This window comes from Paenibacillus sp. FSL R7-0216, from assembly GCF_037969915.1.
GTDB lineage: Bacteria > Bacillota > Bacilli > Paenibacillales > Paenibacillaceae > Fontibacillus > Fontibacillus rhizolycopersici.
In genome coordinates this window covers 4,270,868-4,386,210 of sequence record NZ_CP150222.1, presented here as the reverse complement: position 1 = coordinate 4,386,210, position 115,343 = coordinate 4,270,868, and the positions used below count along the sequence as shown (strand labels likewise).

Annotated in this window: 96 protein-coding genes (2 of these 96 running past the window's edge); 73 read left to right on the top strand and 23 right to left on the bottom strand. The window is 52.4% G+C overall.

Annotated elements, in window-relative coordinates; all coding sequences use genetic code 11:
- Positions 1–1,114, top strand: the 3' portion of a protein-coding gene (gene glmS, locus MKZ15_RS20175; RefSeq protein WP_193419115.1) for a glutamine--fructose-6-phosphate transaminase (isomerizing). It extends 719 nt beyond the left edge of the window; 1,114 of the gene's 1,833 nt are visible here — the last part of the coding sequence; the start codon falls outside the window, past its left edge; the stop codon is at positions 1,112–1,114.
- A 345-nt stretch (positions 1,115–1,459) separates the two neighbouring features.
- On the top strand, positions 1,460–2,512 hold the full coding sequence (locus MKZ15_RS20170) for a sugar diacid recognition domain-containing protein (RefSeq protein WP_339817660.1): 1,053 nt from the start codon (positions 1,460–1,462) through the stop codon (positions 2,510–2,512).
- 40 nt (positions 2,513–2,552) lie between these two features.
- Here MKZ15_RS20170 and MKZ15_RS20165 read toward each other — a convergent pair whose 3' ends face one another.
- Together MKZ15_RS20165 and MKZ15_RS20160 are read right to left on the bottom strand one after the other, a co-directional pair.
- On the bottom strand, positions 2,553–3,689 hold the full coding sequence (locus MKZ15_RS20165) for a glycerate kinase (protein WP_339817659.1): 1,137 nt from the start codon (positions 3,687–3,689) through the stop codon (positions 2,553–2,555).
- Positions 3,690–3,707: 18 nt separating this feature from the next.
- A complete protein-coding gene (locus MKZ15_RS20160; RefSeq protein WP_193419112.1) occupies positions 3,708–5,009 on the bottom strand; it encodes a TRAP transporter large permease subunit in 1,302 nt (433 codons plus the stop codon).
- A gap of 490 nt (positions 5,010–5,499) precedes the next feature.
- On the opposite strand from MKZ15_RS20160, the gene MKZ15_RS20155 reads away from it, so the two are divergent.
- On the top strand, positions 5,500–6,126 hold the full coding sequence (locus MKZ15_RS20155) for a type 1 glutamine amidotransferase family protein (protein ID WP_339817653.1): 627 nt from the start codon (positions 5,500–5,502) through the stop codon (positions 6,124–6,126).
- A gap of 167 nt (positions 6,127–6,293) precedes the next feature.
- Here MKZ15_RS20155 and MKZ15_RS20150 read toward each other — a convergent pair whose 3' ends face one another.
- The 4 genes from MKZ15_RS20150 to MKZ15_RS20135 all read right to left on the bottom strand — a co-directional run bounded on the left by MKZ15_RS20150 (position 6,294) and on the right by MKZ15_RS20135 (position 8,720).
- Entirely contained in the window at positions 6,294–7,205 is a 912-nt protein-coding gene (locus MKZ15_RS20150; RefSeq protein ID WP_339817651.1) for an SRPBCC family protein, read from the bottom strand.
- Between the two features lie 4 nt (positions 7,206–7,209).
- Complete coding sequence (locus MKZ15_RS20145; protein WP_155608447.1) at positions 7,210–7,719, bottom strand: MerR family transcriptional regulator; 510 nt, start codon at positions 7,717–7,719, stop codon at positions 7,210–7,212.
- A gap of 185 nt (positions 7,720–7,904) precedes the next feature.
- A complete protein-coding gene (locus MKZ15_RS20140) occupies positions 7,905–8,117 on the bottom strand; it encodes an SDR family oxidoreductase (RefSeq protein WP_339817649.1) in 213 nt (70 codons plus the stop codon).
- Between the two features lie 189 nt (positions 8,118–8,306).
- A complete protein-coding gene (locus MKZ15_RS20135; RefSeq protein WP_155608444.1) occupies positions 8,307–8,720 on the bottom strand; it encodes a MerR family transcriptional regulator in 414 nt (137 codons plus the stop codon).
- Positions 8,721–8,816: 96 nt separating this feature from the next.
- On the opposite strand from MKZ15_RS20135, the gene MKZ15_RS20130 reads away from it, so the two are divergent.
- From MKZ15_RS20130 to MKZ15_RS20105, 6 genes are all read left to right on the top strand, one after another.
- Positions 8,817–9,647, top strand: coding sequence for an SDR family oxidoreductase (locus tag MKZ15_RS20130; protein ID WP_339817645.1), 831 nt, complete (start codon positions 8,817–8,819; stop codon positions 9,645–9,647).
- Between the two features lie 194 nt (positions 9,648–9,841).
- Positions 9,842–10,303, top strand: coding sequence for a MerR family transcriptional regulator (locus MKZ15_RS20125; protein WP_193417664.1), 462 nt, complete (start codon positions 9,842–9,844; stop codon positions 10,301–10,303).
- A gap of 126 nt (positions 10,304–10,429) precedes the next feature.
- Positions 10,430–10,825, top strand: coding sequence for a VOC family protein (locus MKZ15_RS20120; protein ID WP_339817642.1), 396 nt, complete (start codon positions 10,430–10,432; stop codon positions 10,823–10,825).
- Positions 10,826–10,963: 138 nt separating this feature from the next.
- A complete protein-coding gene (locus MKZ15_RS20115) occupies positions 10,964–11,593 on the top strand; it encodes a TetR/AcrR family transcriptional regulator (protein WP_193417668.1) in 630 nt (209 codons plus the stop codon).
- 79 nt (positions 11,594–11,672) lie between these two features.
- Positions 11,673–12,602, top strand: coding sequence for an ABC transporter ATP-binding protein (locus tag MKZ15_RS20110; protein ID WP_339817639.1), 930 nt, complete (start codon positions 11,673–11,675; stop codon positions 12,600–12,602).
- Positions 12,599–13,309 carry an ABC transporter permease gene (locus MKZ15_RS20105; RefSeq protein WP_339817637.1) on the top strand — a complete coding sequence of 237 codons (711 nt, stop codon included), beginning with the start codon at positions 12,599–12,601 and terminating at the stop codon, positions 13,307–13,309. Before MKZ15_RS20110 ends, MKZ15_RS20105 begins: the two co-directional genes overlap by 4 nt.
- Before the next feature lie 93 nt (positions 13,310–13,402).
- On the opposite strand, the gene MKZ15_RS20100 is transcribed toward MKZ15_RS20105, so the two are convergent.
- Positions 13,403–15,439, bottom strand: coding sequence for a methyl-accepting chemotaxis protein (locus MKZ15_RS20100; protein WP_339817635.1), 2,037 nt, complete (start codon positions 15,437–15,439; stop codon positions 13,403–13,405).
- A gap of 247 nt (positions 15,440–15,686) precedes the next feature.
- Between MKZ15_RS20100 and MKZ15_RS20095 the strand changes: the two genes are divergently transcribed.
- The 7 genes from MKZ15_RS20095 to MKZ15_RS20065 all read left to right on the top strand — a co-directional run bounded on the left by MKZ15_RS20095 (position 15,687) and on the right by MKZ15_RS20065 (position 25,727).
- Positions 15,687–17,903 carry a helix-turn-helix domain-containing protein gene (locus MKZ15_RS20095; protein WP_339817633.1) on the top strand — a complete coding sequence of 739 codons (2,217 nt, stop codon included), beginning with the start codon at positions 15,687–15,689 and terminating at the stop codon, positions 17,901–17,903.
- Positions 17,904–17,938: 35 nt separating this feature from the next.
- A complete protein-coding gene (locus MKZ15_RS20090; RefSeq protein ID WP_339817631.1) occupies positions 17,939–19,549 on the top strand; it encodes an extracellular solute-binding protein in 1,611 nt (536 codons plus the stop codon).
- Between the two features lie 256 nt (positions 19,550–19,805).
- Entirely contained in the window at positions 19,806–20,753 is a 948-nt protein-coding gene (locus MKZ15_RS20085) for an ABC transporter permease subunit (protein ID WP_339817629.1), read from the top strand.
- A gap of 17 nt (positions 20,754–20,770) precedes the next feature.
- On the top strand, positions 20,771–21,643 hold the full coding sequence (locus tag MKZ15_RS20080; RefSeq protein WP_339817628.1) for a carbohydrate ABC transporter permease: 873 nt from the start codon (positions 20,771–20,773) through the stop codon (positions 21,641–21,643).
- Between the two features lie 111 nt (positions 21,644–21,754).
- On the top strand, positions 21,755–23,377 hold the full coding sequence (locus MKZ15_RS20075) for an extracellular solute-binding protein (RefSeq protein WP_339817627.1): 1,623 nt from the start codon (positions 21,755–21,757) through the stop codon (positions 23,375–23,377).
- Positions 23,378–23,470: 93 nt separating this feature from the next.
- Positions 23,471–24,622 (top strand): Gfo/Idh/MocA family oxidoreductase, encoded by a 1,152-nt coding sequence (locus MKZ15_RS20070; RefSeq protein WP_339817626.1) that lies wholly within the window; start codon positions 23,471–23,473, stop codon positions 24,620–24,622.
- Positions 24,623–24,644: 22 nt separating this feature from the next.
- Entirely contained in the window at positions 24,645–25,727 is a 1,083-nt protein-coding gene (locus tag MKZ15_RS20065) for a Gfo/Idh/MocA family oxidoreductase (protein ID WP_339817625.1), read from the top strand.
- A gap of 66 nt (positions 25,728–25,793) precedes the next feature.
- On the opposite strand, the gene MKZ15_RS20060 is transcribed toward MKZ15_RS20065, so the two are convergent.
- Positions 25,794–26,372 (bottom strand): TetR/AcrR family transcriptional regulator, encoded by a 579-nt coding sequence (locus MKZ15_RS20060; RefSeq protein ID WP_213623701.1) that lies wholly within the window; start codon positions 26,370–26,372, stop codon positions 25,794–25,796.
- Positions 26,373–26,556: 184 nt separating this feature from the next.
- Between MKZ15_RS20060 and MKZ15_RS20055 the strand changes: the two genes are divergently transcribed.
- Together MKZ15_RS20055 and MKZ15_RS20050 are read left to right on the top strand one after the other, a co-directional pair.
- The gene (locus tag MKZ15_RS20055; protein ID WP_213623702.1) at positions 26,557–27,048 is read left to right on the top strand and encodes a quercetin 2,3-dioxygenase; all 492 of its coding nucleotides are present in this window, start codon (positions 26,557–26,559) and stop codon (positions 27,046–27,048) included.
- Between the two features lie 24 nt (positions 27,049–27,072).
- Positions 27,073–27,942, top strand: coding sequence for an alpha/beta hydrolase (locus MKZ15_RS20050; protein WP_339817623.1), 870 nt, complete (start codon positions 27,073–27,075; stop codon positions 27,940–27,942).
- Positions 27,943–28,015: 73 nt separating this feature from the next.
- On the opposite strand, the gene MKZ15_RS20045 is transcribed toward MKZ15_RS20050, so the two are convergent.
- Entirely contained in the window at positions 28,016–29,443 is a 1,428-nt protein-coding gene (locus tag MKZ15_RS20045; protein WP_339817622.1) for a PLP-dependent aminotransferase family protein, read from the bottom strand.
- A 120-nt stretch (positions 29,444–29,563) separates the two neighbouring features.
- Between MKZ15_RS20045 and MKZ15_RS20040 the strand changes: the two genes are divergently transcribed.
- On the top strand, positions 29,564–30,550 hold the full coding sequence (locus MKZ15_RS20040; protein WP_339817620.1) for an aldo/keto reductase: 987 nt from the start codon (positions 29,564–29,566) through the stop codon (positions 30,548–30,550).
- An 81-nt stretch (positions 30,551–30,631) separates the two neighbouring features.
- Here the strand turns inward: MKZ15_RS20040 and MKZ15_RS20035 are convergent, their stop codons facing one another.
- The 3 genes from MKZ15_RS20035 to MKZ15_RS20025 form a co-directional block, all read right to left on the bottom strand.
- Complete coding sequence (locus MKZ15_RS20035) at positions 30,632–31,375, bottom strand: SDR family oxidoreductase (protein WP_155608423.1); 744 nt, start codon at positions 31,373–31,375, stop codon at positions 30,632–30,634.
- A 152-nt stretch (positions 31,376–31,527) separates the two neighbouring features.
- A complete protein-coding gene (locus MKZ15_RS20030; RefSeq protein WP_339817618.1) occupies positions 31,528–32,640 on the bottom strand; it encodes an NADH:flavin oxidoreductase in 1,113 nt (370 codons plus the stop codon).
- A 93-nt stretch (positions 32,641–32,733) separates the two neighbouring features.
- Positions 32,734–33,072: a metalloregulator ArsR/SmtB family transcription factor gene (locus tag MKZ15_RS20025; RefSeq protein WP_193417693.1), complete on the bottom strand. Its 339-nt coding sequence runs from the start codon at positions 33,070–33,072 to the stop codon at positions 32,734–32,736.
- 475 nt (positions 33,073–33,547) lie between these two features.
- On the opposite strand from MKZ15_RS20025, the gene MKZ15_RS20020 reads away from it, so the two are divergent.
- The 9 genes from MKZ15_RS20020 (at position 33,548) to MKZ15_RS19980 (ending at position 46,982) form a co-directional block, all read left to right on the top strand.
- The gene (locus MKZ15_RS20020; RefSeq protein ID WP_339817617.1) at positions 33,548–34,426 is read left to right on the top strand and encodes a putative RNA methyltransferase; all 879 of its coding nucleotides are present in this window, start codon (positions 33,548–33,550) and stop codon (positions 34,424–34,426) included.
- A 73-nt stretch (positions 34,427–34,499) separates the two neighbouring features.
- Positions 34,500–35,183 carry a DUF554 domain-containing protein gene (locus MKZ15_RS20015; RefSeq protein ID WP_339817613.1) on the top strand — a complete coding sequence of 228 codons (684 nt, stop codon included), beginning with the start codon at positions 34,500–34,502 and terminating at the stop codon, positions 35,181–35,183.
- A 77-nt stretch (positions 35,184–35,260) separates the two neighbouring features.
- Entirely contained in the window at positions 35,261–36,985 is a 1,725-nt protein-coding gene (locus MKZ15_RS20010; RefSeq protein ID WP_339817610.1) for a sensor histidine kinase, read from the top strand.
- Positions 36,978–38,597, top strand: coding sequence for a response regulator (locus MKZ15_RS20005; protein ID WP_339817607.1), 1,620 nt, complete (start codon positions 36,978–36,980; stop codon positions 38,595–38,597). Before MKZ15_RS20010 ends, MKZ15_RS20005 begins: the two co-directional genes overlap by 8 nt.
- 136 nt (positions 38,598–38,733) lie before the next feature.
- Positions 38,734–40,365, top strand: coding sequence for an extracellular solute-binding protein (locus MKZ15_RS20000; protein WP_339817605.1), 1,632 nt, complete (start codon positions 38,734–38,736; stop codon positions 40,363–40,365).
- A gap of 111 nt (positions 40,366–40,476) precedes the next feature.
- The gene (locus MKZ15_RS19995) at positions 40,477–41,379 is read left to right on the top strand and encodes an ABC transporter permease subunit (RefSeq protein WP_339817603.1); all 903 of its coding nucleotides are present in this window, start codon (positions 40,477–40,479) and stop codon (positions 41,377–41,379) included.
- Positions 41,380–41,392: 13 nt separating this feature from the next.
- A complete protein-coding gene (locus tag MKZ15_RS19990; protein WP_339817600.1) occupies positions 41,393–42,259 on the top strand; it encodes a carbohydrate ABC transporter permease in 867 nt (288 codons plus the stop codon).
- A gap of 36 nt (positions 42,260–42,295) precedes the next feature.
- The gene (locus MKZ15_RS19985; protein WP_339817597.1) at positions 42,296–44,884 is read left to right on the top strand and encodes a glycoside hydrolase family 97 catalytic domain-containing protein; all 2,589 of its coding nucleotides are present in this window, start codon (positions 42,296–42,298) and stop codon (positions 44,882–44,884) included.
- A 1-nt stretch (position 44,885) separates the two neighbouring features.
- On the top strand, positions 44,886–46,982 hold the full coding sequence (locus tag MKZ15_RS19980) for an alpha-galactosidase (RefSeq protein WP_339822533.1): 2,097 nt from the start codon (positions 44,886–44,888) through the stop codon (positions 46,980–46,982).
- Between the two features lie 222 nt (positions 46,983–47,204).
- Here MKZ15_RS19980 and MKZ15_RS19975 read toward each other — a convergent pair whose 3' ends face one another.
- Entirely contained in the window at positions 47,205–53,621 is a 6,417-nt protein-coding gene (locus MKZ15_RS19975; RefSeq protein WP_339817594.1) for a polysaccharide lyase family 8 super-sandwich domain-containing protein, read from the bottom strand.
- 328 nt (positions 53,622–53,949) lie between these two features.
- Positions 53,950–56,220, bottom strand: a complete 2,271-nt coding sequence (locus MKZ15_RS19970; protein WP_339817591.1) for a helix-turn-helix transcriptional regulator — start codon at positions 56,218–56,220, stop codon at positions 53,950–53,952.
- A gap of 324 nt (positions 56,221–56,544) precedes the next feature.
- On the opposite strand from MKZ15_RS19970, the gene MKZ15_RS19965 reads away from it, so the two are divergent.
- The 4 genes from MKZ15_RS19965 (at position 56,545) to MKZ15_RS19950 (ending at position 61,271) form a co-directional block, all read left to right on the top strand.
- Positions 56,545–57,483, top strand: coding sequence for an ABC transporter permease subunit (locus MKZ15_RS19965; protein ID WP_213623714.1), 939 nt, complete (start codon positions 56,545–56,547; stop codon positions 57,481–57,483).
- Positions 57,484–57,519: 36 nt separating this feature from the next.
- Entirely contained in the window at positions 57,520–58,398 is an 879-nt protein-coding gene (locus tag MKZ15_RS19960) for a carbohydrate ABC transporter permease (protein ID WP_213623715.1), read from the top strand.
- Between the two features lie 254 nt (positions 58,399–58,652).
- Entirely contained in the window at positions 58,653–60,182 is a 1,530-nt protein-coding gene (locus MKZ15_RS19955; RefSeq protein WP_339817586.1) for a DUF3502 domain-containing protein, read from the top strand.
- Positions 60,183–60,224: 42 nt separating this feature from the next.
- Positions 60,225–61,271: a glycoside hydrolase family 130 protein gene (locus tag MKZ15_RS19950; protein ID WP_213623717.1), complete on the top strand. Its 1,047-nt coding sequence runs from the start codon at positions 60,225–60,227 to the stop codon at positions 61,269–61,271.
- Between the two features lie 74 nt (positions 61,272–61,345).
- On the opposite strand, the gene MKZ15_RS19945 is transcribed toward MKZ15_RS19950, so the two are convergent.
- Positions 61,346–61,831, bottom strand: coding sequence for a DUF6803 family protein (locus MKZ15_RS19945; protein ID WP_339817584.1), 486 nt, complete (start codon positions 61,829–61,831; stop codon positions 61,346–61,348).
- Between the two features lie 237 nt (positions 61,832–62,068).
- On the opposite strand from MKZ15_RS19945, the gene MKZ15_RS19940 reads away from it, so the two are divergent.
- The 11 genes from MKZ15_RS19940 to MKZ15_RS19890 all read left to right on the top strand — a co-directional run bounded on the left by MKZ15_RS19940 (position 62,069) and on the right by MKZ15_RS19890 (position 76,312).
- A complete protein-coding gene (locus MKZ15_RS19940) occupies positions 62,069–63,163 on the top strand; it encodes a glycosyltransferase (RefSeq protein WP_339817582.1) in 1,095 nt (364 codons plus the stop codon).
- Entirely contained in the window at positions 63,160–63,801 is a 642-nt protein-coding gene (locus MKZ15_RS19935) for a glycerol-3-phosphate acyltransferase (protein WP_339817580.1), read from the top strand. Before MKZ15_RS19940 ends, MKZ15_RS19935 begins: the two co-directional genes overlap by 4 nt.
- 104 nt (positions 63,802–63,905) lie before the next feature.
- Positions 63,906–64,079 (top strand): hypothetical protein, encoded by a 174-nt coding sequence (locus tag MKZ15_RS19930; protein WP_167521272.1) that lies wholly within the window; start codon positions 63,906–63,908, stop codon positions 64,077–64,079.
- Positions 64,080–64,232: 153 nt separating this feature from the next.
- The gene (locus MKZ15_RS19925) at positions 64,233–65,948 is read left to right on the top strand and encodes a histidine kinase (RefSeq protein ID WP_339817577.1); all 1,716 of its coding nucleotides are present in this window, start codon (positions 64,233–64,235) and stop codon (positions 65,946–65,948) included.
- A gap of 136 nt (positions 65,949–66,084) precedes the next feature.
- The gene (locus MKZ15_RS19920) at positions 66,085–67,659 is read left to right on the top strand and encodes a response regulator (RefSeq protein WP_339817575.1); all 1,575 of its coding nucleotides are present in this window, start codon (positions 66,085–66,087) and stop codon (positions 67,657–67,659) included.
- Positions 67,660–67,846: 187 nt separating this feature from the next.
- Positions 67,847–68,767: an ABC transporter permease subunit gene (locus tag MKZ15_RS19915; protein ID WP_155607790.1), complete on the top strand. Its 921-nt coding sequence runs from the start codon at positions 67,847–67,849 to the stop codon at positions 68,765–68,767.
- Positions 68,768–68,826: 59 nt separating this feature from the next.
- On the top strand, positions 68,827–69,762 hold the full coding sequence (locus tag MKZ15_RS19910) for a carbohydrate ABC transporter permease (protein WP_339817572.1): 936 nt from the start codon (positions 68,827–68,829) through the stop codon (positions 69,760–69,762).
- 70 nt (positions 69,763–69,832) lie between these two features.
- Positions 69,833–71,419 carry an ABC transporter substrate-binding protein gene (locus MKZ15_RS19905; RefSeq protein ID WP_213623723.1) on the top strand — a complete coding sequence of 529 codons (1,587 nt, stop codon included), beginning with the start codon at positions 69,833–69,835 and terminating at the stop codon, positions 71,417–71,419.
- A gap of 90 nt (positions 71,420–71,509) precedes the next feature.
- Positions 71,510–73,582, top strand: coding sequence for a beta-galactosidase (locus MKZ15_RS19900; protein WP_339817568.1), 2,073 nt, complete (start codon positions 71,510–71,512; stop codon positions 73,580–73,582).
- Between the two features lie 4 nt (positions 73,583–73,586).
- Positions 73,587–74,627: an arabinogalactan endo-1,4-beta-galactosidase gene (locus MKZ15_RS19895; RefSeq protein ID WP_339817566.1), complete on the top strand. Its 1,041-nt coding sequence runs from the start codon at positions 73,587–73,589 to the stop codon at positions 74,625–74,627.
- 215 nt (positions 74,628–74,842) lie between these two features.
- Positions 74,843–76,312 (top strand): HAMP domain-containing sensor histidine kinase, encoded by a 1,470-nt coding sequence (locus tag MKZ15_RS19890; protein ID WP_213623726.1) that lies wholly within the window; start codon positions 74,843–74,845, stop codon positions 76,310–76,312.
- Here the strand turns inward: MKZ15_RS19890 and MKZ15_RS19885 are convergent.
- Entirely contained in the window at positions 76,299–76,886 is a 588-nt protein-coding gene (locus MKZ15_RS19885) for a response regulator transcription factor (RefSeq protein WP_213623727.1), read from the bottom strand. The genes MKZ15_RS19890 and MKZ15_RS19885 overlap by 14 nt on opposite strands.
- Before the next feature lie 255 nt (positions 76,887–77,141).
- On the opposite strand from MKZ15_RS19885, the gene MKZ15_RS19880 reads away from it, so the two are divergent.
- The 23 genes from MKZ15_RS19880 to MKZ15_RS19770 all read left to right on the top strand — a co-directional run bounded on the left by MKZ15_RS19880 (position 77,142) and on the right by MKZ15_RS19770 (position 98,308).
- Complete coding sequence (locus MKZ15_RS19880) at positions 77,142–77,597, top strand: hypothetical protein (RefSeq protein WP_339817564.1); 456 nt, start codon at positions 77,142–77,144, stop codon at positions 77,595–77,597.
- A 16-nt stretch (positions 77,598–77,613) separates the two neighbouring features.
- Positions 77,614–78,672 carry a phage tail sheath subtilisin-like domain-containing protein gene (locus tag MKZ15_RS19875; protein WP_213623729.1) on the top strand — a complete coding sequence of 353 codons (1,059 nt, stop codon included), beginning with the start codon at positions 77,614–77,616 and terminating at the stop codon, positions 78,670–78,672.
- Positions 78,673–78,709: 37 nt separating this feature from the next.
- Positions 78,710–79,144: a phage tail tube protein gene (locus MKZ15_RS19870; protein ID WP_059040798.1), complete on the top strand. Its 435-nt coding sequence runs from the start codon at positions 78,710–78,712 to the stop codon at positions 79,142–79,144.
- A gap of 107 nt (positions 79,145–79,251) precedes the next feature.
- A complete protein-coding gene (locus MKZ15_RS19865) occupies positions 79,252–79,650 on the top strand; it encodes a hypothetical protein (RefSeq protein ID WP_193417745.1) in 399 nt (132 codons plus the stop codon).
- Between the two features lie 23 nt (positions 79,651–79,673).
- Positions 79,674–79,838 (top strand): hypothetical protein, encoded by a 165-nt coding sequence (locus MKZ15_RS19860; RefSeq protein WP_204801157.1) that lies wholly within the window; start codon positions 79,674–79,676, stop codon positions 79,836–79,838.
- A 25-nt stretch (positions 79,839–79,863) separates the two neighbouring features.
- Positions 79,864–81,858, top strand: a complete 1,995-nt coding sequence (locus tag MKZ15_RS19855; RefSeq protein WP_339817560.1) for a phage tail tape measure protein — start codon at positions 79,864–79,866, stop codon at positions 81,856–81,858.
- Positions 81,858–82,517, top strand: a complete 660-nt coding sequence (locus MKZ15_RS19850; protein WP_213623731.1) for a LysM peptidoglycan-binding domain-containing protein — start codon at positions 81,858–81,860, stop codon at positions 82,515–82,517. Before MKZ15_RS19855 ends, MKZ15_RS19850 begins: the two co-directional genes overlap by 1 nt.
- Complete coding sequence (locus MKZ15_RS19845; protein ID WP_213623732.1) at positions 82,514–83,524, top strand: hypothetical protein; 1,011 nt, start codon at positions 82,514–82,516, stop codon at positions 83,522–83,524. Before MKZ15_RS19850 ends, MKZ15_RS19845 begins: the two co-directional genes overlap by 4 nt.
- Complete coding sequence (locus MKZ15_RS19840; RefSeq protein ID WP_339817556.1) at positions 83,524–83,976, top strand: DUF2577 family protein; 453 nt, start codon at positions 83,524–83,526, stop codon at positions 83,974–83,976. Before MKZ15_RS19845 ends, MKZ15_RS19840 begins: the two co-directional genes overlap by 1 nt.
- A complete protein-coding gene (locus tag MKZ15_RS19835; RefSeq protein WP_339817554.1) occupies positions 83,976–84,389 on the top strand; it encodes a DUF2634 domain-containing protein in 414 nt (137 codons plus the stop codon). The genes MKZ15_RS19840 and MKZ15_RS19835 overlap by 1 nt, the downstream gene beginning before the upstream one ends.
- Before the next feature lie 2 nt (positions 84,390–84,391).
- Positions 84,392–85,453 (top strand): baseplate J/gp47 family protein, encoded by a 1,062-nt coding sequence (locus tag MKZ15_RS19830; protein ID WP_213623735.1) that lies wholly within the window; start codon positions 84,392–84,394, stop codon positions 85,451–85,453.
- A gap of 16 nt (positions 85,454–85,469) precedes the next feature.
- Entirely contained in the window at positions 85,470–86,066 is a 597-nt protein-coding gene (locus tag MKZ15_RS19825) for a putative phage tail protein (protein ID WP_213623789.1), read from the top strand.
- A 25-nt stretch (positions 86,067–86,091) separates the two neighbouring features.
- Positions 86,092–87,138 (top strand): discoidin domain-containing protein, encoded by a 1,047-nt coding sequence (locus MKZ15_RS19820; protein ID WP_339817546.1) that lies wholly within the window; start codon positions 86,092–86,094, stop codon positions 87,136–87,138.
- The gene (locus tag MKZ15_RS19815; protein WP_339817544.1) at positions 87,131–87,571 is read left to right on the top strand and encodes a hypothetical protein; all 441 of its coding nucleotides are present in this window, start codon (positions 87,131–87,133) and stop codon (positions 87,569–87,571) included. The genes MKZ15_RS19820 and MKZ15_RS19815 overlap by 8 nt, the downstream gene beginning before the upstream one ends.
- Positions 87,561–87,776 (top strand): hypothetical protein, encoded by a 216-nt coding sequence (locus MKZ15_RS19810; RefSeq protein ID WP_155607807.1) that lies wholly within the window; start codon positions 87,561–87,563, stop codon positions 87,774–87,776. Before MKZ15_RS19815 ends, MKZ15_RS19810 begins: the two co-directional genes overlap by 11 nt.
- Positions 87,777–87,959: 183 nt before the next feature.
- A complete protein-coding gene (locus tag MKZ15_RS19805) occupies positions 87,960–88,925 on the top strand; it encodes a glycoside hydrolase family 43 protein (RefSeq protein ID WP_339817540.1) in 966 nt (321 codons plus the stop codon).
- A gap of 287 nt (positions 88,926–89,212) precedes the next feature.
- Positions 89,213–90,955 (top strand): extracellular solute-binding protein, encoded by a 1,743-nt coding sequence (locus MKZ15_RS19800; protein WP_339817538.1) that lies wholly within the window; start codon positions 89,213–89,215, stop codon positions 90,953–90,955.
- 113 nt (positions 90,956–91,068) lie between these two features.
- On the top strand, positions 91,069–92,037 hold the full coding sequence (locus tag MKZ15_RS19795) for an ABC transporter permease subunit (protein WP_155607810.1): 969 nt from the start codon (positions 91,069–91,071) through the stop codon (positions 92,035–92,037).
- A gap of 14 nt (positions 92,038–92,051) precedes the next feature.
- Entirely contained in the window at positions 92,052–92,984 is a 933-nt protein-coding gene (locus MKZ15_RS19790) for a carbohydrate ABC transporter permease (protein WP_155607874.1), read from the top strand.
- Between the two features lie 8 nt (positions 92,985–92,992).
- Positions 92,993–94,408 carry a family 43 glycosylhydrolase gene (locus MKZ15_RS19785; protein WP_339817537.1) on the top strand — a complete coding sequence of 472 codons (1,416 nt, stop codon included), beginning with the start codon at positions 92,993–92,995 and terminating at the stop codon, positions 94,406–94,408.
- Positions 94,409–94,499: 91 nt separating this feature from the next.
- Positions 94,500–95,438 (top strand): ArsR family transcriptional regulator, encoded by a 939-nt coding sequence (locus MKZ15_RS19780; RefSeq protein WP_155607812.1) that lies wholly within the window; start codon positions 94,500–94,502, stop codon positions 95,436–95,438.
- Between the two features lie 234 nt (positions 95,439–95,672).
- Entirely contained in the window at positions 95,673–97,424 is a 1,752-nt protein-coding gene (locus MKZ15_RS19775) for a sugar-binding domain-containing protein (protein WP_339817535.1), read from the top strand.
- Positions 97,425–97,447: 23 nt separating this feature from the next.
- Entirely contained in the window at positions 97,448–98,308 is an 861-nt protein-coding gene (locus MKZ15_RS19770; protein ID WP_339817533.1) for an MBL fold metallo-hydrolase, read from the top strand.
- A 165-nt stretch (positions 98,309–98,473) separates the two neighbouring features.
- On the opposite strand, the gene MKZ15_RS19765 is transcribed toward MKZ15_RS19770, so the two are convergent.
- Positions 98,474–99,445: a YafY family protein gene (locus MKZ15_RS19765; protein ID WP_339817531.1), complete on the bottom strand. Its 972-nt coding sequence runs from the start codon at positions 99,443–99,445 to the stop codon at positions 98,474–98,476.
- Positions 99,446–99,581: 136 nt separating this feature from the next.
- Here MKZ15_RS19765 and MKZ15_RS19760 point away from each other — a divergent pair, with 136 nt between their 5' ends.
- Entirely contained in the window at positions 99,582–100,466 is an 885-nt protein-coding gene (locus tag MKZ15_RS19760) for an SDR family oxidoreductase (protein WP_155607816.1), read from the top strand.
- A gap of 64 nt (positions 100,467–100,530) precedes the next feature.
- Here the strand turns inward: MKZ15_RS19760 and MKZ15_RS19755 are convergent, their stop codons facing one another.
- Entirely contained in the window at positions 100,531–102,873 is a 2,343-nt protein-coding gene (locus MKZ15_RS19755) for a beta-galactosidase (protein ID WP_339817529.1), read from the bottom strand.
- A gap of 119 nt (positions 102,874–102,992) precedes the next feature.
- Between MKZ15_RS19755 and MKZ15_RS19750 the strand changes: the two genes are divergently transcribed.
- Positions 102,993–103,853 (top strand): helix-turn-helix domain-containing protein, encoded by an 861-nt coding sequence (locus tag MKZ15_RS19750; RefSeq protein ID WP_339817528.1) that lies wholly within the window; start codon positions 102,993–102,995, stop codon positions 103,851–103,853.
- Between the two features lie 260 nt (positions 103,854–104,113).
- Here the strand turns inward: MKZ15_RS19750 and MKZ15_RS19745 are convergent, their stop codons facing one another.
- Positions 104,114–104,554, bottom strand: a complete 441-nt coding sequence (locus MKZ15_RS19745; protein WP_239483911.1) for a DUF2500 domain-containing protein — start codon at positions 104,552–104,554, stop codon at positions 104,114–104,116.
- Positions 104,555–104,967: 413 nt separating this feature from the next.
- Between MKZ15_RS19745 and hflX the strand changes: the two genes are divergently transcribed.
- Both hflX and MKZ15_RS19735 read left to right on the top strand, forming a co-directional pair.
- Positions 104,968–106,248, top strand: a complete 1,281-nt coding sequence (gene hflX, locus MKZ15_RS19740) for a GTPase HflX (protein WP_155607820.1) — start codon at positions 104,968–104,970, stop codon at positions 106,246–106,248.
- Between the two features lie 129 nt (positions 106,249–106,377).
- Positions 106,378–106,848: a GNAT family N-acetyltransferase gene (locus MKZ15_RS19735; protein ID WP_155607821.1), complete on the top strand. Its 471-nt coding sequence runs from the start codon at positions 106,378–106,380 to the stop codon at positions 106,846–106,848.
- A 251-nt stretch (positions 106,849–107,099) separates the two neighbouring features.
- Here MKZ15_RS19735 and MKZ15_RS19730 read toward each other — a convergent pair whose 3' ends face one another.
- A complete protein-coding gene (locus MKZ15_RS19730) occupies positions 107,100–108,719 on the bottom strand; it encodes an ATP-binding protein (RefSeq protein WP_339817523.1) in 1,620 nt (539 codons plus the stop codon).
- Complete coding sequence (locus MKZ15_RS19725) at positions 108,716–109,402, bottom strand: response regulator transcription factor (protein WP_155607823.1); 687 nt, start codon at positions 109,400–109,402, stop codon at positions 108,716–108,718. The genes MKZ15_RS19730 and MKZ15_RS19725 overlap by 4 nt, the downstream gene beginning before the upstream one ends.
- 273 nt (positions 109,403–109,675) lie before the next feature.
- Here MKZ15_RS19725 and MKZ15_RS19720 point away from each other — a divergent pair, with 273 nt between their 5' ends.
- On the top strand, positions 109,676–110,608 hold the full coding sequence (locus MKZ15_RS19720; RefSeq protein WP_339817521.1) for a manganese-dependent inorganic pyrophosphatase: 933 nt from the start codon (positions 109,676–109,678) through the stop codon (positions 110,606–110,608).
- Positions 110,609–110,840: 232 nt separating this feature from the next.
- The gene (locus MKZ15_RS19715; RefSeq protein WP_339817519.1) at positions 110,841–112,295 is read left to right on the top strand and encodes a SulP family inorganic anion transporter; all 1,455 of its coding nucleotides are present in this window, start codon (positions 110,841–110,843) and stop codon (positions 112,293–112,295) included.
- 62 nt (positions 112,296–112,357) lie between these two features.
- On the opposite strand, the gene MKZ15_RS19710 is transcribed toward MKZ15_RS19715, so the two are convergent.
- The gene (locus MKZ15_RS19710) at positions 112,358–112,657 is read right to left on the bottom strand and encodes a hypothetical protein (RefSeq protein ID WP_193417796.1); all 300 of its coding nucleotides are present in this window, start codon (positions 112,655–112,657) and stop codon (positions 112,358–112,360) included.
- 24 nt (positions 112,658–112,681) lie between these two features.
- Positions 112,682–113,299, bottom strand: coding sequence for a TetR/AcrR family transcriptional regulator (locus MKZ15_RS19705; RefSeq protein WP_193417798.1), 618 nt, complete (start codon positions 113,297–113,299; stop codon positions 112,682–112,684).
- Positions 113,300–113,444: 145 nt separating this feature from the next.
- Here MKZ15_RS19705 and MKZ15_RS19700 point away from each other — a divergent pair, with 145 nt between their 5' ends.
- Positions 113,445–115,343, top strand: partial view of an MMPL family transporter gene (locus tag MKZ15_RS19700; protein ID WP_339817515.1) — the 5' portion only. It continues 330 nt past the right edge of the window; 1,899 of the gene's 2,229 nt are visible here — the first part of the coding sequence; the start codon lies at positions 113,445–113,447; the stop codon falls past the right edge of the window.

The following is a 115,343-nucleotide window of genomic DNA, read 5'->3' as shown; positions in this document are numbered from 1 at the left end:
CGTGACCGCGGAAAAAGGCGGTTTCGATCATTTCATGCTGAAAGAGATCCACGAGCAACCGAAGGCTTACCGCGACACGATGTTGGGACGCATCGACGAAAGTGGACGGAAGGTTGTGCTTCCAGGCCTTAAACTGTCGGACGAAAAAATCCGCAGCTTGACCTCGGTTCATGTCATCGCCTGCGGTACGGCTTATAATGCCGGTCTGGTCGGCGGGACGGCGATCGAACAACTGGTGCGCATTCCGGTGATGAACGACGTTGCCTCGGAATATCGTTATCGCTCGCCGCTGATCACGCCAGAGACGCTCGTGATCGTGGTCAGCCAATCCGGTGAAACGGCGGATACATTGGCGGCGCTGCGTGAAGCGCAAGCGAACGGTGCGCATGTACTAGCGATCACCAACGTGGTTGGCAGCTCGATCGCCCGCGATGCGGACGATGTGATTGCGACGCTGGCGGGTCCGGAAATTGCCGTTGCTTCGACGAAAGCTTATACGTCCCAGTTGATCGCGTTCTACCTGCTTGGTCTGTACATGGCTCAAGTGCGCGGTACCCAAAGCGCGGACGATGTAGCCCATGTCATCGCCGCGATGCATTCGCTGCCGGAGCAGGTGGAAAGCATGTTGGCTCAAGCCGATACGGTGAAAGCTTACGCGGAGCAAATCGCCAGCCACGAGCATCTGTTCTTTATCGGCCGCGGCCTTGACTATTCCGTCGTGCAGGAAGGCTCGCTGAAGTTGAAAGAGATTTCCTACATTCACTCCGAAGCGTACGCCGCTGGCGAGTTGAAGCACGGCACACTGGCTTTGATTGAGGAAGGCGTTCCGGTCATCGCGCTTGCGACCCAGGAAACCGTGCTCGAGAAAACCGTCAGCAACATCAAGGAAGTGAAAGCCCGCGGGGCGGACGTCATGGCGATTACGCACGAAGAGAACGTGCCTGACCTGCTGAAGTCCGTTGACCAAGCGCTGGCCATTCCGAAGACGTTGCCGCTACTGACGCCGGCCTTGTCCGTTGTACCGCTGCAACTGCTCGCGTACTACGCAGCGCTGGCTCGCGGCAACGATGTCGACAAGCCGCGGAACTTGGCGAAGAGCGTGACGGTCGAGTAAGTGATGTCTGATGACATTTGAACAAAGCTTATAAAGTATGACTGCAAGCCGAGCTGATTTCAGGTATTTACTCCTGATTTCACTCGGCTTTTTCTTTTCTCCGCGATTAATTAGAATTAATTTCATAACTCACAAGCCTTGATGTAGCTGGATATATTAGGCACATCCCCTATGCCGCAGATTCGACACGAGCCACATTTATTCCCCTCCTGCGTCGTCGTAGGTCCAGTAGAGGTGGGGTTAGCAGTGATTTGTAACGTGTGTTATGATTACGTGGAGTATAGAAACCGCGAACTGTTTTCAAGCAGATTCATCTATCGCACGGGTTATTGTGAGGGTCGATTAATGAACGAAGAAGGAGAAGCTTCCATGTATGAGTTAACACATATTCAGGCCCAGAGCATTGTCGATCGAATGATGAAAGACATTCCCTATAATATTAACATTATGGATCGAACTGGTATGATCATCGGAAGTGGAAATAAAGATAGAATCGGCACGCTGCACCATGGTGCAGTACAAGCCATACAAAAACGAAGGATCGTGGAAATTTTTGAAGATGAGGAATTCGTAAAGAAGGGAATTAACTTACCGATTGAGCTGAATGGCAACATTATTGGAGTAGTAGGAATCAGCGGTGAAGTAGAGGTAACGAGACCCTTCGGTAACATTCTGAAGTCAGCCGTGATTTTGTTAATCGACAATAGCATCGCTTTGGAAAAGAAGAACGTTCAAAAAAATCTCAAACAAGAGTTTTTTACCCAAGTCATCAATGCGGAAACTGCTTATACGCAGGAAATGATCGATCAGGCGTTGATCTATGGTATTCAGTTGACGAGACCTTTCCAGATCATTTACGTGGAATCTCCCACAGAGATTGACGAGCATATTGCCATAAGTGTCCCCTTTTTCAAAATGACGCAGACTTCACTTTGTATCGTCGTTCAGGTAGCAGATCAGATTGAGGATCTTCAACAGACGCTAGAAAAGCACTATCCCAACACCTTGATATCGATGAGTAATTGGAATGATAAGATTGCCGATGGGCTTGCGCAGGCCAAGTCGGCGATGCGCGTGCTGAAGGGGGTCTACACGAACCAAAAGCATATATCCTACGCGAATTGTGATTTAATCGTTGACATGTTGAAATCATTTAAAAATGATGTCAGATTAGAGCGCCTAGCCCATGTGCTTGAACAAAATTATGAATTAATCAAAACGCTACAGATTTATATTAATTGCAACCTTAACCTAAATGAAACTGCCAGTAAACTGATGATCCACAGGAACACGTTAAACTATCGATTAAACAAAATCCATCAAGTTACGGGCAAAGATCCCAAAAATGTCATGGAGCTCATGGAACTCATCTTGATGCTGATTAACCGAGTAGAATAAATGAGGACGGCCGTATAATGCTGAGGCCGTCCTCCAAGTGTTATTTTAACAATCTCGCAATATTTTCCGAGGTACGAGCAACATTTTCCTTGCCTTCCGCTAATAAGGTATCAAGATCGGCTGCCTTTGGAACAATACCAAAGATGGCATCAAACCCTTCATCGTATAAGGCCTCTATATCTTGGCCGATAGATCCCGCCAAAGCGATCACCTTGATATCGCTGCTCACGCTTTTTGCTGCCTGAGCGACTCCATAAGGGGTTTTGCCGAATTTCGTCTGAAAGTCGATCCCGCCTTCACCAGTGAAGCAATAATCTACATGTTGGAGTTTTTCTTTAAGTCCGGTATACTCAATTACAATTTCAATTCCTTTTTTCATGGTTGCGTTTGTGAAGGCCAGCAATCCGCCTCCGAGGCCGCCTGCGGCGCCTGCTCCAGGTAAATCTAAAATGTCCGCTCCAATTTGCTGCTTAATGACATTGCTATAATGTCTTAAGCTCTCATCCAACAAGGCAACCATTTCCGGAGTAGCCCCCTTTTGGGGCCCGAAGACTACGGAAGCCCCTTTATCACCACAAAGTGGATTGGTCACGTCGGATGCAACCAGGATATGAATATGTTTTAATTGCGGATGCACGCCAGTGGGATCAATGGTATCCAGTGCAAGGAGGCTTCCTCCGCCAAACGGCAATTCCTTCCCTTCCTTATCCAGGAATTTATATCCCAGCGCTCTAGCCATACCTGCTCCTCCATCATTCGTAGCGCTGCCACCAATGCCTAGAATGATGTCCGTAATGCCCCTTTCAATACAATCCTTAATGAGTTCACCCGTTCCAAAGGTAGTCGTAATGAGAGGGTTTTTGGTTTCCTTCGTCACATGATGAATTCCACTAGCAGATGCCATCTCGATGACACCTGTCTTGCCGTCTCCCAAAATTCCATAATGCGCGATAACTGGTGTTCCAAGAGGCCCGGTCACTTCTTTCTGAATGATGGTGCCACTTGTTGCATCCACCAACGACTGAACCGTGCCTTCACCGCCATCCGCCATAGGAACATGAATACATTCCGCATCCGGAATAGCTCTTTTGATGCCGATTTCCATAGCTTCACACACTTCTTTTGCCGTCATGCTTTCTTTAAATGAGTCCGGAGCCAGCATAAATAGTTTACTCATTGAGGATTCCCCATTCCTTTATAAGATAAATCCGAATAGAACCACGGCTACGATCGTCATTGCTAAACCGACGATGCTTTCATATAAGGCCACCTTCAACCGATCCTTCATGCTCATGCCCATCGCATTCCGTGTCACGTGGAAGTAGGTTCCGTGCGGCAGGTGGTCGATGACCGTAGCCCCCGCATGGGTCATTACTGCGGCCGATAGAGGAGCAACGCCTGTATTGAGAATCGCATTTGAGAAGGAGCCTGTGGCCAAAATAACTCCTGTTGAAGTCGATGCGGTTGCCCCGGCCATCAACACGCCTGCGATAGGTGCCAGGAAGACTCCGGAGATGCCCGACGATTCAACCAATGCAACAACCTCTGCGGGCAGGGTAGAAGCCGTAATCAATCCACCAATGGCACCCGCCCCAATAATAATCAAGATTGTTGGAGTCATTCGATTCAAACCGGCCGTGCAATAGTTCAGTATTTCTTTCGATTTGCCTAAGGTTAAGGCACCGACTACGCCGGCAAACGGTAAAATAAACAATGAATCAATCTTAAGCTTTGCTAAAAAGTCTGCTCCGAGCATCGAGCCAATGGGACTAATCATCAACAGCACAATCGCGATGACTGGAGCTACCAAAGCTTTGGATAAAGGAGGCAGGTTCTTTGAACTGGTTTTTTCCAATTCAGCTGCTTCCAGATCTGTCACTTTCGTGCCTTTAAATTTAATGAATGATGCGATAATGACAGTAACGGCCAATCCAACAAGCGCAGGAACGACTCCACCAAGCATGACCTGGTTTACATCGAGCTGAAATCCGCCGGCCGCTGCAATAGTGTTTGGGTTCGGTGAGATAATGTTGCCCGCCTTACCTCCACCAGAGAGGGCAACGAGCAAAGCGATTTTGGAGTACCCCATTTTATTACCTACCGATAACGCGATCGGGGCAACAATCAAGACGGCCACAGGAATGAATACCCCTACTGCCGTGATCACCATGGTAGCGAGCGCAAGGGATAACATCGCTTTCGTTCCACCTAGTTTATCAACGATGAATTCTGCAATGGTTCCGGCTGATCCCGATTCCATCATTACGCCGGCAAAAACACCTGCAGCGATAATTCGTATAACGGTACCTTGTACACTTTGAGTTCCAGAAATCAGGATGTTGATGACTTCCGAAAAATTCGCCCCGCCGATAAACGCACCAACTATTGCTCCTAGAATTAGTGCATAAGTGGGTGCCAGTCTAAACAAAATTAAAATAATTGCTAGCGCTAAACCCGCTAAAGCACCAATCCAGGATATATCTAATGCTGCTGTCATCTGAAAAATCCTCCTCATGTTGATTGTTCTAATTTGGTGCCCCTATTTAAAATTCACCGTACTAATAAACCTCATTCACATAGCCTCAGTCTCTATCTAGTTGTGTAATTGCGATGTGGTGAAGTTATCCCTCCTTAAAAGTTCCTAAATTCACTAACTTGAATACGGTTTCATTATATTAAGATTTAGGCCATCAAACAATTGATATTCCAATGAATATAATTGTGCATATGCACTAAATTTGTTCGACTCTAAGATTTTCCGATTCACTCGGAGAATTGATATTAACCTTTATAAGGAGACTTGAAATCTATTACCTGGTTTAGTCGGTGAGGACGGGGTTCATTGCTTGAGCTAATGGTATATTATCAACTTTAATAGCTTCACTGACAGCGAATGTCAGTGAAGTCATTTTATTATGATGATAATCATGGATTACCGATGGACGGTTGGTATCACTTGATGAATTGAAAATAAGGAGAACTTGCAAATGGATAATACGGTATATCTTTATGTTTTTGACACCATGGCAGACTGGGAAATAGGCTACTTAACTGCCGAATTGAACTCGGGAAGATTTTATAAAAAGGGGCTGGCCCCATCCAAAATTGTCACCATGGGAATTGATAAGACTCCAGTAACTACAATGGGTGGATTGAAAATACTGCCTGACATCCAATTGGATGAGTGCAGCATTGAAAGATCTGATCTATTGATTTTGCCCGGTGGAGATACATGGACAGAAGCCATTCATCACCCTATCTTAAAAATTGCTGAGAGGTGTTTAAGGGAAGGAATATGGGTTGCAGCGATTTGTGGTGCTACAATGGGACTTGCCCAGACAGGATTGCTGAATTCACGTGGGCATACAAGCAATGATCTGGAATACCTGAAAATGGTCTGTCCCACCTATACAGGAGAAAATGATTACAAGATGGAGCCAGCTGTAACTGATGGAAAACTGATCACGGCATCTGGAATAGCTCCGTTGGAATTTTCCGCGCACATCTTGAAAGCTTTGGATGTGTTTTCTCCAAAAACGTTAGACGCCTGGTATAGCCTTAATAAGACTAATGAATCTAAATATTACTATGAGTTGATGAATTCAATACAATGAGGGTCCCAGCGACTTTGCATTGCGAGTCAATCGATTGACCAATACTGCACGTTAGTTCAATAAAAAGAATGCTCGATATGAAATATCGAGCATGACCCAAAATCGGCCTAAGAACGCTCCAACGTTCTTAGGCCGAAGCTGTTGAAGCAGGTGCTTCTCAATAGCTACTATACGTGCTGTCCCCCTAGAACAGCCTGAAGACGGTCCAGGTTCTGCTCGTTGCTGTCCGGGCAATATGATTTTACTTGCTCAAATAGGTTCTCGTCTTTAAACTGTTGACGGAATGTCACACGCGTTCGCGCCCCCTCATCGGTAAATGTCGCCGTCAATCGGAACTCAGGAGCGCCTTGATGCTCCAGAACGATACGCTTTCCCGCCTCGATCTCGATGAACTTATTCTCGTTCGGATATTCCTTGCCGTCTGGTCCGTGAAAGGTAAAACGCCAGAAGCCACCTTCGCGAAAGTCGAATTCGTGGAACGTGCTCGTGAAGCCGTTAGGACCCCACCACCGCGTCAGAAGCTCCGGTTGCGCCCACGCCCGGTAGACCTCTTCCCTTGGGGAGTCGTATAAACGCGTGTGGGCAAACTCCAAGTCATTGGCAACCAGATCAAAGTTGTCCTTCGCGGCTAAGGACCCTTCGGTTTGAACAAGCGATTTGCCAAGGAGCTCAAGTAGCTCCCTCGAGCCGTGTTCCCGATTCTCCATCGCATCAAGCCCATCGAAGAAGGTTCCTTGCTCCGTAAAGGTCAGCTTCGTGCCGCCATCCGTGTCTGTAAGCTCAATCGTCGTGATGGACACCGAGAACCGCACGCCGTTAAAGTCCATTACGTACGTATAAACAATCCGTTCGAGCGGAACGATGTCCTGATAGATTGCGTCGAATGTGAACAACCCGCCTCCTGGCGCCTCGCCGCTGCTGAGTTCCCGTCCGCCTACCCGGAACTCGAACACTTCGGGCTTCGTGAACCAACGCGCTTTGGCTTCAGCGTCAGCCATTGCGTTGTACACTAGCTCCCTGGATGTCGGATACGTCTTTTCAATTACGAATGTGCCATGGTTTACGAATTTTTCTTTCATGATTTTATTCCTCCTCGTCATCTGTTTGTACTGTTTCCTCATCCCCGCTCGCCAAAAACATCCCCAGTAGGCCAAAACGTTTCTCCCAACTTTGTTGACGATTAAGGATCGGCTTCTCGTAGTCGTTCTTCATTGCTTGCAGCAGTGTGGTGAAATCTTCTACCGTTACTTGAGCTTTTCCTTTCATCCGCTTTGACACATGCCTCAGTTGATCCAGTAGCTTTTGCTGACGCCGTATTTGCTCCTGTACCCGCTCGATTTGCAAGTTGACGACTTCAAGCGGGTCAATTTCGCGGCCCGTTAGCGCCGCCTTCACCTCGTCGAGCGATAGGCCTAACTCCTTCAGCGAAACAATTCGGAAGAGCCGCGATAAGTCTTCGTCGTCATAGAGCCGATGTCCTGATTCCGTGGCTGCCGACGGCGAGAGTAGCCCAATCTGGTCGTAGAAGCGCAATGTACGCACCGTTAGCCCCGTCAATTTGGCCAGATCCCCGACCTTCCAATATCGTTTCATTGATCATCTCCGTTCTTTGTCGCTAGCTCGATTTCCGGTAGCCTTATTATAAAACCTGACGTTACGTAAGGTGCAAGTGATTTATTAAAATTTTAATTTTCTTTGGAAAAAAAGAAGAGCCTAAGAAAAACTTAGGCTCCTTTTTTGCTGCTAATGGATAAACGACTGCCATCGTTTTGCTCCCCTTAAAGTCGGGTTCCCCCAGTGGCGTCAATAAACTGCCCCGTAACCCATCGTGCTTCCTCAGAAGCTAAAAACGCAACGATATCCGCAACATCCTTGGTAGTTCCCACTCTTCCGAAAGCAGACATTGAAGCAGCTTCAGCATGAGATTCCGGGATGGCTAGCCAATCCTTGTTCATATCCGTAGCCGTTACTCCCGGCCTTACTGCATTCACCGTAATACCTTCAAAGCCGGCTTCAGCCGCGACATGCTGGAAGCTGTTGCGGAGCAGGCGCTCTCCACCTGGCCTACCGGCGGCACCACACTTACGAACAAGTCATCTTAAATCGGTCTCGGTACTTTAGCTCAACACAAAAGCCACTCCTTCATCAGGAGTGGCTTTTGTTTACCGCAATTCCATAGATTAGATGTTTATTTTCTGACGCAGTTCGTCCATCATCGCTTCAGCTTGTGATGGATCCTCATCCAACAGCTTCCTGTAGGTCAACATCCAATTTAGGGTTACAAGCATATGATCGTATTCGTCTTTCTTGCGCTCGATCTCTTGGATCTTCTGAAGAATCCATGAGATCACTTCTTGGTTCGTACGTGCGCTAGTATCTTGTTCCTGCAAGATCGTCTTCAGCTCAGCTAACGTGCAGCCGATGCCTTGGAATTTCTTAATTAGCTTCAGCCGCCCAATAGCTTCGTCTGAGTAGTTGCGGTAATTATTCTGCTCTCGCTGAATATGCCTGCCATCAAGCAAGCCTTCCTTCTCATAAAAACGAATGGTATGCGGTGTTAGTCCCATCAAGTCTGCTAATTCTTGAATTTTCATAGGATCGCCTACCTCCAAACGCTTGCCTTAGAGTGTACTTTATAGTTTAGACTGATGTCAGATCTTCGTCAAATTCAAAGGAGGCGTTAAACGATTATGCATATCTTCGTTACAGGTGCATCAGGTTATATTGGAACAGCCGTCGTTCGTGAACTCATCGATGCGGGCCATCAGGTGGTTGGGTTGACCCGTTCAGAGAGCGGTGCACACCTATTAGAGAGCTTAGGAGCTGAGGTGGCTCGCGGTGTTGTTGAGGACTTGGAGTTTTTGCGCCAGAAGGCAGCCGCTTCAGACGGTGTGATTCATCTTGCGTTTAACCACGATTTCTCTAATTTCGCAGCATCGCTATCAGCGGATCTTCGCGCTATCGAAGCATTGGGAGGGGGACTTGCGGGCTCCGGTAAACCACTGGTGATCACAGCGCACGCGAATGGCAAAGCATCGGAGGATGCAGCACTTTCGTTTATTGAACAAGGCGTGAGAGCCTTGATTGTCTCGCTTGCTCCTTCCGTTCATGGAGAAGGGGATAAAGGCTTCGTGCCTCAACTCATTCGAATTGCCCGGGAAAGAGGGGCTTCAGCATACGTTGGAGACGGTACCAACCGTTGGCCGGCGATTCATCGCTTGGATGCGGCGGTTTTGTTCCGACTCGCCGTCGAATCAGCGCCTGCAGGCTCACGATTGGATGGCGTCGGCGATGAAGGCATTCCGTTCAAAGACATTGCCGGCGTCATCGGTCGTCACTTAGATGTGCCGGTAGTCTGCATTCCGCATGAAGAAGCCCAAGCCGTTTTCGGTTTTTTAGGCATGGTCGCATCGCTTGACTTAGCAAGATCAAGTGAGGGGACGAAGGAGCTGCTCGGTTGGAAGCCTCTCCAACAGGGTCTTCTTGCAGATCTGGAGCAAGGGCATTACTTCCTAAAATAGCTCAGGGCTTGCAAGGTATCCTCACCTATGCTTTATCCTAATACAAAAGCCACTCCTTCCCAGGAGTGGCTTTTGTACGCTCGCGCAGAAATGGGGTTTTCGCGGACGGCCGCAATGCCTTACAATATGCTTATGGACTTCGTGTTACACGAAGCTATGCGAGCTTCATCCACTTTTCCCAAGGAGGATCACATATGTATACGGTCAAAGAAGCCGCCCAGATCACGGGGCTCACCGAGCACGCCATACGCTTTTACACGGATAAAGGGTTGGTCCCTAGCTTGCAGCGGAATCAGAACAACATTCGGATGTTCGACGAAGAATCGATCAATTGGCTGCACGGCATCAAATGTCTCAAGCAATCCGGGATGCCGATTGAAGGGATCAAAACGTACGTCGATCTCTGTCTCGAAGGAGATTCGACGATCCCTCAACGTTTTGCTCTTATGATGGAGCATAAAGAAGCGGCGATTGCCAAGCTCGAAGAAGCCAAACGGCATATCGCTCATCTAGAAGAGAAAACCGTTCTTTATCAGGCCATTCTGGAGCATCGCTCTCCGGATACGATGAATCCAGGCAATTGGGACAAAATTCGGCATATGCATCGTGACGTATTTTATTCGCCTTCTGCTGTGCTTACAAATCGACCTCTTTGATAATCCCAAAGTGCTAGTAAATTATATTCGAAAAGATAATAAACCCACCGATGAATTCAACTCCATTCCCACGTCTACATTTATAGAAGGACCAAATCAATTACTGAGAAAGGTTGTTGGTGTAGAATGGGAGCACAAATTTACGCTTATCTGATGTCGGAGGATGCAAGAAGCCAGGCCAACTTCTACATAGCGGCTTTAGGCGGAGAAATTCAATTTCTGGCTACCTACGGGGAAGCGCCGGGAACACCTGAGGCGATGAAGGAGAAGGTCATGCATCTGGCTTTGACCGTAGCCGGGACGAACACCTTAATGTTTGCGGACTCTCTTGAGCCGGTATCGTACAATCGCAGCACCAGCATCTCGGTCGTTTATGATGATTTGGCGGAAGCCACGGCGGCCTATGCCAACTTAAGTCAGGGCGGGGAGAGTAAGTATCCGTTCGCCCTTCAACCATGGGGGGCTCATTACGGAGAAGTGATCGATAAATTTGGCGTCACGTGGATGATTACCAAACAGTAAGTTTAAGCTGTCGAGGTCCAGACCTCGACAGCTTTTTTCTTTGCGGCGTTGCTTGAGATTAGCACAACTTGACTCCAATACCTCCAGCGGTTATGATTTACTCAACGATCGTTTAGTGAAAAGAAAGAAGGTCTACGAATGCCAACCGAGCGGAGAACCAACCGAATAACCAGTCGGGATTTGCAAGCGGCTGAACGCAGGCAGCAAATCCTTGATATCGCGAAACGGCTGTTTGCGGAGAAGGGGTATCATGCGACCTCCATGCGCGAATTAAATAAAGAGATCGGCATGGCGGAGGCGTTAACCTATCATTATTTTCCCGGAGGTAAGCTGGAGATTCTGAAATCGGTGCTGCAAACTGCTCAGGAGGAGCGAATCTCCAATTTTGTGGCCTTTTTCAAGGAGCTGTTCCAAGGCGGGGCGGAGTTAGAAAAGGTTCTGCTTCAGCTCACCAACGGAATTGCCCGGCGCATCCAGGAGGATCAACAATACTTTCAGATTTTAATGCGGGAACGTAAATTGCTTGGACAAGAGCAGCAAGATGCTTTGGATGAGCTGACCAAACAACCGTTTGCGGCCCTTGCCGATTTCTTATCGAAGCAATCCGCTCAGGGAAGTGTCCGGGAGATGGATTATGAGATGGCTGCCTCGCAATTTCTATCCCATGTAGTCGTCTTTGTTGTCCGGGAAATCCTGAATGGCCGGGAGCTGTCCCAGAAAGAGATGCAGCGGATCGCCAGTTTTTACGTACAAATGTGGGCGAAGTAAATTTTTTTACCTATTTTACTCAACGAACGTTCAATCAAATAAAGACTTGTTTCAAATCATAATGAGGAGGGCATCTACGATGGAAGAAATCATCCGCACCGAGCGTCTAACAAAACGTTATAGCAGCCGAACCGTCGTTAATGAGGTTACGATGACGGTCAAGAGAGGGGAAATCTACGGCTTCCTCGGTCTGAACGGAGCCGGCAAGACGACGACGATCCGCTGCTTACTTGGGATGAACAAGCCAACCTCGGGAGAGGTCTATTTGTTCGGAAGAAAGCTTGCCCAGGGGGGAGAAGCGCTTTGGAAACGAGTTGGTTATCTGGTGGAGACACCGGCAGCCTATCCCGGATTTACGGTAAGGGAGAACTTAAAGTTGTTCGCGAGGCTGCACGGAGTCCGGGAGCGGAGTGCCGTGGAGGCGGTGATGGAGAAGCTGAGCATGAGCGAATATGCCGAGACGCAAGCCAAGCATTTATCGCTGGGCAATGCGCAAAAGCTGGGATTAGCCAAAGCGCTGCTGCATCATCCGGAGATTCTGATTCTTGATGAACCTACCAACGCGCTCGATCCGGCCGGAATCGTTGAAGTCCGTGAATTACTCCGAAATTTAGCTGAACGGCATGGGGTGACCGTGTTTATTTCCAGCCATATTTTAGAGGAGATTTCGAAGATTGCCACCCGAATCGGAATCATTCATCGCGGGGTACTTCTGCAGGAGCTATCGGCGAGCGAATTCGAACAACTCCGGCAAAAGCGGCTCTATATCGGGGTCAACGATCAGGCGGAGGCTGCGCGAACCGTTCTGATCAATGGCGGTTATCATGTCCGGGTTACCGATAACGGGGGGTTAGAGGTATCCGATGAACACGCCATCCGGCAACCGGAGACCGTGGCGAAGCTGCTAACGGACGCGCGTCTCCCGCTTGCTTTATTGAAGGTGGAGGAAGAGGATTTGGAGGCTTATTTTCTGAAAACGATTGGAGCCAAAGGGGGGACGGAAGAATGAGATCTTTGCTTGCAGCCATTCGGACCGAAAATACGAAGCTATACCGTTCCTATGTCTTGTGGGGAACCATGGTATTCTTCCTGTTTGTTACGGCCATTCGCGTTGGCGAGGGGGATTGGAACACATACCTTACTAATGTCGTGTTTATGTTCGCTAGCGTATTTGGTATTGTCGGTTTTGGCGTGGTAGCGGGTTGGACGTTTGGACGAGAATATGCGGACCGTACCATGAAGGATTTGCTGGCACTTCCCGTATCACGGGGGAGAATCGTTGCCGCGAAATCGATGTCGGCCATTGTCGGGTGCCTGGTGGTCGTGCTAATCACGCTCGGCTTTGCGATATTGCTAGGTTTTGTCGTAGGTGTGCCTGGTTTTTCGATGGATAAGATGCTGCATCTCGTGCTCCAATTGTTGATTATTTCCGGCATTCATCTATTCATGTGCGGTCCGGTCATTTGGATTGCTTGCGTATCACGGGGTTATTTGGCTCCGATGGCGTTCGCCTTTTGTACGCTGATGGTGGCCTTGATTGGGGGACCGACGCGTCTAGGTGCATATCTTCCTTGGTCGATCCCGGCTCTCCAGTTGGCGCAGAGCGGCGGGGCCGTGTTTCCGCTGGGGCCGGCAAGCTATATTATCCCTATCGTTGTTGGCTTTGCGGGTTATCTCGGGACTTGGGCCTGGTGGCGTTGGGCGGATCAGAAGTAAGGCTAAAAGAAGCTGGCGAGAAGGAGTTAACCCGAACCACCCTGCAGCATTGCAGGATGATTCGGGTTCGTTGGGTTTCGAGGCCTTGGTGGACTAAGCTTTCGGTTTCAGTTGGAACTGATTGATCTGGCTGTTCAAAGATACCGAAATGTCGTTGAGTTGACCCGCGTGGCTGGAGACTTCCTGGGCGCTTGCCAGCATTTCTTCGGACGAGGCGGAGATTTCTTCCGAAGAGGCGGACATTTCTTGGGCAAAGGCCGAAACGGCCGATACTTTATCGACGACGATGTCTTTGGTTTGAAGCGTGTTTTGGATGTTAAGGTAAGTTTCTTCGATCAATGGAGCAATCGCCGATACCGCTTCAAGAATATCCCGGAAGGAATCGGTCGTGAGCTCAACCGATTGCACCTGGTTACCCATGAGGTCTTCCACCTCGTGAGACGTTTGAAGGACTTCCTTCGTTTCAACGGCAATGGATTCGATCAACGCTTGGATCTGTTCCGTAGCGATTTTGGATTGCTCCGCCAATTTTCGAACCTCTCCGGCGACGACAGCGAAACCTGCCCCTGCCTCCCCGGCTCTGGACGCCTCAATCGCGGCATTTAAGGCTAGCAGATTCGTTTGATTGGAGATTCCGTTAATAGTCTGGGTAATCATGCCGATTTGCGAGACGCTGTCTTCGAGCGCCGTCAGTTTGACGTGGACCTCTTGGACGGCTGTCGTCAAGCTTCCGCTGGAGGACGAGACGAGTTCGATGTTTTCTTTGCCTACGCCGGCTTTGTCCTCTGCTCCGTCTACATGATGTTTCACCATAGCCATCTTATCTTGAATTCCATCGAGATGTTCCGCCAATTCCGACATCAACTCGACGATTTGCGTCAGCTCGTCCGCTTGCGAAGCCGTTCCTTCCGCCACGTGCTGAATTGCGGTCGCGACCTCGCTGGAAGCAGAGCTTAGCTGGGTGGAGGCCGTAGCCAACTGTGCGGACATATCGTCCGTTTGATCGGCTTTGCCCTGAATGCCGGATACGACGTCTCGCAAATGGATGACCATGTCTCTGAAGCTAAAGGCTAAGGCACCCACTTCGTCTTTGCCTTTCGCCGTAATCTCGTGATATAGTTCACCGTCAGCTACTTGCTTGGAGGCTTTGGCCAACTGTTGAATCGGCTTGATCACCCGATTGGTAACAAAGAACAAAATGAGCGAGATCAGAACATAAGCAGCCGCACTGACCACCGTGGTGAGCAGGATAATCTGGTTTATAGTTCGTTCTGTATTTTTCATCGAAAGTCCGATGTCGATTGCGCCAAGAACTTTGCCGTCCATTTTGATAGGGAGAATGATATCGTAGACCTTCGTTTTCTCTTTCTCGTAATAATACGTTGAAGTATACGTCTTGCCTTGTTGTATCGCCGTCTTACTTCCCTCATCATCCAGAGAAATGCCGATTCTTTCCGGATCCGAATGGGCGGCCGCCTTCAGGTTCGGATCGATGAAGAGGGCATATACGATTTCTTCGTTTTTGCTTAGATTATTGATTAAATACTGGTACCCTACACTGTCCGTAAACGTCTGGATTTTATTGGCCAAAATGCCGATCTGGATAACTCCGCCATCGCTTCGTTTCACGTATCCGTATTTATAATAGTCCCCCGTCTCCTTGCTTTTTCTGATGTCTTCCACATAGAAAGCGGCTCCGCCGCCAAGAACCTGCTGGGCCTTATGTTCTTTGCCGAAGACGGTGCCTATGCTGGTGGGCAGATTGGAGTACTCGATCGTACCGGACGCGTCTGCCAAATTGATTTCGTCGACTTCAAATTGCTTGGCGATCGCAGTCAAATATTCATTATTGGTGGCCGACTGAATGTTTGCATTCAGGTAACCGCCTAACGTTCGGATATCGGCTTCTGTAGAGGAATTGATGATTTCGAGTGCTGAGGAGCTCATTTCAAGTTGCGAGACCGCTTGATTTGCGATCAGGAGCCCGTCACTTTTCATTTGGTTTAGTAGACTTCGTTCTGTTATGTTGGTCACGCTAAAAGCAATAACCAGAATCGCAATCAATACGCTTGCGAGGGGAATACCTAACAGTTTCAGCCGAATGGAATGCAGGTTAAGCAATTTCTTCATGTTTTGCGCCGTCCTTTTTGTAGTCATTTTTTGGGTAATAGGGCCCAACCATTATACCTACCTTTGGCATATCAATCTGTGTCATTTGTACTATTTTTTTGGTTTTTGCACCGGCGGCCCTGCAACTGCGCAGTGCAATAAATATCTAAAAACTTAAATAAAAAAGGAGAGTCTCGAATAAATTGTTAATTAACAACACGAATGGGATCATTTATAATGAACGAAACGGTTTGGGAGAGTTGGCTTTATGCGAATGAACTGGTATTACCGTACGATTCTTTCCTATGCTCCGATTCTCTTCGTCATCATTTCCTCGATGATCTTCATGATTTTCCTGGCTCTTAACAATGCTTCCGAGCGTAAATACCTGGAAACCAATAAAGCGATCCTGGATCGAATCGTATTTAATGCAGATGCGAATCTGATGCTGATCGAGCGAAACGTCGTCAGCAAATTGTTGATGGATGGCGAGATCCAGGACTACTTCACGAACGGCCCTAAGGATGCTCTGGATGATTTCCTGCTTCAGAAGAAGATGATCGAATTAAGCTTGACTTTGCCGTTTGCCAACACCATCTACATTTATAATGAAACCGAACAGCGGGTTATCTCGGATTTGGGATCGTATTCGCTAGATGCGTTTGGTGACGCAGACTTCTTGACGGCCAACTACGGGAATAAGGAATCCGCAGGTTGGTTTAATCCGCGATCCTTTGCCTATCTGCCCCGTGAGGAAGAGGAGCAGTCCGTCGTCTCCCTGATGAAATTTGCCTTTATTGGGGACGACATGCGTGGAGCCCTCGTCGTAAACGTGTATCAGCGCTCTTTTCTGGAATACCTCAACTCATTAAGTGAAAGCGGTTACAATCAGGTTCGTCTGATCGATGCGGCGACCAATGTATCCCCGGATTCGGAGCCAGCTGTGAGTCCAATTCAAGTTCAATCCGATTATACCGGCTTTACTTATGTCTCGGAGGGGGTGCATGACCAAGGTTATAATTGGCTCTCCCTCTTCTCGAACGCATGGATGGTCATTTGGGTTGTCCTGATAATGCTAGCCTTGCTGGGGTTCACGATCGTGACGCACATCCATTACAAGCCCATTCAATCGATCATGGAAAAGGTTAGCCAGTTTTCGAATCGAAAAAGCGAGGAGCTTGGCATCAAAGGGGCAAACAATGAGTTCACCTTTATCGAGACGGCGCTGGACCATCTGCTAAAGCGTTCGTTGGATTATGACAACCTGCATAAGGAAGACAGTTTGCTGCGGCAACAGCGGCTTTTTCACGATTTGTTGGCGGGGCATCTCGTGTTGACGGATGCAGAATTCCAGCGACGGCTGGCCGAGTTTAATCTGTCCGCCCCCTATGACCGCTTAGGCGTGATTGTGGCAGAGCTGGACCGGTATGCTTGGTTTACGGACAAATACAGGATCAAAGACCAGTACCTGCTTAAGTTTATTATCGAAAGCGCCTTCCGCGACCTGGGACAGAGCCATCATTCCTTTGTATGGCATGCGTGGATGGAGCCGCATCGCATCGCTTTCGTCGTGCATCATACGGCGTCTGAACCGCGCAGCAATCAAGCAGCGGCGGAATATGCTGAGGAATTTAAGAAGTGGATCCATCAGCATTTGGAGCTGACGATTTCGATCGGAATCGGGGCGGACTCCAAGTCGATCGAAACCATCGCGGATTCCTATCGAAACGCGCATGAGAACGTGGAGCTCAAAACCATCTTCGGCATCCATTCGATCATCGATAATCGGAAAAGCGCCGCCATTCTAAATCTGGACCGGTACGCTTACCTGCAAGCTTTGGATTATGCCGCACAGTCTTTCCGCATGAACGAAAGCGAATGGCGAGAGAAATTAACGCAGATTTTCGGCGAACTTGGAAAAATGCGGTTTCGCAAGCGGGACATGGCGGAGTTTGCCCAGGCGTTCCTCAAACGAATGGATCAGGCCGTTCTGGCTTTATCCTCCTCGATCCAGGCCCGTTGGAAGGAAGATTTTCAGGATCGATTCGCGGGGATGACGGAGACGACGGAAACGCTAGGTGAATTTCAGGAACAGTTCATGAGCCTCATGAATCAGTTCGAGGCGAGCGTGGAAGAGGATCGCCAAGCTCGCAGGCATCATAGTTTAGCGTTGCAGGCTAAACATTTCATCGATGCGCATTTCACCGATCCGGGCCTCTCTCTGGTCCAAGTCAGCGACTATCTGAACCTCCAGCCCAGCGCGCTAAGTCTGATTTTCAAAGAAGAAATAGGCGAGAAATTCGTGGATTACGTCTTAAAGGTTCGGATGCAGCACGCCAAACAGCTCCTGGTGGAAACCGAGGATTCGATTCAGTCGGTTGCGGAGAACATCGGTTACCAGAATGTGAACTCGTTTTACCGCGCCTTCAAGAAATTTCAGGACATCCCGCCGGGAGAATACCGCAATATGTACCGTATGATTTAGAGCTTAGTCAATCCAACGTGGGAGGAGGAGTCGCGATGTTGCTTGCGAGGTCGTGGTTATCGAAGCTGGCGGTCATCGTCATCTTGAGCTTATTGGCGGCAGGTTGCGGCGGATTTGAGGATACGGATCGGCTAGGCCTGGCGGCGGACTCGATCCGGTCCTTCGAAGCGGATGGATTCGCGGCGGCCGATGACGGCTGGGCCACACTTCGAATCGAACTGTTTGAACGAAGCAACAAGCCGATTGGCGCGCCGACCATTACCGATAATGCGATGACGCAGTACATTCAGGAGCATTTCGGAGATCCGGAACGGATCAAGATCGAATTTGTTACGGTTCCCCGCGCGGAGGAAGTCAGGCGTTTGCAGGTATTGATGGCGGCGAATCAAGCGCCGGATATCGTGTTCACTTACGACCTGCCTACCGTCTACAATTTCTTCACGCAGGGGAAATTAACCGATCTGTCGCCATTGTTGGATCAATACGGCTCACGGTTGAAGCAGCTTCTGGGGGAGGAAATCTTGAGTTACGGGCGGCTTGAGGGAACTCAGTTTGCGATCCCGGCGAAACGGGTACTGACGGCTCGAAGCACCACTTTGATCCGGGAGGATTGGCTTCGGGAAGCCGGCTTGCCTTTGCCGGAGACAACGGAGGACTTCTACAGGGCGCTTCAGGCATTTAAAGAAAATCGGCTGCGGAAGGACGGAGAAACCATCTATCCCTTCGGTCAAATCGATTATTATCATACGGCTCCGCTGCAGTACTCGTTTTGGGATTGGGACCGGATCACCATGGAGGACTTGTACGCCGAGCCGGGCTGGACGATGCCCGGAAACAAAGAAGCGTTCCGGTTTCTGAATCGTCTGTACCATGAGGGTCTGATCGATCCGGATTTTCACTTGGACCGATTCGCCCAGCAATCTCAGAAAGACCTGGTAAAAGGCCGAGTCGGAGCTGCAACACCAAATACGAATGAGCCGGTATATATGGGATATCTCGCTGAATTGTTAAGGAACGACCCGAACGCCATCTTGACGCCAATCGATCCATTTACGAGCGTAAAAGGCAAAAAGCCCAAGCCGATCCTGGAGGATACGGGCATGTACATCATGGTTCCGAAAACGAGTAAAAACGCGGAGGCTGCCATTAAATACTTGAACTGGATGGCGCAGCCGGAGAACATCATCACGCTGCAGAACGGCGTGGAGGGGGTGACGTACCGGATGGAGGATGGCGTGCCGGTTACCCTGGAGAGCGAGGATGTGGACCGTTTACTATTTAATTATTTTGACTATTGCATCATCCTGAATGGGAAATATGTCAGTAGCAAGGACGAACGGTTGAATCTGAAAGCCAATGCGTCCAACGCGCGATTCGAGGAGTTTACGCGTAAGAGCGTAGAATACGGCATGAACGACGGCATCGAGCCCCCGCGCCTACATGCGATCTTATCCTCCGAAATTCGGTATGCCGCCATTTTGAACGAGAAGAATGACGAGATCTTCGTGAAGGTTATTACGGCGTCGCCGGAGGAATTCGATGCCGTTTACGATCAGGAAGTAGCGGAGTATTTATCCATGGGCGGACAGCAGGTCCGTGAGGAAAAGCACCAGGCCTACCAAGCGCAGAGCAGCGGAACACCATAAACTGAATCAGCCAGATGAACGAGTTGAAATCAGGTCGTCCCAAGGAGGGAGTTATTCCTTCTTGGGGCGATTTTTCTTTTGACCGAAACGTCCTTCCAGCCCGCTATCTCAACAAAGGGTAGGCATATAAAAAAGGTGAAACACCCGTTTTAAAAAGAGAAGAGGTCCTCAAAAAAGGAGAATTTCCCATCGATCGCTCATGCGTTATAGTAAGCAGCAACCAAGCCATGGACATACACCCGAAAGGAGGATGCTGATGCAAACTGAAGTCAGGCGGGGGCGTTCGCCGCTTCCCATCAAACGGAATAACGGTATGGCTGCTTTTAAGCGGCAATGGCCTTTGTATCTCCTGATGTTCGCACCGATGACGTTCTTTATCGTATTTAAGTACATTCCCATGGCGGGCGTCGTGGTTGCGTTTAAGGACTACAACATTTTTAAGGGGGTCTGGGCCAGCGAGTGGGTTGGATGGGATGTATTTCGGGAGATCTTTGGGATGCCGCAGTTTTATAAGGCGCTACGCAACACCTTAATGCTGAATGTCATCTCCTTACTTACGTTCCCGATTCCGATCATCCTGGCGATTATGCTGAATGAGCTGCGCGTCAAATGGTACAAACGCGTAAGCCAAACGCTGCTGTATTTGCCCCACTTTATCTCCTGGGTCATTGTCGGCGGGATGGTCATTCAATTGCTGGCAACCCACACCGGCAGCGTAAATGAGTTCATCAAAAGTGTCGGCGGTCAACCGGTTCCGTTCCTGGAAGATACGGTGCTGTGGATTCTTACTTACACGGGGGCCGGGGTATGGCACTATGCCGGTTGGGGAACGATCCTATACTTGGCAGCGCTTACAGGAATCAACAAGGAGCTGTATGAAGCCGCCGAAGTCGATGGGGCGAGCCGGATGCGAAGAATTTGGCATATCACGCTACCTGGAATCAAGCCGACCATCGTCGTGTTGTTTATTATTCAGATCGGCCACATGGCGGATATCAGCTTCGAACAGCCGTATGCCTTGCAGAACGGTTACGTCATGGATGTCGCTCAGGTCATCAGCACCTATGTGTACACGGTTGGGATTCAGTCTGCGCAATTCGCGCTGGCGACGGCCGTTGGATTGTTCCAGTCCGTTATCGGACTGATCTTGCTGCTCACCGCCGAACTCATTTCCAGAAAAGTAAACCAGCAAGGCATCTTCTAGCAAAGGAGGGAGCTCTCGTGATTCGGAATCCGGTTGATAAAGTGATCGATAGCCTCGTCATCGTGTTCATCGGTTTGTTTGCTTTATTTTGCGTCGTGCCGATGATCCATATCTTTGCCTTATCCTTCAGCGGCAACCGGGCCATTATGTCGGGAGAAGTGTTCCTGTGGCCGGTTGAGTGGAACTTCCATGCGTATTCCGCGGTATTTGGGGACATCTCCATGATGCGTTCCCTGGCGCTGACGGTGATTCTGGTGGTCGTCTATACCGCAGTCGCCTTGGTCATGACCATCATGGCCGCGTATGCGTTAAGCCGCAGAAACTTCAAAGGCCGTAACGTGATGTTCGGCCTGATCGTGGTTACGATGTTTTTTAATCCCGGGATCATCCCCAATTACATGCTCGTTAAAGAGCTGGGTTTGCTAAATACGCCGCTATCGCTCATTTTGCCTCTAATGATTAATGCCTTTCTGCTGATCATTATGAGAACGTCTTTCTCTGGCGTGCCTCATGAACTGGAGGACTCAGCCTGGATGGACGGTTGCGGGCATTTCCGGTTTCTGCTCCAAGTCGTCCTCCCGCTTCAATTGCCGATCCTCGCAACCATTGGGTTGTATTCGGCCGTGGACCGCTGGAATATGTTTCAGGACGCTTTGTTTTACATCAATGATAAAAATTTGTACCCGCTCCAGCTCAAGCTTTATCAGATGGTCATCAACAGCCAGGTGAATGATGCCACGGCGCAAGAGGGCTTTAACGCCGCGACTCCGATTCCTCAGAGCATTCAATCGGCCAGCATCATGTTTGCCACCGTACCGATATTGCTGGTTTATCCTTGGCTGCAGAAATATTTCATTTCCGGCATGCTGCAGGGAGCCGTCAAAGGGTAGGACGACGGGTATCACTTCGATAGCTGTCTTTCGGCGGGGCCGCAACCTTCCATATCGACGGCAACGCCGAAGGTCACTATATACAAACAAATTGAAAAGGGAGGCAACACCATGCGCAAACCCATTCGTTCCTCGATGTTCGCTCTAGTTGCTTTGGTCCTGGCTGCCAGCTTGACCTTGGCGGGCTGCGGCGGCGGAGGGAACAACGGCAAATCTAGCGGAGAGGGGAACAGCGGCGGGAATACCGCGGCTACGAACAATGCCAAGGAATCCGAACCGAAGGGGGAACGGATTACGTTAAAAGTGGAGCTGTTCGACCGAAACAATACGCCGGCGGGGGAACCGCCAATTACAGACAACTTCATGACCCAGTATGTTCAGAAAAATTTCGGCGACCCGAATAATATCGACGTCGAATTCGTCACGGTGCCGCGCGCCGAAGAGGTAGATAAGCTGAACGTCCTGATGGCCTCCGGTTCCGCTCCGGACATTGTCTTTACGTACAACAAGCCGACCGTACAAAACTACGTAAAAAGCGGAGGTTTGACCGACCTCGGACCGCTCATTGACCAGCATGGGCCGAACTTGAAGAAGGTGCTGGAGCCTTCTCTGCCTTACGGCGTGTTTGATGGGAAACAATACACCCTTCCAGCGCTCCGCGTGATTCAAGCTCAAACCACTACCTTTATCCGCAAGGACTGGCTGGATCAATTAAATCTTCCGCTTCCTGAAACGACAGAGCAATTCGTGGATGCCATGCGCGCCTTTAAAGAGAAGGATCCCGGCAAGACGGGAGGCAAGGTCATCCCTTACAGCTACATCGACGTGTTTCATATGATGCCTTTGGTCAACTCTTTCTGGAAATGGGACGAAATTACGGATAAGGATCTGTATTCGGTTCCCCGCTGGCTGCAGCCGGGAAGCAAAGAAGGCTACCGATTGCTGAATCAGATGTACAATGAAGGACTGATCGATCCGGATTTTGCGTTGAGCGATGACTTTAGCCAAGCGTTCGCCCAGCAGGTCGTGAACAGTGTTGCTGGGGCAGGCACGCCGAACACGAATGAACCGGTGTATAACGGTTACTATGGCAATCTGAAGACGAACAATCCGGACGCGGTCCTGGAGGCCATTGATCCGTTCTCCACTCCGGACGGGAAACATCCGAAGCCGGTCTATGATCCGACCGGCGCGTACATCATGATCCCGGCCACGAGCAAGAACGCGGAGGCCGCGGTGAAATATTTGAACTGGATGGCCGATCCGAACAACATTCTGGTGCTACAGAATGGCGAGGAAGGCGTATCGTACGAGATGAGCGCAGACGGCCTACCATTGCTGCTGAATACGCCGGAAGCCCAGAATTTGCTCTACAACTACTATGATTACTGCATTATTCTGAACGGCAAATACATTTCCACGGAGGATCCGAACAAGAACATTGCGGCCAACGCCTTTGACCCTGACTTCAAGGATTTCACCGTCAAGAGCATTCAGGTGGGGACCAACGATGGGTATACCTTGCCACGGGTGGATATCGCGGTGGACGCCGAGATCAAATACGCGAAGATCCTGGAGGATTTCGAGAAAGAAATGCTGGCCAAGATCGTGACGGCCAAATCGGATCAGTTCGATAAGGTCTATGACCAGAAGGTCGAGGAATATATGGCCATGGGCGGTACCGCGGTTATGGAAGGAAAGCAGGCGGCCTACGACGAGTTTTACAAGAAGTAACGGGTAGCGGATAGGAGATCGGGCCTTTCGGGAAAGTATCGCCGGAGAGGCCCGATTCACATCCAAGCCCAACGAGCCAAGGAGGGAACCCGAATGATTCATGTAGCGATCATTGGCGCCGGAGCTATATCCCCGGCCCATATTCAAGCGTATCTGCAGTTTCCCGAGCAGTGCCGTATCGTAGCGCTCTGTGATATTTACCCGGAGAAGGCGCGGCAAAAAGCGGATCAATTCCAGTTGGATGCGGAGGTATTCGCCGACTACACGGAACTGCTCCAACGGAGCGACATTGACCTGGTATCCGTGTGTACTCCTCCGTATACCCACGCAGACACGGCGATCGCCTTTTTGGATGCGGGCAAACACGTGATTGTCGAGAAGCCGATGGCTTCCTCGCTGGAGGAATGCGACCGGATGAACGAAGCGGCGGAGCGTAACGGCAAAATATTGTCTGTCGTAGCCCAAAACCGGTTTACAAGCCCCATGATGAAACTGAAGCATGTCTTGGATACGAAGCTGATGGGGCCAATCGTGCACGCGCAAATTGACTCTTACTGGTGGAGGGGCCATAGCTACTATGATCTATGGTGGAGAGGAACCTGGGAGAAGGAAGGCGGCGGCTGCACACTTAACCATGCGGTGCATCATATCGATCTCTTTCAGTGGATGAACGGCATGCCTGCCGAAATCACCGCGGTGATGAGCAACACTTCCCATGACAATGCCGAGGTGGAGGATATCTCTATAGCCATCGCCCGCTACGAGAACGGGGCGCTAGCCCAACTCACCAGCTCCGTCGTGCATCACGGTCAGGAGCAGCAGTTAATCTTCCAGGGGAAGCACGCGCGCGTGTCCGCGCCATGGAAAGTGGCGGCCTCTACGTCGAAAGCTAACGGATTCCCGGAGCAGGACGAGGAGCTGGAAGCCAAGATCCAGAAGGTCTACGACGAGCAGCCTGAGCTTTCCTATGAAGGCCATCGCGGTCAAATTCAGGACGTCCTGAACGCGATCGAACAAGGCTCGTCCGTACTGGTAGACGGCATTCAAGGACGAAGAACGCTGGAACTTATTACGGCGATTTATCAATCCGCCAGCACCGGGCAATCGGTGAAGCTGCCTCTGGGTCCGGAGAGTCCGTTCTATACGCGGCAGGGGATTTTGCAGAACGCGACTTCTTTTTACGAGAAGAAGACCAACGTGGAGAACTTCAGTGACACCGCGATTACCTCGGGAGGCAACAACTGAGAATGGGAAAGGAGCTGACATTATGACGAAGAAACAGGACGGTATGAATTACGCGCCAAAAGGGAAACCCCACCCGGTGGTTGGCGAAGGCGAATTTCACTTCGCAGCTATCGGATTGGACCATGGGCATATCTACGGGATGTGTAACGGGTTAATCGAGGCCGGAGCCGAGTTGAAGGCGGTGTATGATCCGGATCCGGAGAAGGTGAAGCGATTCGTCGAAACCTTTCCGCAAGCGAAAGTGGCAACGTCCGAGGAGGAGATTCTGGGGGATCCGCAGATTAAGCTGATCGCCGCGGCCTGCATTCCTTCCGAGCGCTGCGAGCTGGGGCTTCGGACGATGGAACACGGCAAGCATTATTTTGCGGATAAACCGGCATTTACCACGTTGGAACAGGTCGATCGGGCGCGCCAGAAAACGGAAGAGACCCGGCTGAAATGGGGAATTTACTACGGCGAACGCCTGCACGTGGAGAGTGCCGTGTTTGCCGGCCAATTGATCGAGGAGGGGGCCATCGGCCGTGTTGTACAGGTAATCGGTACGGGACCCCATCGCGCCAATCCCAAGTCTCGGCCGGATTGGTTCTTCAACCCCGACTGTTACGGCGGGATCTTATGCGATATCGGGTCTCACCAGATCGAGCAATTCCTGCATTACGCAGGCGCTAAAGACGCGAAGGTGCTGCATAGCAAGGTGGCTAATTACAAGTTCAAAGACTACCCTCGATTTGAGGATTTCGGCGATGCGACCTTGGTAGCGGACAATGGGTCAACCTTCTACTTCCGGGTGGATTGGCTGACTCCAGACGGCTTGGGCACGTGGGGCGACGGCCGAACCCTTATCCTGGGGACGGAAGGTTATATCGAAATTCGTAAATATATCGACATCGCCCGGGAGCCATCCGGCAATCATCTCTATTTGGTCAATCAGGATGGCGAATTCCATGATGACTGCTCCGGGAAAGTGGGGTACCCCTATTTCGGTGCATTGATATTGGATATCTTAAACGGTACGGAAACTGCGATGACGCAGGAGCATGCTTTTAAAGCGGCGGCTTTGTGTATCGAAGCCCAGATGCAAGCGATTCGAATCGAAACGGCCTGATTCGGCCTGCTAATAGCCGAGCCCGCAAGCGATTCGTTTGCGGGCTTAACACTTTGCTTATACGTCTTACTTATCGAGCATGGCCATCGAGACTTCTGCGATTTGATGCAGTTTCTTTTTATCGGCGGATGTACGTTTTAGGACTCGGAGACCAATCATTGTCGTATACAAGCTTGATGCAAGCTGGTACGGATCCAGATCAGCCGAAATTTCCCCTTTTTGCCGCCCCTGTTGAAGAAGCTCTACGAGCAATTGCTCTCCCTTGTTAAATCCCTCGCTCGTCAATTCGTTTACAGCCGGATCTCTGTAAGCCAGCTCGGTTGCAGAGTTCACGAAGAAACAACCAAGAGGCTGCTCACCGTTGGTTTCAATTAGATAGTCAAAGATGAGACGGATGGATTCTTTCGCCGTGCGACCGCGTTGGGCTTCGGCCTTTATCGTAGCGTTCGCAAACTTTGCATATTGTTCCATCGTTTTGATAAAGAGCGTGTGTTTGTCGCCGAAGGTGTCGTACAAGCTTCTGCGATGTATCCCCATATGCTCAACCAGATCCTGAAGCGAAGTCTTCTCATATCCCTGTTCCCAGAATAGATACATGGCCTTCAGGAGGACTTCACTTTCCTCAAATTCCTTACTACGCGCCATAACATGTCACCCTTTCAAACTCATTTTATCATATGAGAACGAACGGTAAAAGAATCTTTCGGAATTGTAAATTTTACGTTAAAAGTGTTGACAAATGGGAGATTGGTTTTTAATATGAGAACGAACGATCTAAAATACCTGCGCAGGTACTTAGCATTCAATCCAACTAAGAGGTGACTAGCACATGAGGAGTAACCGTAGCAAGGCAGGTATGATGCAGCGGAATATCAACAAGGAGAATACGTTCTTGTTCTTTACCGACATCAATTCCATATTGGTTAGCGGGGAAGACACCAACGGAGAATTTTGCGTGGTGCATTGTGCAGCGAAGGAAAATGAGGGTCCGCCCCTTCATATCCATGGGGATGAGGATGAATCATTCTACGTGTTGGAGGGAGAGCTGGAGATGATCCTTGGCGATCAAACGCTTCGGGTTCAAAGCGGGGATTATGTTTTTGCTCCTCGCGGGGTTCCTCATACTTTTAAGGCGAAGTCTCCCCAAACTCGTTTTCTAGTCACCGCTTATCCTGCGGGATTTGATTCCTTTGTGAAGGAATTGGGCGTTCCTTACGAGGAGGGAATGGAGGTTCGCATAGAACCGCCTACTCCCGAGAGTATTCAACAGCTGATCCAGGTTTCGAAGAAATACAATATATCCTTTCCTGGTTTAGGATAAACCCAGAAAAGAGGGATTCTCGCGATGACAATACCTTTAAGCAAGCATAGAATCTTGATCAACGGGGTGGAGCAAAGCTTCCACGTTGCCGGCCGTGGGCCGTTCTGTTTGGTTCATTCCGGAGGACCGGGTTTTCATTGGAGTTATATGCGCATGCCGCAGCTTGAACAAATGATGACCATGGTTTATATCGAGCCGGTTGGCACGGGGAACTCCGGCGCATTGCCGGACGGTGATTACAGCATGCCGCGGTATGCTTATTATGCTCATCAAGTGGCGCAGCACCTTGGAGCCCAGAACCCTTATTTCTTGGGACATTCGCATGGAGGGTTTGTGGGACTTCAATATGCGCTCGATTATCCGAAGGAGCTGGGAGGGTTAATCCTTTATAGCAGTGCTCCGTGTATGGGACCCGAGCTCGGGATGGAGCAGGTTCGGCAAATCGAGCTTTATGCCGAGCGCTGGACGGATCGATCCGAAGCGCAGGAAGCAAAGCGAGCTTGGATGGACCTGATCACTGGAGCTGCCCAAGACAGAGAATCGACGCTGACCGTGCTGCAACGGTTGTTACCGGCATTCTTCGGCGATTACTGGAACCTTCCGCAAGAAGCAGAGGAGTGGAAGGCGGCTATTGATTTTAGCGTTGATCCAAATCGGCAGCCGTATACGTGGGACGTTAGGAACCTTCTAGATACGGTGCGTATCCCAACGCTGATCCTGGTTGGCGAATACGACTTTAACTGCGGCCCACGCTGGGCAGCGGAACTGGCGGAGAAGATTCCTGGATCACAGCTCTATACGTTTAAGCAGGGTGGGCATATGAACCATGTGGAGACGCCACGGGAGTTTAGCCAGGTAGTGAGCGATTTTGTACAGCTACATCCATGCGACTAAACAATAAACAGGATGGGTCGGGCGGCGGATTAAAACCTGCTGTCCGGCCTCTTTGCATGATTATCCCGTATGATCAGGGCGCTCCGGCTGCCGTTTCTTCTATAAACCTTCTTAACCGCGCTATCCCCGGTTCGATGTTCTCTTCAGGGAGGTTGCCATAGCCGAGCAGGATATGCCGCGTGTAATTTCCTTTGACCAGGCAGTAGTCCTCGACACAGTAAACGCGTACGCCGTGAGCTTGGGCTTTGGACCAATCGATTCCGGCGGGAAGCCCGGCGATCTGGACTTGCAGATGCATTCCGGCTTCGTCACCTTGGACAAGCACATGATCGCCGAAATGTTGTTTCAAGGTCTCGATCAACAGTTGCCGCCGCTGGCGGTAGAGTTTCTTCATTTTGTGGATATGTCGGTCCAACCGGCCATCCTGCATGAACCTCGCCAAGGCAACTTGGGGAATCGAGGGAGTGCGAAGATTCAGGCTTTCCCGCAAATCGGCCACAGGATTCACGAGATGACGTGGGAGGACCAGAAAGCCAAGACGCAACCCTGGAGCCAGCGTTTTGCTGAATGTTCCCACGTAGATCACGCGATCTGGGCTTAAGGCTTGCAGCGGCGGGATGGGGACACCTTTCAGACGGAAATCCCCGTCATAGTCATCCTCGATGAGATAAGCTCCGGCTTCCTCTGCGAGCCGGATCGCTTGTTGTCGTCGTTGAATCGACAAGATGCCGCCGCCCGGGAACTGGTGGGAGGGCGTCAGCAGCATGAGATGTCCCGGTTCCCATGCGGGAAGCTCATGCAGCTTCATCCCGGTGCCGTCAACGGCGACCGGCGAGATCCGATAGCCGGCCCTCCGAAAAATATGCTGTGTGAACTCAATTGTCGGATCTTCCAGATACACGCCGTCAAATGAATCCCGCAGCGCTTGGGCGATTAGGGTAAATCCTTCGGAGGAGCCCGATACGATCATGATTTGGGCCGGATGGCAGCGCATGCCTCTCGTTCGGTGAAGGTACGCGGAAATCTCTAGGCGTAGGGTTTTCTCTCCGCGGATATCACCGTAATCGAAAGAAGCGGACGGCATTATTTCCGCCGCTTCCTTCAGATATTTCGCCCAAAGCTGCCGGGGAAACTGGCGTAAATCCGGCGTTCCGATCTCGAAATCGATGAGACCTTCAGGAAGCGGGGGAGTGGAATCCTCCGTCAGCCCTTCCACATCCAACTGTTTTTCATTGGCAGCGCCAGCAGGGCTTTGCTGAATTCCCCCGGCCACATAGGTTCCGGAGCCCGCTTGGCCGATAAGGTATCCCTCTGCGATTAATTGTTCATAAGCGTCGATGACCACGTTCCTGGCAATACCGAATTCCGCGGCCAGCTTTCGGGTGGGCGGAAGCCGCAGCCCTTCGCCGAATTCGCCATTTTCGATGTTTTGCCGGACCTGCTGGCAGAGTTGAGCCGTAATCGACATGTACGAGGCGGGGTCTAACCGAATTCCAAACATGACGGTATTCTCCCTTTTCTGAATTGGTTCCTCAAATTAGACAAGAAATGGCTCTAAAAAGAACCGATTTCCTTCATTATACTGAGAATGTAAATAACAAGGAATATGGAGGAATGGAATATGGAGAAGAAAACTTTAGGTTCCACGCTGCTACAAGTCAGTCCGCTAGGTTTTGGGGGTTGGGCGATCGGGGGGCCGTTTTGGCTGGACGGCTTGCCGGATGGTTGGGGTGAGGTTGATGATACGGAGTCGATCCGGGCAATTGAAACGGCATTAGAACTAGGGATTAATTTCCTCGATACGGCGGATGTATACGGAACCGGCCATAGCGAGGAGATCATCGGACAAGTGCTGCGCGGACGGCGCCAGGATGCGGTAATCGCCACGAAATTCGGCTTTACGTATGATTCTGCAAGCCGCAATGTGTATACGAAAATCGACGTATCCCCGGAGTATATCCGTACTGCTTGCCAAGCCTCCTTACAGCGCCTTGCCACCGACTATATCGATCTGTACCAGATTCACCCCGGCGAGTTCTCCACCGAGCAGCTTGATTCGGCTATCGATGCACTGGAGCGGTTAAAGCAGGAGGGTCTTATTCGCGAATACGGATGGAGTACCGGAAACACGGCATGCGCGGAGCAGTTTGCCTTGCGATCCTCCGGCGCCGCCATTCAGCACCCTTTCAATGTGCTATCCGATGACAGTGCCATGGTAGATTTGTGCGAGCGGCATGGTCTGAGCAGCATCAATAATTCTCCGCTGGCGATGGGGCTGCTAAGCGGCAAGTTTACGGCTTCGTCAAGCTTGCCGGCCGAGGATGTGCGCGGCAGCAGCCATGAGTGGGTCCTGTACTTTAAGGACGGCAAACCCAGAGCCGAATACTTGGCGAAGCTGGACGCGGTTCGCGAGATCCTAACGTCCGGCGGCCGAAGTCTTGTGCAGGGGGCACTGGCCTGGATTTGGGGAAAAAGTGCGCGCACGCTCCCGATCCCGGGGCTGAAGAACGTCAAACAGGTGGAGGAAGCGGCGAAGGCAATCTCATTTGGTCCGCTGACCTCGGCGCAAATGAACGAGATCGAGGGGATTTTGCGGGGATCGAAATGAGAATAAGCCGCGCAAGCCAAAAGGCCTTTTCGGAGAAAACCGAAAAGGCCTTGATGCGGAACCCGGAATGGACAATTTCGATTATGACGGTTGCACGGTCGGGCGGATAAGGATCTCGTTGACGCCCGTGTCCTCGGGCTCGTTGACCGCATAAGCGATTGCTCGTGCGATGCTATCCGGCGAGATGGCTACCTGGTTCATCTGTCCGACCATCGCTTTGATTTCGGGGGTCGTGATGCCTTCCGTCAGCTCCGTATCCGTAAGGCCCGGAGAAATGAGGGTCGAACGGATACGGGAAGCCGGAGATTCTTCCTGGCGTAGACCTTCGGCGATGGCCCTTACCGCCATCTTCGTCGCGCTGTAAACGGAAGAAGTCGGCGAAACCTGATATCCGGCGACGGAAGACACATGTACGATATGGCCGGACTGCTGCTGCCGCATCACGGGAAGCACCGCGGCGATGCCATATAGTCCCCCTTTGATGTTGACATCGATCATTTGGTCCCATTCGTCGACCTTCAGCTCATTCAACATCGAGAGTGGCATGATCCCGGCGTTATTGACCAGCACGTCAATTCGTCCGTATCGATTCATCGTGAATCGAGCCAGCTCCTGCATCGAGGCATAAGAGGCGACATCGGTTTTCAAAAAAACGACTTCTCCTCCGGTTTCGGCAATTTCGGCCGCCAAAGCCTGCAGACGCTCCTCCCGACGGGCGGCTAGTACGATCTTGTTTCCTTGATCAGCCAGTAATCGAGCGGTGGCTTTGCCGATGCCGCTGGAAGCTCCGGTTATGATGACGACTTTTGAATTCAAACTTTGCATAAGTATCTCTCCTCCATAGTTGATCTTGATTGGGTTTGCAGGATCAACTATACGGGAGGGAATATGACAACTAAGTGTCATATTTAATAATTAAGCCCTCTTCGAACGTTTCGAAGAGGGCTTCCTATTGTTAAGAAGATATTATCAGTCCCTCAGCTCAATGTGGCGAGGGATTCCTTCGTGAACGGCTGCAGTTCTTCCATACGACCATCGCGGATCTTAGCTGCCCAAGCCGGGTCGGTTAACAGCGCACGACCGACGGCAACGAGGTCGAACTCGCCGCGTTCAAGGCGTTCGATCAGCTGCTCAATCCCGGTTGTTTCTCCGCCTTTGCCTGACTCGAACAAGCTGGTGAATTCGGAGTTCAAGCCGACGGAACCGACGGTGATGGTAGGTTTACCAGTTAGTTTGCGCGTCCAGCCGGCCAAGTTCAGCTCCGAACCCGAGAACTCCGGTTCCCAGAAACGACGTGTGGAGGCGTGGAAAATATCGACGCCAGCGGCGCTAAGTGGAGCCAAGAAGCGCTCCAGCTCCTCGGAGCTAGCGGCCAGCTTGGCGTTGTAGTCAGCAGGCTTCCATTGCGAGAAACGGAAAATAATAGGGAATTCCGGCCCAACTGCAGCCCGGACCGCTTCGATAACCTCAACACCAAAGCGGGTGCGTCCTACAAGGTCGCCGCCGTACTCATCGGTCCGTTTATTGGTGACCTCCCAGAAGAATTGGTCAATCAAATAGCCATGCGCACCATGGATTTCGACAGCATCAAATCCGAGGCGTTTCGCGTCTGCAGCGGATTGAGCATAGGCCTGAACCAGCTCGCGGATCTCCTGCTTCGTCAACGGTTCGGAGACCGGCTCGCCAGTCAAGCTTAGACCGGATGGGCCGATGGGATCGACATTCGATTCAGGGAACGTCTCCCGTTGGCGAGCCGTACCGGTATGCCAGATTTGCGGAGCGATTTTGCCACCAGCTTCATGCACTTCGCGGACAACTCGTTCCCATCCGGCTAACGCTTCTTCTCCATAGAAGTGCGGCACGTTCCGATCGGCAGGAGCCGCCGGGTGGTTAATCACTGTGCCTTCTGTAATGATCAGTCCGACGCCGTTCTCCGCTCTGCGGCGGTAATAGCCGGCCACGTCGGGTCCGGGTACACCGTCAGGCGAGAAGGTTCGGGTCATGGGAGCCATGACAACCCGATTGGCAAGCTTTAGTCCGCCGCCTTCAAAGGGATTAAATAGGGAAGCAGCCGTTTTGGAAATGGACATGGTATTCTCTCCTCTTCACGATTATTTATTTTATACATATATCTAAATATATAGATTAACTTATGAATAAGCAAGGGAGATTGAAAAATTTTCCTAATTCCTTTTTGATTTCAGCTTGCCGGCGAACTGCTCCAAAAAGGCGTCTATTCTCGCATCATTAAGACGATAATACGTATATTGCCCATATCGGCGGGATTCTAACAACCCGCTTTTTTGCATGCTGGCTAGGTACGAAGAAATTACAGATTGCGCTAACCCTGACTTTGCTTGAATGGAGCCTACGCATGCGCTGCCTGGGAACTCCTCTTTGAGGACATCCGGCAGTTCGTATTCCCATTTCTCCGACTCTCGAAGCCAGCATAGGATGTTGAGCCTAGTCTCGTTCGAGAGGGCCTTCAGCACGGCCAGCATATCTTGATCTTGATCGTTCATGGCTAGACCCCCGTTCATCGTTGATTTGTTATCAGTATAACAAAACAATCGCCGATCGATAAAGAGAGGATCTGCCAAGGATGCTTGATCTTTTATTTGAACGGGAGTTCGATTATAATTAGAGTGCATTCACGGACAAGCTTTGGGAGGGTTAGGGAAAATGGTGCATTATATCAGACTGCGTTATTCCGCTTTGAACAAGTAACTTCATATGTTCAAAGACTCTGTTCGCCGGAACGGGGTAAACGGGATCAGTCTGCCCATTTTTCATGACTCTTCATGGGATATATCGCGAAAAGTTGCATGAAGGAAGGTGGCCCTGCCGCCTTTCTTTTTTTTTACGCTCATTTGGGCTTATTTAGGCATGCTCATCAGACTCTCCATGGTTATGTATGGTGCAACCTTCCCTTTTACTCTGATCCGCGAGGCAGCTGTCTGGCTGTTTCGGTTTTGGTAGAGGAAAGGAAGCGATGAGATGAATCAACCATTTAACAGCGCGAGTTCCGTGCGAAAATATATCTCCATCTTAAAATGCCCGGTATGCGGGGGGCAAATGGATGCGGTTGACCCGCAAAGTCTGGCCTGTTCTCTAGGACACACCTTTGATATGGCGAAACAAGGCTATTTGAATTTGAATCGGACGACGCGTCCAACCCCAGGCCATTACGACAAGGAGCTCTTCGCCGCTAGGCGGAGCATCATTACGGGGAGCCGCTTATACGCGCCTTTGCATGAGGCGATCGTCCGAATCTTGGCTGGCCGCGTGGGTGACCATGCATCTGCCGACCTGATGGTCGACATGGGGTGTGGAGAAGGCTCGCATTTACAGGAAATTTTACGTCGGTTCGAACCATCGAATTGGGTTGGCGTCGGGATCGATTTGTCCAAAGAAGGTATCCGGATGGCTGCCCGGCATTATGCGGATGGACTCTGGCTTGTCTCGGATTTGGCCCAAGCGCCTCTGCGGGATCAATCGGCCCAAGTGGTATTAAACCTGCTATCTCCAGCCAATTATCAGGAATTCAGACGAATTCTTGTACCCGAAGGCGTTGTCATGAAAGTCGTTCCGGGCACCGGATACTTGCGTGAACTGCGGGAGGCACTGTACAGCGGCAGCAAAATAACGAACTATTCCAACGCCAAAATCGTGACGTTGTTCCGCCGGCATCTCCCTGAGATGGAGGTGGTGCATCTGCAGTATCGGCAGCGGCTTGAGACCGAGCAACTCCGCGACTTGGTGCGCATGAGTCCACTCGCCTGGTCCGCGGAGCAAGCGCATATCGCGGCGTTCACGAACCGGGACGCACTGGAAATCACCGTGGACGTGGATCTGCTGCTGGGCGTGAACCACTGACTTTGCTAGACGGGTAATCAGCATTGCGCTATCATTACCTTGACTAAGAACATGTACGGATGGGAGCAGAAAAATGATCGGGACATTGGTGAACACCGCGGCGATTTTGGCGGGCAGCGTGCTGGGAAGCATTTTTAAGAAAGGCCTGAAGGAAAAGTACCAGACCGTGCTATTTACTGCGATCGGCTTGGCCGCAACATTGCTGGGGATTAACGCCGCGGTAACCCATATGAAGGACAGCTCATTTCCCGTGTTGTTTATTATCAGCCTGGCGGTGGGGAGCTTGATCGGAACGGCGCTGGATATCGACGGCCGTTTCCAAAGGTTGGTCGGGCGCTTCTCTACGTCAAATCTCGGACAAGGGTTGTCCACGGGCATTCTACTGTTCTGCATCGGCACCTTGTCAATCCTAGGTCCGATCGAAAGTGCGATTCACGGGAATCACACCTACCTGTACATGAACGCTACCTTGGATCTTGTGACCTCTATGGTACTGGCATCCACTTACGGCATCGGGATCGCGCTGACTTCCGTGGTCCTGTTCGTTTGGCAGGGAGCGATTTACCTGAGTGCGGATTACCTGGCCCCCTTCCTGACAGCCCCTCTGCTAACCGAAATTTCGATTGTCGGCGGCGTGTTGATTGCAAGCTCGGGATTATCGATTTTGAAGATCATCGAAGCGAAGACCTTAAACATGCTGCCGGCGTTATTGGTGCCGGTGGTGTGGTTTTTGCTGAAGGGGTTATTCGGTTATTGAAATAGCGCTCCTTTCGGGTACATCCGCCTGGATGGAGCGTTTTCATATTGAATAGCAAACCGGGAAAGGGATGGGTTATGAGACGCTTAATAAGACTTCAAGGCTCGGTGTTTACACGGTTCGTGGCTGCTTTTTTGCTAGCGATCATGCCGATTTGCGCGATCGGGGTGACGCTCTACAATTGGCAAATTCGTTTGCTGGACAACACGACGGTAGAAGCCTTCGGAACGGCCGCCAAACACGGCTTCGATAAAGTGGAAAACGAATTGGATAAAGTGAAGACGCTTTCATATGCAGTCTTAGCGGACGAGGATTTGCTGGCACTGGCGAATTCCGGGATGATTATGGACAACTATCAGAAGACTGTATCGATGAACCGTTATATCCGCCGAATGGAAAATTTGCAGGATAGCAGCGGTTATATCCAAAGGGTCGTGACCTATATTCCGGGCTTGAACCGCGTTTTGGATGCGTCCGGCGATCTGTCCTCGGACGCGGGGAATCCGTTGCAAATTTACGCGGCGTCGCAGCGGCAAAACGGGTGGCATTTCACCGTATGGGAGGACCGCTTGTTCTATGTCCTGCCGAGTCCCGGCGCCGCGGCGGGGAAATCCAATTTCACCTATCTGCTGATCGTTGAACTATCCGCAAGCCGGATCCGAAACGAACTGGCCGGGATTGCGGGTGCCGAGCAGGCGATTGTATACGACGCCTATCATACTTATGCGACTTACGCAAGGGAGTCTGATCCAGACCATCACATCGATTTGAAAAGCCTGGTGCGGCAAAAGGCGAACGCCGATCCGCTCAAAGTAAACGCCGGCGGACGGACCGCCTGGATCGTGAACCAGGATTCGGAATACCAGGGCTTAAGCCTGGCGGCTTATCTGCCCGAGGGAGAAATCAACCCTCAACTGAGAGAACTGCGACGGTATTTTATTATCTTTAGCTTGGCGGTGATTTTGACCGTGTTTATTCTGACCTACCTGACCGCCAATCTGATCAAGCGGCCGTTGGGCAAGCTGGTGTCGGCCTTCAACGAGGTGGAGCGGGGCAATTTGAACCTGCAGCTGGAGCATCGGAATAACGATGAGTTCCGATACATCTACCGTTCCTTCAACGCGATGGTCGCCAAAATCAAAGGGCTGCTGGAGCAAGTTTACGAGCAGAAAATATTGGCGCAAAGCGCGGAACTGAAGCAGCTGCAGTCGCAGATCAATCCGCATTTCCTGTACAACAGCTTTTTCGTCATCCGCAATATGGCGAGATTAAACGATACCGAAAGCGTCAAACGCTTTACGGAGTATTTGGCCAAGTATTATCAATTCATGACCCAGCGGGAGTCCGGCGATGTCCGCTTGGCCGAGGAAGTGGAGCATTCCCGCGTGTACGCCGACATCCAAAAAATGCGGTTCGGCGAGAGGATCCGAGTCTGCTTTGGCGAAGTTCCGCCGTCCGCCGCGAATAGGCCCGTGCCGCGCCTGATTTTACAGCCGTTGGTCGAGAACGTGTTTGAGCATGGAATCGGCAGCCTGGCGGAGGAAGGGATTATCCAGGTGGGCTTTGCCGACGAGGACGGAAAGTTGACCGTATCCGTAGAGGACAACGGGGATATTTCCGAAGCGGAGATCAAAGCGATCCGGCACAGCTTGAAGCAGCCTTTCGGCGAGGTGAGCGGCATCGTCAACATCCACAAACGGCTGCGGCTGCTCTTCGGCGAAACCAGCGGCATCGGCGTGGAGCGGAGCGGGCTGGGAGGCTTGAAAATCACGTTAACGATAGGTGGGACCGAACATGTATAAATTGCTAGTCGTCGACGACGAACCGTTTATTTTGGACGGCTTAGTCGATCTCTTTCAGGAAAACGAAGAGCTTGATGTCTACAGCGCCGCTTCGGGAGACAAGGCCCTTGAACTGTTAAGCCGGACCCGCATGGACATCGTGCTTAGCGATATACGAATGCCGGGCACAAGCGGCCTGGAGCTGCAAAAGGAAATTCAGCGGCAGTGGCCGTACTGCAAGCTGGTTTTTCTTACGGCGCACAGCGAATTTACGTATGCTTACCAGGCAATCCAAAACAACGCGGTAGGTTATGTGCTCAAAAGCGAAGGTGAGGAGGCGATCGTCGAGGCCGTGAACCGTTGCCTTCGGGAGATCCGCCGAGAGCGGCAGGCCCAGGAATTTATCAAGGAGAACGAGGACTACATCGCTTCGGCGCTTCCCATGCTGCAAAGCGCGTGCCTGCTGAAGCTGCTGGAAGGCGAGCCGGCCGAAGAGTATCTGCGCGACTTCGACAAATACCGGATCCGCCTGAACCCGGACGAGCCGGCCATACTGGTCGCGCTGCGCCTCGACAGAAAGTCGCTGCGCGGCACGTCACACGGCCAGCTTCATCTTTTTCTGCAGATTAAGGCAGTGTTTCAAAAGTATCTTGCGGACGTATTTACCGGCTACGAGGCGACCTTTGAAGGCAAGCATATGATCTGGGTGCTTCAACCGAACGGGGAAGGACAAAGCCTGTTGTATCTGAAGGAAACCTTGGAGATCGTGCAGGCGCACTGTCTCGAGGCATTGGGCGCTCCCGTCTCCGTCATCTACGACGATTATGCCGAATGGCGGGACCTTCCCGGGCGATTCGGCGCCATCAAACTGATCCTGAACCAAATCACCGTCAACGAAGACGAACTCGTTCTGGCAAATTCCCGCTTCTATTTGGAACGGAAAGGCGAAGAGCCCGAGCGGCCGGAGCGGGAGGCGGGGCGGAAGAAACGGTTGTCCTTGCTGCGGAGCTGCCTTGAAGAAGAGGAGGACACGCTGTTTTACCGAACCTTGAGCGAGCTGCTGAACGAGGACGAAGGCCCGAGGGATGCGCTGCTGAACAACCTGGAACTGTACCACGCTCTCACCGGCATGCTGATGTCCTATATCAGCGCCTACAAGCTGTCCAAAGAGCTGCTGGCCGACCAGGACCTGTTCGAGCTGTTTACCCGTTTCCGCGACAAAAGCTCCATGGAGAACAGCATCGTCAAGCTGGCGGGGCGGATCTTCGAACTCCGCCAAAAGAAGCAGGCGACGCACAGCAAAAACTTCGTCGCCAAGGTCAAGCATTATATCTCCGGGCATTTGGCTGAGGACCTTTCGTTGGCAGCGCTCGCCGAACGGTTTTACATCAACCCCGTGTACATGTCGCGGTTATACAAACAGACGACCGGCAGCAATTTAGCCGACGATATCACCCGCCAAAGGATAGAATATGCCGAACGCCTGCTGCGGGATACCGAATTCAAGATCCATCAGATCGCCAAAGAATCGGGATACGATTCGGCGGCTTATTTTACCCGGGTATTCAAAAAGCAAAAAGGGGTAACGCCCAATGAATACCGCGCTCGATTTGCTCCGAATCTTACGGACTAATTCCATGAATGCAAGCGGATTCATTTTGGTTGAGAGAAGACAAGAAAGGTAGAGATCTTATTATATTCAGCGTGCCGCAGGCTGAACTACACTTAAAGCGAAGGATAGGCATAACAAAAAAGGGTGGTGTAGGGCAATGAAAAAGATGAAATCTCTTCTTTCGCTGTTCGCGGCGGCGGCGGTGCTTCTCTCTTTGCTTGCCGGTTGCGCAAAAAGCGAGACGAACAACTCGCCGCAAGCGACGGAAGAAGCGGGACAAAATTCCGATGAAATGATTACGGTTACAGCGGTGAGGCCGGTCCCGGACGATTTGAAGTTCGAGGGCTCCGATACTCTGGACAATAACGTGTGGACCCGGTTATACGAGTCGGATCTCGGCATCAAGCTGAATTACGAGTGGATGGTTCCGATCGCCCAATACGAGCAAAAGCTGAACATTTCGATCGCCTCCAACGATTTGCCGGACATTTTCCAGGTGAACGCCTCGCAGCTTAAGCAGCTTGCGACCGACGGCCAATTGGCCGATCTCACGGCCATTTTCGACGAGCAGGCGAGCGACTACACGAAAGACGTCCTGAGCCAGGATGGCGGGAACGCGCTGGCGTCGGCGAAGTTTGACGGAAAGCTGCTGGCGATTCCGAAGATGGCTTCCGGACTTGGGCAGGCCAACGTGCTGTGGATCCGCACCGATTGGCTTAAGAAGCTGAACCTGGAGGCGCCCAAAACGATCGAGGACGTCAATAAAATCGCCGAAGCATTTACCAAGAACGATCCTGACGGCAACCAAGCCAACGATACGTTCGGGCTTGGCCTGAACAAGGATTTATGGGGGATGTTCGCTTCCCTGGAGGGGTATTTCAACGGATATGGCGCATACCCGAACATTTGGGTCAAAAATGAAGCCGGCCAGTTGGAATCGGGCAATATTCAACCCGAAGTCAAAGAGGGGCTGTTAAATTTACAGAAATTGTTTGCCAGCGGCTACATCGATCCTGAATTCGGCGTGAAGGATTCCTTCAAGGTGAGCGCGGATGCCAGCGCCAATAAAATCGGCATGTTTTATGGCCTGTTCTGGAACATGGGCTGGTTGTCCGAAGCTAAAACGGCCCATCCGGAGATGGAATGGACGCCGTACGCTTTGGTCGGCAAAGAGGACGGCGGCACCTTGGTTCAGGTACCGTTCCCGATTAACACGTATTACGTGGTAAGCAAAAACGCCAAAAACCCCGAAGCGATCATTCAAATGCTTAACCTGCAATTGGAAAAATGCTTCGGCGCGACGGCAGAACCGGAGGTTTACAACGTGGACGCCGCCGGAAATCCGATTTTTGAATACCCGTTGGTTTATTCCGAGCCGCCGATGAAAAATCCGGACGCCCAAGTGAAGGTGACCGCCGCGCTGGAACAGGACGACACGAGCGCATTGAACGCGGAAGAACTCAGTTATTACAACAGCATCAAGGCGTTCCGCGGAGGCGACCTGGCCGGTTGGGGAACGGAGATGATGTACGGTCCCGAGGGATCGCTGGCCGTCATTAACCAATATGCCGAAAACGGCAGAGTGATGGACGACGCTTACTACGGGCCGCCGACGGAGGCGATGACGCAGAAGGGAGCCATCTTGTCCCAAACCCAATTGCAGACGTTCACCGAAATCATCATGGGCGGGGACATCGGCAAATTCGACAAATACGTTGACGATTGGAAGACGCTGGGCGGCGACCAGATTACGCAAGAGGTTAACGCCTGGTACGTCGATCGCCAATAGGCACGCTAACGGTCCAGGCATTCGAACGGAGGGGCTTCGCCGGATGCGGCTCGAAAGTGCCGTATCCGGTAAGAGCCCTTCCCGGATCGCCTGAGGAGAGGAGGATTCATCATGGCGCGTTTCAAAAGGAACATCCCCCTGCATCTCATGATGCTGCCGGGCGTCATTCTCGTGCTGGTGTATGCTTACGGTCCCATGTTCGGGCTCGTGATGGCGTTTCAAAATTTTTCTCCGAGCAAAGGTTTTCTCCATTCCGATTGGGTAGGGCTCGACAATTTCCGTTACATCTTGAGCATCCCGACCATTTCCGAAGTCATCCGCAATACGCTGGTGATCTCGATTCTGAAAATCGTGCTCGGGATCGTGATGCCGGTCGTCGTCACGCTGATGTTGAACGAACTGCGGTTGCGCCGGCTGAAAAGGGGGATTCAAACGATCATTTACTTCCCCCATTTTCTTTCGTGGATCATTCTCGCGGGCATCTTCATCGACATCCTTTCCCCTTCGGAAGGAGTCGTCAACAAACTCATTGAGGCTTTCGGATTTAAACCCGTGTATTTCCTCGGGGACCAAACCTGGTTTCCGGTCAGCATGATCCTGACCGATACGTGGAAGGAATTCGGCTACGGCACCATCGTTTATCTGGCCGCTTTGTCAGGCATCAATCCGACGCTTTACGAGGCTGCCCAAATGGACGGCGCGGGACGCTGGAAGCAAATGTGGAACATTACGCTTCCCGGACTGATGCCGATGATCATGTTGATGTCCGTGCTCGCTCTCGGAAACATCCTCAATGCCGGCACGAACGGATTTGAACAAATTTTCAACCTGTACAGCTCCCAGGTATACAAGACGGGCGATATCCTCGATACGCTGGTGTTCCGGGTCGGTATGCAAAACGCCCAGTTCAGCGTGGCGACCGCAATCGGCCTCTTTAAGGCCGTAATTTCCTTTATCTTTATTACCACGGGATACTTTGTCGCGAACAAGGCGCTGGGCTATAAAATACTGTAGAAGAAGGGATAACGTGGGGAGAAAAATTTTCAATGCGGTCAACGTGCTGATCTTGGCCCTGTTGGCGCTGTCCTGCCTGTTTCCGTTCATTAACGTGCTGGCCGTGTCGCTAAGCTCCAGCGCGGCGGTGTCCACGGGCAAGGTATTTCTGATTCCGGTCGATTTTACGCTTGAGTCCTACAAATTCGTGATCGAGAAGCCGGAGTTTTTCCGCGCGTTTACGGTCTCGGTCCTTAAAGTTCTCATCGGGGTACCGGTCAACATGATCCTGACGATTATGCTGGCTTACCCGCTTTCTAAGACGAAAAACGAATTCAAGTCCCGCAACCTGTATATGTGGTTCTTCGTGGTAACGATGGTATTCAGCGGCGGGCTCGTCCCTTGGTACATGATTATCAACGCCACCGGTTTGATCAACAGCTTTTGGGCGCTGATTATTCCTTCCGCGGTTCAGGTGTTCAACCTGGTCATTCTGACCAACTTCTTTCAAGCGCTGCCCAAAGGGATCGAAGAGGCGGCCTACATCGACGGAGCGTCCCACTGGAAAATCCTGTGGAAGGTATTCGTCCCGCTCTCGTTGCCGGCGATGGCTACGCTCATCTTGTTTTGCGTGGTGACGCACTGGAATTCCTGGTTCGAAGGGTTGATTCTGATGAATACCCCTAATAAATATCCGCTGCAAAGCTATTTGCAGACGGTTATCGTCAACCGCGACGTGAAGCTGATGACGATGCAGGACGTGCGCCTGCTGAGCATGGTGTCCGAGCGGACCTCGCGCGCCGCCCAGGTGTTCGTGGCCACGCTGCCGGTGTTGTGCGTCTATCCGTTTTTGCAGAAGTATTTTACGTCCGGCATCGTGCTTGGCGGAGTCAAAGAGTAGACAGACTATCATCTCAATTGGAATGGAGCATGCCATATGTGGAAACTTACCTCACCTAATAACGCACTTAAACTATCTGTTTACCAGGATAATAAGCGAGGCCTTTTTTATGCTTTGGCGGCGGGCGAGCAGCCGATTGTTGCCGAATCCAGGTTAGGGATCGCCACCGGTTTGGGGGATTGGCTCGAGGGTTTTCAATTCGTAAAAGCGGAAGAAAACGCGATTTCCGAGAGCTACTCCTTACCCGTCGGCAAAAAGGCCGTTTATGATAACCGGGCCCACGAGCTCACGCTGCATTTTAGCATTGACGACTTGGCTTTGTCCGTCATTTTCCGTCTGTTTGACGATGGACTGGCATTCCGGTACGGGCTTGATTTTGAACGGGAGCAGCCGCTTCGCGTTTATCGGGAATATACCGATTTTGTGATGGCCGAAGGCTTTGACGATCTGTGGCTGCAGGATTGGGTGAATACGTATGAAGGCCCCTATAACCGCTGCGATTGGCAGGCGGCCGGGGAGCGGGATTACGGCATGCCCGCGCTGCTTCGCGGCGCAAGCGGGCATTGGGTCATGCTGACCGAAGCGGGCATTTTGAACACGGGCGGCGCCTATTGCTCAAGCCACTTGCAAAGCGCCGCCGGCCGGCGGATGAAGCTGGCGTTTGCTCCCGAGCAAATGGGGCCGCTGGAGCTTGTGCTTCCCGCCGCTACCCCGTGGCGGGTCGTCATGGTTTGCGATACGCTGGACGCTTTGGTGCGCAGCAACCTGAATTATAATCTCAACCCCGCCTGCGATTGGGAGGATCTTTCCTGGATCAAGCCAGGCCGCAGCGTCTGGTCGTGGTGGTCGTTCGAAAACGGCGCCCAATTGTACAGCGAGCAGAAAAAGTACGTGGATTTTGCCGCAGCGATGGGGTTCGAAGCCGTTACGGTGGATGCCGGCTGGGATGACAGCTGGGTGAAGGACTTATGCGACTATGCCCGCGAAAGAGGCGTGGACGTCTGGCTGTGGTCGGACATGCAGGCCGTGGATACGCTCGAGAAAGCGATGGAGAAGATCCCCCGTTGGGCCGAGTGGGGCGTCGTGGGCCTCAAGGTCGATTTCTTCATGAACGATTCCCAGCACACGATGTGGCAATACCAAATGATCGCCGACATCATGACCGAACACAAGCTGATGATCAATTTCCACGGCAGCACCAAGCCGGCCGGCGAAGCCCGGACGTATCCGAACCTTATGACGGCGGAGGGCATCATGGGCCTGGAGCATTACAAATGGAGCGGCCTGCCGCATGCCGTCCATAATTGCACCGTTCCGTTTACCCGCAACGTGGTCGGGCCGATGGATTATACCGTCACCGGCTTCTCCAACCCGAACCGGAACACGACGCAAGCCCACCAACTGGCCCTAGCGGTGGTGTTCGAATCCGGCGTCCAGCATATCGCCGAGTCGATTTACAACCTGGAGCCGTGGATCGGCCTGGAGTTTCTACGGAGGCTGCCGGCCCGATTCGACGGACTGAAGCTGCTCTCCGGATTTCCTGGCGACCACGCGGTGATGATGCGCCATGCGGAAGGGCAATGGTTCGTCGGCGGGATCGCGACGTCGTCCCGGGCAATGACGATACCGCTCGACTTCCTTCCGGAAGGGCGCTATGTCGTAGATCTTTACAAGGACGGCGCCAACGGCGATATCGTGCATAAAGAAACGCGGATCTTGACCAACAAGGACAACGTGCTTGTCCACCTGCTTGAAAACGGCGGTTTCGCGATGTACATCAGCGACGGCAAAGCCCCGCTTAAAACGGGCGTATGCGGCAGCTATATGGACGACCGATGCCGGGTCTACTCCTCCCGCGAGGGAACGCTGCGCGGCAGCGCGGACCCGATCGCCTGCGAGAATGCGGCGGACGGCAGCATTGTAAGTCTGGGCGGTTCGGGGGAACTGAGTTTTGAGCGGGTCGCCGCCGAACGGGATGGGCGGCACACGTTGCGCTTATTCTACTTGTCGGAGCTGCCAAGCCGATTGCAGGTTGCCGTTAACGGCGAAGAGCCGCAGCGCCTTGCGCTCGAATCTTCCGGCGGCCATCGGGTGGTACGGACGGCGGATCTCGTAATAACGCTGAAGCAGGGCGAAAACACGATCGTATTGCGCAAAGCCGGCTCGCAAGAGGTTGCGCCTGCGATCGATGGTATGAAGGTGATCGATTACGCGCCCAATGAAGATGTATACTATCCGGCCGAGACGGGCGTATTGTCCGGCGGGGCGGTATTGTGCCGCGCGGATTTGCCGGACGGCCCTCTGAAAGCGGCAGGCATCGGCCATGGCGGCGCGATCACGTTTGAGCGCGTGCTGGCGGAGACGGACGGCGAATATATTCTGAGCATCGATTACTATTCGGGCGAGAACCGCGCCCTGCTCATTGCGGTGAACGGAGCGGCACCGCTGCGGTCGGTGTTGTTCAACAGCGGCGGCTGGGGGCCTTCCCGTTGGGACATCGTCGGCACCAAAGAAGTGAAGATCCGGCTCCGCCAAGGAGAAAATACGATCAAGCTGTATCATGACGAAGAGGCGGCTCCCGAGATCGGCCGAATCGGCATCCGTCTGGAAAAGGCCGGTGCGTAACATGATCTCCTACGATCCGGCGGCGCGGCTGTTTCACATCCGTACCGCAAGCATGTCTTACGTCTTCCGTGCAGGGGATTACCTGCAAAACCTGTATTGGGGCAAAGTCCTCGCCGCCGAGGATTTGGCCGACCTTCCGGCGGCTTCGTTCCACAGCTCCTTCGATTACGATACGCTGCTGGAACGCGAAGAGTACGGCTGTTGGACCGGTCGAAGCTACAGCGAGCCTTGTCTGGCCATCGCCTCGGAGCGCGGCCGCCATCTGGCGATGAGATTCGTCGGTCACGACCTATCCCCGGAACGGGAGGGCGTTCAGACGCTCCGCGTCTTTCTGTCCGGAAATGACGGAGCAATGTCGGTCGCATTGGATTATGAGGTTCATGCGTCATATGACATGGTGTCGCGCTCGGCGACCGTCACGAATCACGGCGAGCCGGTGACGCTGGAAAACGCGAAGTCCGCGGCGCTCCATCTGCCCGAACTGCCGCGTTGCACGCTGCGCTATCTTACCGGCAAATGGGCGGGAGAGTTTCAGATGACGGATATGCCCGTCGAAACCGGCGCGTTCACGATGCAATCCAAGCGAGGGATTACGGGGCCGCATTTCAATCCCTGCTTTGCGCTGTCGGAAGGGGCGAACGAGCGGGAAGGCGAAGTTTGGTTCGGCCTGCTCGCGTACAGCGGCAATTGGAAAATCACCGTGGAGAAGACGATTTTCAACAACGTGAAAGTCGTCGGCGGCGTGAACGACTTCGACTTTGCTTACCCGCTGGGGCAAGGCGAGAGCTTTACGACGCCCGCCTTCCTGTTCGGGTATGCGGAAGCGGGATTCGGCGGCATGAGTCGCAAGCTTCATCGCTTTGAACGCGATCGCGTCTTGGCCGCCTCCGCGAAGCCGCGGCGGATACTGTACAATTCATGGGAAGCGACCGCTTTTTCCGTGGACGTACGGGAGCAAAAGAAGCTGGCCGACAAGGCGGCGCAAATGGGCGTCGAGCTGTTCGTGGTCGATGACGGCTGGTTTGGCGAACGGCATAGCGACAAGGCGGGGCTTGGCGATTGGCATGCGAACCGGGAGAAGTTTCCGAACGGGCTCGGGGAGCTCATCGCACACGTCAACGGGCTGGGGATGGACTTCGGCATCTGGGTCGAGCCCGAAGCGGTGAACCCGGATAGCGAGCTGTACCGCAAGCACCCGGATTGGATATACCGTTTCGACGGCAGCGAACCGCTGCAATTGAGGAACCAGTATGTGCTGAATATCACGAAACCGCCCGTGCGCCGCTACATCCTTGAGATGCTGCACGACCTGCTTCGCTCCGGCAACATCCGCTTCCTGAAGTGGGACATGAACCGCTCGATCAGCGATTTGGGAGAAGGCGGCGGTACGAAGGACCGCCGGCTGTGGGTAGAGCACGTCCATGCCTTGTACGAAATTTGGAGCGAACTGCGGCGGGATCACCCGGACGTCGAGCTGGAAACGTGCGCCGGAGGAGGCGGGCGCATCGATTTGGGCATTCTCCGCTATGCGGCGCAATGCTGGCCCAGCGATAATACGGACCCGTTTGACCGTTTGTTCATCCAGCACGGTTTCACGCAGTTTTACGCTCCTCAGATCATGATGTGCTGGGTAACGGACACGCCGTCCGGCGCGGGCAAGGCGAATCGAAGCATCGCCTACAAGTTTCACAGCGCCATGTGCGGAGGACTCGGCATCGGCGCCGACATCAACCGCCTATCTCCGGAGGAAGCGGCAGAATATAAGCGGCATATCCTTCAGTACAAGGAAATCCGCGAAACGATTTTAGGCGGGGATCTCTTCCGCCTTCGTCCACCGGGCGAGTCCGGTTTGACGGCGGTAGAGTACGTCGGCCCGTTCGGGGACGAGATCGTCGTGTTGGCCTTTTTGCACGCGCAGCAGTACGGGGATTCCTGTCCAAGGCTCAAGCTGCAAGGCCTATCGGAGAACGCCCGGTATGAACTGGCGGGGGACGGCAAGCGGTATCACGGCAGTACGCTGATGCATTACGGATTGCCGATCGAATTGAAGGGCGATTTCGACAGCGCCTTGTTTGTATTGCGGCGTACTGAACGATAGCTTACCCGCGTAATAGCGGAAAGCCCCCTTTCCGTCAGGGAAGGGAGCCGTACGTCGCAGCTGTTAATGCCTGGCGCTTTTTTAGCTCCGATCGGGAAGGCATATCGCCCGAATTGGAGTTCAGCGGCAGGGGATAACGGGTTGGAGATGGCTACAAAAAGCGCAGGCACAGCATGAGGAACAGATCTGTTCCTGTGCTGTGCCTGCTGTTATTTATGTTTATTATTGTTCCAAAATCCGAACCAATAGGCTTACCGCTTCCGCCCGGGTCGCAGTACCGTTCGGAACGAACTCATTATCGCCGCGGCCGCTCACGATGTCCAGTTTGCGAACCGCCTCAATTGCGCCTTTCGCCCAATTCGGGATGTCCTTATCGTCCGCGAAGCCGGTCGTTGCGCCTGCTTCAGCAGACAATTGAAGCGCCCTAGCGATCATTGCTGCCATTTCCGCCCGGGTAATCCGCCCATTCGGTCGGAAGCTACCGTCCGCGTACCCGCTCACAATGCCTGCTTCAACAGCATTCGCGATCTCTTGCTTCGCCCATCCACCGATTTTGGCCTCGTCCGTAAACGCAGTCGCTGAACCTGCTCCTTCCAGCTTAAGTGCCTTGGCCAGCATAACCGTAAACTCGGCGCGTGTAATAGCGGCATTCGGCTTGAACGTTCCGTCCGGATAGCCGCTGACAAGCTTCATCCCCGCCGCGCTCAGGATGGCGTTCTGTGCCCAATGTCCCACGATGTCTGTGAATGATGGTACCGGCGCGTTCGTTTCGCCGTTTTCATCCTTCTTCTCATCTACAGCCATGACCGCAAACTTGGTGAAGTGATCCACCTCGGCCGTAATTCGATCGCCGTTCACGATGCCGCCTATTTCATTCCATGCTTTCTTTGCTTCGTCATAGTAGAAGACAGCGACCCTCTGATTGTCTCCTACGAGAGACGGATCGAACTTCATCGAGATAGTGATCGGCTTCTTGAAGTTGCCGGTTGTATTTTTGGTCAATTCAAAGATGTTGCTGACAAGTGTCTCCTTATCAAAAACGAGATTTGCCGTACTGATCAGCTTCTCGATCTTGATGCGGATTTCTTGCTCTGCCGCGCCTACGCCTACCGTAAGGATCACTTCTTTATCGAGGCTGACCTCTCCGGCCCGACCGCTCGGAATAAGAATGATGCCGTTCGTCGATTCGATGACGGAGGTAGTATGGCTTCCATTACCTGTGCCGCTGACTGGCGTTTCCGGTTGGGGATCCCTCGGCGTCTCCGGACCCGGAACCTTCGGTGTCGCCGTCACGACATTGGAGAAGTCACTCTCGCCTCGCGCATCTACTGCTTTCACCGCGAACGCATAGCTCTTTCCGTTCGTCAATCCAGTTACCCCATACGTGGCTGCCGTTACGCTGGCTTGAACTAACTGCCAGTTGCCCGGATCGGCCGGCGCCGCCGTGCCTTCATATTGGTACACGGAATAAGTAACGCTTTCCGCTGAAGCATCCCATCTCAAGGTCGCGGATCGATCGCCGGGCGATGCCGTCAAATTCCTAGGCGAAGCTGGGACAGATACTTCATCCGGCGACGGGATCACTTCATTCGACGGCGCAGACGAGGCCGATTCCAATTTGGCGTTCCTTGCTATCACCGTAAAGGTATACGCCGTACCGTTCGTCAAACCGGTGACGGTGATGGGGCTATCCGAACCTTCTGCCGTCGCAACAGCTTCTCCGTTTGCCCACACGGTGACCTGAAAGCCTGTAATATCGCTTCCGCCGTTACGGATCGGCTCGGTAAAGCTCACCTCGGCGGACCCGTTATGGCCAACGGCATGCACATCCGCTGGGGCGTCCGGAGCAGTGACAAGGGAAGGATACACCTTGAATTCCCAGAGTGAGTAGCCGTATGTGCTCCCTCTTTTCGTGCCGTACATCTGAACGTATCGTGCATTCACCGGATCAAAAGAAATTTTATCGATTCCGCCGGTGCCGGTTGTGGTGCTGTAAACGGTAGTCCAATTCGTTGTGTCGTCGGAAACCCGAATTTGGTACTCCTTGCCGTACGCGCTTTCCCAATGCAGATCGACCTTCTCGATGGTTTGGCTAGAGCCAAGATCGACGCAGATCCATTCCGAGTCGGAATAGTTAGATCCCCAACGGGTATTCAATACGCCATCGACTGCCTTGCCAGGTGCCACGTCAGCGGCTCTGTAAGAACTTGCCACTACCGATTTGCCTTCTGCAAGATTGAGGGGCAAATCTTCGTATACTTTAAATTCATAAAGCGAGTAGCCGTTTCCGGTACCCTGTTGAACGCCCTGCAACCGAACGTACCTGGCACTGACCGGATTAAAAGAAATATCTTCGATTCCTCCGTTACCCATGGTTGTTGAGTAAATATCCATCCAGGTTTGGGCATCGTTCGATACTTGAATTTTATAGCTTTTTCCGTACGCTTCTTCCCAATTTAGCCTAACTTTGCTGATCAAATATTGATTTTGCAAATCTACATAAATCCATTCATTATCCGAATTGTCTGAGTTCCAATACGATGTTCTGTATATGTCCGTAGCATTTGAGGCAGCTCGATTATTTTTACTGGATGAAGCAAATGCGCCTTTATCGTAAGCGAGATCGAATCCTCTGTCGTCAATGGAGGCTTTCTCATCCAAAGTTATGCTTCGGCCTGTGAACGTATCCTTGCCGAGCTTGTAGTTTGTCGTGGTTTTTTCTCCGTTTCGATCCAGCGTCACGTTCACAGTAATTCCTGGTGTTTCGGGATTGGAGACGGAAATACGGACAGGAGCTGCGGATTCGTCAACGATAACCAATGCGGGTTGATCTACGGTGACGGTCAAGCCGTCTCTCAAATTCACCGTTCCGGGTTTATAAAACAGCAATTCCGCAATTTGCAGAGTGTTATGCCGGACAGCCTGAATAGAAGATGTATTCGAGAGAATCGTTACCGGGATGTTGCTCGCGTAGTTGCTGACCTCGTCCGAATTTTTGTTTGGCAATACAATATACTGGTAGGAGGCGTTTGTGGGTTTTACGCCATGATCTAGCCAAATCGAATAAATCGATTTAGTGATCTGATCCGTCGAACTTCCCGTAACCACGTCACTCCAGCTGCCGGTTTTCGTTTCCCGTTTTATTTGAAAATCCGTCGGATTCGGGAATACATAGCCGATGTTATCGTTATAGGCCCAGCGTCCGGTAGTTTGCATCGTTCCGTCGGCTATCGGATTGCCATCTACGAGAACTTCGCCGATCGCTTGGCTTTGGTTCAACGTCGTGTGGATCGGCGCGGCATTCGTCGAGGCGATTCCTGCACCAAGTGCAACCATTTCACCATCGAAGAAAAAGTAACCTTTCTTTCCGCTTGTACTCAACTTGTTGAAATCAAACGCGGTGGCTCCATAACGCTCATTTGTTACGCCGCCTACAAAGGTTTTCGGATTGTTGAAATTGCCGTCTTTCGTGAGTGCGTACGGAGCCGTCGTGCCGGGAACGTGGGCCCAATCCATCAACGGGTAAACGGGTCTGTATTCGTCGCCGGTTCTTTGAATGGCTGTGGCTCCTTGCGGCGTCCAGTACAACAGGTTATATCCGCTGGGATTAATCGTTCTCCATTCACCGCCCTTGACCGTGCTTGAAGACATTTTGACCGTAATCCCGTAGTCTGATCGCATATGAGAGGAGACAAGAGTCTGCCATTGTGTCATATTGTTGGCGTTCAGTCCATTGCTCGTGCTCGTACCGACCTTGCGAATATTATCAAGGAAACTCGCAAACTCCGCAGCCCTCTCCGGATTGGCCGGTTGCATCCACTGTAACGGATCTTCATAGAAGGTCAAAGCCGCGCTCGAATAATCCGGCCAATCGGGTCCATTCATCCCCATGCCCAAATCCGCAACATCGCCTCTCACGAGATACCTTGTGCCGTCCAACAAATAGGACGATAACGAATCAATCGCCGCTTTGCTGTACGGGAATACGGTACCGGAGGTGATGTACGCCCAGAATGACATGTCTCTGGCAAAGCTTCTTCCGTAGCCTGTCGTATAATTCGTTTTGCCATGCATGAAAAAAGACATGTCCGACTGGATTCCCGTCACCGTCGTCGTCACGTTCGACAGTACGTTAAACGCATTCACGGCGTTCCGAACGATTTGGGCATCCTCCAGCAATAAGCCACGGTACATATAATTTTGATTGTACCAGGAGGAATTGGCTCCATCGACCGTGTGAGGGCTGCTGTCTAACGTGCCGATAATATTGGAGACTTGCGTTGCCGTTAAATAGCCTTCACATAGAAGCGCAATTTTTTCCAGCCTTAATTGTTTACCGATTCCCGTCTCCCACCAGTTGGTTGAAGTCGGCTTTACCGTGAACCAATAGTCTAGCGCCTTTTGGATACCGTCTAGCAGCGCTGCACTATGATAGTTTGGATCATTCGGGTCAGCGAAAGCCTGAGCCATCGATTGCATCCGATCTAAGGCAAGGTAGGGCGACCAACCTCTCCCGTTGGCGGCGGAAGTTGTACTTGCGTAATCGACATCCCCCCAGCTTCCATTCGGATTTTGACTGGATAAGTAAGTGCTAGCCTTTGATTTGAAGGTCCATTCGACCCGACCGTTCGTTCCGTCGTTTATGATGTCTCTAGAGATGTAATAATCAACCATACGCTTTTTCATCAATTTCATATCCGCGATCTCTTGAGGAGTACTGGCCTTGTCAACAATTTGGAAATAGAAGCGGTTAGCATTTTCCGTGTAGCCGTCATTTAGCAAATATGCGATGTAATACTCGCCTGGCGCCAAGTCTTTGAGACTTGGATACTCCTTTCGGCCCTCACTTTTGTCTGTAAGTGTGATCGTGCCATCGGGAAGGCCGTTCACATAACCCCATTTCCAGGCATTCGTCCCTTTTTGGGGCGTTTCGCTTTTGAGGTAAATACCGATCCAATCTTTATTGCCTTGAGCCCCTGTGTAATGGATGGTTAACGGCTGCCCGCGCTCTACAACCGTTTGATCCATACTCAACGTGCTGCTGAATTCGGGCTCGGGTGCCGACGGCAGGCTCAAGTCCGCGTAACTACGCGGCTTCACATTGAACTTGGATACGACAGCGCGGTGGTCGGACAAATAAGTATCCAACTGGATGTCCGCATAAGATGTCGGTCCGCCTTTGACCTCCTTCTCGCCGATTAGTTTGCTTTCTAGCGTTGTCGCAGGACCCCCGACATAGACATAGTCAAGTCGATCATATACTTCCGGATTTCTCCACTCGGTGCCCTCGACCGCCCAAGTGATCCCTGGCGCTGCGGCCGGGTCCGGATGCATGGCCCGATAGGAATCGACCATACCCAATTGGTCCAGCTTCTTCGATACCGGCCATTCTACCGCTTTACCGAAATAGCGGTCTTTTGTCGCCTCCGTCCAATCCAGGTGCGAGGGCACATTGAAATCTCCGGTCAGAAAGACGGGCATTCCTTGCACGGCGAGCGCAGGAAGCTTGCTGAACGGGTTGCGCATCTCGGCCATATGCTTGAGGCTTTCATCGGCAAGGACACTCTCTACTGTCTTGCCATCTGCTATGCTGTAAGGACCGTAAGGGGTGGATGACAAATGCACATTGCTGATCGCCACAGCTCTGCCAGAGTCTACTTCAATCAGGTAGTAATCTTTTTCCTTATCGACATCGAGTATCGGATATTTGCTCAGGAGACTAACATTTGGGCTTGCCTTCATGCTGACATAGTATCCTAACGATGCAGCCACCTGAGTTACGATGGTATTATTGGATTCTTGGATGCCTATCACATCTGCGTCTGCCGTCCGGATCAAGTTCTCGAGGAAATTGATGACACTATCGATGCCGTTCTTTTTGATTGCATCCCCCGACCAAAGGTTCAAGCTCATCACTGTGAGCACGATTTCCGGTTTCGGGTCGGGGCCCGGCGTTGTCGAAGTTATCGTGACTTCAACCGTTGTCGATTTCCCTTCTAACGTAATGTTTATCTCAGCGGTCCCCTCTGATACGGCCTTGACCAGTCCGGTTGAGGTCACCGTTGCCACTTGTGGCATGCTGCTGACATACTGGATGCCATTGGCCGTTGTTACATCTTGGGTTTCATTCGTACTATACGTGGCTTCAACTTGCAGTTGCACATTGTCCTCTTGTTGATTCAACTTTAGCCCCAAGGATTCGGGAGTCGCCTTCAATTGTGTGATTTCCTTGCTAACAATCTGGAAGTAAAAGCGGTCAGCGTTCTCTGTATAACCGTCATTAAGTAAATACGCGAGATAATATTCGCCGGGTGCCAAATCCTTTAAGCTTGGATATTCTTTTCGACCCTCACTGTTGTCTGTAAGTGTTATCGTACCGTCAGGTAGGTCATTCACATAATCCCATCTCCAAGCGTTAGTTCCTTGTTCGGGCGTTTCGTTTTTGAGGTAAATCCCGATCCAATCTTTATTGCTTTGCGCCCCTGTGTAATGGATAGTTAATGGCTGTCCGAGTTCCACTACCGTTTGATCCATACTCAGCGTGCTGCGTTCCGAAGCACGCACAACATCCGTAGATATACTGCCCCATGTTCCTACCAAGAGGATGAATGCCATCAACGATTTCAACAGTTTACTCATGAGCCGCTACCCCCTTGAGTAGCAAGACAGATTAATCCCTTTAAGCATCTTTGCATTTGGTTAGCCATCCACATGACCTCCTTGGTTTAACTAATCATCCAAAGTTGATGACAGCGCTTTCCGGATTGTTTTGTTCTCCTTTCCTCGAGACCGCCATCGTCAGCGGCGGTGTCTCGTTATTTGTGTCGTAACCTTACCAAGCCCCTGCGGCAACGACAATTCCAGTAAGCTCCAATTTTTCCTGCAAGCGCAGATTTGCGAACTTCCCGAAAACAACACAATTTCAAAAACGAACGATTAATGTGGATGGACAACCTGTATTTCACGTTTATTTCATGTCCTTCTTATGCGATCTCCGATACTGAGCCGGAGTCATTCCGTACACCTTTTTAAAGACGGAGTAGAAGGTATTTAAGGAGGAAAACCCATAGTTTTGGATGATCGGTTCGATCGGCGAATCGGAAGCCAGTAACTCGCGGCAAATCAAATCCAGCCGTCTTTCCGAAATCGTGTCCGTGATCGATCGGTTCGTCTCCGCTTTGTATAAGCTACGCAGATAGTTCACGGACAACCCCAGCTCATCGGCCAGCATTTTAGAGGAGAGGTTAGGATCGTTAAGCCGTTCTCCAATCAGACGGTCCACTTGCTCGATCAGCACCGCGTTCCTGGACAGGCTGCGAACAGCCGTGATGTCCTCCAGCGTTTTGTCCAGCAGCTTTTCCATCCAGAGGGCTACGCTTTCAAGCGTCTCTAGCCGAATGATCTGATTTTCGAGCGAGGTCAATCCCCATGAGCTAGGCAACGGCTGATGCAACTGATCCTGCATCAATCGGCGCATATCGTTAAACAAAGCGATCAGCGACATTTTACACTCAAAATAGGGCAACTCCCTCAGCGTTTCTACGGCAAAAGCCATGATCTGCAGTACCGAATCCCGGTTCCCTTTCTGGATTGCTTGCGCCATTTGGCGCTCCTTCTCCAGCGGAAGATGGAATAGCAGGCTGGGGGCGCCGGACAATTGGCTCATAAGAATCATCGCGCCGTGACCAAACCGGAATCGCTCCTGCGTTAATTCGTAGGTTTCCAAATACACCTCGCGCATGTCGGTCAGGCTATGGAGCGTTCTGCCCCAGGCAACGGTCGTTCCGATCGACAAGTATTGTTGCAGCAATTCCTGTGATCCGCGCAGCTTGTCCGGGAAATCAGGGGACAGTGCTGCCGCAGACAGGACGACGGCGATATGATCGTTCCCCATATCTACCGTTTGCAGCCGGTGATCCGAGGCTTGCAGCGACTCCTGGATAATATTCGCCATCGCGAAGCGGAGCAGCCTACGGTCTTTCTCTGAATAGATCCCCGTAAATTCAACAAAGCGGTCTATCCGAAAAATCGCAATAGACAAATTGGTTTCTGGCAGATCGATCTCCCACTCCTTGAAATGCCTGCGGATTTCAGCAGGGGAGCCGGCCTCGTCGCCTAAAAATTCGCGCAGAAACCGTTCCTTGCCAAGAATTTTGTTGTGTCGCCAATGCTCGGTCAATTCATCGATCTGTTCTTTTTGGGCTGTAAAGACACTGGATAAATAATCAAGCTCAGTTCCCGACTTACGATCCTCTAGCCGCTCGGCCCGATACTGGCGCATGACACTGCTGACCAATTCCTGAATGGGAGAGTATACCCGCTTGGAGATCAGGACGATGACGGTCAGCGAAGCAACGAACAGGCCTAGAAACAAGAGCAGACTGATGTTGCGGAGCACGGCAATCCGGCCCAGAATGACCGCCTTCGGAATGCTCTCAATGAAGGTCCAGTCTTGAATGCCTTTAATCGAAGTTGTCGAGTAAACCATAAGCTGTTCTTCCTGATCATGGAGCTTAAACAACTCCCAGCCGGATTTTCTTAATCCCCCCTGATGGCTAAGCTCCACAATTTGCTCGCCGCTAAGGCGGGCCGTGCTGAACACCTCTTCATTCCGGTCATTCAACACGGTAACTTGCCGGTTGGGATAGTTCGAATTGTTCTGAAGCAAGTTCATTAATTTATCGGTATCTATGTTCATGACGAAGGCGGAAATGGAACTGCCCTTTTCGTACAGTCTGACGATGGTGATCACCTTTTTGGTGGCCTTACCGCTAAGGGGAAGCGTCAGTGTTCTGGGTAAGGGGACGGCCCCGTCCGCCAGTCTCGAATCGCGTAACCGCTGCAAAATATCCTGGTCGTAAAAAGTGACTGCGTCATTGATACCCAAACGGGAATCGACCACCGTGTCAGTGTAGTCGTTGATCAAGTAGACCGAATCGATCGCGGGGTTGGCGTTTTTGATCTCCCCCAGCCGGCTCCATACGTTATAAGTCTCAAAATCCGTGTAATGATCGGAGAGCGCGTACACTTTCAAGTCGCTGTCATTGCTCGAGGCGTAGCTGTAATCCAAGGACCATTCCATGAGTCCGGCTGTACTTCGGGCGCTATTTAGCAGAAGCGATTCGGAATGATCGCCGATTTCCTTCAGCAGCGTTCTTGACGACTGCCAGTACAGCAGCAGGAAGGAGAGGGCCAAGACGAGTACGTTTGCGCCGACAAAATAGAAAATGATTTTCATGTAGGTCGGATGCTTCCTGAATGAAGCGAGGAGTGGAAAACTTAATTTCGACATGCTGGAACCCCCGTCATATCTCTCTCTTAGTTAAAAAGGTAGTACTAAAGCGCAGACTTATTGTAGCATATTGCGACTTTCGGTCAGCAAAATCGTTCCTTTTTGGAAAAGTGATGCTTTTGGGAAAAGGCGAAATCCGCGCTTGCGGGAAGAATCCGAGTTTGCCGGAATTGTCTTCTTGATCGCGGACTTGTTATGGTGACGACATCGGACCGCAGACAACAAAACGCCGGTATCCGATCTTAGACACACAAGGGAGGACATGAAACCATGCAGTACGATCGGAACAAAGGGAGAGGATCCAAACTAAAACATATCGCTCGAAATCCTTTCCTATACGTGATGGCTGTGCCCGGCCTGTTGTTTTTCCTCGTATTCAGTTATCTTCCCATCTACGGGATCACGATTGCATTTAAGGATTATGACTTCTCCAAAGGGATAACGGGAAGCGAATGGGTCGGCTTCAAAAATTTCGATTATTTCTTTACCTCGGACGATTTCTGGACTGTCCTGCGCAACACCTTAGTGCTGAACGCGCTGTTTATCTTCTTTACGACAGTGGCCGCCGTACTTATCGCGCTGATGTTCAATGAAATTCGTAACAAGTATTTTAAGAGGATCTCGCAATCTCTCATCTTCCTGCCATATTTCATGTCTTGGATCGTGGTTGGGATGATTGTCCAGTCCATGTTCGGCGGTGAAGAGCCAATGCTTAACACTTGGCTGCAAAATCTCGGCATGGAACCCGTCAACTGGATGTTTGAGTCGAAGTTGTGGCCCGCTATTCTTACCGTGATTCGGGTCTGGCAAGGGGCGGGGTATTTATCGATTATTTTCCTGGCGGCGATTACCGGTATTCCGGAGGATTTATATGAGGCGGCCCGCATCGACGGAGCCTCCAAGCTGCAGATTATGCTCCGCATCACGCTGCCGTTGCTGGTGCCAACCATTATGATCATGACGCTGCTCGCCGTAGGCAAGATCTTCAATGGGGATTTTGCGATGATCTACGCCATTATCGGGGACAACTCCCTGTTGTATCCGACAACCGACGTCATCGATACCTTCGTGTTCCGCTCGATGAGACAACTGCACGATTTCGGAATGTCTTCGGCGGTCGGGCTGTTCCAATCGGTGATGGGCCTGATTTTCGTGCTCGTTGCCAACGGGGTGACTCGCAAGGTATCTAAAGAATCCGCATTATTTTAGAGGTTGTTGAACGCACACTTTTTAGGAGGCAAAATGATGAGACAGAGTGTACCGGACCGAATTTTTTCGGTGACTGCCTATACGATCATTCTATTGTTCACCCTATTCTGTCTGTTTCCCTTTCTGCTGATGGTCATCGGTTCTTTCACCGATGAGGGCGAACTGATCGCGCATGGGTATACCTTATTTCCGCAAAAGTTTTCTTTGGCCGCGTACGAAGCGGTGCTTCAGTCAGATGTCTTGTTCAGCGGCTACCAAGTGACGGTTCTGGTCACCGCCGTCGGGGCGCTAAGCGCGCTTTGCATTTCGGCCATGCTGGCCTACTCTTTGGCGAATAAACGGAATGTCCTACGGACGCCTTTCCTGCTCTTCTGCTATCTGCCGATGTTGTTTTCGGGAGGCATCATTCCATTCTATATCGTAGTCAGTCAATGGCTGCATTTGCAAAATACCGTCTGGGTGCTTATTCTTACACTGTTATGCCAGCCTTTTCTCGTATTTCTGCTGGTCAGCTTCTTCCGCACCGTTCCCGAGGAACTGGAGGAAGCTGCCCGGATCGACGGGGCCAACGAAATGAGGATTTTCTTTCAGATCATCCTGCCGATCTCGAAGCCGATTCTGGCTTCCGTCGGCCTGTTCTATGCCTTGAATTATTGGAATGACTGGTTTATGGGACTCATGTTCGTGGATAATGAAAAGTTGTTTCCGCTGCAGTTAATTCTGCGTCGAATGGTATCCAATATGGAGGCCGCGAAAAACCTGATTCCTTCGGGCGCAGCCATCGCGATCACGCCTCCAACTTACGGTGTGCGCATGGCAACGACTGTTCTGACGATCGGCCCCATTATCCTGCTGTACCCGATGCTGCAGAAATACTTTGTGAAAGGCCTCACTGTCGGGGCTGTGAAAGGGTAACCGAAGATTCCGGCATTAACCGGAATCTTCCGGTTAAGCATAGATGATCTATTAATAATGTTGTTCAAAAGTCATCTTTTGATCACGAAGCGGGTCAGGAAGTGGCGTCGACTTCGAATCTTGAATTCAGCCGGGACCTCCGTTGCTCACGTACCCAAAACGTACGCTCCACTACTCAGTCCCTAGCTTTATCCAACCTTCTCGGTGCTAAAAACCTGACTTTTGAACACGCAATTAACAAGGAGGTCAACAAAATGAAATTCAGAAAAATGTTTGGCACAGCCATGGCTACCGTACTGGCTTCAGCGCTTCTGCTGGCCGGTTGCGGAGGCAACGGCGGGAATACGGAGCCGGGCAATGCAAATGCGGGTGCAGGTGCTGCTACCAATGCTCCGAAAGAAATCGTGGAATTGAAGGCCTATCTTCCGGGGGATAAACCGGTTGGTTTCGATGAGGTGTTGCAGGCTGTCAATGACAAATTAAAAACGGACAACGTCGGCGCCTCGCTGAATATCAACTTTCTCCCGTGGTCGGATTACGGCAATACAGTAGCGGTCAAAATGTCCGCCGGCGAGGATTTCGACATGTACCTGGATGCGCCATGGCTGTCCATGAACCAGATGATCGCCAGCAATTCGCTCCAAACGTTGGACGCTATGGTAGAGGAACGGCCTGAGCTGAAGGCATCCATTCCCGACGAGATGTGGGAATACAACAAGTTCGGCGGCAAAATTATGGGTATCCCGCTCGGAACGACACAAGGATCGGTATACGGTCTGCTGATCCGCAAGGACTTGCGCGAAAAATACGGGTTGCCCGAGCTGAAAACGCTCGCCGATCTGGAGAAGTTTTTGTATGCGGTTAAGGAAAACGAAAAGGATATCAAACCGTTTGTCATCAACGGAATTAAAGCGGACAAATTGCCGTTTATCCTAAGCGATTCCGCCAATATGGCGCAGGATGAAGTGCTTGAAATCGGCGTCAACATGTTCGCTTATTCCACCAAAGACAAGAAAGTCGTCGGACAATGGGAGAGCCCGATGATCGCGGACGCTTTTGAACGCGTTACCAAGTTCTATAAAGACGGCATCTTGTCCAAAAACATCGCCCAGGAGCAAAATGCCGAAACCTTGTTCAAACAAGGCAAATACGCGGCTACTTATTATGCGGCTGACGGTGTGGAAGGGCTCAAATATGCGGAAATGCTGAAGGACGGAAGCGATAAGCTGGAGGTTTTCGTGCCGAACGGCGATAAGGCTAAACCGTATACCGCCTTCCAACAATGGAATTTCCTTTGCATACCAGCATCTTCCAAGCATGCCGATCTGGCTATGGATGTTGCCAACTGGCTGTCGATCAAGGAAAACCACGATTTAATGGAATACGGTATCCCAGGGAAGGATTGGGAACCCGTCGGAGATACGAGTTATAAGGTGCTTTCGGGTTATGTTTTCCCAGGCTATACGCTGACCTGGCGTCCGACGCTCAACCGCACACCGGATACTATGATGGCGGATGACAAGAAGTGGTTTGATTTCTCCGCCGACCCGGCTAACTTTACCCTCAGCCCTACGGCGGGATTCACCTTTGATGCTGAAAAAGTGAAAACCGAATACGCCAAAATCACGCCGTTCCACGACTCTTTATTCCTGCCTCTCGCCCAAGGCGTATTGCCTGCGGATAAAGGCAAAGCGATGTTAGAGGAGAAAATCATGGGCGTAGGCGGACAGAAAGTCATCGATGAGATTCAAGCGCAAATCGATGCTGTGGTATCCGGCAAATAACACGCTATTATACAGAATGAAATGAAAAGAGGTACTTCATCTATGAATGTTAAACGCTGCGCGCATAATCCCGTGATCCGAACGGAGGAGGTCAAGCCCTCGCGTCCAGATTTTAAAGTCTTGGGAGCATTCAACGCCGGTGTCGCCCAATACGAAGACGAAACGATTCTACTCCTTCGCGTCGCGGAAGCGCCGGTTTCGGTCCGGGTCGGTGAAGTGCTTGTTCCGCGGTTAAACGAAGCGGGTACCGAGGTGATCGTGGAGCGTTATGAGGATACCGATCCGCGTTACGATTTCTCCGATTCACGCTTTGTGGCGATGGACGGACAAGTGGTCATGCTTACGTCTCTTTCCCACCTCCGCGTCGCAAGAAGCAAGGATGGCGTTCACTTCGACATTGATCCACAGCCTGCCCTGTTCCCGGAGAATGCCTTGGAGGCTTGGGGGATTGAAGATCCTCGAGTAACCCAAATCGGGGATACGTATTACATCACCTACAGTTCCGCGTCCGTTCGCGGCGTTGGCGCAGGTCTGGCGGAAACGAAAGACTTCCGCACGTTCAAACGTCACGGGCTGATGTTGGCTCCCGAGAATAAAGACGTCATGCTGTTTCCAGAAAAAATCGGTGGCAAATACTATGCGCTGCACCGTCCGGTTCCGAAATCGTTCGGGGCCCCCGAGATGTGGATTGCCGAATCGCCGAACCTCTTGCATTGGGGCAACCACCGATTTCTAATGGGCCTAAGCGAGAAGGGCTGGGATTCGGCGAGAATGGGCGGCGGCGCGGTTCCGATCCGTACGGAGCGCGGCTGGCTCGCTCTGTACCACGGGGCGGATGCCAACCATCGTTATTGTATGGGGGCAGTGTTGCTTGATCTGGAAGATCCGGGGAAAGTCATCGGGCGATCGATTCGTCCGATTATCGAGCCGGAAGCGGATTATGAGGTGAACGGATTTTTCGGCGGGGTCGTGTTCTCCTGCGGTGCGTTGCTGGTCGGGGATATCGTCCGCATGTATTATGGTGCGGCCGATGAAGTGATGGCGGTCGCGGATATTCCGCTGGACGACATCTTTAGCACGTTATCATAAAATCATAGGGTTAGAAGAAATTCAGCATCAGATGCAACAAAAAGCCCCTTCCATCCGGAAGGGGCTTCGCTCGCTTAATGGGACATCCCGGCCATCCCGCCGACGATTTCCGGATTGACCATCCCGAAGATCATGGCGATATGGGCCACGATCAGGAATCCGCTGACGAGGATAAAGTGCAACTTTAGCTTCTCGTCCTCGGATCTCTTGCGGCCAATGACGCCAAGTTCTAGCAGCGCCAACGGCAACAGGAAGAACGCCCCGCTCAAGTAGAACCCGACAGCCACGACGTCTACCCAGGTGTGCCACTCGCCGCTAACGGTCAAAGGAATGAACGCCGTAGGGAACAGGTAGAGGAAAATGCCGGTAAAATAAAGCCCCGCCAGGATGCTGCAAATTTTATTGAAGGTGTTGAGGCCGCCCTGCCGCCCCCGATTAAACAAAATGATAAATTCGGTGACGGTGATCGTCTCTGCAAAAATGACGGGGATGGCCATGAATAAAATCAGGTTCCAAGGCTGATTATCCGCTAGCAAAGACATGTAGTGCGTCATGCTCATGTGTCGTTTCCTCCAAGTAGGTTATTTGGTTCACGACCCATTCTACAGAGCAATTGTGTGGAAAGTATGGAGAACCTGTGTGGATTTTATTGCCCGGATTCGTTGAAAAATTTGGGAAGGTCGACTACACTAGCGGTAGTCTCACATACTTTTTCGGACATCTATGCTATTACGGACATAGAATACTCATATACGTGATTTCACTTTATTTCCGGTAAACGGAGAGGTGGGGCAGCGATGGGAGTTTGGATCGTATTGGCAATCGGGTGGATTGCGGGATGGATACTGTTTCGGAGAGTCGTGCTTCCCAGACAGGAAGCGCCGTATTGCGGCGGTGAAAAGGTGTCGGTCATCATCCCGGCGCGGAACGAAGCCGGGAATTTGCCGCAGTTGCTAGGTTCGTTACAGCAGCAAACCTGCCCACCCTATGAGATTATCGTGGTGGACGATTTTTCTGAGGATGAAACCTATGACATTGCCACGGACTACGGGGTACACGTGATCCGGAACGAGGCTCTTCCTCCCGGCTGGACGGGGAAGACCTGGGCGGTTTGGAACGGGTATCGGCAATCGACCGGCGATGTGATCGCCTTCTTGGACGCTGATACCCGCCTGGCCCCCCGAGCACTAGAGTCATTGCTGAGAGCACGGGCCGAGGCGGGCGGTGTCATTTCTGCGGTGCCTTTTCATGTGACGGAGAAGTTTTACGAACGCCTGGCGTTAATTACGAACGTCCTGGGCGTATTTGCATTTACTTCGCCGTTTGAACGAAACAGCCCGAACAAGGGGCTGTATGGCTCCTGTATCGTAACGACGCGCCGCGATTACGAGGCGATCCAGGGCCATGACAGCATCCGTTCGGAGCTGTTGGACGATTTGAACCTCGGCGCCAAATTCCGGGCGGCGGGGATCCCCGTGTCCAATTATCTCGGCGGCGGCCTCGTCTCCTTCCGCATGTACCCGAACGGGATTCGCAGCGAGTTGGAGGGATTTGGCAAAGGCGCGGTGCTGAGCACTGCCAAGCTGCGGCCCGCCACCACGCTGCTGGTTGCCGCGTGGCTGATCGGGCTGATCGCATCCGAAGGCGCGTTGTTCCTTTGGAATACGTCATGGCTTTATCCAGTGCTGACCGGATATTTGTTGTATGCAGCGCAGCTTTATTTCCTGGTGCGTGATGTCGGGAAATTCGGCAAATTCATGCCCCTGATTCATGTGTTGTCCACGGTATTCTTCCTGGTGGTGCTCATCTATTCAGCTTATCAGGTGACGTTTCGCGGATCGGTCACCTGGAAAGGCCGAGACGTGCAGGTCGGAAGCAGGGGAGACCGATGATCCTCTGGCTGGCTGTCGCCGAGTTCTTGTGCGGGGCGTTGATGTTCTCTTATTGGCTAGGCAAGTTGGTCCGGAAGGATTTGAAGCATGTGGGGGACGGCAACCCAGGGGCGTTTAATTTATGGCGGGCCGCCGGTTACCGCTGGGGTTTGGCGGGGATTCTGCTGGACTTCTTGAAGGGGTATGTACCTCTGGCGTTTCTGGTGGAATCGGGAACGCTGGGGTTGGATTATGGGATGACCTTCGTCGCCGCCGCGCCGATTCTGGGCCACGCCTTTTCCCCGTTCCTCAAATTCAAGGGAGGTAAGGCGATCGCGGTGACATTCGGCGTTTGGAGCGCGCTAACCCGATTCGAGGCGGCGCTGGTCTACGCGGTCATTCTAGCGGTGTTGCTCGCGGCTTTTTCCTTCTATAAAAAGGGTAAATATGCGTCACGGGAAGCCGACGGGCTCCAGGTTGTGGCGGGGATGGCGTTATTATCAATCTATCTCTTGGCTGCGGGCTACTCTCTAGCCATTTGGGGCGTCTGGCTGGTGAACCTGTTGGTGATGGCTTACGCCAATCGGCAGTCGATTCGGTCCTTCCTAACCGGAAAAGGCGGAAATCTCCCTCGTTCCGGTGATGGGGTAACGTTGTGATTGGTGGATGCGGCCAACTATGGAAATAAAATAGAAAACAAGGTATATATTGGGTGTTAACTAGAAAACCTATAAACAACTTGATACGGAAGGAGCAAAGCTGTATGGATGCTACTCTAGGAGCGGATGAAGTTGTCCGCCGAATCAAAAGGTTGCAGAGTGATGGGGTTTCGCTAAGCAAAAAGCAGGTCAAGCAAAACGATCCGGAGTTAATGCGCAACGCTTTGTTTTATTTTCCCAGCTGGGAACATGCCGTAAAGAACGCCGAAGTTTTATAAGGAATACCCTATAAACCAATTTGGGTTGGCCAAGAGAAGGCCATCGACCCAGATTGGTTATTTTTTTGCTGTTTATTTTCCGGACAAGGGCCGATATGATGGATATGTGGTTTAGTGTAAGCGATTAAATAGATGAGGAAGCCTGGCGATCCGATGAAAAAATACATTCCCTTCACTTACAAAATGTTGATTCCCTACTTGCTGCTTGTGCTGTTGACGGACGCCATCATCGGCTACGTATCGTACACGATGCTGATCCAGTCCCGGACGGAGATGGCCGAGACGAACATCCGTACCGGCATGGAGCAGGCTCGGAACAACATCCGTTACCAGATGGACGAAATCCAGCGGATGTCGGACACATTATTCAGCGATTTGGCCTTTCAGCGAGCGCTGCAGGCGAAAGGCGAACCCTATGACATTTATCTGGTGATGCTCGACGAGATTGTTCCGGAAATCACCGCTCCACTTAAGTTGTTTGGGAACGATATCCGGCTGATGCTCTATACGCTGAACAGCGAGCTCAACATTGTGTCGGGCGATAACTTGGAAGAGCCGATCAAGGACAGCGATTATTACATCCTGCCGTTTGAGGATATCAAAGACAGCGCTTGGTATAAAGAGTTCAAGGATTCCGAACGAGACAACATTTGGTTACAGATCGACACCGATCAGCGGCTCGGGAACATCTCCCACATCCGCCGGCTGGTTTCGTACAGCGGGAACATGACCGTGATCGGTTACGTTCGCATCACCGCTTCCCTAGATGACTTATTTGGCGACTTCTCTACCTTCCCCGTCGAGCAGGGGATCACCGTGCGATTGATTGACGTTGCGTCGGACAGCGCCCTGCTCTACCAACGGGGCAACGCCGAAGTTGGGGCCCCGCATGACGACTATTTAAGCCTGCACGAACCGATTCCAGGATCAGATTTTGTCATTGAAGCGCTGGTTCCAAAAGCGTACCTGACCAAAGATGCCGGCAGGCTGCAGCGCGTTATTTTTACCGTATGCGGGATCAGCTTCATCGGCATGGCGTTTATCGGGTATATTGTGGCCCGGTTGTCCGGCCGGAAGATGAAGCGGATTGTTTGGCTCGTCCGCTCGTTTCAGGAAGGCAATTTTCAGAAGCGGATTCGCTTCTCGGGGAATGACGAATTCGTGCATATCGCCGACGCTTTTAACGTCATGGCCGCCAATATCCAGGGGCTGATCAACAGCGTGTACGTGCAGGGAATCCAGAAGAAACAAGCCGAGTTGGAGGCGCTTCAGGCTCAAATCAATCCGCATTTTTTGTATAATACGTTGTCGACGATCAGCAGTCTAGCCAATCTGGGCGAAACGGCTAAAGTGACGGACATGGTTCAGGGCCTATCGCGGTTTTACCGGCTGACCTTGAATCAAGGAAACGTATTTACGCCGCTGGAGAATGAATTGATGCAGGTGGAGACCTATCTGGACATTCAACGGGTGAAATACGCCGGCGCTTTTTCCGTCTACATGGACGTGGATCCGGAGGTTCTCCAGGTGCAGGTGATGAAGCTAATCCTGCAGCCGTTCGTGGAAAATACGTTTAAACACGCCTGGTTTGGCGAATCCATCGCGATCGTCATTACGGGGAAACGGCAAGGCGATAACCTGGAGTTGAAAGTGATCGACAACGGGATAGGGATGAAACCGGAAACGGCGCAGCGACTGTTAATCGGTCCAAGTCAATCCGGCGGATACGGGGTGAAGAACGTCAACGAACGGATCAAACTCCGCTACGGCGACAAGTACGGGATCCGTATCGCCAGCATCTACGGCGGCGGGACGACAGTTCAAATCGTTCTTCCGGCGAACCCCGAGGAGCTTCCATCCATGGAATAGCTTTGGGGAATCGAGCGATTCCAGGCAGGAAATCGGTGAATTTGTATCGTTTTTCATTGCAAACCGCTATGTTCAGGGCAAAGAACGACAAGTATGCTCGAGTTAAGGAGCAAAAATACCAGAAGGAATGACGGCCATGAATATCAACGTATTACTTGTCGACGACGAGGCAGTCGACCTCGAGTGGCTGCGCCGCAGGGTGCTGAGCAGCGGATTGAACCTGCAGGTCGCTGCAACGGCCAATAACGGCTTTAATGCGCTCAAAGCAATGGAGCAGGAGCGGATCGATTTGATTCTGTCCGATATCCGCATGCCGATTATGTCGGGAATCGAGTTCGCCCGTAAAGCCAAGGAGATTCACCCGGGGGTCAAAATTGTATTTATCAGCGGCCACGAGGATTTTGAATATGCCAAAGAGGCGATAAAGATCAGCGCATCGGGGTATTTGCTAAAACCCGTAGAAGATCAGGAGCTCTACAAAATGCTTGGCGAGCTGTGCGATGCGATCGAAGCTGAACGGGATCAAGACCGAACGTTTACGGAGGCGCTTACACTCGTGAATGAGGAATTACTTCTCCGCTGGTTGAATGAGATTTCTCCGGAGCAGGTGGAGGGTCATATTCGCGGATTTCTGCGGAACCTTTTCCAAACCGGTACGGCGGCGGCTCTCGTGGAAATCGACGATCTGGAGTGGAAGACCGGCGATATGCCGGAGGAGGAACGGCGCAAGCAAATTCAGAAGGTCATGGCGTTCATCCAGCATTATACCAAGGAAATCAAGCTGGGCACGTTTATCGTCAGTCAACCGACACGGTTTGTCCTGCTCGCTTCCGTTCCGGAAACGGCGTTTCTGGAGCTGTTGGAGGAGTTGATCCGGGCGATTCGAGGGATTTCCCCGTTCTCCGTGACGGTTGGGGTCGGAGGTTTCGCATGGGACGAAGAGGGACTGCGGGCTTCCTATCGACAGGCACAAGCGGCGCTCAGCGCCAAGTGGCTGGTCGGCAAGGACCGGCTAATCCGCGAAAGCCGGGTGCACTCGGGCGAAAGCCGCTTTGCCGGGGCTCGGACGGATGAGATCCTTGAACGGATGCTGAAGGCGATTTTGCAATATGACCTTGTTGCGATCGACGACTGCTTGCTGGAGCTGTTTTACCAAGGTTCTCCGCTGGCCCAGAAGAACGATGTGTACGATTTGATCATCCGGATCACGACTCAGCTGCATGCCGATCTGCGCGAAATTAATGAGAATCTGTATGAGCTCTTGAAATGGGATTCGCACCAGCCGGTGCTGCTGTTCCAGTTCGAGACAATCCATGATATTACGTCCTGGCTGCGGAAGCGGTTCTTCGAATTGTCCGAGCTGTTGTACGTGAAGAAACAAAAGCAGAAACGCAAGTTGATCCAGGAGATCATGGTGCACGTCGAAAATAATCTCGAGCAAAAAATGACGTTAAAAGACGTCGCGGGCCATTTCGATTTCACACCCAACTATCTGGGATACTTGTTTAAGGAAGAAACCGGCCGTCATTTCACCGACTACCTGAACGAGCTCAAAACGAAACGCGTTTGCGAGCTGCTGACCGATCCAACGCTGAAAATCTACGAAATCGCCGAGCGGATGGGCTACAAGAACATCATTTACTTTAACCGGCAGTTTAAGCAGGCGACCGGGATGACGCCCGGGGAGTACCGGAAAACGAACAAAATATAAACGGGTTTAATATACTTCACTGACCTTGCCCTCACCGGTATTTTTGCGGAGGCAGGTCTTTTCTATTTTCGGCAAACTTCGTCATCGTGGAATTTGTATTAGTTTTTGTTGTTTCGCTGAATCCCGGTCGAAAGCGCTCTCCACTATACTGAAGAATATAGAGACAACCAAGAGGGGAGTTCGAAACATGAAGCAAAGCGGATTTTGGAACGACGTAAAGAAATATAAAGTTCTGCTGCTCATGCTGACGCCGGCCGTCCTGTTCTTCCTGCTATTTGCCTATGTGCCGATGGCGGGGATCGTCCTGGCATTCAAACAGTACAACTACACGGGCGGGGTGTTCGGAAGCCCGTGGAACGGGCTCGATAACTTCCGGTTTTTCTTCGATTCCGGAGATGCTTGGCGGGTAACTCGCAACACGGCTTTATACAATATCGCCTTTATCGTGGTCAACAATGGGGTTCAAATTTTTGCGGCGATCCTGCTGTTCGAGGTGGCCGGCAAATGGTTCCGCAAAATTACGCAAACGGTGATGTTCTTGCCTTACTTCATCTCCTGGGTTGTCGTTGGCGCGATCGCCTATAACCTGTTTAACTTCGATTACGGCACGATTAATGTCCTGCTGAATGCGATCGGGTTGGAATCGATCGACATTTACAACACGGCCGCCTATTGGCCGGTGATTCTCGTCGTGGTATCGGCATGGAAAACGCTTGGCTACGGGACGATCATGTACCTTGCAGCCATCACGAGCATTGATACCGAGATGTATGAAGCCGCCGAAATCGACGGCGCTAACGTTTTCCAACGGATTCGCAAAATCACGATTCCGAACCTCTATCCGACGGTCATCATTTTGGTGCTGCTGGCGATCGGGAATATTTTCCGCGGGGATTTCGGAATGTTCTATAACATGGTTGGCAACAACGGCTTATTGTTCTCCTCGACCGATGTCATCGACACCTTCGTGTTCCGGATGCTCACGACCTCGAACGAGATCGGGATGTCTGCCGCGGCGGGATTCTACCAGTCCATTCTGGGCTTCGCGACCATTATGCTGGCGAACTATGCCGTACGCAAATACGACAAGGACCGCGCTTTGTTCTAAGCATGTGCAAGAGCAACCGGATGAAACAACACGATTGATACGAGTGGAGGTTAACGCTTATGAGTACGATGGCACCAAACTTGCAACCGGCCGCTAAGCCGGAGGCCCGTAAACGCAAATCGATGGACCGACTGCTGCTGCAGATTATCGGATATATTGCACTCACTTTGCTGGCAGTTTTCTGTCTCTTTCCTTTCATCTTGGTCATTTCCTCTTCCCTGACGGAGGAGAGCAAAATCATCGAGAATGGGTTCCAGCTCATCCCAACCGCGTTCTCGCTGGAAGCTTACGGCATCCTGTTCAAGTATCCGCAGGAAATGCTGAAGGCGTACGGCATCACGATTTCCGTCACCCTGCTGGGTACGTTGTTTGGGTTGTTCCTCACCTCGATGACAGCTTATGTGCTGGCACGCAAGGATTTTAAATGGCGCAGCCACTTCTCGTTCTTCTTCTTCTTCACCACGCTGTTCAGTGGTGGGCTCGTGCCGTGGTACCTGCTGATTGTCAATTATCTCGATCTGAAGGATACGCTGATCGTGCTGATTCTGCCGATGCTGATGAACGTCTTCTACATTATCGTGATGAAATCGTTCATGAGCAGCATCCCGGAGGCGATCATCGAGTCGGCCAAAATCGACGGAGCGGGCGATTTCTCGATCTTCCTGCGGTTTGTAATTCCGCTGTCGAAGCCGGCGCTGGCCACCATTGGGTTGTTTATTGCCCTAGGCTACTGGAACGACTGGTATAATGCGCTCTTGTTTATCTCCAAATCCGACCTGATGCCGCTGCAGTACTACCTGTACCGCTTGCTGGGCAACATGGATGGGATGCGCAAGGCCATGATGGCGGCGGGAGCTGTCGTCTCGTCGGATATCCCGACAGAGAGCCTGAAGATGGCTATGACGATCGTGGCGACTGGCCCGATCATGATTGTGTATCCGTTCATCCAACGTTACTTCGTACAAGGCTTAACGATTGGTGCTGTGAAAGGATGACCTCGGGGTAACCAGGTTATCAGATAGATTAAACTTTTATTCCATCACAATTTTAGGGGGAACATCGGTCATGAAACTGAAAAAGAAAGCAACGTTTCTAGTGGCTATGGTACTGGCGTTGACGACCTTGCTGTCCGCTTGCGGCGGCGGGAACAACAATGCGGGTAGCGGCAACACCCCGGACGCAGCGGCTCCGAACAACGCGGCGGCCAATACGGCAACAACGGAAGGCACGGTAGACACGTCTCAGGAAGTCACGCTGAAACTGTTGATGGTAGGCAGTAAGCCGGCGGATTATGACGAAGTTTACGGCGAGCTCAACAAGCTGTTGAAAGAGAAAATCAACGCAACCGTCGAAACCGAGTTTCTCGATTGGGCCGACTGGACCCAGAAATATCCGTTGAAATTCGCAGCTAATGAGGATTTTGACATCGCTTACACCGCGAACTGGGCTTTCTATAACGACCAGGTGCTAAAGGGCGGTTTCCTGGAGTTGACGGACGAGATGCTGCAGAAGTACGCTCCTAAGACTTGGGAAGCGATGCCGCAAGCCTCTTGGGATCAATCCAAGGTGAACGGCAAGCAATATATGGTGCCGAACAACAACCAAGAAGTGACCGACAAAGTCGTATTGGTTCGCGAAGACCTGCGCAAGAAGTACAATCTGGATCCGGTCAATAGCCCGGAATCCTACGCCGCTTACTTGAAAGCGATTGGCGCGGGCGAGAAAGGAATCAGCCCGTTTGGTGCGAAGCCAGCCGACGGATGGAAATGGCATGAGCTGGATCAAATTTTGCTGGAGCAGCAAAATGAATGGAACCTGGTAGACTATAACTTCCCGCTGGCTTACAAATTGGACGATGCAACGGGGAAAGTCTTCAACGTATACGATACGCCGGAATTCACTGAACTGATTAAGTATTATAAGGATTTGGCCGATAACAACGGCTGGTCCAAAAACATCGTGAGCAACAAAAACGACGTCTTCCAAGACATCAAAGCAGGCAAAACTTCCTCTTATGCGCAAAACCTGGGGACCATTTCGAGTAACGTCGGCGAAATCCGTCGCGATAAGCCGGAAATGGAAGTAACCGTAGCGGACTTGACGCCGGACAAGAAGAAAATCGGGGCCATTTCCACGCAAAACGGGATGGCAATTCATGCGACTTCCAAAAATGCAGAACGTTCGCTGATGCTCATCGACTTGCTGCAAAACGATAAGGAAATCCACGATCTGACGATGTACGGCATCGCCGGCAAGCACTACGAGCCGATTGGCGATGACAAGTACAGCCCGGGACCAAGCTTCAACAACTACAACCTGTCGGGCTACTCCGTATGGGGCTGGAACTCGCTGCTAAACCGCACGGACTCTTCCTATCCGGAAGAAGGCAATCAAATGTTGGCCGACTGGCAGTCCAAAGTGTACCACTTCCCGCTGGAAACCTTCGTCTTTGACGATTCCAAAGTGAAGAACGAAGTAGCCAACGTAGGGAATGTCATGCTGCGTTACGCAATCCCGCTGGAATACGGCCTGATCAAAGATCTGGAGAAGGGCCAAGCGGATCTGAACAAACAATTGCAAGCGGCGGGTCTGGATAAAATTCAACAAGAATTGCAAAGCCAAATCGACGCATTCCTTGCGGCTCAAAAATAAGCAAGCCAGGGTGAAAGGAGGGGACGCCCGTCCCCTCCTTTTCTTTTATAGTAACGTCGAATATAGATACGAAACGGAGAGGACAATTCCATGAGCACAAAACCGATGAAATTTCCGCCGATTAGCGACAAATTGCCGGTCTTCATGCACGGCGCCGACTACAACCCTGACCAATGGCAACACGATCCGCAGGTGCTGGCGGAGGATATCCGCTTAATGAAGCTAGCCCATTGCAATGTAATGGCCATCGGGATCTTCTCCTGGGCTTCGCTGGAGCCGGAAGAGGGCGTCTATCAGTTTGAGTGGCTGGATCGCGTACTGGACACGTTTGCCGAGAACGGCATATACGCTTGGTTAGCGACGCCAAGCGGTGCCCGCCCAGCCTGGATGTCCGAGAAGTATCCGGAGGTATTGCGCGTCGAGAAGAATCGGGTACGCAACCTCCACGGCATGCGTCATAACCATTGCTTTACGTCCCCCGTATACAGGGAGAAAGTCACGCAAATGAACATCGGCTTAGCGGAGCGTTACTCCAATCATCCGGCGGTGGTTGGTTGGCATGTGTCCAACGAATACGGCGGGGAGTGCCACTGCGACTTCTGCCAAGATGCCTTCCGCGACTGGCTTAAGCGGAAGTACGGCTCGCTGGATGCGCTCAACCGTGCCTGGTGGACGAATTTTTGGAGTCACACGTATACGTCCTGGTCTCAGGTGGAATCCCCAGCGCCACATGGTGAAATGATGGTGCATGGGCAGAACCTCGACTGGCGCCGGTTCGTATCCGACCAGACGATCGATTTCTACAAGCATGAAATTGAACCGTTAAAGCGGATTAGCCCGGACCTGCCTTGCACGGTGAATATGATGGATCTGTTCTACGGGCTGGATTACCGCGAGTTCGCGAAAGTGGTGGACGTCATTTCCTGGGACGCTTACCCGATGTGGCATGAGGCTGATTCCGACGCCGGTGTGGGTTCCTGGTTTGCTTTTAACCATGATTTGTTCCGTTCGCTAAAACAAAAGCCGTTTATGCTGATGGAGAGCACACCGTCTCTTACGAACTGGCAGCCGGTCAGTAAGCTGAAGCGTCCGGGCATGCATAAGCTGTCCTCCCTTCAGGCGGTGGCACACGGTTCCGATACAGTGCAATACTTCCAATGGCGCAAAAGCCGCGGTTCCAGCGAGAAATTCCACGGCGCCGTGATCGACCATGTCGGCCATGAGCATACGCGCGTATTTGAGGATGTTGCATCGCTGGGCCAAACGCTTGCTGGCTTAACGGAGGTGCTGGGTACCACCGTTCCGGCGGAAGCGGCCATCCTGTTCGATTGGGATAACCGTTGGGCGATTAATGATGCGCAGGGACCTCGTAACAAGGGCCTCCATTATGAAGAGACCGTCATGCAGCAATATCGCGCCTTGTGGGAGCTAGGCGTACCGACGGACATCGTCGGTTCGTTTGACGACTTCAGCGGCTATAAGCTGTTGGTCGTACCGATGGCTTATCTGCTGCGAGAAGAAACCGGAGCCAAGATGGAGCAGTTCGTGAAGGACGGCGGAACCTTGTTTGTCACGTATTGGTCGGGCATCGTTGACGAGAACGACCTCTGTCATCTGACCGGATTCCCGGGGCCGCTGCGCAAGACATTAGGCGTATGGGCAGAGGAAATCGATGGGCTGCATGACCATGACCGCAACGCCATGATTCTGGGAGACGGGAATCCGCTGGGCCTCCGCGGTACGTATGAAATCCATGAGCTTTGCGAGCATATCCACGCGGAAGGCGCCAAGGTACTCGGCGTATACCGTGACGATTTCTACGCAGGGGAACCGGTCTTGACGGTTAACGAGCTGGGCCAAGGCAAAGCGTATTATTTGGCTGCCCGTGTTAGCGACCTGGCCTTCTACGAGGCGCTATATGGCAAGCTCGTTTGGGACGCCGGCGTTCGTCGGGCGCTGGATGCCGAGCTGCCGGCTGGGGTTACCGCAACGCTGCGGACGGACGGGGCGCACGAATACGTCTTCGTGCAGAACTTCTCCGGCCGTGCCGCCTGCGTCGAGCTCGATCGCCGAAGCTATACCGATGCCGAAACCGGCCGGGCGGTAGAGGGTGCAATCGAACTGCCGGTCAATGGTATCGCGATCTTGAAGCGCGAGGTTTAAGCCGATGACGGGGTCCTTTATCAACGGGATGGACGTGTCGTTTCTGGACGAAATCGAAGCAGCCGGAGGGACGTTCACAGAGGACGGATCCAAAGAGGACTTGCTGGTCATTCTGCGGCGCAGCGGAGTCAACTCAATCCGGCTGCGGATCTGGAACGAGCCGCCTGGCGGGTTCTGCAATCTGGAACGGACACTGCTCATGGCAAAACGAATTAAGGCGTTGGGGATGCATTTTCTCCTGGATTTCCACTATTCCGACAGCTGGGCGGACCCGGCCAAGCAGTTCAAGCCGAAGGCGTGGGAGAAGCTTTCGTTTGACGAACTGGCTCATGCGGTGGGCGATTACACTACGCAGGTACTGACTGCACTGCAAGCGCAAGGAACGCTGCCGGACATGGTACAAATCGGCAATGAAATCACCCCCGGGATGCTATGGGATGACGGCAAGGTGGACGGTGAATTCGATACGCCGGAGCAATGGAAGAAGTTCGCCCGGCTGGTCAAAGCCGGCACCGCCGCAGCCAAAGCGGTCGACTCTTCGATCAACGTCATGATCCATATCGACCGGGGCGGGGATTTGCCCGCCAGCGTGGCTTTCTATGAACGGTTCCAGGAGTACGGGGTCGAGTTCGATACGATCGGACTGTCGTTTTACCCTTGGTGGCACGGGACACTGGACGATTTGCGCGCCAATCTCGCGAAGCTGGCGACCACGTTTGGCAAGGAAATCAACGTGGTCGAAACGGCGTATCCCTGGACATTAGCGAAAGGGCCGATCCCGGAACCGATCGTCCACAGTTCAGAGCAAACCCATGCCGGTTATCCGGCTACGCCGGAGGGGCAAGCCGCTTATTTACGCGATTTTCTTCAAATTATCCGAGATACGCCTGGTGGTTGGGGAGCCGGTTTCTACTGGTGGGAGCCGGCCTGGATTCCAGCCAAATCGGAGTGGTCTGTCGGACATGACAATAACTGGGCCAACCTGACGTTGTTTGATTACGAGGGGCGTAAACTGCCGGCGTTGGATGCGCTACTCCCCGTCTAGTTTGCAGTCCTAAGCATTCCGGACTATAGGAGAGACTCATTCCTACTTGACTTGATGAGTAGAAATGAGTCTCTTTTTGCTATGCCGAAAGGCCTAGTCACTCCTAAAAAATAGCCAAAAGGATAGCAGGAATTATTTATTTTCATAGGGAATCCATTCAAGAATATAAAAATAATAGTAAATATGTAACGTCAAGGCGAAGGAGTTTGCGGTTCATGAAAATCTTCTATATTCTGATGTTTTTATCCCTTTGGTCTTTAGGTCTCGTTTTTTTGTTTCACCGCCGAAGAAGCCAACTTTGGATTGCTTTAACGCTGCTGCTCGGCGGGGCCGCCAGCTACGCCTTCGCGATGCATCTGACCATTATGCCGGTCGTTCATGGAGCCGAATGGCTGCCCGAAACGGTAAGTCGATGGCTCTATCTCACCACGGTGGTCGCTATGAACATTCATTTCTATCTCCTTCCCTTTACGTTCTTCATGGGCGGTTTATGGTTAAACGAGTCGATGGGGCTTCGGTTGAAGCAGGGGCTGTCGGTAATCGGCTTCGTTGGGGCGCTGGCCTTACTCCTTGCTCATTTGCGATTTGAACCCTGGAATACGTTTGAGGTCGAGCGATTTCGTTATTGGGACGGGATCTACGTGGTTCTGGGCTGCTATTTCTATTACCGCGCCTATGCCCGGGAAAAAGATGTGCAACTGCGGCGCGTCCGGAGAAGAATCCTGCTGTTTCCAGTCATTATGATCTGGGCGTATACCAGCGATTATCTTGGCTTCGAATCATTAAAGCTGGGATGGTGGAGCCTTGAGCTGGAAAGCAACGGCATGTGGCATGGCAATGTGATCGTCATCTTAGGTGCCGTATCGCTCATTCTGTTCTACACGGTGCGTTACGGATTTCTGGGCATTAAACTGCGCATCGAACGGGAACGTCTGGATTATTCCATTCGCACGCTGACGATGGGGGTATCGATTCTGAACCATACGATTAAGAACGAGATCCAGAAGATCGACTATTTGGCGGAAAAATGCGGTGTACTCCTCCAATCGGGACAGACCGGCAAAGCCGTCCATACGATCGAGCAGGTTCATGGGTTAACGCGTCATTTGCTACATATGGTGAATCGAATCAAAGATAAAGCCGAGGATGTCGTCCTTGATGAAGGCGAATACGAAGTTGGCTCGTTGATGGATTCCGTGATCCAGTCGGCAGCAACGCTGGTGGAGAATCGTCCGGTATCCTTGTCCGCCGAATATGGAGCCGATGGCCGGCTGGTTTGCGATGCGGTTCATATCAGCGAAACGCTGTCCAACCTGATTCGCAATGCCTTGGATGCCATGCCGTCCGGCGGGACGATCACCCTGCGTTCGGCCGCTTCGCGCCGAGATTTTCGGATCGAGGTCAGCGATACGGGGAACGGCATTCCCCAGGAGTATATGTCCAAGATTTTCGAACCTTTCTTTACGACGAAAAAAAACGCCTTGAACTACGGTCTAGGTTTATCCTATTGCTCAAGCGTTCTCAGCAAGCATGGAGGCAAGTTAACCGTCTCGAGCGAACCTGGAAAGGGAACGACGTTCATCCTGCACTTTCCGGCGATTCGCTTTCGGCCGAGCCATCCTTCCCGCAGGCTGAAGGCAACCGGCAAGTTAAGGGCTTGGGCCGATCGGGCTAATCCATCTTAAAGTGAGTCAGTTTATTCTTTATGCTGCGCAGCTGGGACTTAATCGTGTTGGTCGATTTATGCAATCGTTCGGAAATTTCCCGTTTACTAAGGCCGTTCTGGCGCAGGTCGAACACCTCGCGTTCCGTTGGCGATAACTCCATCAGCTGCATCTCGCTGCGCATAATCCCTGCGGCGTCCGAATGGATGGAGGCGCGTCCGATCTGGGCTTCGCGAATCGCTTGCAGGATATCTTGATAACTTGCCTTATTGATGTAATTAATGGCGCCGAGGCGAAACGATTTCATGATGACTTCCGCATCCGTGATGGAGGTCAACATAATGATTTTTACCGAATCCTGCAAGGGAAGCCGCAATATCCGCTCCGCCGCTTCGAGGCCGTCTAGCTGATTGCCCGTCAAATTGATGTCCATCAGCACGACGTCGATCTTCCGCCGACCTGCGGCTTCAAGCGCTTCTTCCTTCGTGGCCGTCACGGCAACCACCTCTATATCTGGCTCATCGCTTAAATCCGCACTGATATGATCCCTCCAGAAGGGATCGTCTTCCACCAGCATGACACGGATCGGCTCCATTTCCCAGCCTCCTCTTACAGAAGTTTACAAGTAAGTCCAGTATAACAAACGATCGGATCCCCGCAACAGGATGATTTATCTTCACCCCCAGGTGAAGAAATTTCATCCTATTCGGCGTGTCGAGGAACCCCCTATAATCCGTAATGCGGCCGAATGGTCAGCTGAAGTGATCACAATGTGAAGAAACGGGGGATGAGTTTATACAAATACTCAGGAAGCGGCAAAAGGGTTTCGGCCCAAGGGAGGGATCGTGACGTGCTATTGGCCGAGGAGGTTGGCGGTTTAACGGAGTTGATCACGAGAAGGTTCCCTGACTCTACGGTTCATTGGTTCCAAGAGCCTGCCGAACCTGTAGCCGGGGAATTTGTAGTATTGCTGAAGCAGGAAGTCCGCAGGAGCGATTCGAGAAGCCATACGCTGCTCGAACGCCAATATGCGATCGGGTATTATGCGAGCACGGTGGAAACGGCGTTATATGAGATGGAGTCGCTCAGTCGATACGTGATGAACGAAAGTACGGATTCAGACGAAGGAGCAAGTGCCGGGACGAAACCGATCCGGGTGGACTCATTTACGATAACCTCCGCCGAACCGCTGGAGAATGGCTTGCGGAAATGCCAGGGTACGCTGCTGGTTCAATCGCGTGAACCCGTTCGTTTCCGGTCGCAAGACAAAATCAAACATATGGAATTTCGCACGACAAACAACTGAAAGGTGGCATGAGGTCATGGGTGGAACATGGGATACAACCAGCTTGCCGGTACGGCCTGGCTTGTACATCAATTTCGTGGAGGCGGCCGCGGCGCAAATCAAAGGGGGCGCCCGGGGAACGGTGGCATTGCCGTTGTTCCAGTATGAGGGAGCTGGCGCAGGTCAATTTTTTACAGTGGAAAAAGAATCCGAAGCCGCCCAATGGTTCGGCGATGCGTTTGTGGAACCGATTCGCCTGGCCCTCTTGGGAGGGGCGAAAGAGGTGCTCGTTTATACGGTGCCTGTACCGAGCGGCGGAGGGGATCCGGCCGCTGCCGATTTCACCGCGATTCGCGACGTATTTAGTACCCGGCATTTTAACGTATTTGTTTTTCCAGGTGAAGTTCCTGCCAGTGAGCAGAAGGCGACGCTGAAATGGTGCGCGGACAGCCGCGAAGATGAAGGCAAACACTTCCTGACGGTATTCGGCGGAAAGGCCGAAGACGACCTGGATTCTGCGAAAGGCAACCAACGCAGCGTGGACCTGGCAGACGATTATGCCGTGAATTTAATCAGCGGCGTCAATATCGAAGGAACGGTATACAGTTCTGCGCGTTACGCCCCTTATATCGCCGGATTAATCGCCGGGACCGGAATCAACAAATCGATTACGTATGCTCCGGTGTATGCAGGCGACGTGGCCAAACGGCTGCGCAATACGGAGATTCATGCCGCCTTGCAGAAAGGGTCGCTTGTCCTGGTTCATGACGGGGAGAAGGTCAAGGTGGAACAAGGCCTGGTTACGAGCCGCAAGAAGGTTCGCGCCATGCGGGCGCGTCAAGCGATCTCCACCGACATTACGAAGGCGGCCGCCGATGCTTATATCGGCAAGCTGGATAATAACGCCGATGGGCAAGCTGCGCTGATCTCGGCCGTGAAAGCTTATTTGGAACGGCTGGAGTTAAACAACGTGCTGACGGATATCGCGGTAACTCTGGATCCGGACCGGCAGTCGGAAGGCGACACCGTGTATTTGCTGATCGCCTTTACGGAGATCGACAGCATGGAGCGGATTTTCCTGACGATCAAGGTATAGGTAGAAGAGGAATTCAATCTCATGAGGAGGGGTATCAGTGCTGGATTCAACCCGAGTGATCAATGGAACTTTCGGATATGTGTATTACGATGGCCGCTGGTTGACCAACGTTAAATCGGCCGAAGCCAACGTGGAAATTACCAAGGAGGAAATCAAACGGTCCGGTACGCGCTGGACGGCGCATAAAGTGACTGGACTCAGCGGATCCGGGACGATTACCGGATATAAAGTAACCTCCGAATTCGTCGAGCTCATCGGACAAATCGCCGATGACAAACAAGGCGCATTTACGACGGAACTGATCTTGAAGCTGGAGGATCCGGAGTCCTACGGGGCTTACCGGGTTCGGTTGAAAGGGGTTACCTTCGACAAGATCCCGTTGATGCACTTTGAAGTCGGCTCCATTGTGGAGGAAGAGCTGCCTTTTAATTTTACCGGCTACGAATTGTTGGATAAACTCGTCGCGGAGTAATGGGCGAGGCAGGTGGGCGGGTACCCGGCGAATGCGAACCAGACCCCGGGTTCTCCGCTTTCCTACTCCGCCGCGAGGCATACACCATTTTAAGGAGATGAAGATCGATGGCGATTACGGATAACCGACAAAACAACGTGCTTCAAGCTTTGCTTGGGGCGGACAGCAAACCGAAAAAAGACGTTCCGATGAAACGGCTGGGCGTGGATTTTCAAATTCAGGCGCTGGACGGCAAAACGATTCATAGAATCCAGGAGCAGTGCACCCACTTTACCGGAAAAGGACCCAAGCGGGAAAAAGTGCTCGACGATGAACAGTTCGGCGCCTTAGTCATCCAGAAAGCGTGCCTGATCCCGGATTGGTCCGCCAAGGAGTTGGTTGAGAAATACGGGACGCCAACCGAAGCGATCCTCGGGTTGCTGCTGGCCGGCGAGATCGCCAAGCTGTCCGCAGAAATTTTGGAAATCAGCGGCTTCGACAGCGATGAAGATGAAATAAAAAACTAATCAAAGCGGGCGGAGAAGCCTTCTTGCTGCATCTGATCTTTCAACGCCATCACCTGCCGCCGGATGAGGTGTACAACAAGGATGAGAACGTGAAACGGTTTATGTACGCCTCGATGATGCTGCAATTGGAAGAGGAGGAGAAGGCGCGCAAGGAGCAGGAGAGAGCCGCCCGCAGGCTGAAGCCGTAAAGGCTGAACAGGGGAGGCGAGGAGGTTGAGCTCATCGGCAGGCGGGAGCATTCCCGACTTTTCGAAAGCAACGTTAAACGACTTGAATAAGCTCAACAAAATGATGAGCCAGCTGCAAAGAACGACGTCCCAGCTTGAGCAGGTCAGCGGGTTTGCCCGCATCGGGAAAGAGTTGGAAGCGACGCAGAGCACCAGTGCCAAGGTGGCTAAACAATTCGTTTCGCTGCAGCTGGCAACGGGCGCTACCGCTGGGGTCATGCGGAAGAAGCTGGCTGCGATGAAGCCGGCCGTCGACAACTTTATGCTGGATTTGTCTTGGGCGGTCAAGGCCAAGGCGGAAAGTGTATCCAAGGGGGCGAAGACGCTTGGCAAGCCGTTTGCCGGGGTGTGGCAGAAGGTTCAGGACAAACGGGCTGCGGCGGCCAAGAAGAAGGCGGACGATGCTTTGGCTGCGCAGCTCGGGTTCCCGGTAGGGCCGAAAGCTCCACCGAAGCTAAAAGGGATGAAGCGGCTGCAAAATATCGCAGGTAACACCGCGATTCAGAACCTGCCGGAAGATCGGAAGAAAATGCTCTCGTCTGCGGCCAGCACGGCAGGAGGTCTTCTTGGCCAACTGCAGGATCGGTCGCTTGCGGCAGCCAAGGAATTCAGCACGGCGGTTGGCACGCTGCGGGCGGCATCGATGGCCGGTCCTGGCCAAATGAAAGGTATGGTCGCGTCTTTGCGAGAGCTAGGCGGGCAGGTGCCGCAAAATCTGAACGAAATCGCCAGTGTGATGGGAACGCTGAGCGGCAAAGCCAAACTTACGGGGACCACGTTGACCGCAATGTCCAAAACAGTGCTGGACGCCTCACGGTTAAGCGGAGCAAACAGCGCTGAAGCAGCCAACGCGGCTGCTTCGGTCATGAGCGTTTGGGGGAAGAAAGCCGGCGAAGGGACTTTGATGATGGACCAGTTTTTCGCTGCGAGCCGCGTCAGCGGTGCGGGAATGGGCGATTTGCTCAAAAATATGGGCTCGCTCGGCCTACCTTTGCAGCAGATGGGACTTAGTTTCGAGCAGTCGATGGCCTTGATGGCCAAATGGCAGTCCTCCGGATTAACCCCGATTCAGGATGCGCTCCGGAAGGATGTAAAGGGCGAAGGCCTTGCCGCCATTACCGCCAAGATCAAAGCGGCAGCAACCGAGTCGGAGGCTGCGGCTGTGGCTGCCCAATACTTTGGTCACAGCGTCAGCGGCGATCTGGTGGCCGCCCTGAAGAACGGGCAGGTTGAATTCGGCGGGGTGGTCGCGGCGATGAGTACAGCGGGCAACGCGATTCGGAACCAGGCTGGCGAAGTCCAAACCTTCGGCGATAAATGGGATATGCTTCAGAACCGAATTACGGTCGCTTTGGCCCCGTTAGGGGAAGCGATGTTGCCCCTCGGTGAAGCCCTGGCTTCCGTCGTTGAAGTATTAACTCGAGACGGGGATATCGTGCTGGCTACGATCGGCTCCATAGCCGCCCTGCTGCTTGGCGTTTTTGCGCCGGCCTTATGGGCTTCCGCGGTGGCAGGATGGGCGGCCGTTGCGCCATTTCTTCCGATTATCGCCGCGGTCCTGCTGGTAGGGGTGGCTGTGGCGGGCTTGGCGTACGCGTTCAAGTATCACATGGATTGGATCGTCGAGCAGGTTAACAAAGTGAAGGATAAAATCAGCTCCTTCCTCAGCGTGTTCGATATTTTCAGCGGTGACGAGAATGGGGGAGCCGGCGGAAATACCGCGACATCGAACGGCGGTCCGCCGACGAGCCGTTATCACGGCATGTCCTATGTGCCTTACGACGGAATGATGGCCCGGCTGCACAAGGGTGAACGTATTATGACAGCCTCCGAGAACCGGGAATTCTCAAACGGGGCGAGTGGGGGAGCTGCCATATCGATCACGGGCAATACGTTTCATGTCCGCCAGGAATCCGATATCGATGCGATCGCTAGAGCGCTGGCCCGCGAAATCAAAGCGGCGGGAGGATTGATGGCGTAATGGCATCGCTGGAATTTTGGCTGAAGACGATCGATGAGAAGGAGTGGCTCTGGCTGCCGGTGAATCCGGAGCAGGTGTCGGTCAAAAGCTCTCACGGCTACGAGGATATCCAAGTAACACAGCTGGGAGAATACACGGTCATCGGGGAAGCGGTCCTGAAGGAATATTCGTTTGCTTCCTTTTTTCCTCGCGACTACCACCCCGGATATTGCGAATATGAGTCCTTGCCCGATCCCTGGGCAACCGTGGAGAAGATCGAGGCCTGGATGAGAAGCCGGCGTCCGGTCCGCCTCGACATTACGGGAACCAAGCTCAAAGGCTTGGTGACCATCCGCTCCTTCCAGTACAGCGAACGCGCGGGGAATCCAGGCGACGTTTTTTTTGAACTGGAGTTGAAGGAGTACAAGGAAGTGCAGTTCCGTCAGGTGGAGACGTCCGGGTCAGGGAAAGCGATGGTGATTACGGGCGAATATCGCCCTGACACGAAGACGCCTCCGGCCTCCTACGTCGTCATCCCTGGGGATACGTTGTGGAAAATCGCGCAGCGTACGCTCGGCAACGGCGACCGGTGGAGGGAAGTTTACGCGGCAAACAAAACCGAGATCGGTAAAGACCCGAATCGGATCGTTCCCGGCCAGAAGCTGGTGATTCCCTCATGAGCTGGAGCGTGACCTACAAGGATGAGGAGCAAGACGTTTTTTTGGATCCCATCGTCAAATCCGTGAATTGGTCCGGCGACATCAAACAGGCCGCTCGCAAGCTGGTGGTTGAATTGTCCAATACCGGAGATCTTCGCGAACTGTACATGAAGCTCCAGAAAGGCGGGGAACTGCGCTTTCTCCTGGACGATCAAGAGCTGTTTCGCGGCGTCCTGTTTGCCGATGAGATCGACTCCAAAGGCCAGATGTCCCTAACGGCTTACGACGAAAACATCTACCTGACCAAGAGCAAGGATACGAAAATCTTTCGCGGTCAAACGGCCTCTGCGGTGGTGAAGCGACTGTGCAACGAGTTCTCCATTCCGATGGGGGAAGTTCAGGATACGGGTTACGTCATCCCGAAGCTGGTCTTACGCGACAAGACGCTGTTTGAAATGATGGTGACAGCCTTGACCGAATCCGCAAAGCAAAACGGGCAGCGATTCTGGATTACGTCGAGGGAAGGGAAGCTGCAGGTATTGGCACGCAAGGAACAGAAGGGGAAGTGGGTGCTGGAAAACGGAGTTAATCTACTGGGAGCTAGTTACTCGCAATCCATCGAAGAAACGCGCACCCAAATCAAGGTCATCGGTGAGGACGGGAAAAAGAAGGAGCTGTCTGCCAGCGCCAAGGATTCGGAACTCATCCGGAAGTTTGGCGTCATGCAGCATTTGGAGAAACCGGATCAAGCGATGACCTCTTCGCAGATGGAGCAGCGCGCCAAACAACTGCTTAAGGATTTGGCGACCATCGAGGATCAGGCACGGATCGATTGCTTAGGAATCGCCGACGTGGTTTCCGGCTCGTGTGTGTACGTTAAGGAATCTGTAACAGGCATTCTTGGGGGCTATTACGTTTCGGCCGACGAACATCGCTTCGAGCATGGCAAACACATGATGTCGTTAACCTTGTCGGCAACAGATGATATTCCCAAATTAGAATACAAGGAAGAGAAGGGGGCGGGTTAATGGAACGCATCGAAGGCTCGGGGGCGAGCCAGCTTGTGCAATTAATCCGAGCCATCGGCTACAATTCGGACATTACCTTGGAATTGGCGACGGTGACGGCGCCGCCGCCTGAGCTGAAGATTAAGGTGGATCATATGAACGTAGAGCTGGAGAAGGATGATCTGATCGTGGCTCAATCCTTAACGAGCTATAAGCGGAAGGTGAACGTGAAGAGTGAGGGAAAGACGGAGATGTCTTCGACATCCATCACTCAGGCATCCGTTTTGGTCGTATCAAGCGGGAGTGGTGAGATCACGAAATTCACTTCCTTTGGCATGTCCTCCGCAAATTTGACGGTACAAGAAGCCGAACTCGAATTCACGGATGAACTGAAGAAGGATGATCGTGTGATTGTGGCCGGCATTCATCAAGGGCAAACCTATCTTATTTTGGATCGGGCGGTGATGTACTGATGGCGTTGTCTCCGCTGCAAAGAAGGGAGGAGCGTTATGAGGAAGCTAAGCCGACAACGCTCCCTTCCCGGACCTACACTCTCGATTTTGAAACGGGCCAGGTGATCGAACGGATCATTGACGGAACGGAAGCCGTTCGCCAGTTTATTCGCAAGGCGATTCAAACGGCGCGTTACCGATATTTGATCTACAACAGCCAGTACGGCTGCGAAATCGAAAGCCTGCTGGGCCAGGACATTTCCCAGCAGCTGCTTAAAAGCGAAATCACGAGGGTCATCACCGAAGCGCTGCGGGAGGATGATCGCGTCGCCTCAGTAGACCAATTTCAAATCGTTAGGGAGAACGATAAGCTGTTCGTGACCTTTACGGTTCATACAACAGAAGGGGCCGTTCGGCAGGAGGTGAGGATATAAACGTGTTTGAACATCAGACGAAAGAAGCGATTTTGCATCGGATGCGGGATGCTTCGCCGAAGGAAATCGATACCCGGCAGGGATCCATCACCTTCGATTTGCTGTCCCCTGCGGCCATTGAATTGGCGCATGCCTATATCGAGCTGGACCAGGTATTGAAATTCGGCTTTGTCGGCCCGGATCAGCCTTCCGAGTATTTGGATCTCCGTGCCGGAGAGCTTGGATTAACCCGGCGTCCGAGTGTGAAGGCGGAAGGGAAGCTGGTGTTTACCGGTGATGATGATACGATCATCCCGGAAGGAACCGCCGTATCGACGGATGAAGAGGAAGCGGTCGTTTTTGTCACGGCCGAACCTGGGATCATTCAGCAAAAGAAGGCGACGGTAAAGGCCGTGGCTGCCGCCGGCGGGAAACGGGGCAACGTGGATAAGGGCCGAATCAAGCTGGTGTTGGGAAATTTGTCAGGGATCGTAACGGTGACCAACCCGGAAGAATTCGTAAACGGTGCGGAGACGGAATCGGATGAATCGCTGCTGGTTCGTTATTTCGACCGGGTACGCCGGCCTGCCACTAGCGGCAATGCTTGGCACTACCGCCAATGGGCGCTGGAAGTACGCGGGGTAGGCGACGTTAAGGTGTTCCCTGTCTGGAACGGCGGCGGAACCGTGAAGTTGTGCGTGTTGTCGGAGGATAAAATCGCCCCTAATCCGACCATCGTGCAGGATGTAAGGGAGGCCGTGGATACCCGGCGGCCGGTAGGAGCTTCAGTCACCGTAGTTCCAGCCCAAGAAGTGAAAATCAATGTGACGGCGAATGTGACGTTGGCCTCAGGGGCGGTATTGGCGAACGTCAAGGCGTTGTTCAGCGAGAAATTAAAAGCGTTTCTGGCCGACTTGGCCTTCCAAAGCCCAGTGGTCCCTTATAACCGGATATTTGGCCTGCTTCTCGATATTGAAGCTGTTACGGACTTCAAGAACCTAACCATTAACGGGGCGGCCAATCAGAACTTGAATATCGGCGATGAGCAGGTTGCCGTGGCCGGGACGGTGAATTTTGTTGTCTAGTCCAAGCAAAGCCGTCATGGCACGAAATATCCAAAATGAGATGATGGATGATTTACCTGATTACTATATGCCGAAGGAAGCCGGCGGAAAGTTGGGCATCGTCGGTAATTTGATCACGCGCGAAGCTCGAGAGTTGATTGATTTCAATGCCGAGATTCGGGAGGTGTTGGATCAGTTTTTTATCGATCGGGCGACTTGGGGGTTATCCGCTTGGGAAGCCGTTTGCGGTATTCCAAGCAACGAAGACAAACCTCTGGAGCAGCGGCGCTCGGTGATCAAGTCGAAGATTCGGGGAGCCGGAACTGTAACGCTGGCCGTGATCAAAGAGGTGGCGGATTCGTTTGAGAACGGGGAGATCCAGGTACAAGAAAATTTCAACCATTACGAAGTGGTAATCACGTTTATCGGCAAACGCGGGGTTCCGCCAAATTTGCCGGATATGCAAAACGCGTTGCGTGAGATCGTTCCAGCCCATCTCCAATTGGTGTTCCAATTTACCTATTTGCGTTGGGAGGAGCTGGATTCCGCTGACTTAACCTGGGAGAAGCTCGATGCGCTTGATATGTCTTGGGATGAGTTGGAAGTATGGAAGCCGGGCGCAAAACGATCATGAGGTTACCTAAGAAAGGAGAGTACTTATGCCAAAACTGCCTAGCGGTTTAACTACATTTGAGCCGTCCGATACGGTCAGGAGAACGGCTCAGAACGAAAATATCGAAGCGATCGATGCTTTATTTCGTGCGACGGGAGGCCATCGACATACCGGGAAAGCCGGCGATGCGCCGCAAATCGGCACCGAAGGGATCTCAGTCGGGGCGGTAACGTCGGACCGGATCGCTTTATCCGCCGTAACCGGGGATCGGGTCGCGCGGGAAACGCTATGCCGCAGGCATCTAAAATCCGGGCGACTCAGCGGCAACGTAGCGAAATACAAAAAGGTGACTGTGACCGCGGGTTCGGTCAGCGGCAGTCCGACAACGCCATATTATCAATACGGAGATCATTATTGGGCTTTATTCTCGGCTTATTCAACCTTTCCGCAATCGATGACCGTGGAGCTTGGGGCCGAGTTTTCGGAAATCGAAGGAATCTGTTTCGACAATAACTGGGGCACTCCTCCCAAAAGCTTCTATGTCGAAATCAGCAGCGACAAAACGACATGGAGAAGAGCCTATGCCTATACCCGGCCTGCTGCCGAAGCATTGCCTAGATACCATCCATTTGATCAGTTGTTCGGCGGCTCGTATGTGCGGCTAACGGTTACGGAACCGGATGAAACATCAGGGAACTCGTTTGTTTCGGGATTTGGCGTGTTAAGCCGAGGAGCTCAGGAAAGCAGTCCGGATTTCCGGATCTATCAAGGATTATTGCAATTTCATAATGGATCGGAGTGGAAAGGCGTGGGGATCAAAAATGTTCAGCGAGGTTCGGCAAGCATTGCTTATTTTTACCCGAACGGAACGGGATCCACAGTGAGAGAGGTGACGATCTCCGCGGTAAACCCGCAGAAGACGTTCGTTAACATCACCACATCCGGGTTGTCTCATTGGTTCCAAACTTCTCCTATGATGGACGGTTCGGTTTGCGCAAGGTTGATCGACAACAACAAATTACGATTTAACTTCTATGAGGGATTTTACGAGGCCTATGCGGAGATTTCCTGGGAGGTGATTGAGTTTGCCTAATTACTATGCGCAGATTGATGAAGACGGCCGGGTGTACGCGGTGAGCGAATTGGCCGGGGAAGTCGAAGCGCCGAACCTGATCTCGGTCAGTGAGCAGCAATACCGGAGTGGAAACCTGCTGTTTACGCGGTACGCCGAAGGCAGCTTCACGGGGAATTTTGCCCGCATGGAGGCGGATAAGACGCAAATTCAGGCGAACGGCGAAGATACGGTAACGGTGAAAATCACCGTCGTCGATTGGCAGGGACAGGTGCAGAAAGAATTTAACGAGGAGGTGGCCGTTGAACTAAACGGGGTACGACAATCCGTGAAGGCGGCGAAAGGCGTTGCGGAGGTCACGATCAGCAGCGATGAACCCGGGGCTTATGCCTTAAAAACAGTGGGTCTCGACCGCAACGGTGACATAAAGGTGGTGGTCGTAGATGGCAACTAAGAAGCCGGCTGCCAGAGCGCATTTTCATATTCCAGCCGATCCGCTACGCGTGAAGGTGGAGGAGCTCCAACATAAATCCACTTATCGCAAGCAACAAAACCTCAAATCAACCGAGATCACCCTGGACTCTTTGTACGAAATGCTAAACGATATCCTGGAACAGCAGGCGCTGCTACTAACGGCAATCCAGCGGTCGCAAAAGTAAAATGAAGCCATCTGCCCCTGCGGGGAGCAGATGGCTTTTTCTGGATTCACAAGATGAACTAGAAATGAAAACGTTGACAATCTCCTAAGATGGGATTATGGTGATGAAAACAAAATAAAATGTTTGTAATAAAGCAAATATTTATTAATCTTTCAGACGTAGTTCGAACTTAGGAGGGACAACATGGAGCAAAAAACATTTTCAAACCCGATTTTGTCAAACGGTGCCGACCCCTGGATCGTTCGGGATCCCGATGGAAGTTACTATATGTCGGTCACTTTAGGAGACCGCATCGCCCTATGGCACAGCCAAACGCTGAGCGGACTCGGCCAGGTTGAAGCGAAGACGGTATGGGTTCCTGAGCCAAACGGACCTTTTTCCCGCAACCTATGGGCGCCGGAGCTGCACCGCATCGATGGACGCTGGTACATCTACTATACAGCCAACGACGGCGGGGGGGACGACACAAGACGCATCTGCGTGCTTGAGCTTACGGGCGATGATCCGATAAACGGTGAGTGGTGTTTTAAAGGCGCAGTGAATACGGAAGTTCCGGGCCTCGACGGAACCGTGCTCCAACATCAGGGGGAACTGTATTTCTTTTATTCTGGATACGGCCGCTTCCCTGATTACGGTTCAGCGATCTACGCTGCCCGGATGACCAATCCGTGGACCTTAACCGGTCCCAATGTATTGATCACGGCTCCAACCGCGTCGTGGGAGAAGCAAGGCGGAATGGCGATTAACGAAGGGCCTGTCTTTTTGCGGCGCAACGGGTGGATTTTTCTCGTCTTTTCGGCGAGTGCGACGTGGTCGGACGATTACTGCCTTGGGATGACGAAGATTCCGGAATCCGCAGACCTGCTTGACGCAAAGTCTTGGATCAAAGAGGAGGGTCCCGTCTTCGCTAAGCATCCATCCGCCGGAGTCTACGCGCCGGGACACAACAGTTTTACCGTATCCCCGGACGGATCCGAGGATTGGATTGTTTACCACGCTTATGATTATTCCGAGACGAATCAACAACGTTCGGCGGGTGCTCCCCGCAGTACAAGAATTCAAAGCTTTGGTTGGAAATCGAACGGGATGCCCGATTTCGGGATACCAACCGGGGTTGGCATCCTCATTTCCCGGCCTGCTGGCGAATGAAACACATGAATATTGTTACAACTTTTTTGGAACTAATCTTATGTATTGAGATATGAGTTGATTTCTTTAAATAAATCGATAACTATCCGTATGAAAGCGTTGACATAGGATCGTGCGGGGATTATAATCAACGCAAAGATACAAAATTATTGTAATAAAACAATAATATTACTTCATGGTGGTCGATCTGTTTGTGGAGGGGTTTGAGTTCATGCGAAAGGGGCGGTGAGAAGAAGCAGTGGTCGCAGGGGTTCGTTGAGTTTGAGATTAATAAATGGGAGGATCCTATGAATAACAAATCGAAACGTATCTTTGGTTTTCTTTTCGTTCTTATTCTAGCTATCTCTATGGTTACGGCGTGCAGCGGGGGCGGTTCAAACAAAGCTTCCGAGAACAATAACGCCGAGAAAGTCTCTGAAGAACAACCAAACAACGAAACATCTTTTACGGACATTAGTCAGGACATCCGCGGCAATACGGCGCCGACTCAGGATCAAATCAATGAGATCAATACGACGCTGAACGATACCTATCTAGGCGACATCTTTGATGAGAAAATTCCGAACGACTACTCCGCTTATCCTTTCAAAGGGGATGTCACGCTGGATGTCTGGATGCCTGCCAACCGCAACATCCCGGACATGAACAATCACGCCATTCAGAAGCAAGTGGAGAAATTGACGGGGATTAAAGTCAACTTCATCACTCCGCCGGTAGGACAGGAGGCAGATGCGTTTACTTTGATGATCTCTTCCGGTGACTTGCCGGACATCATCATCGAGCCTGGACGGTATCCGGGAGGTTTCGAGGCAGGCGTCAATGATGGAGCGTATTTGGATCTTACCGATTTAATGGAGAAGAACGCGCCGAACTATAGCGCTTGGCGTAACTCCGACGAGACAAGAAGAAAAACGACGGTCACAGATAGCGGGAAACTGCTTGGTTTCTACGGCATTGCTCCTTATTCGGAATGGATGTGGTTCGGCATGCTGATCAAGCAGGAAGCGTTGGATAAAACGGGTCTTCCGGTACCCGAAACGATTGATGAATGGCACGCCTTCCTGACCAAAGCGAAGGAAGTGGGTTACAGCGAGCCGTTGAACTACGGATCCAACTACGGTCAGATCTTTACCGGGATTCTGAATGGCGCTTATGGCGTGTGGGATTGGACCTTCTTGGACAGCAACGGCAAGGTAGCCTGGGGTCCCGCTCAACCTAAAGCGAAAGAATATTTGGCGATGATGCAGCAATGGAACAAAGAAGGGCTGCTGAACAAAGACTGGGCGACGGCCGACTTCAACCAAAGAATGTCCAGCGCCATTTCGGGCAAGACCGCTGTCATGATGGATTCGCCCGATACGATGTGGAGTTATTGGAAAGAACAGAACAATATCGACTTCGTTGGAGCGCTGAACCCGGTACTGAACAAAGGGGATAAAGCCGCAACGACGTACAAGAACTTCAAACGGACGGGGACCGAAGCTGCGATTACGACCCAAGCCGAGAACGTGGAAGCGGCGATGGCCTGGCTGGATTTCGCCTATACGAAGAAGGGCTGGGAGATCTATAACTACGGCGAATACGGCACGGTTCATCTCATCGATGAGAACGGGAAACCATATTACCCGGAAAACAGCTATATGTACAACGACCCGGATGGCCAACCGGTCGCAGTTGCACTGGATAAATATCGTAGACATGTCTGGCCGGACATTCGCGATGAACATAACTCCAACCCACTGATCGTAGCCAAAGGCAGCTACTCCGGGGAGATCCGGAAAGATTGGACTGAGAATATGGATACGAGCGCGGCCATGCCTCCGATTTCGTTTACGAAAGAAGAAGCCTCACGGGAAGCGGAGCTGGGTAACCAATTGTCCACTCTGCGAGGAGAATATTTCGCCAAAATTATCAAAGGTGAGCTTGCGGTAGATGCATACGACAAATTCCTGGACGAAGCCAAAAAGATGGGGCTGGACGAATTCCTGAGCATTCATCAGGCCGCATTGGACCGTTATAACAACAGATAATTGCCGTACAGCCTGAAAGACATGAAAGATAACGAGGGTGACCGAGCGTAAGTGAGCTTGGGCCCCTCGTTATTGTTTCAGAGAATTCGGAAAGAAGAGTAGGTGATTCGTTCATGGAGATCGTCCGTAAATCAAGAAAAATCGCCCCCGCAGGGGCTCCGAAGCTCAATAACACAAGAAAGACGATCAAAAAGGATCTGAGGAAGAACTGGTTTGTCTACGTGCTGGCCATTCCGGTGGTCGCTTGGTTCCTTGTTTTCTGTTACGGTCCGATGTGGGGCGTTCTCATCGCCTTTAAGGATTATAAGCCGCTGCTTGGATTTGCCGAAAGCGACTGGGTCGGTTTCAAGCATTTCATTGATTTCTTTCAGGGGCCTTACTTTTGGAGGGTCATCAAAAATACGCTTCTCCTGAATGTGTGGGGAATCGTGTTTGGCTTTACGGCCCCGATCATTTTGGCGCTGATGCTTAATGAAATCCGCGACGGAAAATTCAAGAAATCCGTACAAACGATCACGTATATGCCGCACTTCATTTCCTTGGTGGTCGTTTGCGGGATTATTCATATCTTCACGGCAGATGAAGGTGTCGTGACGCAAGTTCTGCAGTGGATTACGGGTAAGGATTACACGTCGCTACTCGGGTACTCTTCCTTCTTTAGGCCGATTTACACGTTCTCCGGCATCTGGCAGAACATCGGCTGGGACAGCATCATTTATCTGGCCGCGATGAGTTCGATCGATCCTGCCTTGTACGAGGCGGCAGAGATCGACGGCATCGGTAGAATCAAAAAGATGTGGTACATTACGCTGCCGCAAATCACTCCGATTATCGTCATCCTGTTTATTTTTGCGATTGGCGGACTGATGGCTTCCGGATACGAGAAAATTATTTTGCTCTACAACCCTCTCACTTACGATACGGCGGACGTGATTGCCTCCTACGTCTATCGCAGGGGCTTGCGAGAGGCCAGTCTCAGCTTCTCAACCGCAGTCGGCTTGTTTAGTGCCATAATCAACTTTGCGCTGTTGTGGGCGACGAACCGAATCGCCAGACGCACTTCGGAGGTGAGCTTATGGTAGAGAAGGGGATGGCCTTGTCCGGTCGCAAAAAGCTGAAGTCCCGGCATTGGAAGCCGAGGTCGACCGGGGATCGCGTCTTTGACGCCATGAACTATACCTTACTGACGGCCATAACGTTGATTTGCTTCTATCCATTGCTGCATATATTGCTCGCCTCCGTCAGCAACCCAACGGCGCTTATGGCACATAGCGGAATCTTATTAAAGCCGCTTGGATTCACGCTGGACGGGTATAAGCTGGTTTTTAAAGATAACAGCCTGCTGGTCGGATACAAAAATACGATCATTTACGTAGGGCTAGGCACGCTGGTCAACATGGTCATGACGATTATGGGCGCTTTCGTCCTATCGAGAAAAGATCTCTACTTCAAAAATTTCATCATGATTCTGATCACGATCACGATGTTTTTTGGCGGCGGGTTAATTCCTTGGTTTCTATTAATGAAAGATATCCATTTGTATAACAATCTGTGGGCCATGATATTACCGACGGCGCTAAGCACATGGAATATCATTATTTTAAGAACGAGCTTCCAGGCTCTGCCGGCTGAGCTGGAGGAAGCGGCAACCATCGACGGCGCGAGCCAGGCAGCCATTTTGATTCGCGTGATTCTGCCGCTGTCCAAGGCTACTTTAGCGGTTATTTTCCTGTACTATTTGGTGGGGAACTGGAACTCCTGGTTTAATGCGATGGTGCTGCTTAAAGATCGGGAGTTGTTCCCGTTGCAATTATTAATGAAGGAAATTTTAGTCGCCAACGACTCCACGGCAACAACGATCGGCAGCGCGGGCGGCGTTGTCATCGACAGTGCCCAAAGCTCGACCGCTTTCCGTGAACTGGTGAAATACTGTGCGATCGTCGTATCCACGGTGCCGATTCTAGTCGTGTATCCCTTCTTGCAGAAATATTTTGTCAAAGGCGTCTACGTCGGGTCGATTAAAGGATGAGCATAAGAATGGAAAAAAGAAGATTCGGAAAAGCGCTGCTGCCTGCCATTTGTTTATTTCTCATTTCGCAGGTAGGGTGTACTGTTTCCGGCACCGGTGGTGCGAAACAGGGCGATTTCTATAATGTCTTGATGCAGGACGGGGCAGACCCATGGGTTTATAAGCATTCAGACGGTTATTATTACTTCACGAAAACGACCGGCAGCGATGTCACGGTTTGGAAAAGCGCCAGCTTGACCGGCGTGGACGCAGCTCCCCGGAGGGTGATCCCGACGGGCGGCCACGGCATCTGGGCTCCCGAGCTTCATTATATCGATGGAGCCTGGTATATCTACTACGCGATGGATGACGGGGACAACGTGAACCACCGCATGTACGTGATGGAGAATACCTCGGCCGATCCCACCCAAGGCGTGTGGAAGCAAAAAGGGCAAATTACCGACTCGACCAACCGTTGGGCGATCGACGGTACGGTGCTGCAGTTGGACGGACAGTTGTATTTGATTTGGTCCGGCTGGGAAGGGGACGTCAATGTCAGTCAAAATCTATACATCGCCCATATGAGCAACCCCTGGACGATCGATTCCGAACGTGTGGAAATCGCTCGTCCGACCTACGCTTGGGAAACGAACCATTCCCCTCTGGTAAATGAAGGTCCGCAAGTAGCGGTTCGGAACGGAACCCTTAATCTTGTCTATTCGGCGAGCGGAAGCTGGACAAACGATTATTGCTTAGGGTTGATCACGGCTGAGGTTGGCAGTGATTTGCTGAATCCAGACTCATGGCACAAGAGGGATGAGCCGATTTTCGTCTCCGGCAATGGGCTGTACGGCCCGGGTCACCATTCCTTCACCACGTCGCCTGACGGTACGGAGGATTGGATCGTTTATCATGTAGCCAAATATAAGGATGCCGGCTGGAATCGGGAAGTGCGGGCGCAGTCTTTTACCTGGAATGAGGATAACACGCCGAATCTCGGCGTTCCCGTTGATCCGAACGTTCCGTTGACCTTGCCTTCCGGCGAGGTGGATCGTACTCGCTATGAAGGTGAGACGGGGATGTTTGGTGAGGGGGTGTCCGTCTTAGAGAGTTCTTCGGGTTCCGATGGAAAGAAGGCGGGGCGGTTCGAGTCGGAGGATGGCTATGCCGAGTACTCTGTTCAAGCAACGGCGGGAGAATATATCCTGTTGGCAAGAACGGCCAACGGGAGCGCTGCCGGAGAAGTATCTTACGTAGAATTAACCGTCAATTCGGAATCGCCCGTCACGCTTGCCGTCCTGCCGAAAGGCTGGGAAAATTGGGGGTTGTCTACCGCGAGAATGCAACTGAAGGACGGGGTGAACAAACTGCGGTTCATCAAGGATCGAGGGGAGTTTGAGCTGGACTCCTTCGACATTATGCCGTTGATGGTTCCGAAACAATGATAAAATTTATGAATATTGATTTATTACAGCTTTTTGTAGTAAAGTCAAGAAAGTAAGATCATTTATTGGGAATACGGATACGGAGGTTCCTATGCTGGAAGTCGGTATACACGAACCGGATAAGCTGGTTCAGGTGGCTCACGCTCTTTCCACGCGTTCCCGCGTGGACATTCTTCGCTTGCTCAACACGCGGAGCATGAATATCATTGAACTTGCCGAGACGTTAGAGCTGCCTGTGTCAACGGTAGCGAATAACGTCAAGGTGCTTGAAGCGGCCAAGCTGATCAATACGGAATTGCTTCCAGCTGTACGCGGAGCGATGAAGGTGTGCAGCCGAAATTATGATGATATTCTCATCTCCTTGAATACGAGCATCCGGACGTCGAAAGACGGGATGAAGTTTTATGAGGTCGAAATGCCGATTGGTCATTACAGCGATTGCGAGGTTCATCCAACATGCGGCATGGCGTCCAGCGAAGGGATGTTGGTTCGGGAAGATGAACCGGCCAGCTTCTACCACCCGAAGCATGTAGCGGCGCAGATTTTGTGGTTTCGCAAAGGGTATGTGGAGTACCAATTTCCGCTGGAGGTTCCGCAAAATGCACGAATACAATCGCTGGAACTGTCGATGGAAATGTGCTCGGAAGCGCCGAACTACGACAATGACTGGCCTTCGGATATCTCCGTTTGGATCAATGGCGTCGAGATCGGCATGTGGACGAGTCCAGGCGACTTTGGGGATCGGCGGGGCACATTAAATCCGTCTTGGTGGGAAGACTGGACGACCCAATACGGCTTGTTGAAAACATGGCGAGTGGACCACGAGCGTACGACATTGGACATGCAAAAGATCTCCGATGTCGCTATTCATGATTTACAGCTCAATCAACGGCCGAGTTTGCGGGTGCGAATCGGCGTCAAGCCAGATGCGATCCATAAAGGCGGCGTTAATCTATTTGGGAAGCAGTTCGGCGATTACGATCAGGATTTAGTTCTTCAGGTCGCTTACACCCTTGATGATGAAACGTAAATCCATTTCCTGATATCATTCAAACCATCGTTTCTTTCTGGAACGATGGTTTTTTATGTTTGCTAAACGATTAGTTACAAAAATACGGTAAAATAAAAATGCCTAATTTTACTGATAAAATGCGTTGTAAGCGTTGACAAGAGTGAGTTTCGGGGATATATTTAGCTTAAATAATACAAGAAATATGTATTAAAACAAAAATTAATAAATATAGTTAGAGGGAGTGGGAAAATAATGAATCCAAATTTGCGCAATGAATACCCCCGTCCTCAGTTTGTCCGCGACACATGGATGAGCTTAAACGGAGAATGGGAGTTTGATTTTGACGATCAAGGAATCGGTGAGCGGGAAGCCTGGTACGAGGGGCATGATTATAGCCGAAAAATCAACGTTCCGTTCTGTTATCAGAGCAAGCTTAGCGGCATCGGCGATCCAGCCGTACATGACCAGGTTTGGTACCGGAGAACGTTTGCCGTCCCGGAGGCTTACAAGGCCGGGCGCCTGTTGCTGCATTTTGGAGCCGTTGATTACGAGGCCAAAGTTTGGGTGAACGGCCAGTTGGTGGCGCTGCATGAAGGCGGACATACGCCGTTTACGGCCGACATCACCGATGTGCTCACCGAAGGGGAGAATATCCTTGTCGTGAAGGCGACGGACTATAGCCGCGATGTTTCTCTTCCGCGAGGCAAGCAATACTGGGAGGACCAGTCGGCGAGCATCTTCTATACGCGGACAACCGGGATCTGGCAAAGCGTGTGGCTCGAGCCGGTTCCGGAGACGCGAATTGAGCGGATTCGGCTGATCCCCGATATCGACAAGAACGACATCGGTCTCGAGGTATTCTTGTCGGGTTACAGCGCGCTGGTCAAGCTGAGTATGAAAGCCGTCATCACTTTTAACGGGGAATTCGTTGCCGAGGATTGCTTCTCCTTGAGTCACGAGTCGGGACGACGGGATATTCACTTGGACGATTTTAATGACCATGGCCTCGGGCGTTGGTGGACGCCGGAACGGCCGAATTTATACGATTTGGAACTCACACTGCTGGTTGACGGAACGGCGGTGGATACGGTTCAAAGTTACTTCGGAATGCGCAAAATTTCCGTGGAAGCGGGCAAACTGCACTTAAATAATCGTTCTTATTATATGAAGCTGGTGCTGGATCAAGGATATTTTCCGGACGGCCTGCTTACCGCGCCAAGCGACGATGATTTACGTAAGGATGTGGAGCTGGTGAAGGAAATGGGGCTCAACGGGGTCCGAAAGCACCAAAAAATCGAAGATCCCCGTTATCTATACTGGGCCGACAAGCTGGGGCTGCTGGTATGGGGGGAGATGGCCAATGCCTACCGATTTACAGAACCCTATGTTGCCCGGGTAACGCGCGAGTGGATGCAGGCCGTCGAGCGGGATTTCAACCATCCCTGCATCGTGGCCTGGGTTCCCCTTAATGAGAGCTGGGGCGTGACTAACATCCTGATCGATAAGCAGCAGCAAAACCACGCATTATCGCTGTACCACCTGACCAAATCGCTGGATCCGACCCGGCCGGTCATTTCCAATGACGGATGGGAACTGGTCTCCACTGATCTTGTGACGATCCACGATTATGAATGGCGCAAGGAGGTACTTGCCGAGCGGTATGCTGACGTCGAGACGGCTTTGGCCGCGCAGCCCGGTAACCGGATGATCCTGGTCCCCGGATTTCCTTACGAGGGGCAGCCGATTCTGGTCACGGAGTTCGGCGGGATTTCCTTTAAGGTAAATGAATGGGAAGGTTGGGGGTACTCGGGAGCGGCAAATGAGGAGGATTTTGCGCTGCGGCTGCAGAATGTTATCTTACCGATGCTGCAATCTCCGGTGGTTCAAGGCTTTTGCTACACCCAGTTTACGGACGTAGAGCAGGAAATCAACGGCCTGCTGACCTACGACCGCAAGCCAAAGCTGCCGCTCGAAACCATTCGTTCGATTGTAGCGGGATCCTAAAGATCAAGGAGTACCTTAACGAAATGATGGAACAGAAGCGAAAAGGAGCCGCATTCATCCGCGAGGTTGCGCGAACGGAACCCCCTCACGGAGCGTTGGCCATTTGGTATCTCGGTCAGGAGAGTGTGATCGTAAAAGGGGACGGGATCACCATTTATGTAGATCCCTATTTCTCGGGCGATCTGGATGACGGCGATTGGCGGCGCACATTTCCCGCACCGATAACGCCGGAAGAGATTCAAGGCGTTGATCTTTGCTTGATTACACATGAACATGATGATCATATGGATGCCAAGACGTTGCCTTGGCTGCATCGGAGCAGTCCGAAAGCGCCGATCGTAGCTCCGGCTTGCTGTAAGCCGGCATTGCTGGAGATGGGCATTTCCGCCCCCGGGCTCATGACCGCGGACGACCGACAGCCGATGGAGCTGTTTTCCAAGCTGCGATTGACGCCGATTGCAGCGGCGCACGAGCAATTGGAACGGGATACGGACGGCGGCCCTCGGTATGTCGGGTACGTCCTGGAGTTAAACGGCGTGACGCTCTATCATGCTGGGGATACGCTGGTTTATCCTGAATTGATCGAGCGTGTCGGCGCCCTGAAGCCGGACATCGCCCTGCTGCCGATCAACGGGCGGGACTACTTCCGACGGCAGCGCGGGATCGTCGGCAACATGGATTACCGGGAGGCGGCTCATTTCGCCCGGGAAATCGGGGTGGACACGGTCATCCCGCTTCATTACGACCTGTTTGCGGTGAATGCGGAGAAACCGGGGCACTTCGTAGATTATATGTATGAGCAGTTTCCCGAGCAGAAATGTCATGTCATGGCCCGGGGCGAGCGATTTGTATACGTTTCGCCGCGCGCATTCCTACAGCCGTAAACGTTTGAAATGAAATAGCCGACCAGGAGTTTTAGAGTTTTCATCCTGGCGGCTGTTTTATTTTAGTAGGTTGATATGCTGGGGGCTCTGGATGGCCGCTTTACACCATTACGGATAATCATGTAAAGCTTCCGGACAGCGAGCGTTGACCTAACGCCCCTCATGTCAACCGTCAGCGTACCTTTCATACAAGGCGACAATCGCCTGTGCCTCGGCCCTCACTCGCTCTCGCAGTTCCGGCGGGTCCAGCACCTCGATGTCCGGGCCGCCTGCCAGGACCACGCCGCAAGCCCAGTTCAGCGTCTGGAAATCGACTTCCGTCTGCAACCAACCTTGATCGTTTGGCCCTTCTGTATGGTTCACCTTGATAAATCGTTCTCTGCGCAGTCGGTTCAGCCCGGACTCGGTCGTCCGTACCCGGGCGAGATATCGGGGCAGCTCCGATTTGAAGCGAGTGGTCGATTGCTCCCAGTACGCTGCGAGATCAAATCCGTCCGGGCGAATGAACGTTTCCTCGAGGATGCGGGCTTCCTCCAGCCGGGAGATGCGGAATGTCCGAAGCTCGCCGTCCGGGTCCTGTTCGGCTGCCAAGTACCATACGTTTCGCTTGGCGATGAGCCCCAAGGGGAGCACGATACGCTGGACGACGTCCTCCTCTTTGCGGTAGCGAATCTGCAGCTTCCGTTGGGTCCATACCGCCTCCTGCACGGCGGACAACCAGGGGAAAGCCTCCTTCGAGGCGTGCCAACCGGCCCCATCGATATGGATGCGTTCGCGGATGAGCTCGGCATCCTGTCGAATCGGTGCGGGGGCGGCGGCCAGCAGCTTTTGGTAAGCGGCCTGAAAATCCCCCTGAATCCCGAGATCCTTCAACAGTTCGTTATGGTTCGTCAACAGCAGAGAGATGATTTCCTCCGGCCGCATGCCGGTCAGGTTCGTTCGGTAACTTTCCGCCAGCACCCAGCCGCCGCGGGAGCCGCGCTCTGCGTAGACGGGGATGCCCGCCGCGCTCAAGGCCTCGATGTCCCGGGCGATTGTCCGCTCCGATACCTCCAGGCGCTCCGCTAGCTGGCGCGAGCTCATCTTTCCACGGTTCTGGAGTAACAGCAGTAGATTTAGCAAGCGATCCGCGCGCATGAAACTTCCTCCTTTGGCTGTAACATGGAATTTGGAATGATTATATCACAGATATAGGACAATAGATGTCATATATACTTTGTTATCCTACAAAGGCACGTGCGAATTTCAAGCTGGAAAGGGAGCGAATGTGACCATGGACAAGAAACCATTAGAAGGAAAAGTGGCCGTTGTTGCCGGGGCAACGCGAGGAGCAGGCCGAGGGATTGCGGTTATGTTGGGAGCGGCCGGAGCGACCGTTTATTGCACTGGACGGAGCGTGCGGGGAGCGGCATCAGACATCGGTCGGACGGAGACCATCGACGAAACGGCGGAGATGGTGACCGCACGTGGCGGCGTCGGGATTGCCGTACGCACGGACCATACGTCGCCGGAGCAGGTTAAGGCTTTGTTCGAGCGAGTGGAGAAGGAGCAGGACGGACGCTTAGATCTTCTGGTCAACGATATTTGGGGCGGCGAAAGCCTCACCCATTGGAACACGCCGTTCTGGGAGCAGCCGCTGGCCGACGGGTTGTTGATGCAGGAGCGGGCCGTCCGAACCCATCTCATTACGAGCTACTACGGGGTGCCGATGATGATCAAGCGGAAGGAAGGGCTGGTCATCGAAATCACCGACGGCTCAACCTACAATTATCGTGGCAACGTGTACTACAGTTTGGCAAAAATCTCACCCATCCACCTAGCCGCTGCCATGGCCGAGGAATTGAAGCCGCATAACGTGACCGCATTGGCGGTGACCCCCGGATTTCTGCGCTCAGAGCAGATGCTGGATTACTTTGGCGTCCAGGAAGCCAACTGGCGGGACGCCATTGAGAAAGAACCGCTATACGCCGAATCCGAAACGCCTTATTTCGTTGGGCAAGCGGTGGCTGCTCTAGCCGGAGATCCGAACGTGCGCGACAAAGCCGGTCGAGCGCTGACCAGTTGGGACCTGTCCGACGAATACGGGTTCAGCGACATCGACGGACGGAAGCCGCATTGGGGTAATTTTGCACGCGAGCGGGGATTGCCGGTGAACTGAGGACACACGAAATGCGCGGGTGCAAGAGAGATTTTTCCTGCACCCGCGCTTGTTGTGTTTCACACTACTCGACCCGCGGCCAGAGACGTGCGGAATAATGGGGAATGATCTGGATATCGTGGATTTTAGCAATTTCGATCCCTTCGAACCGTTCCACATAGGCTTGATTCACGAAGCTGTGCACTGTGCCTTGGCGCAGCGGCGTAACCGAAAGCTGCAGCGGATGGTTCTCCAACTCGTGACAGGCCTGCTTCAGTCCAATCTCCCAAGGTTGTCCGTAATGGATATGATCCGTCAGCATCCGGTCACCGAGGTAGGCGGCCGCCACGTCGCCGTCGTAATCCACCTTCAGCCATACGTCAGCAACGTCGTCCGGCCATTCGGCGGGAATCTCCAGCAGCACTGATCGGTCCGACAGGGAGGTGAGCTTCATCTCAGGCCGATAAGCCGGGAACTTCAAGGTGTACGACCGGAACAGCCCTTCTTCACTCTCTATTTCCTGCAACTCCCCCGTGCTGCTCCATAATCCGGCTGATGGGTCAGGAGCGGGAAAAAGGGATAAGGTCACGTTGTTATGTCCTGGGGAGGTGCAAATGAGCTGCCCATCCTTCATCGCTAGATGGCTCGTGCTGAGGACGAGCGTATCTTGGCCCCACAGCCCGTCGAACCGATAAGTTTGCAACGCTTCTTCTCGGGTTAAGGTCACTAGTCGTACCGCTCTGCCCTCTGCCGTCTTAACGAGGATTTGGTGCTGTTGACCGGGCGTTGGGCGAACCATCCAATGGGCGTCATCTTCACTTACAACGCCGCTGCCGTTGCCGGCTTCGACTGAAGATACTGAGGTTTTGCGAAGCACAATCTCGGGTTCCATCCCGTCATGGGCATAGAACACCAGCACCGTTTCGTTCCCTGCTTCAAGCCGGGTCAGCAGCTGCGCGGTTGCGCTCGCAATGAACAATCCATCCAGCTTCAGGTTGAACGGCAGGATGACGCCAAGTCCGCTCCGAAGTGTGAGCTCGCCGGTATGAGGGAACAACGCCTTCCCCTGAGGCGTATCCAATTCAATTCGCAGCCGGCGATCTGGCAGCTCGACATGATCCTGGAAATTGTTCAGGAACACAAATCCAGAACCGTCCTTTTGCCGAACGCACCAACGAACGCGCTCGGTATCCTCAGGGGTGATTGGCTCTTGACCATCGGGCAGCAGGGTGCCCATCGGAGCTAACCATCGTCCGAAGGATTGCAGAAACAGCGAGATCGCACGGATACGATCATACGATTCGCCAACCCGACCGAACTCACCTAAAGGCGATTGATAATCGTAGGTGATTTTCGGTAAACCGGATTCGTTCAGGAACGTCTTTTGACCCACGGGATTAGAGCCGCCATGGTACATGTAATACCCCAGCAAATTGCTGCCGCTTGCCAGCTTCACCAGTGTCATCGCTTCGACGCTGTCAGCCGGCACGTAAGGCCGGGCCTTGTAGCTGACCTGCATACCGCCTGCCATTTCGCAATAGGCCACCGGGTACTCCATGCTGTCGTAATTCACTGGCTCGGCGGGTGTAACATGCAGATCCTGGAACAGATACTCCCGGCTCGGCGGTTGGTTTGGGATCCACGGCGTATAGGCGTACCCGGCGAGCATCGGTAACGTGCCCTCCTCTGGGACCGCTGCCCCGCCCCAAGCGGTTGCAGTGAAGAATAACGGACGGATTCCCACATCCACCGCAATCCGGCGTAATTCCGCCAAATGCTCGTTGCCTCCGGTTCCTGCGGTGACGTATTTGTCGCCGCTGTATCCCCAAGCGTCTAACGGCGCGCCGGCGTGCATATACTCGTTCTCCAACTGCACGGCGATCACCGGGCCGCCTTCCTGATAATAGGTGCCTTGAACTTGCCGTGAAATTTCGCGGTACAAACGTCTGGAAAGCGTTAAATATCGTTCATCATTGGAACGAACCTCCAACGGATAGCGGAATACCCAATCAGGGATGCCGCCATTACGGACTTCGCCGTGGCAGAACGGTCCGATCCGTAAAATCAGCGGCAGCTCATGTTTGGCGCAGAGGTCAATGAAATGCCGCAAATTGCGGTTACCGCTCCAATCGAACACGCCTTCTTCTTCCTCGTGGTAATTCCAGAAAACGTAGGTTGCGACGAGATGAACGCCGCCGGCTTTCATTTTCAGCAACTCTTCCTCCCAATGCAAATAAGAGAAACGGGAAAAATGAAACTCCCCGACGACGGGAATAAAAGGCTCTCCGTTGCGGGTCACATAGAAGTTCGTAAATCCAAACGATTCTCCTTTGGGGTTGCTTCCCGCCTGCAGGGCAAGCTTGCCGGGACGGATCGTTTTGTTGGCTTGTCCGATATCGAGTTTTAAGACCGTGTTTGCGTTTTTCATTGGGAAAACTGCCTCCTGAAGGATATAAGATCCGATGGATCATGTTGTATCTGGAAGTGGGCGTCCACATCGGTTATATTCATTTTAGATGTTTATCGCCGGATGAAGGAAGAGAGGATATGGCTAAAAAACCGACGAATTATGCTATTAACGAGGAGCGCCCCTATGGAATCCTGATTTCCGGGCATTATGCGGAAACCGCGGATTATTCGATTCACCGCCCACCCGATCCTGTTGGTTGGTTGTTGATGTATACGCTAACCGGAGAGGGTCAAGTTCATGTCGCCGGGGAAGTAGTTGCGCCATGCTGTCCAGGAGACGCGGTCATCCTGCTGCCCGGTTTGCCTCATCACTACAGCACGGCGGGAGCGAGGTGGGAGTTTATTTGGGTTCATTTTATCCCGGACCCCTCCTTTCGCCCATGGTTGAACCTTCCGCAACAAACGGAGGGCATCGTCCGTTTACAGGTTGACGGCAGTCCTGGGCGTAACGGCTTCGCCGAAGCCCTTCAGCGGATGGTTCGGTACAGCAGCTCGGGCGGAAACTCCGAGCTCCATCACCGATTGGCGGAGCTGGCGTTAGAGGAAGCGTTGTTGTTACTCCGCGCGGAGGTTGCCAAGGACAGCAACGAAGCCGCTATTGATCCAAGAATTGCCGATGTCGTCGGATATTTGCGGGAGTCTTATCGCGAGCGAGTAAGCATTCCGGACCTGGCCAAGCGCAGCTGCATGTCGCCTTCCCGGCTGTCGCATCTGTTCAAAGAGCAGGTAGGGGATACGATCATCGGCACCGTCAACAAGATCCGCCTGGAAAAAGCAGCTCAGCTGCTGGCCTTTACCACGCGACAAGTGGCGGAGATTGCCGGGGATGTCGGCATCGACAGTCCAGACCATTTCGCTCGAATGTTCTGCCAGGTTTACGGGGAGACCCCGTCAGGATATCGCAAACGCAAGCGGGCCGGTATTCAGACTGAAACTTAAGGGAAAGGTTGAAATAGCGTTAAGCCTTAACCTTATTGGGCCTAATTGAGCATCAACCACGTGAAATAGAGTGAATCATTCACCTTATTTCATAGGTGGAGCACGGAAAAGTGGTGTTTCGGAGTAAATAGCGTGATGAAATGTTCTTATAGCTCGATTTTAGCTGTAATTCTGCGAAATAGGATGATTATATAACGCTATCTTAGAAGGCAAAGGAGGTGCCCCAAAATCATACTTGGGACACCTCTTTTTGCTTCCAATTAGTACGTGCCGCTACTTGGACGTTGCGCCGTATCGCGCTCGAACGCCACAATCCAATCGCCCTGGACGGCGGCATAACCGACATCGCCTTCGGCGACGAGGCCGTACAAATTCTTCACGTCTAAATATTCCTGGCGGCTGCCGTTATCAAACTCCAACGTGATGTAATAGTACGTCCGGGAAGAGGAGCTATGCATCGCATGGTTATCATTCATGTGACTGGAGCTGTGTTGCACGTCCATTCGTTTAGAGACGATTCGTGCATATCTCGTATCCCGCGGGGAGCGGGCGTTTTTGGCGTAACGGACCCCATTGGAAACCAATAGCACTATGAAGATAACAAAGAATATGACCATAAATACAGGAACGATCGTAAACATAATATCGCCCCCGCCCCCGAAACCGCCTCCGCCAAACGGAGAGGGATCGAATCCACCCATAGGTTCCGCCTCCTTTTCTTCCTTATATACGCGAAAAAGGAAATATTGTTTCAGGCTACCCCAGGTGGACGGACTTCCCTGGATTGTGAACGAATACGAATTGTGATAAACTGGAATCACTATGAAAAGAACGGAGGGTTCCCCGTGTTGTACATTAAATTCCGTTTTACCACTTTGCGCGGCTAATTGAATACTGCCAAAGGCTCTGCACCTGTGCAGGGTGAACGGGATAGGTGTGCTATGATAAAGGGAACCGCATGGAACCTTAGAATAGAATATACCTGATTTGGCCGGGAACGCGGACGGGGATCGATATCCCAAGTTTGCGGGTTTCGGGCTGTTTTGGGAACCGTTTGCGTAAACACAGGTGCCGTGCCTGTGTTTATTTTTTTCCTAAAGGGAGGAACTCAGATATGACGGAACAACAAACATTGGAGCAAAAAGCCATCTTGGTTGGCGTAAATTTGAATCATCAGGCGGATTTCGACTATTCCATGGAAGAGTTGGCTAATTTGACGGAGGCTTGCGACATTGAAGTCGTTGGCGTGCTTACGCAAAATCTGCCTAAGGTTACCCCGTCGCATTATATCGGGACGGGCAAAATCGAAGAGGTGCGGGCGCTCATGGAAGCGCACGAAGGGAATCTCGTCATCTTCAACGACGAGTTGTCCCCGTCGCAGCTCCGCAACCTGGAGTCCGATCTGCAGTGCAAGGTCATTGACCGAACGCTGCTGATCCTGGATATTTTTGCGGAGCGGGCCAAAACCCGCGAGGCTCAGCTTCAGGTCGAGGTGGCCCGGCTGAAGTACATGCTGCCGCGGCTGATCGGGCTGCGGGAATCGCTAGGACGCCAGAGCGGCGGGGTCGGCACAAAGAACCGCGGTGCGGGGGAAACGAAGCTGGAACTCGACCGTCGGCGAATCGAGGAGAAAATCACCGCGCTCAGCCGCGAACTGGAGACGCTGGTTGCCCACCGCCAAACGCAGCGCAAGCAACGCAAGAAGAACGACGTGCCCGTCGTATCGCTTGTCGGGTATACCAACGCCGGCAAATCGACGATCATGAATGCGCTGCTGGAGACGTACAGTCCCGGTCAGGAGAAGCAGGTGCTCGAGAAGGATATGCTGTTCGCCACGCTGGAGACGTCCGTCCGCAATATCCCGCTGGAGGATAACAAGGCGTTTCTCCTGACGGATACGGTTGGATTTGTGAGCAAGCTGCCGCATCATCTGGTCAAGGCGTTCCGATCTACGCTGGAGGAGGTCTCCGAAGCCGATCTGCTGATTCACGTCGTCGATTATTCCAACCCGGAATTTGCAAGGATGATCGAAATCACCCATCAGACGTTAAAAGAAATCGGCATCACCGATATCCCGGCGATCTATGCCTATAACAAGTCCGATCGGACGGATCAGGCAATCCCTGACGTACAAGGAGACATCATCTATCTCGCGGCCAAACCTCGCATCGGGATCGCCGAGCTGGTGAATGAAATTCGCGGCCGGATTTTCAAAGACTACATCAAATGTACGATGCTGATTCCTTTCGATAAAGGATCGCTGGTGTCTTATCTGAACGAGCACGCCAATGTGCTGGATACGAGTTATGAAGCCGAAGGGACGAAGCTGGCTTTGGAGTGCCGGCAGAGCGACTACGGAAGATACCAGGAGTATGTGATCGAAGCGTCAGAATGACGGGAGATAGATAGGTGCCTGGGTCCGGGGCGATGCGCGGCGATCGTTTCGAAAACGGTTGTCGGATGAGTGGGGAAGACGTATAATAGCCCTCAAAACACGTCTTTCTAACAAAGGAGATCAACAAACATGTCCGATATGTTAGTAAAATTATACGATCTGCCCCCGTTCGAATCGGTGGAGCAGTACGAGGCGCGTACCGGGATCACCATCCGCCGGGCCCTTGCCCCGGAGAAGCACGTGGTCTCGAAATGGGTGGGCGAGCACTTCGATATGCGCTGGGTCAGCGAATGCGAAGTGGGGTTCGCCCGCGCGCCGATTACCTGCATCATCGCCACGGAGAACGGCAAGCTGCTTGGGTTCGCCTGCTACGATACCACGATGAAAGGGTTCTTCGGACCGACCGGTGTCGATGAGCAAGAGCGAGGCCGGGGCATTGGCAAACAACTGCTGCTCTATACGCTCTATCTGATGCGAATGGACGGATACGGTTATGCCGCGATCGGCGGAGCGGGCCCGAAGGATTTCTACGCCAAGGCGACCGGCGCGGTCGTCATCGAGGGCTCGGAGCCCGGAATATACAAAGGGATGCTGCGATAATGCAGCATCCCTTTTTTTGTAGCCATTGTAACGGACTTCAGAGACGTTATTAGCAGCAACGGCACGTTTTCGTAAATCTAACGGACTGAGATAACGTTATTCTGCTCCAATGGGTTACCAATCCACTAACTGGAGCTGAATAACGGCATTGGGGTCCGTTACACCGGGAAATGTCTGGGAAATAGGCCAATAACGTCATTACGGTCCGTTAGCCGTTAACCTGCATAGCTTCCGCATAGCTTCCGCTCCCGCTAGACTGCCGGCAGCGTCACCTTGAAGGCCGTGCCCTGGCCCAGCGCGCTGTCGACTTCGATGGCGCCGCCGTGGGCTTCGACGATCGATTGCGAGATCGACAGCCCAAGTCCGGCCCCGCCTTGACTGCGCGTGCGGGAGGCGTCGATGCGGTAAAACCGCTCGAACACATGCGACAGATGCTCGGCAGCGATCCCGGGGCCGTTGTCCCGCACCTCCAGCTGGGCCCAGCTCGGCAAGCCTGATAGACATACAGTGATCGTCCCTTGCCGTGGGTCGGTGTGCTGCACCGCGTTATGGAACAGGTTCAGAACCACCTGTTTGATCTTGTCGCAATCGCACATCGCGGTCAGCCCCGGCTGGAGTTCGAACCGCACCTCGCGCTCCCCGGCCAGCATCCGTAGATGCGGTTCCATCTCCGCGATCACCTCGTCCAGCCGCACTTGTGTCCGCTGGACGACCGGGGTTCGGTCAAGCTTGGCAAGCGTCAACAGGTCCTCGACCAGCTTCTTCATTCGCTGCGATTCGCCCAGCATGCTGTTCAACGCAGTGTGCAGCTGCTCCGGCCGGTTTGCTGCTCCTCGCAGCAACACCTCCAAGAAGCCGTGTATTGAAGTGAGCGGCGTCCGCAGCTCATGGGAAGCGTCGGCCACGAACCGGCGCATCTGTTCCTTGGCTTCGCGCTCGGCTTCGAACGATTCCTCCAGCCGTTCCATCATCCCGTTAAAGGAGACGCCTAGTCGATCGATTTCCGATTGGCCGGATGCGGCCGTGAATCGGTTGCCGAGATTGCCGGCATTCGTATCTTCCACGGTGTGAACCATTTGGTTCAGCGGCGTTAAGGCCCGGCGTAAGATCGGCAGATATAGCGCTAGTCCGCCGGCTAGCGCCAGAAGAGAGAGTCCTACGAACGTCAGCAGTTGGCGCATCACGACTTCGCGCAGTGGCGCAGTATAGGTGCCCATTTGTACGAGCCAGGATTTCTCGCCTTGTTCACCCGGCAAACCGACAGAACGAAAGACAACCAACTGTTCCTTTCCGTCCTCATCCTCGATGACATGGTAACCCGTCGGACCCGGTCGCCCGAGCGTGTCTCCTTCGAACAAGGCGGCATATTCGGCATCGGTAAGACGGGGTGCAGCTACGCCGGATTCGGCGTTTAAGTCGATGAACCCGCTGTCGCTGTTGATGATTGCCAGCGAGGTGTCAGGGATAAACAATTGCGGAGGACGCCCGTCATTTTCTTCTCCGCCCCCTTCTCCGATACTGGCTTTATCGCCACTCGTCCCGATCCCGCCGGCATCCGCCTCCGGCTTCGGCGCGCCCCTATGCTCGGCGGGTTGCCCTGCCCGCGTGAATACGTCCCGGAGCGGGCCGCGCATCTGCGAGACCATCGTTTCGGCTTGGTTCTTATATAAGAAGTCTTTCATGATCACGTATTGAAATACACCGATCAGAATCAGGAGCGCGGCTAGCAACAGCAGGGATCGGGATAGCAGCTGAAAGCGAAGCGAGCTCGGGGAGAAGCGGCTTCGCAGCCCTCTGATCAACCGCTTCCCAGCGAAAGCGAACCGCTTTCCGCCAGTCTTTGTCCGGCTTCCGCCGGCAAGGGGCTTCATGGCAGATCGACGCGGTAGCCCGCGCCCCGCAGCGTTCGGATCAGTCGATGCTCCTGATCATTCAATTTTTCGCGGAGAGAGCGAATGTAGACCTCTACGATATTCTCCTCGCCGCCGAAGTCGTAACCCCAGACTTTATCCAAAATCGTCGTTTTGCTCAAGACGATCCCATGGTTAAGCACCAAATATTTCAACAGTTCGTATTCGGTAGGGGATAATTCCAGCACTCGCTCCGAATACGAAATTTCCTTGCGGCGATCGTTCAGGCGGAACGGGCCGATAGCCACTTCGCCGAACAGCGCCGGAAACTGATTACGCAAACGCGCACCGATCCGGGCCAGCAGCTCCTCGAAGCTGAACGGTTTAACGACGTAATCGTCCGCGCCAAGGGTCAGCCCCTTGACTCGATCCTCCACCTCATCCTTCGCCGTCAGCATGATGATAGCCACGTTCTCGCCGTTCTTCCGCAGGAGCCGGCAAACTTCCCAGCCGTCCATCCCCGGCATCATCACGTCCAGCACGATGACGTGCGGTTGAAACTCGGCTGCGATCGCGACCGCGTTCATGCCGTCGCCGGCAGTACGCACCTCAAAACCTTCGTTTTGCAGCCCCAACTCGAGGAACTGTACAATATGAGGTTCATCGTCAACTAGCAGCACTTTTGCCCCTTTGACTTGGTTCATTGAAATCATCCCCCTTGCGCCTATCCATTCGTTGTCAATCCAACGCTGATGTCTCCATTATGCGAGATGATGCTGAGCGTTTGCTGAATGCCGACTGAAGGTCGACTGAGCACCAAAGGAAAAAGTTCAGCTCTCAAAAGAGCCATGTGTTGATCGTACCCGGTTTGTCCGGGGATGTAAATCGCAGAAGTCGCGCGGGGCTGCGCTCTTGATTGCTCCTCCGCTAATAAGCTATACTTTTGACATGAAATCATGTTAAAGGGGAGTAATGAGATGGAAAAAGTATTGATTTTCGGTCATAAAAATCCCGATACGGATACGATTTGTTCAGCGATCGCATATGCGGATTTGAAGTCCAAGCTGGGTTGGAACGTGGAGCCCGTGCGTCTGGGCAACGTCAATGGGGAAACGGCTTTTGCGCTGGAGCGTTTCGGTTTTGAAGCGCCGCGTCTGGTTGAAACGGTAGCCGGTGAAGTCAAGGATGTAATCCTGGTCGACCATAACGAGCGTCAACAAAGCGTCTCCGATATCGGTCAGGTGCGTGTGGCCGAGGTCATCGACCATCACCGGATTGCCAACTTTGAAACGAGCGGACCGCTGTACTATCGGGCTGAACCGGTGGGCTGCACCGCAACGATTTTGAATAAAATGTACAAAGAGAACGGCGTAGCCGTGCCTGCTAACATCGCCGGCCTTATGCTATCGGCTATCATTTCCGATTCCCTGTTGTTCAAATCGCCGACCTGCACCGAGCAGGACGTCGCCGCTGCGCGGGAGTTGGCCGAAATCGCTGGCGTCAACGCCGAGGAGTACGGACTGGACATGCTGAAAGCCGGAGCTGACCTCAGTGATAAGACGATCGAACAGCTTATTTCACTGGATGCCAAAGAGTTCGAAATGGGCGGAGCCAAAGTGGAAATCGCTCAGGTGAACGCAGTGGACGTGAACGATGTCTTGTCCCGCCAAAGCGAAGTTGAGGCGGCTCTGAACGGCATCATCGCCAGCAAAGGTCTGGATCTGTTCTTGTTTGTCGTGACCGACATCCTGAACAATGACTCCGTTGGTTTGGCTCTGGGTAAGGCAGCCGATGCAGTGGAGCAAGCATATAATGTGAAGCTTACCGACAACAAAGCGGTGCTGAAGGGCGTCGTATCCCGCAAATCGCAAATCGTGCCGGTGCTGACGGACATCTTCAATAAACGATAATATTCTCTGAATGACCAAGAGCCTTGCCTGACGGCAGGGTTCTTTTTGTTATGTAACTAGTCAAATTTTAAAGTATTCCGGGGCTGCAGGTAGGAAAGCCGAGCAATTCCCACACTTAAGCGCTTAAATGCAGGGTTGGAGGCTTGAGCGGCGATTCGATCTTTACTATAATCTAGGACGTTGCGCGTTGCACCGGTCCTGTTTGTGATTTAAGAAAGAGGGGGATTTTTACTTGCTTCATCATTTGAATATAAAACGGGTTTGGTTTTCCAACTCCCGAAGTGATGTGTTGTCCGGTCTGACGGTAGCTTTTGCCTTGATCCCTGAGGCGATTGCGTTCTCGATTCTGGCCGGCGTGAGCCCCATGGTTGGGTTGTACGCTTCCTTTAGTATCGCTGTCGTGATTGCGTTCGCCGGCGGGCGGCCGGGCATGATCTCTGCGGCTACCGGCGCGATGGCGCTGCTGATGGGCGGACTCGTTCGCGAACATGGAATCGAGTATTTGTTTGCGGCCACGGTTTTGGCTGGGGTTTTGCAAATCATCATGGGTTATCTGAAATTGGGCCGATTCATCAGCTTCTTGCCGCATCCGGTGATGACCGGGTTTGTGAATGCATTAGCTATTTTGATTTTTATGGCGCAACTCACCCATTTCGAGAAACAAGGTTGGCTGATGTACGGGTTAGTGGCGTTAACGCTCGCGATCATCTATCTATTTCCGCGATTGACCAAAGCGGTTCCTTCCGCCCTGGTTGCGATCATCGCGGTCTCCGTATTAACCATCTCACTGCATCTGGATGTGAGAACGGTCGGCGACATGGGCGCAATAACGTCAGCGTTGCCGGCGTTCCATCTTCCCGAAGTTGGAATCACCTGGGACATGCTGAAGACTATCTTCCCGGTGTCGTTGTCGCTAGCATTCGTAGGGCTGTTAGAATCGCTCATGACCGCAACGCTGATCGATGAGATCACGGATACATCAAGTGACAAGAACCGTGAAATGAAGGGCCAAGGGTTGGCGAATATCGTGACTGGATTTTTCGGGGGGATGGGGGGCTGTGCTATGATCGGGCAGTCGATGATCAACATGAAATCCGGCGGTCGGACGAGGCTGTCGACGTTGGTCTCTGGTATGGGCCTTCTGTTCTTGGTCATCGTCTTAGGGGACGTAGTTCAACAGATTCCGATGGCGGCGCTTGTTGGCGTCATGTTTATGGTATCGATCGGCACCTTTGATTGGAATTCCCTGACATCGCTTCGCAAGGTTCCCGTGTCGGACGCCCTTGTCATGGTGGTGACGGTGGTGGCCGTGGTTGCGACGGATAACCTGTCCATCGGCGTGGGGATGGGCGTCTTGCTCAGCGCGTTATCCTTCGCCTGGAAAATGGCCCGAATCCGGACTTCCGTCCGTGAGGAGCAAGGAGCCAAAACTTATGTCGTCGCCGGACAGCTCTTCTTCGGAACGGTGAGTCATTTTCTGCAGGAGTTTGATGCAGCCGGCGATCCGCAGCGGGTGGCGGTGGACTTTTCAAAGTCGCATGTATGGGATCAGTCGGCCGTGAACGCGATTTCGAAACTGATTCTCAAATATCATCAACTGGGCAAGGAAATCCGCATCATCGGATTAAACGAGGAGAGCACGAGACTGATCGAACGGGTAGGGTTATCTGCTCCTTCAGGGCATTAATGAACGACAAAAAAGGCTGTTCGCAGGGGATGAACCCTACGAGCAGCCTTTATCTATATCTATTAGAGGCGAAATCGCTCCAGTTGATCCCAAAGCCCCTCCTCCCGCAGCACTTCCCGTTGTTTCGGCCCAATCAGGTCGAAATGGGGGAATGGCGAACGGTGATGAATATATCGAGTGGGAAGGTCGTGGGCCTCACACCAGGCTTTGAGCCGCTCCAGATCGGAACAGCCGACCTTGGTGACCGTCTTGGCTTCGGGAAAACGTGGATCCAGCCAAAAATGAGTCAAGAATCCGATCTCTCCGCGGGCCACCGTCTGTTTCCATGCCTCCAATTCCTCTCGCGACACGCCGAATGCCACAGCCCTTCCTCCTCCTTTGCTGTTTTAGTTATGAATCCCTCTCCACAAAAAGGCAACGATCGCTTCAGCCGCCTGTTCCGCCGAAGGAAACAGCTTATTCTTGTCGGCATATTGGCGTTCTCCCACCCGCAGCATAGAAACATACAGATGGGCGACCAGGTTCGGGTCGCTGCAGACGATTTCGCCTGACTCGGCAGCTTGGGCAAACCCTTCGCGTAGCGTCTCGTACAGATCGTTTTCATGGCGGATTAAAGTCTCCTGCTGCTCTCCAGACAAATGATGCTGAATGTTGCGGAACATCTCGTCCATGTGAACCCGAGGGATTCTTAAATAGTTCATTGTAATTTGAAGTAGTCTCTCCCGAAACGTGCCGGGCTCTACCAGCAGCTTCCGGATCCGTCCGTTTACCCGCGCAAGCGTCGTTGCCACGGAGGCAACAAACAAATCTTGTTTAGTCGGATAATAATAATAGACGCTAGCTTTCGTGATCCCGCACTGCTCTGCGACCTCGTTCATGGATACGGATTTATACCCCTTCTCCATGAACAAGAGGGACGCGGTACGCAGGATCTGCTCGGACGTCGCCAAGGCGTCCGGCTGCTGGACGGGCCGTCCCAAGGAACGTTTATGCGGCTGGGTCAACCTTCATCACCTCGAGCAACTTGTACTGAGCAAACATTATATCATATTTTTTGTTTGATAATTAACCTTCCGGTATATATAATTAATATTCAGAGTGATGTAAATCACGTGAGCCTACGATATAGAAAAGGAGATGGAATCATAAATGGATAAAATACTTGGTCGACTGTCCCAACTTGTGGCTGGCCGAAGATCCAAGTGGATTACGCTGGCCGTTTGGATTTTGCTTGCCGGCGGATTAAGCGCCGTATGGCCCAGCGTAAACTCGATGGAGCGGAACAATGCGGCCAATTTGGATGCGAACCAGCCCTCCGTGATAGCCGAACAGCTGGCGGAGCAGGAGTTCCCCAGCGACAGCGGCATTCCAGCCTTAACAGTCTGGACGCGGGAAGGCGGGTTGACGGATGAGGATTACACCCGCTTGCAGGAACTGACGTCGTATTTCACGGCTAATCCGTTGGAAGGGATGGAGCTCGTGCTCCCGCTCGAACAAATGCCGCTGCCGGCGCTCAAGCAACAGGCTTCCGAAGACGGCACGACGTGGGTGCTTCCGTTCTTCTTCGCCAAGGGGGCGGAAACCGATGTGATGAAGACCGGCATGGAAGAGATCCGCAGCCAAGCGGAGACGATCTTTGAGAAAGATCCGTTTGACGCTAAGCTCGGAGACCAGGGGCTTGTTGCCCGAGTGTCCGGACCGGCCGGAATTTCGATCGATGCGGTGGGGCTGTTCTCGAGCGCCGACGTTTCGCTGATGATCGCCACCGTCTTGATCGTGCTGATTTTGCTGCTGCTTATTTACCGTTCGCCGATCTTGGCCATCATTCCGTTGATCGCCGTTGGTTTTGCTTACGGCGTAGCCGGACCGATCCTTGGCAAAATGGCGGAGCAGGGTTGGATTACCGTTGACTCGCAGGCCATTTCAATTATGACCGTGCTGCTGTTCGGGGCGGGAACCGACTACTGTTTGTTCTTGATCTCCCATTTCCGGCAGCTGTTGACGGAAGAAAAGGAGAAGTCGAAAGCACTGGCCGCTGCGGTCAAAGGCTCTTCGGGCGCGATTGCCATGAGCGGATTTACCGTCGTGATCGCTTTGCTAGTGCTGCTGTTAGCCCAATACGGTTCGGTGCAGCGTTTTGGCGTCCCGTTTAGCTTGTCAATCCTGATCATGGGGATTGCCAGCTTAACCCTTGTACCGGCGCTATTGGCTATTTTGGGCCGCGCCTCGTTCTTCCCGTTTATTCCGCGCACGCCGGAAATGCAAACGGAACGGGCCAAACGCCGGGGGAAACCCAATCGCCATCCCAAGTCCAAAGCTTCGGCCGGTTGGATCGGCCGAACGGTAACGAAGCGGCCATGGACGATTTTTATCGTGACGACGCTGCTTCTGGGAGTATTGGCTTCTCAGGCAACCCGAATCGAATACACGGTCGACCTGCTCTCCTCCTTCCCGGAGGATACGCCTTCTCGGGAAGGATTTGCAGTGATCGCCGATAAATTTACGCCGGGGGAATTGGCTCCGGTTAAGCTGATGGTGGATACGGAAGGGAAGGACATCGATCTGCAAGGCACGTTCAGCAGCTTGCCTTATGTCAGTCAGGTATCTACACCGGCCGATGGCAAGACCAACCCCGATATCCGGGCCGTTGAGCTGCAATTGAACGTCAATCCGTATTCCAACGAAGCGATGAAGCATATTCCAGAGCTGCGGCAGACGGCGGAAAGCCTGCTGGCGGACGAAGGTATCGGCGAACCGGAGAATAAGGTATGGATCAGCGGGCAAACCGCTACGCAATACGATACTGAGAACACCAATGCTCGCGATACGAAGGTCATTATTCCAATCGTTATCGGTCTGATCGCGTTGCTGCTGCTCGTCTATCTCCGCTCGATCGTCGCCATGGTTTACTTGATCCTAACTGTCGTATTATCTTATTTCGCCGCGCTCGGCATCGGTTGGGTTGTCCTCCACGACCTAATGGGTAACGCTGCGATCCAAGGGCTGATCCCGCTGTATGCGTTCGTGTTCCTGGTCGCGCTTGGCGAA

Bases quoted from the DNA above. Each gene is read 5' to 3' on its own strand.
- MKZ15_RS20130 (WP_339817645.1), top strand. From the start codon at position 8,817: ATGCATATCTTCGTTACAGGTGCATCAGGTTATATTGGAACAGCCGTC.
- MKZ15_RS20005 (WP_339817607.1), top strand. From the start codon at position 36,978: ATGTATAAATTGCTAGTCGTCGACGACGAACCGTTTATTTTGGACGGC.
- MKZ15_RS19985 (WP_339817597.1), top strand. From the start codon at position 42,296: ATGTGGAAACTTACCTCACCTAATAACGCACTTAAACTATCTGTTTAC.
- MKZ15_RS19780 (WP_155607812.1), top strand. From the start codon at position 94,500: ATGCTGGAAGTCGGTATACACGAACCGGATAAGCTGGTTCAGGTGGCT.
- MKZ15_RS19970 (WP_339817591.1), bottom strand. From the start codon at position 56,220: ATGAAAATCATTTTCTATTTTGTCGGCGCAAACGTACTCGTCTTGGCC.
- MKZ15_RS19935 (WP_339817580.1), top strand. From the start codon at position 63,160: ATGATCCTCTGGCTGGCTGTCGCCGAGTTCTTGTGCGGGGCGTTGATG.
- MKZ15_RS20155 (WP_339817653.1), top strand. From the start codon at position 5,500: ATGGATAATACGGTATATCTTTATGTTTTTGACACCATGGCAGACTGG.
- MKZ15_RS19720 (WP_339817521.1), top strand. From the start codon at position 109,676: ATGGAAAAAGTATTGATTTTCGGTCATAAAAATCCCGATACGGATACG.
- MKZ15_RS19810 (WP_155607807.1), top strand. From the start codon at position 87,561: ATGGCAACTAAGAAGCCGGCTGCCAGAGCGCATTTTCATATTCCAGCC.
- MKZ15_RS19875 (WP_213623729.1), top strand. From the start codon at position 77,614: ATGGGTGGAACATGGGATACAACCAGCTTGCCGGTACGGCCTGGCTTG.
- MKZ15_RS20100 (WP_339817635.1), bottom strand. From the start codon at position 15,439: ATGAAGAAATTGCTTAACCTGCATTCCATTCGGCTGAAACTGTTAGGT.
- MKZ15_RS19940 (WP_339817582.1), top strand. From the start codon at position 62,069: ATGGGAGTTTGGATCGTATTGGCAATCGGGTGGATTGCGGGATGGATA.
- MKZ15_RS19835 (WP_339817554.1), top strand. From the start codon at position 83,976: ATGGCGTTGTCTCCGCTGCAAAGAAGGGAGGAGCGTTATGAGGAAGCT.
- MKZ15_RS19825 (WP_213623789.1), top strand. From the start codon at position 85,470: ATGGCACGAAATATCCAAAATGAGATGATGGATGATTTACCTGATTAC.
- MKZ15_RS20160 (WP_193419112.1), bottom strand. From the start codon at position 5,009: ATGACAGCAGCATTAGATATATCCTGGATTGGTGCTTTAGCGGGTTTA.
- MKZ15_RS19730 (WP_339817523.1), bottom strand. From the start codon at position 108,719: ATGAAGCCCCTTGCCGGCGGAAGCCGGACAAAGACTGGCGGAAAGCGG.
- MKZ15_RS19920 (WP_339817575.1), top strand. From the start codon at position 66,085: ATGAATATCAACGTATTACTTGTCGACGACGAGGCAGTCGACCTCGAG.
- MKZ15_RS19960 (WP_213623715.1), top strand. From the start codon at position 57,520: ATGAGACAGAGTGTACCGGACCGAATTTTTTCGGTGACTGCCTATACG.
- MKZ15_RS19900 (WP_339817568.1), top strand. From the start codon at position 71,510: ATGAGCACAAAACCGATGAAATTTCCGCCGATTAGCGACAAATTGCCG.
- MKZ15_RS20040 (WP_339817620.1), top strand. From the start codon at position 29,564: ATGGAGAAGAAAACTTTAGGTTCCACGCTGCTACAAGTCAGTCCGCTA.
- MKZ15_RS19795 (WP_155607810.1), top strand. From the start codon at position 91,069: ATGGAGATCGTCCGTAAATCAAGAAAAATCGCCCCCGCAGGGGCTCCG.
- MKZ15_RS19760 (WP_155607816.1), top strand. From the start codon at position 99,582: ATGGACAAGAAACCATTAGAAGGAAAAGTGGCCGTTGTTGCCGGGGCA.
- MKZ15_RS19735 (WP_155607821.1), top strand. From the start codon at position 106,378: ATGTCCGATATGTTAGTAAAATTATACGATCTGCCCCCGTTCGAATCG.
- MKZ15_RS19950 (WP_213623717.1), top strand. From the start codon at position 60,225: ATGAATGTTAAACGCTGCGCGCATAATCCCGTGATCCGAACGGAGGAG.
- MKZ15_RS20105 (WP_339817637.1), top strand. From the start codon at position 12,599: ATGAGATCTTTGCTTGCAGCCATTCGGACCGAAAATACGAAGCTATAC.
- MKZ15_RS20145 (WP_155608447.1), bottom strand. From the start codon at position 7,719: ATGAAACGATATTGGAAGGTCGGGGATCTGGCCAAATTGACGGGGCTA.
- MKZ15_RS19975 (WP_339817594.1), bottom strand. From the start codon at position 53,621: ATGAGTAAACTGTTGAAATCGTTGATGGCATTCATCCTCTTGGTAGGA.
- MKZ15_RS19805 (WP_339817540.1), top strand. From the start codon at position 87,960: ATGGAGCAAAAAACATTTTCAAACCCGATTTTGTCAAACGGTGCCGAC.
- MKZ15_RS20010 (WP_339817610.1), top strand. From the start codon at position 35,261: ATGAGACGCTTAATAAGACTTCAAGGCTCGGTGTTTACACGGTTCGTG.
- MKZ15_RS19820 (WP_339817546.1), top strand. From the start codon at position 86,092: ATGCCAAAACTGCCTAGCGGTTTAACTACATTTGAGCCGTCCGATACG.
- MKZ15_RS19965 (WP_213623714.1), top strand. From the start codon at position 56,545: ATGCAGTACGATCGGAACAAAGGGAGAGGATCCAAACTAAAACATATC.
- MKZ15_RS20030 (WP_339817618.1), bottom strand. From the start codon at position 32,640: ATGTCCATTTCCAAAACGGCTGCTTCCCTATTTAATCCCTTTGAAGGC.
- hflX (WP_155607820.1), top strand. From the start codon at position 104,968: ATGACGGAACAACAAACATTGGAGCAAAAAGCCATCTTGGTTGGCGTA.
- MKZ15_RS19930 (WP_167521272.1), top strand. From the start codon at position 63,906: ATGGATGCTACTCTAGGAGCGGATGAAGTTGTCCGCCGAATCAAAAGG.
- MKZ15_RS20015 (WP_339817613.1), top strand. From the start codon at position 34,500: ATGATCGGGACATTGGTGAACACCGCGGCGATTTTGGCGGGCAGCGTG.
- MKZ15_RS19770 (WP_339817533.1), top strand. From the start codon at position 97,448: ATGATGGAACAGAAGCGAAAAGGAGCCGCATTCATCCGCGAGGTTGCG.
- MKZ15_RS20165 (WP_339817659.1), bottom strand. From the start codon at position 3,689: ATGAGTAAACTATTTATGCTGGCTCCGGACTCATTTAAAGAAAGCATG.
- MKZ15_RS19865 (WP_193417745.1), top strand. From the start codon at position 79,252: ATGGCGATTACGGATAACCGACAAAACAACGTGCTTCAAGCTTTGCTT.
- MKZ15_RS19925 (WP_339817577.1), top strand. From the start codon at position 64,233: ATGAAAAAATACATTCCCTTCACTTACAAAATGTTGATTCCCTACTTG.
- MKZ15_RS19955 (WP_339817586.1), top strand. From the start codon at position 58,653: ATGAAATTCAGAAAAATGTTTGGCACAGCCATGGCTACCGTACTGGCT.
- MKZ15_RS19755 (WP_339817529.1), bottom strand. From the start codon at position 102,873: ATGAAAAACGCAAACACGGTCTTAAAACTCGATATCGGACAAGCCAAC.
- MKZ15_RS19945 (WP_339817584.1), bottom strand. From the start codon at position 61,831: ATGAGCATGACGCACTACATGTCTTTGCTAGCGGATAATCAGCCTTGG.
- MKZ15_RS19850 (WP_213623731.1), top strand. From the start codon at position 81,858: ATGGCATCGCTGGAATTTTGGCTGAAGACGATCGATGAGAAGGAGTGG.
- MKZ15_RS19890 (WP_213623726.1), top strand. From the start codon at position 74,843: ATGAAAATCTTCTATATTCTGATGTTTTTATCCCTTTGGTCTTTAGGT.
- MKZ15_RS19905 (WP_213623723.1), top strand. From the start codon at position 69,833: ATGAAACTGAAAAAGAAAGCAACGTTTCTAGTGGCTATGGTACTGGCG.
- MKZ15_RS20020 (WP_339817617.1), top strand. From the start codon at position 33,548: ATGAATCAACCATTTAACAGCGCGAGTTCCGTGCGAAAATATATCTCC.
- MKZ15_RS20070 (WP_339817626.1), top strand. From the start codon at position 23,471: ATGATTCATGTAGCGATCATTGGCGCCGGAGCTATATCCCCGGCCCAT.
- MKZ15_RS19895 (WP_339817566.1), top strand. From the start codon at position 73,587: ATGACGGGGTCCTTTATCAACGGGATGGACGTGTCGTTTCTGGACGAA.
- MKZ15_RS20110 (WP_339817639.1), top strand. From the start codon at position 11,673: ATGGAAGAAATCATCCGCACCGAGCGTCTAACAAAACGTTATAGCAGC.
- MKZ15_RS19765 (WP_339817531.1), bottom strand. From the start codon at position 99,445: ATGCGCGCGGATCGCTTGCTAAATCTACTGCTGTTACTCCAGAACCGT.
- MKZ15_RS20150 (WP_339817651.1), bottom strand. From the start codon at position 7,205: ATGAAAGAAAAATTCGTAAACCATGGCACATTCGTAATTGAAAAGACG.
- MKZ15_RS20095 (WP_339817633.1), top strand. From the start codon at position 15,687: ATGCGAATGAACTGGTATTACCGTACGATTCTTTCCTATGCTCCGATT.
- MKZ15_RS20115 (WP_193417668.1), top strand. From the start codon at position 10,964: ATGCCAACCGAGCGGAGAACCAACCGAATAACCAGTCGGGATTTGCAA.
- MKZ15_RS20000 (WP_339817605.1), top strand. From the start codon at position 38,734: ATGAAAAAGATGAAATCTCTTCTTTCGCTGTTCGCGGCGGCGGCGGTG.
- MKZ15_RS19910 (WP_339817572.1), top strand. From the start codon at position 68,827: ATGAGTACGATGGCACCAAACTTGCAACCGGCCGCTAAGCCGGAGGCC.
- MKZ15_RS20135 (WP_155608444.1), bottom strand. From the start codon at position 8,720: ATGAAAATTCAAGAATTAGCAGACTTGATGGGACTAACACCGCATACC.
- MKZ15_RS20065 (WP_339817625.1), top strand. From the start codon at position 24,645: ATGACGAAGAAACAGGACGGTATGAATTACGCGCCAAAAGGGAAACCC.
- MKZ15_RS20075 (WP_339817627.1), top strand. From the start codon at position 21,755: ATGCGCAAACCCATTCGTTCCTCGATGTTCGCTCTAGTTGCTTTGGTC.
- MKZ15_RS19785 (WP_339817537.1), top strand. From the start codon at position 92,993: ATGGAAAAAAGAAGATTCGGAAAAGCGCTGCTGCCTGCCATTTGTTTA.
- MKZ15_RS20055 (WP_213623702.1), top strand. From the start codon at position 26,557: ATGAGGAGTAACCGTAGCAAGGCAGGTATGATGCAGCGGAATATCAAC.
- MKZ15_RS19800 (WP_339817538.1), top strand. From the start codon at position 89,213: ATGAATAACAAATCGAAACGTATCTTTGGTTTTCTTTTCGTTCTTATT.
- MKZ15_RS20050 (WP_339817623.1), top strand. From the start codon at position 27,073: ATGACAATACCTTTAAGCAAGCATAGAATCTTGATCAACGGGGTGGAG.
- MKZ15_RS20085 (WP_339817629.1), top strand. From the start codon at position 19,806: ATGCAAACTGAAGTCAGGCGGGGGCGTTCGCCGCTTCCCATCAAACGG.
- MKZ15_RS20035 (WP_155608423.1), bottom strand. From the start codon at position 31,375: ATGCAAAGTTTGAATTCAAAAGTCGTCATCATAACCGGAGCTTCCAGC.
- MKZ15_RS20090 (WP_339817631.1), top strand. From the start codon at position 17,939: ATGTTGCTTGCGAGGTCGTGGTTATCGAAGCTGGCGGTCATCGTCATC.
- MKZ15_RS20120 (WP_339817642.1), top strand. From the start codon at position 10,430: ATGGGAGCACAAATTTACGCTTATCTGATGTCGGAGGATGCAAGAAGC.
- MKZ15_RS19885 (WP_213623727.1), bottom strand. From the start codon at position 76,886: ATGGAGCCGATCCGTGTCATGCTGGTGGAAGACGATCCCTTCTGGAGG.
- MKZ15_RS19980 (WP_339822533.1), top strand. From the start codon at position 44,886: ATGATCTCCTACGATCCGGCGGCGCGGCTGTTTCACATCCGTACCGCA.
- MKZ15_RS19725 (WP_155607823.1), bottom strand. From the start codon at position 109,402: ATGAACCAAGTCAAAGGGGCAAAAGTGCTGCTAGTTGACGATGAACCT.
- MKZ15_RS19840 (WP_339817556.1), top strand. From the start codon at position 83,524: ATGGAACGCATCGAAGGCTCGGGGGCGAGCCAGCTTGTGCAATTAATC.
- MKZ15_RS20025 (WP_193417693.1), bottom strand. From the start codon at position 33,072: ATGAACGATCAAGATCAAGATATGCTGGCCGTGCTGAAGGCCCTCTCG.
- MKZ15_RS19915 (WP_155607790.1), top strand. From the start codon at position 67,847: ATGAAGCAAAGCGGATTTTGGAACGACGTAAAGAAATATAAAGTTCTG.
- MKZ15_RS19845 (WP_213623732.1), top strand. From the start codon at position 82,514: ATGAGCTGGAGCGTGACCTACAAGGATGAGGAGCAAGACGTTTTTTTG.
- MKZ15_RS19775 (WP_339817535.1), top strand. From the start codon at position 95,673: ATGAATCCAAATTTGCGCAATGAATACCCCCGTCCTCAGTTTGTCCGC.
- MKZ15_RS20125 (WP_193417664.1), top strand. From the start codon at position 9,842: ATGTATACGGTCAAAGAAGCCGCCCAGATCACGGGGCTCACCGAGCAC.
- MKZ15_RS20060 (WP_213623701.1), bottom strand. From the start codon at position 26,372: ATGGCGCGTAGTAAGGAATTTGAGGAAAGTGAAGTCCTCCTGAAGGCC.
- MKZ15_RS19745 (WP_239483911.1), bottom strand. From the start codon at position 104,554: ATGGGTGGATTCGATCCCTCTCCGTTTGGCGGAGGCGGTTTCGGGGGC.
- MKZ15_RS20170 (WP_339817660.1), top strand. From the start codon at position 1,460: ATGAACGAAGAAGGAGAAGCTTCCATGTATGAGTTAACACATATTCAG.
- MKZ15_RS19995 (WP_339817603.1), top strand. From the start codon at position 40,477: ATGGCGCGTTTCAAAAGGAACATCCCCCTGCATCTCATGATGCTGCCG.
- MKZ15_RS19750 (WP_339817528.1), top strand. From the start codon at position 102,993: ATGGCTAAAAAACCGACGAATTATGCTATTAACGAGGAGCGCCCCTAT.
- MKZ15_RS20045 (WP_339817622.1), bottom strand. From the start codon at position 29,443: ATGTTTGGAATTCGGTTAGACCCCGCCTCGTACATGTCGATTACGGCT.